We start from the raw sequence: 112,744 nt of genomic DNA, 5'->3' as shown, positions 1-112,744 counted from the left end.
CGGTCGCCAGCATCGCGCCGAGCAGCGCGAAGGACAGGCCGAGCGCCTCGGGCAGGGTCCGCCAGTCGTCGAGCATCGCGGTGGTCAGGACCGTGACGAGGGTGGCGTACGGCAGTGTGATCAGCAGCAGCGCCAGCGCGCGGGCCCGCAGTTCGACGTAGGCGTCCCTGGTCGAGGAGATCGTCATCGCGACCATCCAGAACGCGGACGTGTCCTGCCCGAACTGGTTGTACATCTGGATGCCGAGCATCCCGGCGGCGAAGCAGGCGAAGTAGACCGAGCCGGTGCCCTGCCAGGCGTTGAACACCGGCACGATCAGGCCGATGGCCAGCGAGGTCACCCACGCCGCCTTGGTCTTCGGGTCGCGCCACACATAGCGCAGGGTGCGCTCCATGGTGGTGCCGGTGCGGCCCGCCGGCAGCCACCGGGCGCCTCCGGCCGAGCCGCGCTCGCGCACCGCCCCGGTGTCGCTCTGGATCGTGGAGCCGTCGGGCGCCGTCATCAGCCGCGTCAGATGCCCGGCCCACACCCGCAGCAGCAGCACCAGCGCCGCGGCGGTCAGCGCCAGCTGGGCCACCGCGACGCCGTACGACCCGTCGCTCGCCGCGTCCATCGCGCCGACCGCCGACGCGGGCGGCACCCAGCGCACCACGTCGGCCACCGGGTCGAGCTCCCCGAGCCCCGCCGAGCCCAGCCGCTGCGCGCCGAAGTTGACGAGCTGCGCGCCGATCGCGACGACCAGCCCGCTGAGCACCGCGAGATCGCGCCCCTTGCGGCTGGTCAGCAGCCGTACGTTGGCGGCGGCGACGGCCCGCGCCAGGGTCACGCACACCAGCAGCGCGAGGACCGCGCCGACGACCCCGACGGCGTACGCCGCCCCGCCGTGCGCCACCGCGACCACGGAACCGGCGAACATGCACAGCGTGAACAGCGGCCCGATGCCCACCAGCGAGGACGTGAGCAGGGCCCGCACCAGGGGGCCGGGCCGCAGCGGCAGCATCACCAGCCGGGTCGGGTCGAGCGTCTCGTCGCCGCCGGGGAAGAACAGCGGCATCACCGCCCAGCCCAGGGCGAGCACCGCGGCGAGCAGCACGACCAGCGAGTCCACGTGCGCGTACCCGCGCAGTGCGATCAGGCCGATCAGCTGGAGCGCGGCGAAGAGCAGCACGACGACGGCCGAGGCGATGTAGGCGGCCCGCCGCCCGCCGGACTGGCGCAGGCCGTTGCGCAGGAGCGACAGCTTCAGCCGCACGAAGACCGAAGTGATGGACGGGACGGTTCCGCTCGACGGAACCGATCCGCTCGACGGAGCCGAGGCGTCCGGTCGGGTCTGCGCGCTCATCGGGACCCGCCGCCCAGCCAGTCCAGGTCGGAACCGGCGTCCCGGCCGCCCGCACCGACGAGTTCGAGGAACGCCTCCTGCAGCGAGGCCGCCTCGCCGCGCACCTCGGCGAGGGTCCCGGTGGCGCGGATGCGGCCGGCGGCCATGACGGCCACCCAGTCGCACAGCGACTCCACCAGTTCCATGACGTGGGAGGAGAAGACGACGGTGGCGCCGGAGGCGGTGTAGCGCTCCAGGACGCCCCGGATGGTCTGCGCGGAGACCGGGTCGACGCCCTCGAACGGCTCGTCCAGGAACAGCACCTCCGGGTTGTGCAGCAGCGCGGCGGCGAGGCCGATCTTCTTCCGCATGCCGGTCGAGTAGTCGACGACCAGCTTGTGCTGGGCCCCCGCGAGGTCGAGCACGTCGAGCAGCTGTGTGGCCCGCTTGTCGACCTCGTCGCCGGGCAGACCGCGCAACCGGCCCGTGTAGCCGAGCAGTTCCCGTCCCGACAGCCGCTCGAACAGCCGCAGCCCCTCGGGCAGCACCCCGATCCTGGCCTTCACCTCGGCCGGATCGCGCCACACGTCGTGCCCGACGACCTCGACCGACCCCTGATCCGGCCGCAGCAGCCCGGTCACCATGGAGAGCGTGGTGGTCTTCCCGGCCCCGTTGGGCCCGACGAGCCCGATGAACTTCCCCGCCGGCAACTCCAGATCGATCCCGCCCACGGCGACCTGCTGCCCGAACCGCTTCCAGAGCCCCCGCACCCGCACGGCGCTGTTACTCACCACATCTCCCTCCGTCAACTTCGCACCCTACGGGGGGAAGCGCCCCGAAGGGGCGCGGGGAACTGCGCGATCAACCACGTACGGCCGGCAGCCGCCAGAACACAGCAACCCGGCAGACGAACAGGCGCCCCTAACGATCCCGCCCGCACGCATACGCCAACGGCGAGATCAACTCCTCCACATCCGGCAACCACCGATTCGCAGCCGTCGGCCGGCAGGCCCACTGCACCGCACCCCACGTCCCGAACCGCGTCGGCGGCGCCGCCACATACGCCCCCTCCCCGAGCACGCCCAGATCAAGAACCCGGGGCGACCACCCCAACCGCCGCACCAGATCGGGCACCTTCACCCCGGCCCCCGGCAGAACGAAGAACCGCATCCGCCGGTCCGGCGCCAGCGTCACCGGCCCCAGCGTCAGCTCCATCCGCTGCATCCGGGCCAGCGCCAGGAACCCGGCGGTCTCGGGGACGTCGATCGCGTCGAACGTCCGCCCCGTGGGCAGCAGGATCGAGGCCGTCTGCTGCTTCTGCCACATCCGCCGGGCGACGGTCGCGCTGCCCGTCGCCTGCGCCGCCCAGTCCTCGCGCGCCGGGTGCGCGCCCGGGGCGGCGCACACCGGGTCGCCGCAGGAGCAGCGCTGCACCCCGTCGGCGGGCACCAGCCAGGTGCCGGGAAACACGTCCCAGTGACGCTCCTCGGCGTAGCGAACGGCGGTCTCCAGCAGCGATGTGCCGCGCTGCTGCGGGATCTGGGCGGCTTCGGTGCCGGGGATGGTCTCTTCCACGTGAACCTCAACTCCCGTGCTCACCGGGGGTTACGGGGGTTCCGCGCGCGGGGGAGGTGCATCGATGCCGCATTCGGGGCGCATGGGTGCATACGTGGGGGCGCGCAGGAGGATTCGCCGCGGGAGCTGGGTAGCCACGTCTGGGGCCGACGGGCCGACGTGTGCCGTCGCCCGGCAGTCCGCACTGCTCCGCGCTCCTCGTTCACCGCACTCCTCGTCACCGCAATCCTCGCAAGCTTCGCAAGTCTCGCATTGTCGGCACATCGACGGGGCATTGATCTTCACGGCCGGATCCGTTCCTCCGACGGTCCGCCGGGACAGCATCGAGACCGCATGAGACCGCATGGGGGTTACGCCATGGCCGCAAGGCCTCTCGTCGCGCGGCAGCCGAACGAACGACTGCAGGCGCTCATTCAGGAAGCGGGCTGCTCGAACGCGGGCCTCGCCCGCCGGGTCAACGTGTGCGGGGTCGAGCACGGTCTCGACCTGCGGTACGACAAGACCTCCGTGGCCCGCTGGCTGCGCGGACAGCAACCGCGGGGCCGGGCGCCGGCGATCATCGCCGAGGCGCTCGGACGCAAGCTCGGCCGCACGGTCACGATCGACGAGATCGGCATGGCCAACGGCAAGAACCTCGCGTCCGGCGTCGGCCTCCAGTTCTCGCCGACGGTACTGGGGGCCATCGAGCAGGTCTGCGAGCTGTGGCGCAGTGACGTGGGGCGCCGGGACTTCCTGTCCGGCTCCTCCGTCGCCGCCTCCGCACTGGTCGAGCCCAGCCGGGACTGGCTGATTTCCGCCCCCGACCCGCAGGTGTCGCGTTCGGCGGGGCCGCGGGTGGGCCAGTCCGACGTGGCGGCCGTACGCGCGATGACGCAGGCCCTGGTGGACCTGGACCACCAGTACGGCAGCGGGCACGTGCGCCCCGTCCTCGTGCACTACCTGAACAGCGTCGTCTCCGGACTGCTGGCCGGCTCCTACCGGGAGGCGGTCGGACGGGAGTTGTTCGCCACGGTCGCGCGCCTGACGGAGCTGGCCGGATACATGGCCGTCGACACCGGCCAACCGGGCCTCGCCCAGCGGTACTACATCCAGTCGCTGCGGCTCGCGCAGGCGGCCGGGGACCGCGGCTACGGCGGGTACGTGCTGGCCGCCTCCATGAGCCATCTCGCCGCGCAGCTCGGAAACCCGCGCGAGATCGCCCAGTTGGCGCGGGCGGCGCAGGAGGGCGCACGCGGACGGGTCACGCCGCGCGCGGAGTCGATGTTCCACGCGGCCGAGGCTCGGGGCCACGCGCTCCTCGGCGACGTACGGGCGGCCCACGAGGCGGCCGGACGGGCGGTCGGCGCGATGGAGTCGGCCGATCCGGCCTCCGGGGACGACCCGGTGTGGATCGCGCACTTCGACGACGCCTATCTGGCCGACGAGTTGGCGCACTGCCACCGAGACCTCGGACAGGCGGACGCGGCGGCGCGCTACGCGCGGCAGTCCCTGGACGGGCACCCCGAGTCACGCGCGCGCAGGCGGGCCATCGGCCATGTGCTGTTGGCCACTGCGCAGGTGCAGCAGCGGGAGATCGAACAGGCCTGCAACACGGCGACGAAGGCCGTGGAACTCCTGGAGACGCTGCGCTCGAACCGGGGCGCGGAGTACCTGGACGACTTCCAGGCCCGGCTCGAGCCGTACCGGGAAGAAGCGGTGGTCAGGGAGTTCGGTGCCCGGCTCGACCTGCAGGCCGCCGCGTGAACGGACGGGGCACGGATGAGTGAACAGGCGTGAAACCGCGCCGTGGTGAGCGGAAAGGGACATCAACAGCGTGCCGCGGCCCGGTTTTGTTACTGCTGTCCCAGGGAAGGAGTTGACGCCCCGGGCGGCGTGGCAGTGGGCTCGGGGGACCCGGTAGCGTGAGCCGACGATTCCGAAGGTCCCCCATTCGTAGGAGTCCCGGTGACGCAGAGTGGACAGGGCGAGGAGCCCTCGGCGCGGCAAGCGCACGAAGGCATCGTGCTGCCCTCGGACGGTGGCGAGCCGCTGCTGCCCGGTCTGGCCGGCGCGCCCGTCGGCCCCCAGGCCGGTGGCCCGCCCGCAGCGGCGCCGCCCGGCGGCCAGGCCTGGGACCGGCCCTGGGGCCCCGAGCAGCAGCAGAGCCCGTCCGCCGGCCAGGGCTGGCCCACGCCGCCCGGCGCCCAGCCGTGGGGCGCTCCCGAGACCTCTCAGCCGTCCGCCGGCCCGCCGCACGCCTGGCCGCCCGCGCAGGGCGACCCGGGTCAGGCCCCCGGAGCCCTGCCGCCCCAGGCCGGCCCCGGACCGCTGCCGCCGGAGGGCGCGCAGTCCCCGTCGTACGGGGCACCGGCGGGCGACCGGTCCTACGGTGCGCAGCCCTCGTACGGGCAGCACCCGCACCAGCAGTACCCGCACCAGCAGCAGCATCAGCAGCAGTACGGCGGGGCGGTCGCGCCGCTGCCGTCCGCGCCGCTGCCGTCCGCCGACGAGGGTGCCACGCAGTACATGCCGCCGGTCGGAACGTCGGCCGACGAGGGCGCCACCCAGTACATACCGCACATACCGCCCGCGGGCCCCGGCGCGCTGCCCCCGGAGAGACCCGCACAGCCGCACGCCGCCGAGTCGACGCAGTACCTCGGCCAGGCCCCGCAGTACCCCGCGCAGCCCGCGGCCGGGCACCAGCCCGCGCCGCCCGCACCCGCGCCCCACCCGGACGCGGAGGCCACGCAGTACATCGCGCCCGTGCCCGGCGGCCCCGCCGGCGCCCCGTTCGGTGCCGGGCCCGGCACCGACGAGGGGCGTCAGCCGCCCGCCGAGTTCGACAACCTCTTCCGCGGTGCCGACGGCCCGGCCTCGGCCACCCAGCAGATGCCCCGCTTCGACGCGCCCCAGTCGCAGTACCCCGGCGACCAGCCCATGTACGCCCCGCAGGGCCCGGGCGGCGGCGGTGGCGGCGGCAGGCGGCGCGGGGACGGTGGCGACGGCGGCCGGGGCGGCCGGGGCGGGCGTACCGGTTCGCGGCTGCCGCTCATCGCGGCCGTCGGCGTGGGCATCGCCGTCGTCGGGGTCGGCGCCGGCGCGATGATGGCCGGCGGGGGGGAGGACGAGGACAAGGGCGGCAACCAGACGGTGTCCGCCACGGCCCCCGCCTCCGAGTCCGCGTCCGCCTCGGCCTCGCCGTCCGTCGATCCGGTCCGGCAGCAGGCCGTCGAGCTGGACAAGCTGCTCGCCGAGAGCGGCACCGGCCGCACCACGGTGATCAACGCCGTGGGTGACGTGAAGACCTGCGACAACCTGCCCCAGGCGGCCAAGGACCTGCGCGAGGCCGCCAAGCAGCGCAGCGGGCTGGTCGACAGCCTCGGCAAGCTCTCCGTGGACAAGCTGCCCCAGCACACCGAGCTGACCACCGCGCTCACCAAGGCGTGGCAGGCCTCGGCGTCGGCCGACAACCACTACGCGGCCTGGGCCGACCGGACGGCCGGCAAGAAGGGCTGCAAGAAGGGCAAGGCCGCCACCCAGCCGTCGGCGGCCAACCGGGCGAGCGGCACGGCCAGCCAGGAGAAGACCAAGGCCGCGAAGCTCTGGAACGCCATCGCCAAGAAGTACGGCCTGACCGAGCGCCAGCCGACCCAGCTGTGAGCGGGCGGTCCGCTCCGGACGGGCCCCGCGCCGGTCTCAGGCCACGTCCGCGTCCTGCAGGGTCCGGGTGGTGTCCACGGCGCCCTCGCGGGCCGAGGCCAGGCGGCCCTCCCGTACGACCTGGAGGGTGACCTCGGCGTTGACCAGGCGGGGGAAGCCGACCGAGGCCAGCTTGTCGGCGAAGGTCCACCGGAGGTCGGGCGTGAGTCCGCCCGTGCCGACCTCCAGACCGTCGTCGAGGGCCCGCCTGACGGTGTCGGCGCTCACCTCCCCGTCGCCGAGCGACTCGACGATCTCCTTGAACACCGTGTACGCGATCCAGGTCGTCTGCACCCCGGCGTCCGCCGCGTCGACGTCGTTGTCGCCGAACGCCTGCTCCTTGATCAGCTTTTTCAGCCCGTCCCAGGCCGGGTCGCCCACCGACGGGTACCAGCCGGTGACGTACGCCCCCTCGTAGGGCCCGGTCGCCCCGCCGCTCGCGTTGACCGTCGTCTGGTCGACGCTGCCGAGCACGGTGGCGGTCCGTACGTCGGGGCGGCCCTCGCGGGCGCGCCGGAAGGAGTCCATGAAGGTGCCGGTGCGGTCCCCGAGGACGGGCACGACGCACCCCGGCTTCCCCCGGCCGGCGTCCTCCCGCGCCAGTGCCTGCTCGGACTGGTCGTCGTACGAGGTGGCGTCCTCCGCCGCCTTCTGGTCGTGGGCCCGCTCGTGCCCGCCCGAGACCAGCCCCGAGTCCAGCAGCGCGGGCAGCTGGTCGCCCGCGATCGTGTCGGGGCGGACCAGCGTGACCGGCCCGCAGGAGTCGGCGAGCGCGCTGCCGAGCCCCGCGAGGAGCGCCGGCTGGCCGCCGTTGACCGGGTACGACAGCGGGCTGGTGAACTCCGTGTTGGTGAGGCCGTAGCCGCCGATGTACGGGATGCGGGCGCCCTCCAGCACGGGGAAGAACGAGTCGGCGTGCTGGCTGTAGGAGCCCACCACGGCGACCGCGTTCTCCTTGACGGCACGGCGGGCGCACTTCGCGGCGGCCACGCTGTCGTTGTGGTCGTTGCAGGTCAGGACGTTGAGCTTGCGGCCGCCGAGACCGCCCTGGGCGTTGATCCAGCGGGCGTAGGCCTGGGCGAGCGCGGGCATGCCGGGTTTGTTGGTCGCGCCGGTGTCCTGCGGCGCCCAGGTCATGACGGTGATCGGGCCGTCGCCCCCGGAGCCCCCCGTGGCACCGGGGACGACCCCGCAGCCGACGGCGAGTGACGCGCACGCCGCCAGCGCGCCCGCGGACAGGGCGCCGGTGCGGGTGGCCCGGGAGCGGCCGCGGGGGCCGCCGGGGAGAGTGCTGCGGATGGGTCGCCTGCCGGTCATGTCCCCGCACGATTCCGTCACACGGCCAACCCGGGAGTGACCCGCGGTCAACGCGCGGTGACGCGGAGGTGAATTGCGGGGGCCGGCGGGACGCGGGGAAGAGGAACGTAGGATCGATGACCGTGCAAGGTTCGGAGAACTCTTCCCGTCGCGGCCGTCGCTCCACCACCATGGGCGGCATGCCACTCAACGACATGCCGTGGTGGCGCTGGCGCAGTCAGGTGCGCTCCGCGCTGCACATGCTCTCCGCCCCCGCCTTCCAGCGGGACGTCTGGCTGGCCGGCGTCGACGGCTACGGGGACGTCACCGACGCCGTGTACCGCCTGGTGGAGGACACCTGGCTGGACCACTGGTCGGCCGAGAAGTACGTGGGCACGGTCTTCCGCGACTCGCAGGAGGCGGCGCTGGTCGACACCGCCGTGCTGCGGGTCCTGCGGATCATGCACCAGGTCGGGCCGGACGCGCCGGTGACCGCGTACCTGGACCACGCGGACTGGCCGGAGGCGGTGCGGGCCGCGCGCGACGCGCACGTACGGCTGGCCACCAGCGACGGCGAGGACCCGGAGGCGGAGCCGCGCACGCTCGAGGTGCTGCAGATCCTCACCCGGTCCGCCTGACGGGACGGCACGCGGTCCGGGAGGCCGGATATGGGACCCTGTGCTGCATGAACGCGCAGTCCTCCGCCGCCGTCCCCTCGGCCGACGCCCCGGCCGACCAGTACGTCCTCACCCTGTCCTGCCCCGACAAGCAGGGCATCGTGCACGCCGTCTCGAGCTACCTGTTCATGACCGGCTGCAACATCGAGGACAGCCAGCAGTTCGGGGACCACGACACGGGCCTGTTCTTCATGCGGGTCCACTTCTCGGCCGGCGAGCCGGTGACCGTGGACAAGCTGCGCGCCAGCTTCACCGCGATCGGCGACGCCTTCCACATGGACTGGCAGATCCACCGGGCCGACGCGAAGATGCGCATCGTGCTCATGGTGAGCAGGTTCGGGCACTGCCTGAACGACCTGCTCTTCCGCGCGCGGATCGGCGCGCTGCCCGTGGAGATCGCGGCCGTGGTGTCCAACCACACCGACTTCGCCGAGCTGGTGGGGTCCTATGACATCCCCTTCCACCACATCCCCGTGACGAAGGACACCAAGCCGGAGGCCGAGGCCCGGATCCTGGAGATCGTGCGCGAGGAGAACGTCGAACTCGTCGTGCTGGCCCGCTACATGCAGGTCCTCTCGGACGACCTGTGCAAGGCGCTCAGCGGGCGTATCATCAACATCCACCACTCCTTCCTGCCGAGCTTCAAGGGCGCGAAGCCGTACCACCAGGCGCACGCGCGGGGCGTGAAGCTGATCGGCGCGACGGCGCACTACGTGACGGCCGACCTCGACGAGGGGCCGATCATCGAGCAGGAGGTCGAGCGGGTCGGCCACGACGTCACCCCGGACCAGCTGGTGGCGATCGGACGGGACGTGGAGTGCCAGGCGCTGGCGCGGGCCGTGAAGTGGCACGCGGAGCGGAGGATTCTCTTGAACGGTCGCCGGACGGTGGTCTTCGCCTAGCGGGGCGGGGGGTTCTGTTTCGTCGGCGGCTGCGGGTGGTCGGTGGTTGCTCGCGCAGTTCCCCGCGCCCCTTGAGGGCGTGCAGTGAACGCCCTCAAGGGGCGCGGGGCTGGATTGAATATGCGGCTCCGCCGCGTGGGCGCGACAAGCCACGAAGCACCCGCCGCCGCCGACGAATCCGCGACCGCCCCCTACATCCGGCTCAAGCTCGCCGCAGCGAACAGGACGTCCCGGATCGCCTCCCGGTCGCCCACCTGACCGGCCGCCGCCTCCGCCGGAGGCACATGGCCCGCCGCCAGCCGGCAGAACTCCACGCCGTCCAGGGCGACATGGGCCACCTCGTGATCGGGCGAGCCCACGGCGCCGGGCGAGTCCAGCGGGATGAGCCACTCGCCGCCGCCCGAGCCCTCGATCTCCAGCCGCAGGCTGCGTCCCGGCTCGCCCGCGGCGACCAGGCGCGGACGGTCGCCGGGCGCGGCCAGACCGGCCCGGCGGCGGGCCGCGAGGACGCCGGGCAGCATCCGGGCCGCGAGGTCGATCATGCCGTTGAGGTGGCGCGCGGACGGCGGCTCGTACGGGTAGTCCACCGCGTCGGCGATGTCCTCCGCGTGCACCCAGCACTCGAACGCCCGGTCCAGCATCGCGTCCCGCAGCGGCAGCTCGAAGTCGCCGTACGAGACCGGCATCCCGCCCGCGTCGCCGGTGAACGCCGCCGTCCGGACGATGCCGTGAGTCTGCTCACGCCAGGGTGCCCGCACCGCGCGGGTGGGCGGGTAGTGCGAGGCCCGCCAGTACGCCTCCGTGCGGGCGGCAGGCGCCTGGGCGGGTGCCGCGATGTCACCCAGCGGGTCGTCGAGGCCCAGGGCGGCCGCGACTGTCCCGTCGACCGTCAGCAGGTGCGCGATGACCCCGGCGACGGTGGTACGGCGGCTCGCGGCGCCGTCGTCCTCGAACCAGCGCAGCCGGACCGGCGCGTGCCACTCGGCGTCCCCGAAGTCCTGGAGCAGCGCGTCGAGGCGGGCGGTCTCGGCGTCGTAGGGGGTGGCCCACTCGGGCACCGGGATGCGCGGCGGACGCCGCTCCAGGCAGCCGTCCAGGACGCGGGTGCGCAGGGCGGGATCCAGGTCCAGGCTCTCCGGCCGCTGGAGCAGCGTGACCGCCTCGCGCAGGCGCAGCGCCTCGTCGGCGCAGGCGTCGCACTCCCCGAGGTGCTCCTCGACGGCCGCCGCCTCCTGCGCCGAGCAGGCCGCCAGCGCCCACGCCCCGAGCAGCGACGTCAGCACCTGGTGCTCCAGCGCGAGCGGCGCCGGCTCGGGCAGCGCCCGCCCGCCGTCCTCGACGGAGGCACGGGGCAGCGGTATACGCGCCCCGGTGCCGGTGCCGGTGCCGGTGCCGGTGCCGGTGCCGGTGCCCGCGTCGCCGTCTGCCCCCTTCCTGTCGTGCTCGTCGTTCCCGTCGTCCTCGTCGTACGCCTTCATGCCGCACCCCCGTATCCGGGCGGCACCCCGGGTGGGGGCGGGGCGGTGCCGGCGTCACGGGCCGTGGACAGGAGCTGGAGGCCCAGGCGGAGGCGGCGGCGGGCCTCGTCCTCCGTGACGCCGAGGTCGGCGGCGGTCTGCCGGTAGTCCCGGCGCTGGAAGTAGGCCAGCTCCAGGGCGGCGCGCAGGGGAGCCGGCATGGACTGGACGATGTAGTCGGCGCGGGCGGCGACCGAGGCGTGCCGCACCTTGGTCTCCAGCTCCTCCGCGGTGCCGGGCCCGCCCCGGACGAGCGCCGCCGTCTCGGTGGCACGCAGCCGCTGGACGGCGAAACGGTGGGTGAGCGTGGCGACCCAGGTGCGCAGCGGGCCCTGCCGGGGGTCGTAGGTGTCGGGATGCTCCCAGACGTGCGCGAACACGTCGCGCGTGATGTGGTCGGCGGCCCGCTCGTCGTCGAGCACGCGGTGCGCCAGGCCGTGCACCAGCGAGGCGAACCGGTCGTACAGCTCCCCCAGGGCGGCGGCCTCGCCGCGGGCGAGCCGCTGCTGCATCTTGCGGTCCCAGCGCAGTGGCACGTCCCTCTTCGCCATGCGGCCCCTCCACCCCCTCGTCGGACCCGGCCTGCGGCCACCCTCTCCCCGAATGTAGTCGGCACGTCCGACAGCGCACGCCCCTTTGCTCCAATGCGCGCCCCCGGCCGGCCGGAGGTGATATGCGCCTCCACTACCCTCTATCGTGCGACCGAAATCGATCGAACAGGATCGAAAGCGTCTGAAACAAGCCTCTTCCGACCGGTCTCCGTTTCCGCCTCGGCGTTTGGGGGAACGGCCGGTGGGCAGGCGCGCCGCCAAGAAGCGTAAGTACGGCTTCCGTTTCGGGTGAATCCAGGCGTTCCGACGGATGAAGGGCATGGTGGTGACGTTCAACGTGACCGGCGGCGAGCGGGGCCGGTGGGCCGTGCTCCAGGTGTCGGGCGAACTGGACCTGGTGACGTCACCGGTGCTGCGGCAGCGCGTGCACGACGAGGTGGCGGAGGGGCGGCACAGCCTCGTCCTGGACCTCTCCGAGGTCCTGTTCTGCGACTCCAGCGGGGTCGGCGTCCTCATCGCCTCCCGGCGGCTCATCCGCTCCTGCCAGGGCAGGCTGCGCCTGATACTGCCCGCCCAGGGAGCCGTCGACGGCTCCCACGTCAACCGCGTCCTCGGCGCGCTGGGCGTGCGCCGGCTCTTCGACTGCCACCCCGACCTCGCCTCGGCGACCGGGGACGAGCCGCGCCCCCTGTCCGCGTAGGCCGATCGCAGCGGCAGCGGCAGCGGCAGCGGCAACGGCGGCAACGGCACGGCAGGGCGCGGTGCGGTACGGCAGCGCGCGCGGTACTGCACATCGCGGCAAGTCCCGTCCGCGCCGGCGTCCGGCGACGTACGCTCCGGGCGGGACGACCCCGAACACCGACGTGAGACGGCCGGAGAGAACCATGGTCAACAGCGAGTACGAGCGCAGGATCGCCGCGCGGTTCACCACCTTCGACCAGGACGGCAACGGCCACATCGACCGTTCCGACTTCAGCGGGGCGGCCAAGGCCCTGCTCGCCGAGTTCGGCGTCGCCGCCCGCTCCGACAAGGGACAGGCCCTGTACGGCGGTGCGGAGGCGCTCTGGCAGGGCCTGGCGGGCATCGCCGACCGGGACGGCGACCAGCGCATCACCCGCGAGGAGTTCGTCACCGCGGCGGTCAAGCGGCTGCGGGACGAGCCGGACCGGTTCGCCGAGATCGCCCGCCCCTTCCTGCACGCCGCCCTGGACGTCGCCGACACCGACGGTGACGGGACGGCCACCGTCGCGGACACCGCGCGGGCGCTGACCGCGTTCGGCGTGCCCGGGGACGTCGCCCGGCCGGTCGCCGCCGCGCTCGACACGGACGGCGACGGCAAGGTGGGGGAGACGGAGATCGTCCCGGCCTTCGCCCGCTACTTCACCGTGCCCGAGTAGTGCCTTGCGGCGCCCGCTCGCGTGGCGCATGTTGCGGATCGTGGCAGAACGGCATCACAGAGCGTTGATACCGGGTTGTGTCCGCCGTGTGACCCGTTACGGCCCGGAGTCGGTGCCACGCTCCGGTACCTTGTGTGGGATGCGAGTGGTCCCGAGCGCCAGCCGTGCCGGAGTTGCCCCTGGGGCGGCTCCGGAACCGACGGTGTGCGCCTTGCCCCGCAGGGCGGAACGGCCGCCGGCCACCGCCTGTTCGACTCCCCGGAACGTGCGTCGCACAGTATGGCGCACGAGTACTCCTTCGCGCTGGAATATGCCCGAAGCGCTTGTTGGCGTGACTGTCCGTCAACCATGCTGTTCCACAAGGGATTCACGTTCGGTGATCCCCGCCCCGGCCGTTGTTCTGGCCATGCTGGAAATGGCTACGATCGTGGCCCTCATGAGGCGCGAGCCTTTGTGTCCGCCGGTTCGGATGGTGTGAGCGGTGCAGGTGCTTCAAGTGCAGCTGGAGGTCCGTCCAGACCCCTCGGAAGTGGGGCGTGCCCGGCGTTGGGCGCGTTCACGCCTCGCCGGGTCGGGGATACGGGCCGATGAACCACTCGCCGAGACGCTGGTCCTGCTCGTCTCCGAACTCGTCACCAACGCCGTGGTGCACACCGGGCGTTCGGCGGTCCTGCGGCTGGTACTGCCGGGGGCGGTGACCGAGGAGACGGAGGAGGCCACCGTCCGCCTCGAAGTGGACGACGCCAGCGACCGCGCCCCGGTGCCCCGTTGTGCGGGCGGCGAAGCGACGGGCGGCCGGGGCCTCGCCCTCGTGGACGGTCTCGCCGACCGCTGGGGCTGGAGCCGGGAGGGTACCGGCAAGCGCATCTGGTGCGAGCTGGACCGGAGCGCCGGCGGCGAGGAGGCCGCGCCCGTCTGCGGGAGTGGCGGCGGCACGGTGGCGTACGAGGGATTCGCGTACGAAGTGGTCTGACGGCCGTGCGCCGGGGCGTGCTTCTGTGCGCGTCCTCGGCGAAACGGTACACAAGTGATGAAACCGCACTCGCCGGTTGACGGATCGTGACCGCTTCCTCACGCTTGTAGCCACGATTCGCCGCGAGGGGACGACGAGGGCTCGGTGACGGAGCCCTCGACGAGCGTGGGTCGTGTCGGCGGCGGTTCCCTCGGGGGCGACGGGAGCCGGGCGGGAGCGCCGGAGTCGGGTGGCGGCGCGCGATGCCGTGCTCGGGGCGGACAACGCCGCGCCGCCGGCCGACGAGGGTTCACTCTCCACAGGCTGTGGACAACTCCGCGCGGAAGGTCCGCCGGTACCCGGTCGGCGTGACCCCGAGTGCGGTCTGCATATGCTGCCGCATCGACTGGGCCGTGCCGAATCCCGCGTCCCGGGCGACCTGGTCGACCGACAGGGCGGTGGACTCCAGCAGGTGCCGGGCCCGTTCGACGCGCTGCCGGGTGAGCCACTGGCCCGGACTGACGCCGACCTCCTCGCGGAAACGGCGGGTGAAGGTGCGTACCGACATCGACTCCTGGGCGGCCATGTCCCGCAACTGGATCGGCTCGTGCAGGCGGCCGAGCGCCCAGGCGCGGGCACCCGTCGTGGACGACTGCTGCGGGTCGGGCACCGGCCGCTCGATGTACTGCGCCTGCCCGCCGTCCCGGTGCGGCGGTACGACGGTGCGGCGGGCCACCTCGTTGGCGACGGCGGTGCCGTGGTCCCGGCGCACGATGTGCACGCACAGGTCGATCCCGGCCGCGACCCCGGCCGAGGTGAGCACGTCGCCGTCGTCGACGAACAGCACGTCGGCGTCCACCCGCACCTTCGGGAACAACCGCTGGAAGTGCTCGGCCGAGGCCCAGTGCGTGGTCGCCGGGCGGCCGTCGAGATACCCGGCGGCGGCCAGCACGAACCCGCCCGTGCAGATCGCGACGAGCCGGGTGCCGGGCCGCACGAGGGCCAGCGCGGCGGCCAGTTCCCCGGTCAGTACGCCCTCCTCGTACACCTGGCCCAGCTCGTAGGAGGCGGGGACGACGACCGTGTCGGCGGTGGCCAGCGCCTCGGGACCGTTCTCGACCAGGATCGCGAAGTCCGCGTCCGTGTCGACCGGGCCCGGCGGCCGGACCGAGCAGGTGACGACCTCGTACAGCGGGCGCCCCGACTCGTCGCGGGCGAGACCGAAGATGCGCGGCGCGATGCCCAGCTCGAAGGGGAGCAGGCCGTCGAGGGCGAGGACGACGACGCGGTGCGGGCGGTCGGAGATGCCGGGGGCGTCGGCAGGGGCGGAGGTCATGGCCCGATCCTAGCGAACCATGTCCTCCGGGCCACTCGTCCGTGCGTCGTCTCCTGCGGAGACTCAGTGACGTGACCCAGACAACCGACGCCACCGCAGTACCCGAGGACCAGCGGGAGCCGGCCCCCCGCCGTCGGCGCGTGCACCGCGCCTGGTGGGTCGCCGCCGTCACCTTCGTGACGATCATCGGGGCCGCCGCCTTCCGCTCCCTGCCCGGCATCCTCATCGACCCGCTCCACCAGGAGTTCGGCTGGTCGCGCGGCACGATCGGCGCCGCCGTCTCCGTCAACCTCGCCCTCTACGGGCTGACCGCCCCCTTCGCCGCCGCCCTGATGGACCGCTTCGGCATCCGGCGGGTGGTCGCCGTCGCCCTGATGGTGATCGCGCTCGGCTCGGGCCTGACCGTGTGGATGAACTCCGCCTGGCAGCTCATCCTGTGCTGGGGCCTGCTGGTCGGTCTCGGCTCCGGCTCGATGGCCCTGGCCTTCGCCGCCACCGTCACCAACCGCTGGTTCACCGAGCGGCGCGGCCTGGTCACCGGCGTCCTCACCGCCGCCTCCGCCTCCGGACAGCTGATCTTCCTGCCGCTGCTGTCCTGGATCGTCGAGACGTACGACTGGCGCCCGGCGGCCGTCACCGTCGCCCTCGCCGCCCTGGCCGTCGTCCCCTTCGTCTGGCTCCTCCTGCGCGACCACCCGGCCGACGTCGGCCAGAAGCCGTACGGTGCCGCGGAGTTCGTGCCCAAGCCCGCCCCCGTGCCCGGTGCCGCCCGCCGCGCCCTGACGGTCCTGTTCTCCGCCGTCCGCACCGGCCCGTTCTGGCTCCTGGCCGGCACCTTCGCGATCTGCGGCGCCTCCACCAACGGCCTGATCCAGACCCACTTCGTGCCCGCCGCCCACGACCACGGCATGCCGATCACCGCCGCCGCCTCGCTGCTCGCCGTCATCGGCGTGTTCGACGTGGCCGGCACGATCGCCTCCGGCTGGTTCACCGACCGCTTCGAACCGCGCCGCCTGCTCGCCGTCTACTACGCCCTGCGCGGCGTCTCCCTGCTCTTCCTCCCCATGCTGCTCGCGCCGAGCGTCCACCCGCCGATGGTCTTCTTCATCGTCTTCTACGGCCTGGACTGGGTCGCCACCGTCCCGCCCACCCTCGCCCTGTGCCGCGAGCACTACGGCGACGACAGCGCGATCGTCTTCGGCTGGGTGTTGGCCTCCCACCAGGTGGGCGCCGCGCTCGTCGCCTTCCTCGGCGGTGTGGCCCGCGACCACTTCGGCTCCTACGACGTGGTGTGGATCGCCTCCGGCGCCCTGTGCGCGGCAGCGGCCCTGATGGCCCTGGTGATCCGGCGGCGGCCGGCTCCGGTGACCGTTCTGTCATGAGCAAGTCGTAGGCTGCGCGCATGGGGCGGGGAACGGCGGGGGAGGCCGGGGGGCGTCAGCGGCCCACCCGGCGGAACGACGACTGGAACCGGGCGGTCGCGCTGTGCGCGGGACAGGTACCGCTGGTGTGGCTGGCGTGGTGGTTCGCCATGGAGGCGGGCCGGGACGACTACGGCTACGGGGGCGGCGGCTACCTGGGCATCTGCTGCGTGCCGCTGATCCTGCCGTTCATCGGCCTCTTCCACGCGGCCGTGCAGGTCGCACCCGCCGCGGCCCTGGCCCGTCTGCGGCCCCGCACCTCCCCCGGCCCCGAGTGGGCCTGGCACCTGGCCGGGTCCGTACTGATCGGCGCCGGCTGGTCGGTGCTGGGACGCGTGCTGTGGGGGTGGCCGGTCGGCGACACCCTCCCGTGGTGTGCCGGGGTCGGCGTCCTGCCGGTGCTGGTCCTCCACTGCCTGCGCGGACGAACGTGGGGAGGATGGGGCGTCTGGCTCCGTTCGGCGGGCGCGAGCCTCGTCCTCTTCGTGGTGTGCGGAGTGACGGCGGCCTCCCTGGCCGACGAGTACGAACCCCCTCGGCTGTCCGCCGGGCAGCTCGCCGGGGAGTGGCAGGGCGAGGGCGGGGGCGTGCTGCGGCTGGCCCGGGGCGGCCGGGCGGAGGTGACCCGCGTACCGTCCCACAACGTCGACGAGGAGGGCGACTTCTCCCTGTGCGACGGGACCGGCACGTGGACGTTCGAACGGGACAGCGAGCTGCTGGACATCCACCGCGACGGCGTCCTGGTGCGCCTCGACGGCGAGTGCGGCCAGGAGACGTACTGGACGATCGGCGGCACCGAACGGGAACCCGAGCTGTTCGTGCGGTTCGGCGACCCGGACGCCGGTGACCTGCGCATCCTCACCCGCGCCCAGGGCCGGTCCTAGCCCGGCAGCCGCGACACCCGCCCCACCTCCCTCTTCGCGACCGCCCCGGCGATCCGCCCGGCGTCGATCGCCAGCTCGCGGAGCATGCCGCTGATGGGGTTGGTGAAACCGGTGAAGTACAGGCCGGGGGCGTCGGCCGGCGTGCGGCCCCCGTGCACGACCGGCCTGCCGGTGCCGTCCAGGACGCCGAGGTGCCCGACCAGCCCCTCCAGGCCCCGCCGGTACCCCGTGGCCGCGATCACGGCGTCCGGGGCGATGCGGGTGCCGTCGGCGAGGACCGCCTTGCCGTCCTCGAAGGCCTCGACGGCGGCCACGACCTCCACCCGGCCCTCGCGGACCGCGTCGATCAGGCCGACGTCCTGCACCGGGATCGCGCCCTCGGCGGCCCGGGTGAGGAGACCGGCTTCCGGGCGGGGCAGCCCGTGGGAGGACAGGTCGGGCGTGCTGATCCTGGCCAGCGGACGGGCGAGCCGGTCGGCGAGCGCGGCCGGCAGACGCCGGACCAGGACGCCGTTGTACTGGGCGGCCCACCCCGCGGTCGAGCGGCGGACGATGTGCGGAGCCGTGCGCACCGAGAGCCGGACCCGGGCGGCCCCGCCCTCCACCAGGTCCACGGCGATCTCGGCGCCCGTGTTGCCGACCCCGACCACCAGGACGTCCCGGCCGGCGTACGGGGCCGGGGCGCGGTACTCGGCGGCATGCCGGAACTCGCCGGTGTACGTGTCCCGGCCGGGCCAGTCAGGGAGCCGCGGGGTGTGGTTGCAGCCCGTGGCGACCACCACCGCGGCGCCGGTCAGCTCCCGGCCCCCGGAGGCGTGCAGCAGCCAGCCGGCCCCGCCCGGTGCGGGCTCGACACGGAAGACCTCCACACCGGTGACGATCTCCAACTGGTGGTACTCGGCGTACTTCTCCAGGTACCGCACCACGTCGTCCCGGGCCACCCAGCGCCCGAAGCGGCGCGGCATCGGCAGGCCGGGCAGCGCCGAGAGGCGGCGGGTGGTGTGCAGCCGCAGCCGGTCGTAGTGCCGTCGCCAGGAGTCGCCGACCCGGTCGGCCCGTTCCAGGACCACGGCCCGCAGACCGCGGGCGCGCAGCGCGTGGGCGACGGCGAGACCGCCGGGACCGGCGCCTATGACGTACACGGGGCGGCCCGCGGGGTGGGCGGGCTGCTGCGGTTCAGCGGACGCTGTGGAGTCGGCCATGCGGCGAGCGTAATCGCGCACCCGCTTGATGGGTCTCGGTCAAGACCGGAATCGGTTGCGGATCGGTCACGACTGGGACCGGGGTCGGCTTGAATGGCCGGATGGCCCACACACGCACGTACACCCTCGACCCCTTCTCCTCCCGCCCCGAACCGCGCGGACACGGCCTGCGCCTGTGCGCCTGGGACGCCGCCTCGGACGCGGACGCCCGAACGTGGCTGCGCGGCCACCTGGACCCCGACTTCCAGCGCTGGAACACACCGCTCAAGCTGTGGACCGACCTCGCCGGGGCCCGCGAGGCGCTGCGCGCACGGGCGCGGGACGCGGCGGACGGCAGGTCGGCGTCCTTCCGGATCACGGACGACGAGAGCGGTACGACGCTCGGGCACATCGGCCTCGGCGAGATCAGCACGCAGCTGAAGACGGGCCGGGTCGGCTACTGGGTGCTTCCCGAGGCCCGGGGCCGGGGCGTCGCCACCCGGGCCCTGCTCCTCGCCTCGCGCTGGGCCTACGCCGAACTCGGCCTCCACCGCCTGGAACTGGGCCACGCGGTGGGGCACGACGCCTCCTGCCGGGTCGCCGAGCGGAGCGGCTACCGGGCCGAGGGGATCCTGCGCGAGGCGATGTTCGAGGCCGGCCGGCACGACGCGTTCCGGGACGTGCACCTGCACGCGCGGCTGGCGACGGACGAGGAGCCGACGCCGCCCGGCGCGCGGTGAGCGCGGTTCACGGCCACAGCAGCCGCCGGTCCCAGCCGCCGCCGGCCGCCCGCCGGTAGGACAGCCGTACGTGGCGCCGGCGGGCCTCGCCCTGGAAGAACTCCACCTCGTCGGGGCGCAGCCGGTACAGCGTCCAGGACGGGACCGGGGCGTCCGGCTCCCGGCCGGCCCGCTCCCAGGCCGCCTCGGAGGCGCGGGCCAGCTCGGCCGTCGAGCCCAGCTCCGCGCTCTGCCGGCCGGTGAGCGCGGCGGCCAGTGCGCCGGTCGAGCGCGCGTGCAGGTCGGCCAGCGCCTCCTCGGCCGGTGCGACGGCGACCGGGCCGCGCAGCCGTACCTGGCGGCCCAGCACCGGCCAGTAGAAGGCGAGCGCGGCGTGCGGGCGGGCGGCGAGGTGGCGGCCCTTGCGGCTGTCGGCGTGGGTGGCGAAGGCCCAGCCGTCCTCGTCGGCGCCGTGCAGCATGACGACGCGCACGTCCGGCAGGCCCTCGGCGTCCGCCGTCGCCAGCGACACCGTGTGCGGCTCGCGCTCGCCGGCCGCTACCGCCTCGGCGAACCACCGGGTGAACAGCTCCAGCGGGTCGCCGGGTGCGCCGGCCGGGTCGAGGGGCGGCAGTTCGGTGACCGCGGGGTCCCACACCCGTAGCGACCTCAGCAGCTCGTGAAGATCGGTTTCCATACCCCGATTGTCCTGCGGGCGGGGGCGCGCCCGGGGCTCACACGGAGCCGAGGTCGGAGGAGACCCAGCGTTCGGGGCGCATCCGGACGACGACCTGCTCGCCGTGGTTCGCGGAGGCGAAGGCGACGTAACCGTCGACCTTCTCGGCCGGGAGGTAGCGCGCGGAGATCTCCCGCAGATGCTCCTCGGTCGCGGTGACCGTCTCGACGACCGGCCCCTCGACCGACACGTAGCGGATGGTGGGCTCCAGCCGGTCGACCATCAGGGAGAACCGGCCCGCCTTGCCGATCAGCCGGTTCTTGCGGCTGTCCAGGCCCGTCAGGATCCACAGCTCGCCGCCGGGCTCGTACTGGTACCAGATCGGCACGGTCAGCGGGGCGCGGCCCGCCCCCGCGTCGACCGCGAGCGCGGCGATGTGCGGCTCGGCCAGGAACGTCTCACGCTCTTCGCGGGTCAGGGCCATGGTGGTCTCCTCCGGCGGACACGGATGCGGATGCGGACGCGATGCGGTTACGGATGCCGAGCACAACGTCGGCCGGACGGACGGCTGTTCCCCGGCCGGGGGCGTCGTGGGGCTGAACTGCGAGGCGCTGGACGTCGTACCGGTGCGGCCGGAGGGCCGGGGCACGGTCGCCGAGTTCGAGCGGGCGGCCGACGGGGAGGCGAAGGGGCTGGACGTGCGGTGGGCGGCGAGCGGCGGAGCGGAGATGACAGGCTGCCGCGCGGCGTACTACTTGGTGGGCTTCTTTCCCGTGATGCCGAGATACGTCAACAGGGCGAGGTGGGGCTTGAGTTCCGCCTGTTTCACGCCCCACGAGGAGAATCCCTTCTGGTGCGAGGCGGCGGCCGCGAGCATGACGACGAGTGACCCGGCGATCGCCGCGGGGTTCACGTCCTTGTCGACCTTGCCCTTTGCCTGAAGATCGGCGACGGAATCCGTGAGGGAGGAATTCACCGAATTCAGGATCTTCATGCGGATTTTGGCGAACCGCTTGTCGCCCTCCGCCGCACCGAGATCCACAACGCGCAGAATCGCGTCGTTCTTCCGCCAGAACTCCAGGAATCCGTCGACGACTTCCTGTGCCGTCTGCCAGCCGGCCTTGCCGACCCAGGAGCGACCCGCCGTCAGTTCGGCCAGCGAGGAACTCTCGGCGGCCATACGGTCGGCGATCTCCAGGACGGCGCCCTCGACGTCCGGAAAGTACTGGTAGAAGGTCGCGGGCGACGTGCCCGCCTTGCGGGCGACATCGATGACTTTGACATCGCGATAGGGGGAGGAGCTGAGCATTTCGCTGAGGCAGTCGAGCAGTTTCTGCCTGGTCGCCTGCCCACGTCGACCGGCCACGCGGCCGTCGACGGTACGCACTTGTCCTGTCATGCCGTCAGCTTACCGACGGGTGATCCGAGCGCGATTCGGCCGACTGCAAATGGGGTGCGGGGGTGGAGAGAGACTGGTGTGCCTGGTCTGCGCGGTGCGGGCGACGCGGTTACTTTGACGGCATGGCCGAAAACGGGGCATTCGAGAAGAGGTCGTCGGAGTCGTCGGAGTCGTCGGACCGTCCGTCCGTCCGCCGGGAGGGCGTCCCCTGCTGGGTGGACGCACAGCTCTCCGACGTGGAGGCGGGCAGGCGTTTCTACGGCGAGCTGTTCGGCTGGACCTTCCAGGACGAGGGGGAGCCGGAGGAGAGCCCTTACCGGGCGCCGGGGGAGTCGGTACGGGCGTGCCTGGACGGCGAGCCGGTCGCCGCGCTGGTCCGCAAGACGGACGGCCGGATGCCCACGGTGTGGTCCGTGTACTTCCACACCCCGGACGCCGCCGCCCTGACCGCGCGGATCCGGGCGGGCGGCGGTCAGATCGTCACCCCGCCCCACCCGGTCGGCGACCTGGGCACCGCCGCCCTCGCCGCCGACCCCGACGGCGCGGTCTTCGGGCTCTGGCAGCCGGGCCGCCGTACCGGCTTCGCGCGCCGGCACGAGCCGGGCACCTTCGCCTGGGCCGAGCTGTACACCCGGGACACGGAGGCCGCCAACGCCTTCTACGGCGACCTGTTCCACGACGCGCTCTTCGGCCCGGACGCCTCCCCCGACTTCGGCCGCGCCCGGGTCTCGGACGTCTTCGCCGCCGAGATGCCGCCGCACTTCCTCGTCCACTTCCTGGTCGAGGACGTGGCCGCCGGGCTCGCGACGGTGGCCCGGCTCGGCGGACGGGTGCGGGTCCCGCCCTTCGAGACGTCGTACGGGCGGGTGGCCGTGGTCTCGGACGGGCAGGGGGCGTCGTTCGCGCTGCTGCAGCGCTGAACGGACCGGGGAGAGGGCGCGCGACGGGTGCCGCGAGCCCCACCCTTTGCCCGGAATCAGGCAAGACACCCCGATTGTCGCCAGGTTCGCCACCAGCGCCTCGGACAGGAAGAATCGGGGTGCGTGGCGCCACGGAGGTGCGGTGGTGAGACGCTGCACTTCGGTCGCGTACATATGTGGGTGGCGCGGCCCGTACGGGGAGGTGGCAGGCAAGTGGTGGATCAGCTGACGCAGCACGATCCGCGGCGGATCGGGCCGTTCGAGGTGCTGGGCCGGCTCGGTGCCGGCGGCATGGGGCTGGTCTATCTCGCGCGCTCGGCGTCCGGGCGGCGCGTGGCGATCAAGACGGTGCGCACGGAACTGGCGGAGGACCAGCTGTTCCGCGTCCGCTTCACCCGCGAGGTGGAGGCGGCCCGCGCGGTCTCGGGCTTCTACACGGCGGCCGTGGTCGACGCCGACCCGCGCGCCGCGGTGCCGTGGCTGGCCACCGCCTACGTGCCCGCACCCTCCCTCGAGGAAATAGTGAACGAGTGCGGGCCGATGCCCGCTCAGGCGGTGCGGTGGCTGGCGGCCGGCGTCGCGGAGGCGCTCCAGTCGATCCACGGCGCGGGCCTGGTCCACCGCGACCTGAAGCCCTCCAACGTCCTCGTCGTCGAGGACGGCCCCCGCGTGATCGACTTCGGCATCGCGTCCGGCGTCTCGAACACCCGGCTGACCATGACGAACGTCGCCGTCGGCACCCCCGCCTACATGTCCCCGGAGCAGGCGAAGGACTCCCGCAGCGTCACCGGCGCCAGTGACGTGTTCTCGCTCGGCTCCATGCTGGTCTTCGCCGCCACCGGGCACCCGCCCTTCCACGGCGCCAACCCGGTCGAGACGGTCTTCATGCTGCTGCGCGAGGGCCCCGACCTGGAGGGCCTGCCCGACGAGCTGCGCCCGCTCATCGAGTCCTGCATGCAGATGGAGGCCACCGGCCGCCCCAACCCCGCCGACCTCCAGGCCCAGCTCGCCCCGCACCTCTTCGGCTCCGGCTCCGACGACAGCGGTACGGCGTCGGCGTGGCTGCCCGAACGGGCCGTGAGCCTGATCGAGGGCCGCCGGGGCGGCCGCCCCGCGGTCAAGCCCGCCACCACGGCCGGCGGCCGCGGCCCGGGCCCCTCCGGCGCCCGCGCCCCGGTCCACGTGCCCCCGCTGCCGCCCCCGCCCGCGCACGACCCCGTCGTACCGGCGCCGCCCGCGCACGGCCCGGCGGTACCCGCACCCGTCGGCGCCCCCGACGGCGGGCCGGTCCGGCTGCCCGGGGCCGCGGTGCCCATCGGCCCCGGACCGCGCGTCGCCGACATGCGCGCCGCCGCCGTCGCCGCGCCCCCGCCGGAGTCGGCCCTCGCCGCGTCCTGGTCCCGCCCGCGCCCCGGCGTCAACGGCGCCGACCCCGCGGTACCGGCCCCGTCGCCCGCGTCGGCCCCCTCCCCGGAGGCCTCGCCGGCCGGCTGGCGGCCCTGGCGGTTCCGCATGTCCAACGACGTCTGGGGCACGCCGAGGGTCGCCGAGGAGCTGGTCTACGTCACCTCCTTCGAGGTGCACGCCCTGGACGTGGGAACCGGACGGCGCCGGTTCAAGACCCGGGACGTCGCCTGGTCGATGGCGGTCGCGGACGGCCGTATCCACGCCTCCGACGGCCCCACCCTCTTCGCCCTGGACGCCCGCGGGGGCGCCGACCTCTGGCGGGTGCAGACGGACGCCTGGGTGTACTCCCTGCAGGCCGACCGCGGCACGGTCCTCACCGCCACCCGCGGCGGCGGCGTGCAGGCCTGGGAGGCCTCGGCCGGACAGAGGCTCTGGGAGATCACCGGCGCCCAGACCGACTTCGAGTCACCCGAGGCCGGCGCCGCGCTCCACGACGGCACGGCGTACGTCTGGCAGGACGCCCGCCTGCGCGCCCTGGACGCCCGCACCGGCGACGAGAGATGGTCCTACCCGATCGGCGACGCGGCCTCCTGCGGCGGCGTCCCGGTCCGTCTCACCCAGGCACCCGACGGCTACGTGTACGTCGCGGCCGGCACCCGGGTCCTCGCCCTGGAGGTCGCCTCGGGCCACGTCCGCTGGCACTTCGAGGCCCCGGCGGTCTTCCTGGCCCCGCCCACCTTCGTGCCGGGCCCGGCCGTCACCGGCGGTGGCGTCTACCTCGCCGACTACCTCGGCACCGTCTACGCCCTCGACGCCACCGACGGCCGCGACCGCTGGCGCATCGCGACCGAGGCCCGCTCCTCGACCGACCCGGTCCTGGTCGCCGCCGGCCACGTCCACGTGGGCAGCGGCAAGGGCCTCTACACGCTGGACGCGGTCACCGGCACCCCCAAGTGGCGCTTCCAGGCGGGCGGCGACATCGTGGGCGCGCCCGCGGTCGCCGAGGGCCGCATCCACTTCGGCTCGACGGACCACCTGCTCTACACGCTGAAGGCCGACGACGGACGCCTGCGCTGGAAGCTCGCCACCGGCGGCGAGATCACCGGCTCTCCGGTCGTCCGCGACGGCATCGTGTACGCGTGCAGCAAGGACCGCTGCGTGTACGCGCTGGACGCGGAGAAGGGCACCGGGACGGCCCGTACGGCGTGAGGAAGGCCGTACGGCACGAGCCCCTACGGCGTGAGGAAGGCCGTGCGGCACGAGCCCCTACGGCGTGAGGAAGGCCGTGCGGCACGAGCCCCTACGGCGTGAGGAAGGCCGTACGGCACGAGCCCGTACGGCGTGAGGTGCCGTGGCCGGCCGGTGACGTGTCCGTGACATCCGGACACTAGCGTGATCGTCATGACAACACGGGGGCGAGCACTCAAATTCACGGCGATCTCGGCACTGGTGGTCCTCAGCCTGACCGGCTTCTCGACCGGCCGCCACGGCCACGGTCACGGAGGCGACGGGGGCGGCGGCTGCAGCAGCTCCAGCCAGGACCACGACAGTTCGTCGTCCACGTCGGGCGGCGGCGACGCCTACAAGGACGACGACGACACGTACAGCAGCGGCGGCAGCGGCTACCACGACTACGACGACGACACCTACGACGACGACACGGGCAGCGGCGGCAGCGGCGGAACCGGCGAGGCGGAGGCCGCCGTCCTGAACCTGGTCACCTGCGTCATGGAGGACCAGCCGTGGTCCACCGTCGAGGTCACCAACCCGAACGCCGTCGAGTACACGTACTCCGTCACGGTCCTCTTCAAGGACGCGGACGGCACGACGATCGCCGAAGGCACCGAGGAGGTCACCGTACCCGCGGACGGGGAGAGCGCGGTCCGCGTGCCCTTCGACGGCTCCGGCACCCCGGACCACTGCGAACTGGGCCCGACGGCGGGGGAAACGGTGTCCTGACCCCCTCCGCGCACACGTCGGCCGCGGCGGCTCCCCTCCGCGCCGCCGCGGCCGATCCCCGTGCGGGAAAAAGGTCTACTTGCCGTCGCCGTCCAGGTCCAGGGCGGGCGGAGCCGGCATGGGGTTCTCCATCGTCCTGACGTCGGGCTTGGCCGGTCCGCTGGGCATGGGGTTCTCCATCGTCGTGACGGCCCCGTCCTTCGGCGGCGTCGGCATGGGGTTCTCGAGCGTCGTGAAGGTCTCGTCGGAGGCCGCCTCGCCCGTGGCCGTCGCTTCCGTGTCCTGCTGGTTCTCGCTCATGGGCTTGGTCCCTCCGCTGCAACGACATGTGGCGAACGCCCGCCCGGTAGCTCCCCCGTAGGCCGCCGGGCGGGCGTTGGAGCCGCACCATAACTGGTCGGGCCCCCGTCAGACCGTCTGCCCCCCGACGCGACGGTGCGACGGGTACGACCATGCCGGGGGGCGATAAACGAATGCTGAACGCCCGTCGTACGCAGGCGACTCACGCAGCCGAAGCGGGCCTGAGCAGGGCCCTCGCCTCGCTCGCCTCTTCGGCGCCCTCCTGCTCGTACAGCCGCAGGGCCTTGCTCCAGCAGGCCTTGGCCCGGTCCGTCTGCTCCAGGCCGGACAGGGCCCGGCCCAACAGGGTCAGGACGTTGCCCTGCATGCGGTCACCACCGATGCAGCCGAGCGCGAGGGCCTGTTCGGCGTGCTGGGCCGCCTGTGCGGGACGTTGAGCCGCGAGGTGGACCTCGGCGATGCGGTAGTTCGTCGTGCCCTCCCACAGCCGCTGCCGGTGCGCGGTGAAAATCGTCAGCGCCTCGGAGAAGTGCCCGAGGGCCTCCGTGTGCCGGTCGGCCCGGTTGAGGGCGATGCCCAGCGCGTAGTGGCTGTTGGCGAGACGCACGGTCCTGCCGAACTCGGCGTGCGCGTCCAGCCCCCGCCTCGCGAAGTCGACGGCCTGTGCGACGTCGCCGGCTCCCAGGTGGGCCCGTGAGAGGTTGCACAGGGCCGTCGCCTCGGGAGGACGGTTGCACAGGGCACGGAATCCCTCGATGGCCCGCTCGAAGAACGGCTTGCTGTCGGTGTGCCGCCCCTGGTGCAGGCAGATGAGCCCCAGGCTGTTGGCGACCCAGCTCACCGCGGCGCCGTCGTCGACGGACTGCGCGAGCCGCATGGCCAGCCGCGACTCCTCCTCCGCCTGGGCGATGCGGCCGGTCACCAGCAGGACGTCGGTGAGCACCGTCCGTGCCCGTCCCTCGGCCAGGGTGTCGCCGGCCGTGCGCGTGGCCTCGCACATCCCCCTGGCGGTTGTCTCGTACTGGTGGGAGTCGGCCCCGGACTCGGTGAGGTCCTTGGCCGCCCACAGCAGGTCCACCGCCCGCCGCAGCCTGCCCGTCCCCACGGACTGCCGCACGCAGGCCAGCAGCGATGCCGCCTCGGTGTACAGCCAGTCCAGTGCCGCCGATCCCTCGGTGAACGTCAGTCCCGGGTACTCCGTCGGCTCCAGGGCGTCCACCAACCGGTCCCCGGGCCGCTCGATCGCGTACACCCCCGCCGCCGTGGCCAGGTAGAAGTCCAGCAGCCGCGACAGCGCCGCCCCCCGCTCGCTCGGCGGCTGCTCGTCCCGCTCCGCGCACGCACGCGCGTAGAGGCGGACCAGGTCGTGGAAGCGGTAGCGGCCCGGCGCCGCCGACTCGAGCAACGACGTGTCCACCAGGGACTCCAGGAGGTCCTCCGTGGCCTCCACCGGGAGGTCCAGGACCGCCGCTGCCGCCGCGAGGGAGATGTCCGGGCCGTCGGCCAGGCCCAGCAGCCGGAAGGCGCGGGCCTGGGCCGGTTCCAGCTGGCCGTAGCCCAGTTCGAAGGTGGCCTCGACCGCCAGGTCACCGGCCTGCAGCTCGTCCAGCCGGCGCCGCTCGTCCGCCAGTTTCGCCGCCAGGACCGAGACGGTCCACGTGCGGCGGGCCGCCAGCCGGGACGCGGCGATGCGGATCGCCAACGGCAGGAAACCGCACGCGCCCACCACGTCGAGCGCCGCCTCCCGCTCCGAGGCGACCCGCTCCTCGCCCACGATCTTCGTGAAGAGGGCCAGCGCCTCCTCGGGCGACATCACGTCCAGGTCGACCAGGTGCGCCCCGGCCAGGTCCACCATCCGCACCCGTGCCGTCACCAGCGCGGCGCAGCCCTCCGTGCCGGGCAGCAGGGGCCGCACCTGGGCGGCGTCGCGGGCGTTGTCCAGGAGGACGAGGACACGGCGGCCGTCCAGGACGGAGCGGTACAGGGCGGCCCGCTCCTCCAGGGAGTCGGGGATGGCCGAGTCGGCGGTGCCCAGGGCGCGCAGGAAGGAGCCCAGTACCGTCTCCGGCTCCGCGGGTCGCGCGCCGGCGCCCTGGAGGTCGACGTACAGCTGTCCGTCCGGGAAGGCGGCCCGCGCCCGGTGGGCGACGTGCACCGCGAGGGTCGTCTTGCCGACGCCGCCGATGCCGGCCAGCGCCGAGACCGCCATCACGCGGCCCGCCGTCGCGTCCCCGGACGCCGAGGACAGTACGTCGCTCAGCTCGCGGACGAAGGAGGCGCGGCCGGTGAAGTCGGATACGGTGGCCGGGAGTTGCGCCGGGCGCACCAGGGGCGGCGCCGTCTCCGCGGCCGGTGCGCAGGGCTCGGCCAGGTGCGGGTCGGCCTGGAGGATGCGCTGCTGCAGTTCCTGGAGCCCGGGGCGCGGGTCGACGCCCAGCTCGTCGGCGAGCAGGCGGCGCGTGTCCGCGTAGACGGCGAGGGCCTCCGCCTGGCGGCCGCTGCGGTACAGGGCCAGCATCAGCAGCTCCCGCAGGCGTTCGCGCAGGGGGTGGGCCGCCGTGAGCGCCGTCAACTCCGAGACGGCCTCGGCGTGGCAGCCCTGGTCGAGGTCCATGTCGAGGCGGGTCTCGATGAGTTGGAGGCGCCATTCCTCCAGGCGGACGCGCTGCGTCTGAGCGTACGGGCCCGGTACGCCGGCCAGTACCTCGCCGTCCCACAGGGCCAGCGCGCGGCGCAGCAGGTCACGGGCGTGGCACAGGTCCCCGGAGCTTCTGGCCTTCTCGGCCTCGGCGGCCAGGTCCTGGGCCCTCGCCAGGTCCAACGCCCCCTCGGCGAGGCCCCGCACGGCGTACCCGCCCGACTCGCTGGCCAGCACCCCGGGGTCCAGGACCTTCCGCAGCCGGGACGCGTACGTCCGGAGCGCCGCCAACGCCTGCGACGGCGGCTCCTCGCCCCACAGGGCGTCGATCAGCTCGGCCGCGGTGGCCGTACGGCCCTCGCGCAGCAACAGGGCGGCCAGCAGCGCGCGCTGCTGGGGCGAGCCGGTGGCCAGTGTCTCCTGGCCCCGCCAGGCGCGCACCGGTCCGAGCACGCCGAAGCGGAGCGCGGCCGCCCCGTCCGGTTCCGCCGGGAATCCGGGACGCCGCTGCTCCGGAACCCGCGGTACACCGTCCATGCCGTCCCCCTAGACATCCTGAGCAACCACGTCAGTTTGCCTTGTTCATGCCGACCACGTCAGCCGTGGGAGACGCCGATCACAGGTTCTCCATCAGCTTCCTGTCCCCTGCCCCTCCAGCTCCACCCGTACCGTGAGCAGCCCCGCCCCGACACCCATCGCCCGCACCGCGAGGCTGTTGCAGCGGGGGAGGCGGCGCAGGCGGGCGAGCGGGTCGTCGTCGGGCAGGAGGTGGGCCGTGCCCGTGTACCAGCGGCCTCGCAGCCGGACGCGGACGCGCGGATCGGCCCGGATGTTGCGGACGTACTGGGACCGTTCGCCGAACTCCGACACCAGCCAGAAGGAGTCGCCGCTGCGGCGTCCGCCCACCGGGGTGCGGCGGGGGAGGCCGGAGACGCGGCCGGTGGTCTCCAGCAGGGTCTGGCCGGGCAGTCGGCGCACGACCGCGTTGAGCCGGCGTTGGAAGGCCGTGACGGCCCGGTACTTGGTCTGGGCGTAGGACGACATCGTTCGTTCACCCTTCCGTCTCGTGTGCCTCCATGTTCCCCGGAAAACTCACGGGGAAGGTGTGGACGGGGCGGAGAGACGGGCGGTGCGGGCGTGCGGGTCGTGACGTGGAACCTGTGGTGGCGGTTCGGCCCGTGGGCCGACCGGCGCAACGCGATCCTCGCCGTACTGCGGGAGCTGCGGCCCCACGTGGTCGGGCTCCAGGAGGTGTGGGCCGTCGACGGAGGGGAGAACCTCGCCGAGTGGCTGGCCCGTGACCTGGGCCTGCACTGGGACTGGTCGCCCTCGCCCGCGCCCGAGCGGTGGCAGCGGCGGATCGGGGACGACACGGTGGGCGCCGGCACCGCGGTGCTCAGCCGCTGGCCCGTCGTGGAGCGGGCGGTGCTGAAGCTGCCCGCCCCCGCCGAACTGGACGACGGGCGGCTGGCGGCGTACGCCCGGCTGGACGCGCCCGGGCACCACGTCCCCTTCTTCACCGTCCATCTGACCTCGGGCGGCCACGCCCGTGCCGTGCGCCGCGAGCAGTCCGCCGCCCTCGCCGCCTTCGTCGCCCGGCACCGGCACGGCACCGCCCACCCGCCCGTCGTCACCGGGGACTTCAACGCCCGCCCCGAGTCGCCGGAGGTGCGCCTACTGCGGGCCGGGGGGCTGCACGACGTCTGGGAGCACGCGGCCCCGGGCGCGCCGTCCGGCACCTGGGACACCGCGAACCCGTACGTGGCCCACGCGGACGGCGAGCCGAGCGTACGGATCGACTACGTCCACGTGGGCCCGCCGGGCCCCGGCGGACTCGGCCGGGTCCTGGCGGTACGGCGGGCCGGGGCCGGCCCCGTCGACGGGGTCTGGCCCTCCGACCACGCGGCGGTCGTCGCGGACCTGGCCGACGACGGGACGGCCCCCGCCTCGGCTACCGCCCCAGGAACACCGGGTTGGTGAACGCCGCGAGCGCCCCCGGCAGCGGGCCCGCCGCCGCCTCGTGCCGCACCTCCGCGCGCACGTACGCCGCGTACGAGGCCGTCGTGCGCCACTCCACGGTGCCCGCCCCGGACACCGGCAGGGGACCGCCGGTGAACAGCACGCCCTGGTCCGTGACGAACCGCACCGTGCAGCGAGGGGCGCCCGTCACCTCCAGGCGGACGGTGACCGGGGTGTCGCGGTCCACGCGCAGCCGCTCGCCGAGGCCGGCGTGCTCACCCCGGCCGCCGGACGCGGTGAAGGACAGGGACACCTTCGAGGACTCGGCCACGTACGACCGGCCCGCGCGGATGCCCTCCTGGATCGCCTCGCGGGTCAGGTCGTCGGCGAGGACGACGGTCTGCGGGCGGCCGATCACGTCGGGGGAGCGGTGGGAGTCGCTGCTGCCCATCGCCGGGAGCCAGCCCCGGCCGCCCGCCCCGTCGCCGTCCCGCCCCTCGCGCACGGCGGCGACCAGCGTGCCGTCCCAGTCGGCCAGCGCCACCTCGTCGTCGGGCGTGTAGGCGCCGTTCCACACCTCGACCGCGTCGGCCTCCCCGAACCCGAACTTCCAGTTGCAGCCGATGCAGGTGGCGTGCGGGTGGGCCGGGACGACCAGGCCGCCGGCGCGGCGGATCTGCCGGGCGAAGCGGCCGAAGCGGTTGTCCCGGGCCCGGTAGCGCCAGTCGACGAAGGTGCCGGGGTCCGTGCCGAGGGCGACGACGTGGCCGTTGCGGGTCGTCACCTCCTCGCCGAGCAGGATCAGCAGGTCGTCCCCGGCGAGGCCGGCCCAGTGCGCGTGCGCGGAGTGCGTGTTGTGCTCGGAGGAGTTGATGAAGTCCAGGCCCGCCGCCCGCGCCAGCTCCGCGATCTCGGCGAGGGTGTAGCGGCCGTCGGAGTACTCGGAGTGCAGGTGGCAGTCGCCCCGGTACCAGGCGCGGCCCCGCTCCTTGGCACGCTCGGGCGGGTACACCGGTCGGGGCGCCCGGTCCTCCTCGCCGTAGGTCAGCGTGACGGTGATCTCGTACGACAGGCCCTGCGGCGCCACCGTGTACGGGCCGAGGGCGATGTGCCAGGTGCCCGCCCGCACCGGCCCCGGGACGTAGCCCGGCGTGGCGTCGTCCGCGCGGACGAAGAACTCCGTGCGGGCCCCGCCGGACCAGCCGCGGAAGCCCGGGCCGCCCAGCTCGGTGCCGCGCTCGTCGAAGAGGCCGATGTCGAGCGCGTTGCCCTGGGTGCCGGCCGGGACGGTGGGGCGGTCGTAGGTGTAGGCGACGTGGATCTCGCGCACTCCCCGGGGGACTTCGACCGGGACGTACACGAAGTCCGGGGAGCCGGGCGGGAGGGTGCCGCGCACGGTTCTCCTGCGCTGTTCCCGGGGTGCCGCCGAGGCGAAGCTCACGCTTCCCAACGTAAGCGCGGCGGCGGCTCCCGTCACGAACACCGCGCGTCTGCCGATCCCGGCGTGGTCGTGCTCGTGGTCGTCCTCGCACATGCTGCTGCTCCAGGTGTCGTCCGTGTGTCGTCAGTGACATGACATGGGTGGCATGACATCGGTGGTGCAGGGTGGTGCGTGCAACCCTCGTATTGAGCCGTGAACTCCCGGACAAGGAAAGGGGTTCGGCGGATTGAGGGACCATTGAGGGCCGGAAACCGCGCGGTGGGTCACCGGGACGTGGCGGCCGCCCGGCGGGACGGGACCCACGCGCTGATCACGCCGCTCGTATGCTCGAAGGATGACGACTTCCGCGACCTCCGGAACCGGGCCCGCCGACCCCACCGGCCCCACCGAGAACTCCATGCGTCGCGCCCTCAAACGCGCCCGGGACGGCGTCGCCCTCGACGCGTCCGAGGCCGCCGTGCTGCTCCAGGCGCGCGGCGAGCACCTCGACGCCCTCACCGCGTCCGCCGCCCGGGTCCGGGACGCGGGCCTGGAGGCCGCCGGGCGGCCCGGCGTCATCACGTACTCGAAGAGCGTCTTCGTCCCGCTGACCCGGCTGTGCCGGGACAAGTGCCACTACTGCACCTTCGTCACCGTCCCCGGCAAGCTGCGCCGGGCGGGCCACGGGATGTTCATGTCGCCGGACGAGGTGCTCGACATCGCGCGCAGGGGCGCCGCCCTCGGCTGCAAGGAAGCCCTCATCACCCTCGGCGACAAGCCCGAGGAGCGCTGGTCGGAGGCCAGGGAGTGGCTCGACGCGCACGGCTACGACGACACCATCGCCTACGTCCGCGCGATCTCGATCCGCATCCTGGAGGAGACGGGCCTCCTCCCGCACCTCAACCCCGGCGTCATGACCTGGACGGACTTCCAGCGGCTCAAGCCCGTCGCGCCGTCCATGGGCATGATGCTGGAGACCACCGCGACCCGCCTGTGGTCCGAGCCCGGCGGCCCGCACCACGGCTCCCCGGACAAGGAGCCCGCCGTACGGCTGCGCGTCCTGGAGGACGCCGGCCGCTCCTCCGTCCCCTTCACTTCCGGCATCCTCATCGGCATCGGCGAGACGTACGAGGAGCGGGCCGAGTCCCTCTTCGCGCTGCGCCGCGTCTCCCGCGCCTACCACGGCATCCAGGAACTGATCATCCAGAACTTCCGCGCCAAGCCCGACACGGCGATGCGCGGCATGCCGGACGCGGAGCTGGACGAGCTGGTCGCCACGGTGGCCGTGGCCCGGCACATCATGGGCCCGTCCGCTTGCCTCCAGGCCCCGCCGAACCTGGTGGACGCGGAGTACGAGCGGCTGATCGGCGCGGGCATCGACGACTGGGGCGGCGTCTCCCCGCTCACCATCGACCACGTCAACCCCGAGCGCCCCTGGCCGCAGATCGACGAACTCGCCGGCAAGTCCCGGTCGGTCGGCTTCGAGCTGCGCGAACGGCTCTGCGTCTACCCCGAGTTCGTCAAGCGGGGCGAGCCCTGGCTGGACCCGCGGCTGCGCCCGCACGTGGCCGCGCTCGCCGACCCGGAGACCGGCCTCGCCCGCCCGGACGCGGTGGTCGAGGGCCACGCGTGGCAGGAGCCGGACGAGGCGTTCACCGCGACCGGCCGCACCGATCTGCACGCCACCATCGACACCGAGGGCCGTACGTCGGACCGCCGCGACGACTTCGACGAGGTGTACGGCGACTGGGGCGCCCTGCGTGAGGCCGCCGCCCCCGGCATGGTCCCCGAGCGCATCGACACCGACGTACGTGCCGCGCTGGCCACCGCGGCCGACGACCCGACGCAGCTCACGGACGCCGAGGCCCTCGCCCTCCTGCACGCCGACGGTCCGGCGCTGGACGCCCTGTGCGGCATCGCGGACGACGTCCGCAGGTCGGCGGTCGGCGACGACGTGACGTACATCGTCACCCGCAACATCAACTTCACCAACGTCTGCTACACCGGCTGCCGTTTCTGCGCCTTCGCCCAGCGCCGCACGGACGCCGACGCCTACACGCTCTCCCTGGACCAGGTCGCCGACCGCGCCCAGCAGGCCTGGGAGGTGGGCGCGGTGGAGGTCTGCATGCAGGGCGGCATCCATCCCGACCTGCCCGGCACGGCGTACTTCGACATCGCGCGGGCGGTGAAGGAGCGCGTGCCCGGCATGCACGTGCACGCCTTCTCGCCGATGGAGGTCGTCAACGGCGCCACCCGCACCGGCATGTCGATCAGGGAGTGGCTGAGCGCCGCGAAGGAGGCGGGCCTGGACTCGATCCCGGGCACGGCGGCGGAGATCCTCGACGACGAGGTGCGCTGGATCCTGACCAAGGGCAAGCTGCCGGCGGCCACCTGGACCGAGGTGATCGAGACGGCCCACGAGCTGGGCCTCCGCTCCTCGTCCACGATGATGTACGGCCACGTCGACCAGCCCCGCCACTGGCTGGGCCACCTGCGCACGCTCGCCGGGATCCAGCAGCGCACGGGCGGCTTCACGGAGTTCGTGACGCTCCCCTTCATCCACACCAACGCACCGGTGTACCTGGCGGGCATCGCCCGGCCCGGGCCCACCCTCCGGGACAACCGCGCGGTGACGGCGATGGCCCGCCTCCTCCTGCACCCGCACATCCCCAACATCCAGACGAGCTGGGTGAAACTCGGCACGGAGGGTGCGGCGGAGATGCTCCGCTCCGGCGCCAACGACCTGGGCGGCACCCTCATGGAGGAGACGATCTCCCGCATGGCGGGCTCGTCCTACGGGTCGTACAAGTCGGTCAAGGACCTGATCGCGGTCGCGGACGCGGCGGGCCGCCCGGCGAAGCCGCGCACCACGCTCTACGGCCCGGTCCCCGAGGAGCGGCAGCGGGCGGCGCGGGACTCGGACGGGCACCTGCCGGAGCTGCTGCCGGTCCTGGACTGAGGGGCCGCGGGCCTCGGCGGGCTCGTGCTTCGGGAGTGCGGCGGGTGCGCAGTACGATGATCGGGCCCCCGGTGTGTCGGGGTTCTCGTAGCTGAGGAGATGCGTGCCCGTGCCTGCCCGACTTCCCTCATGGGCGTGGGTCTCCGGTCTGACCGTGGGCGCGATCGCGGCGGTGACCGTCCTGGCCGTACAGGCGGACCAGGGACCCCACCCCACCGCGGCGGTGACGAAACCGCGCCCGTCGGCGTCGGCGGAGGCGCACCCCACGCCGAAGGAGACCGCGCCGGCCCCGGTACCGGAGGGGTCCGGCACCGGGCGGCGCGTCGTCTACTCGACGGGCCAGGACCGGGTGTGGCTGGTCGACGCCAGCGACGCCGCCCGGCGGTCCTTCAAGGTGTGGCCGGGCACGGTCGACCCCGATCCGGGCAAGTACAGCGTCGGCACCCGCCGCCAGGACCCGACGACGGGCTCCGACGGGGTGCGGATCGAGCAGATCATGTACTTCACCCAGGAGGACGGCGTCTGGGTCGCCTTCTCCAACGCGGTGGACGGCTCCTCGCCCCCGCCGGCCGCCGCCGGTGCCAAGACCGGCGGCATACGGCTGCCCAAGTCGGACGGCGACGCGCTCTGGGAGTTCGGTACGTCCGGCACGACGGTCACTGTGGTCGGGTAGGTTCCGCCGCGTCGGACGGCAGGTGCGCCACGATCAGCACGACGCCGCTGAACAGCAGCACCCGCGTCGCCGCGTCCAGCCCGTTCCAGTCCTCCGACTGCCACATCGCGAACCACTCCCCGCCGATCGCGAGGAAGCCGGCGCCGAAGAGCAGCATCAGCATGAGCGTGCCGTACGTGGTGAAGCGCCGCGCCGGAGCGTGCTGCCGGCGTATCCAGAGCCAGGTCGCCCAGATCAGCACGAGCGCGGCCGCGGTCTCCCAGACGATGATCGCCACGTAGGCGGTGTCCTGCAGACCCTTGCTCGTGATCGCCCGCCACATCAGGTCGTCGTCCTTGAACGTCGTGTCCATCGCGAGGACGTGACGCACGTACTGCTGGTTGTTGTCGAAGTCGGTGATGTTCCCGAGGGCCACGAGGGCGATGTAGAGGGCGAGGACCGCGGTGAGCACGGTGGACGCGAGTAACAGGGTGCTGCGGGGGATGTTGGTCATGGCAGCACTATCCCCAAGCCGGGAGCCGGGCGAGTAGGTAGGGTCCCGGAACGTGATCTCTTCGCAGCGTTCCGCCGAGGAACTGCCGGGCGACCCGCGCCGGCTGAACCTGGAGTACCGGACGTGGCACTTCGTCGGCTCGGAGGGCGACGAAGACGGCTTCGACGAATGGCGCGTGTCCGTCCGGTCGAGCCGGTTCCTGGACCGGCCGAGGTGGTCGGCGGGGAAGACCGTCCAGCACGAGATCGGCTCGATGAGGCTCTTCCGCCTGCGGATGGACGAGAGGTTCAGCCCGTTTCCGTTCTCCGACGCGGAGGCGTACGACACCGACCTGTCCAACCTGGTCCTCGGCGTCTACGACCTCGGCCGGGGCGGCTACCGCCAGGAGTTCCGGGACGCCATGACGACCTGCGACGGCGACCTGCTGGTCCTCTTCGACATGCGGCTGGACCCCGCCTGGCGGGGCTTCGGCCTCGGGCCGGTCCTCGCGGCCGAGGCCGTGTGGACCCTGGCCGACGGCTGCAGCGCGGTCCTCGCGGCCACCCACATCACGGAGTTCCCGGGCGCCCCGGACGCCCCCATGGGAGAGGCCGCGTTCCGGCGGGCCGGTGAGAAGATCGCGGCGCTGTGGGAGAGCGTCGGTTTCCGGAGGCGTGCCGGTCCTCTCGGTCACCTCCTGGACCCCAGGACCGACGAGGCGCGCGAGTTGAGGAACGAGCGGCGCAGAGACCTCGACGCGCTGGCCAACGCCTGGCGCGAGTCGCTCCGCCGCTGAGCCGTTACGCCTGCCTGCCGGTGAACGTCAGGAACGAGGTCCAGGAGGCGTCGGTGAAGGAGAGGCGGGCGGCCTCGGGGTTCTTGGAGTCACGGACGTGGACGGTCGTGTCGACGGGGGCTATGGCGACCTCGACGCACTCAGGGCCGTCGTTGCTGCTGTAGCTGCTCTTGAACCACTCCAGGGCGGGGGTCATGTCTCTTCTCCCATGACTTTCTCGATGAAGGCCAGTGACTCGCGGGGCGTGAGTGCCTGCGCCCGGATGATCCCATAGCGCAAGTCCAGGGTCTGGACCTCCTGTGGATCAGTGATGACTCGGTTGTGCAGCTGAGCTTCCGAGTGGCCGAACGCCTTGCCACCCCGCAGCTTCAGCAGTTGCAGCGACCCGGCCATCCCCGCGTGGTCCTCGCGGTCCGTCGGCATGACCTGGATCTCGACGTGCCTCAACGCCCCGACCTCCAACAGGTGTTCGAGCTGTTGTCGGAGCACCATTCTGCCTCCGAGCGGGCGCCGTAGCGTCACCTCTTCCTGGACAAAGGTGAGCTGGGCGTGGGGAACACGCTCGAAGACGGTCTTCCGCGCCATGCGGGCGGAGACGTACCGGTCGACCTCTTCCTCCGTGAACGCGGGACGGCGCATCGCGTACAACGCGCGGGCGTACTCGGGCGTCTGCAACAGCCCGTGGATGTGGTGGCCCGCGTAGGCGCCGAGGTCGACCGCCTCGTCCTCCAGCTTGGCCAGGTCCCGCACCTTCTTCGGATAGCGGGCCTTCTCCACGTCCTCCTTCATGGTCGAGAGCTTCCCGCCCGCGCCCAGCACCTCGTCGGCCTTGTCCAGGAAGTCCGGCTTGGGCACGCGCCGCCCGCGCTCGACCGACGACACCATCTCCTCGCCGTATCCGATGGCGGCGCCCAGTTCCGCCTGCCGCATCCCGGCGGCCTCGCGCCACATCTTGATCTGCCGCCCGACCGTCCTGAGCACGGCCGCGGTCTCCTCGTCCTCCATGCCTTCCCCTCCTGGCGTACGAACCGTACGACCACGGCAGGCACCCGGACAGTCACTCTCGGTACCGAGGTCGTTGCTGTTCAGAGTAGGGACGGACGGCCACGCTGGGTGACGTGATGGAGAAAATGGCCCTGCGCGGCACCCCGAACGCATCGCATTTCGCGGTCCAGTTGTCCTCGACGCGGAGGGGCGCCCGGCTTGCGCGCCTGCTCACCGAACGCCAACTCGACGACTGGGGCGTGCCGTCGGGGGAGGCGGTGCAGGTGGTCGCCGAGCTGGCGGCGAACGCGGTGCTGCACGGCCGGGTGCCGGGGCGGGACTTCCGGCTGGCCCTGCGCCTGCTCCCCGGCGGCACCCTCCGTGTCGAGGTCACGGACGCCCGGGGCGACCGGGTCCCGCGTCTCCCCGACCCGGTCGCCGACGAGGAGGAGGGCGGACGCGGACTGCGCATCGTGGCTGCGTACGCGGACCGTTGGGGCGTCGACACGGGACCGGCCCCCGCCAAGACCGTCTGGGCCGAACTGTCACCGGGTCGTGGCCGGACGTGACCCGGTCGGGCGCGACGCCAAAGACCAAAGAACCGGGGAAAGAACCGAACCCGCCCCTGCCGTCCCCGCTCGTCACCCTCCGGAGTGAACATAGCCAACTCGGCTGGCGTGGCGCGGCGTTCATGGTGCAGCGTCAGTCGCAGCAGACCCCGACATGATTCGGCCCCCGCCGGGAACGCAATCCCACTGCGAGGGCCTGATCACCGAGGAAGTGGACCCTTCCTGATGACTGAGCAGAAGCCTAGCGCGCCCAGGCGCCCCGTGTCCGGCCGTCAGCCCGGTGGTGTCGAGCACGAGAACCACCCCCACCACGACCACTTCACCGTGGTCGGCAACCACCTCCTCCAGCACCCCGAGCTGTCCCTGACGGCGATCGGACTGGCCGTCCACATCCAGTCGCTGCCCGCCGGGACTCCGGTCGGGATCAAGTCGCTGGCGGGCAAGTTCCCCGAGGGCGAGATCCGGATCGCCGCCGCCCTGCGGGAGTTGGAAGAGCACGGCTACCTCGCGCGCACCAAGGAGCGTCTTCGATCGGGGCGAGTCGTGACCCGGACGGTCTCCCGCAACAAGCCCCGCGCCGCCTTCGCGATGGCGGCGTGGCCCGCCCGGCCGGGCGCCGGCGAGCCGCCCTTCCCGGTCCCCGGCCCGGCTGCCGCCCCGGCTGCCGCCCCGGTCTCCGCCCTTGCTGCCGCCCCGGTCTCCGCCCTTGCTACCGCCCCGGTCTCCGCCCTGGCTGCCGGTCCCGCCCCGGTCCCTGTCGCTGCCCCGATTGTCCGCGTCGACCCCGTCTCGGTGGCGGGGGCCCCTGTAGCGGACTCGGTGACGGAACAGGTGGCGAACCCGGCGGCGGATCCGGCGGCGAACCCGGTGGCGACGGAGCTGCTTGCCCGTCTCCGGGTGCACGACTCACGCCTACTCCTGACCGAGCGCGATGTCCGGCGTCTCGCCCCGGCCGTCATGGCCTGGCTGGAGCGCGGCGTACCCCCGACCGCCGTGGAACGGACGCTGACGGCCGGGCTGCCCCAGGAGCCGATCCGTCACCCGGCGGCCTTCCTGGAACGCCGTCTCACTTCGGACCTTCCGCCGGCCCTGCCCGCGCCCCGCACTCCTGCCCCCGCCTCGCGCCGCCCCGACCCCCTCCAGACCTGCGACGGCTGCGAACGGGCCTTCCGTGCCTCGCGGCCGGGCCGGTGCCGTGACTGCCGCGAGAGGCCCCTCTCGGCACAGGTGGCTGCGTAAAAAGCGTGAGCACTTGGCAGGAAAGTGTCCTCCGCGCGCTCATCTGAGCGGCTCAATGACAAATCCGACCGAAGTGCTCACGCTTTTCGGCTCACCTGGTCACCAGGACGAGCGCCGCCACGTTCACTCGCAGACCGCCGTGTCCACCAGGTCGAAGACGTGCTGGTGTGCCGCCATCATGTCGGCGGGCTCGGCGGCCACCGAGCTGGACAGTGCCGTCGCCGCCACCGAGGCCGCGCGGCCGTCCTGCGTGGCGCCGCCGTAGGACTCGTAGCCGTGGATGGAGCCGCCGTGGCCCCACAGCTCGGCGCCGCAGGACAGAGGGGTGCGGAAGAGACCCAGGCCGTATCCGGTGCCGGGCGCGGGGGCGCCCTCGGTCACCGGGACCGTGGTCTTCATCTCCTTCAGTTCGGCGGCCTCCAGCACCTCGCCGCCGAGCAGGGCGGAGAAGAAGCGGTTGAGGTCGCGCGGGGTGGTGACGAGCTGTCCGGCGGCCCAGGCCTGGGACGGGTCGAGGCGCGTGATGTCCTCCAGCGGAGCGCCGGGAGTGGCGGCGGCGTAGCCCTTGGGGTGGGCGCCCCGGATGCCGCGCTCGCCGACGCCGGGCCAGTAGGTGTCCTTCAGGCCGAGCGGCTCGATGATCCGGTCGGTGATCTCCTCGCCGAAGGGACGGCCCGTGACCTTCTCGACGAGCAGACCCGCCAGGACGTAGTTGGTGTTGCTGTACTGCCACTTCGCGCCGGGCTCGAACGCCGCCTTCTGGCTCAGGGCGAGGTCGATCAGGTCACGCGGGTTGTAGTACGTGTCGCGGACTTCGAACGGGTCCAGGCCCAGCGCCTGGACGTAGTCGGGCAGGCCGCTGGTGTGCTGGAGCAGGTTCCGCACGGTGATCCGGCTGCCGTCGATTCCGTCGCCGTGCACCAGGCCCGGCAGGTACGTCTCGATCGGCTCGTCCAGCTTCACCTTGCCCTCGCCGACCAGCTGGAGCACCACCGCCGCGGTGAGGGCCTTGGTGTTGCTGCCCGCCCTGACCTGGCCGTTGACCGGCACGGACGCGCCGGTCTCCAGGTCGCCGGCGCCCGCCGTGTAGTCGCGGACGCGTCCGTCACGTCCCTGCACGGCGGCCAGTGCGGCGGGAAAACCGTCCTCGCGCACCAGGTCCTTCGCACCCTCGCGCACGGCGTCGCGGTGACCGGCGTGGTCCGGGGCGCCGTAGGCCAGGGAACCGGTCACGGCGAGGCCGCCGCCCAGGACCGCGAGCGCGGCGACCACCGACAGCACGCGCCCGCGCTGCTTCCTCGGCTTGGACGGGACGGAGGCGGGGGCGGGGGCGGGGAGACGAACGGACACGGGATTTCCTCTCAACAAGGCTGCTCTCGGAACGCCTTGAGCCTTTCGCGAACCGGCCGTCCGCTCGATGGGGCCAGGTGCCGGAATCGGGGTGTACCTTCCACCACCCCCGGCCGTGAGCGTTTCCACACCGATCCCGCCCGTTGTGGCCCTGAACCGACCGTCCTCGTTCGCATACAGTGCTGGGCGTCGTACGTACGCACAGTGCCGAGGGGAGGTCCACGTGGGCGGGACGACCGGTGCCGTCTGGGGGCGTGCGGAGCAGCAGGACTTCCGCAGCCGGGTGCGCGGGACGCTGCTCGGCGTGGCCGTCGGGGACGCCCTCGGCGCGCCCGTCGACGGTCTCGCCCTCGACGCGATCCGGGAGGCCCACGGGGCGGAGGGGCTGTCCGACCTGGCCTCCGCCTACGGCCGACGCGGCGCCGTCACCCACCTCACCCAGCTCACCCTGTTCTCCGTGGACGGACTGATCCGCGCCCAGGTACGACGCGACACCGGCGCCTGGCATCCGCCGACCGACCTGCACCGGGCCTACCGGCGCTGGGCCGCCACCCAGCGCGACTGGGGGCCCGACCTGCGGCGCAAGGACGACGGCTGGCTGGCCCACGAGGAGTGGCTGTACGTCCGCCGGGACGCCCCGCGCGCACTGCTGCTCGGCCTCGGCGACGAGACGATGGGCACGCCCGAGGCGCCCAAGAACCCCGACGAGCGCGGCCCCGAGGCCGCCGCCCGCTCGGCCCCGTTCGGGCTCCTGGTCGGCTGGGAGCCCCAGTTGGTCGCCCAGCTCGCCGTGGAGTGCGCGGCGCAGACCCACGGCCACCCCACCGGCTGCCTGGCGGCGGGCGCGTACGCCGTGATCGTGCACGGGCTGGCGCGGGGCGAGAGCCTGGACGCCTCCGTGCAGCGGGCCCTGGCGCTGCTCGTGCCCCGGCCGGGCCACGAACCCGTGGCGACCGCCCTGCAGCACGCGCTGGGCGCGGTACGGCAGGGGCTGCCGACCCCGGCGCGGGTGACCGAGCTGATCGGCGCGGGGACCGCGGAGGGCCTGGTCGCCGCCGCCGTGTACTGCGCCCTGGTCGGCGAGGACGTGCGGCACGGGCTGCGCCTCGCGGTCAACCACGACGGCCCCTCGGCGGCGACCGGCGCGCTGACGGGCGGCCTGCTCGGTGCCCTGCACGGCGAGACGGCCCTGCCCCCGGCCTGGCTCGCCGAACTGGAGGGCCGCCCGACCCTCCTGGAACTGGCCGACGACTTCGCCATGGAGATGACCCAGGGCCCGGCCCTCCACGGCCCGGCGGGCTCGTCCCCCGGGTGGCTGACGCGGTATCCGCGAGCGTAGGCCCGTACGAAGACCCGCGACGGAAAGCGTCACGTTTCGAGAAGCGCCGCCCCGCGGGCCGCGGCTAGCGTGGCCGCCATGGACATCAGCATTCACACCACCGTGCTCCCGCACGACGACCCGGACGCGTCCCTTGCCTTCTACCGGGACGTCCTCGGCTTCGAGGTCCGCAAGGACGTCGGGAACGGCAAGATGCGCTGGATCACGGTCGGACCGGCCGGCCAGCCGGACGTCTCGCTGCTCCTGTCGCCGCCCGCCGTGGACCCCGGCATCACCGACGCCGAGCGCCGCACCATCGCCGAGATGATGGCCAAGGGCACGTACGGGTGGATCCTCCTGGCCACCGAGGACCTCGACGGCACCTTCGAGAAGGTGCGGGCCGGTAACGCCGAGATCGTCCAGGAACCGACCGAGCAGCCGTACGGCATCCGGGACTGCGCCTTCCGGGACCCCGCGGGGAACCAGATCCGTATCCAGGAACTGCGCTGAGCCGCCCGGCCGGTGCCCACCAACCGTGGCCACCGGCCGGACACCGGTCGTACGTGCCTCTCAGGACGACATCCTCTGGTCGCCCACCCGGCCGCGACCCACCGCGTCGTCCGCCCCGCCCGCCGGCGCCGGGATCGCGGCCGCCGCGCCGGAGGCGTCGCCGTCCCCGTCCGTGTTGACGCGCTCGATGATCGCGAGCCGCTCCGGGGTGTCCTCCGGCTTCAGGTATCCGACCAGGACGTAGAGGACCAGTGAGACCGCCAGCGGCACGGAGACCTGGTACTCCAGGGGCACCCCGCCGTCCACGTTCCAGTTGATCGGGTAGTTGACCAGCCAGAACGCGACCAGGCCCAGACCCCAGCTGCTGAGCGCCGCCGTCGGGCCCGAGCGGCGGAAGGGCCGCAGCAGACCCAGCATCATCGGGATCGCGATCGGGCCCATCAGACCGGCGACCCACTTGATCACGACGGTGATGATGTCCTTGAACGTCGGCGAGTCGACCTGCGTCGCCACCGCCATCGACAGACCGAGGAAGATCACCGTCGTCAGCCGGGCCGCCAGCAACCCCGACCGCTGCCCCCAGCCCCGCGCCCGCTTCGACAGCACCGGCGCCACGTCACGGGTGAACACGGCTGCGATGGCGTTCGCGTCGGAGGAGCACATGGCCATGGTGTGCGAGAAGAAGCCGACGATGACCAGGCCGAGCAACCCGTGCGGCAGCAGCTGCTCGGTCATCAGGGCGTAGGAGTCGGAACCGTCCGCCTTCTGCGACTCCACCAGCAGCGGCGACATCCACATCGGGAAGAACAGCACCACCGGCCAGACCAGCCACAGCGCCGCCGACAGCCGGGCCCCCCGCGCCGCCTCGCGGGCGTCGCGCGTGGCCATGTAGCGCTGGGCCTGGTTGAGCATGCCGCCGTTGTACTCGAAGAGCTTGATGAAGAGGAAGGCCAGCAGGAACACCGTCCCGTACGGGCCGACCAGCGGCTTTCCGTGGCCCTGCAGGGCCGGCTCGTCCCAGACGCCGAAGAAGCCGCCGTGGTCGCCCAGCTTGAGGACCACGGCCACGAACATCGAGACACCGGCCAGCAGCTGGATGACGAACTGGCCCAGCTCGGTCAGCGCGTCCGCCCACAGGCCGCCGATCGTGCAGTAGATGCCCGTGATGACGCCGGTGATCAGGATGCCCTGGTTGAGGGTGATGCCGGTGAAGACGGACAGGAGCGTGGCGATGGCCGCCCACTTCGCGGCCACGTCCACGATCTTCAGCAGCATGCCGGACCAGGCCAGCGCCTGCTGGGTGGGCAGGTTGTACCGGTTCTTGAGGTACTCCAGCGGCGAGGCCACGTGCAGCCGCGAGCGCAGCCGGTTGATGCGCGGCGCGAACAGCTTGGAGCCGATGGCGACGCCGAGCGCGATGGGGAACGACCACGTCACGAAGGACGTGACGCCGTAGGTGTAGGCGATGCCGGCGTAGCCGGTGAACATCACCGCGCTGTAGCCCGACATGTGGTGCGAGATGCCGGACAGCCACCAGGGCATCTTGCCGCCGGCCGTGAAGAAGTCGCTGACGTCGTCCACGCGTTTGTGCGACCAGACGCCGATCGCCACCATGACGGCGAAGTAGCCGATGAGCACGGACCAGTCGAGACCGTTCATGTGCCCCCTTCCGGGGTCCGCCTTGTGAACTCCGCTCAGCTGGTTGGCACTTCGCTCGAGCGGGGTAGGGGCGTGGCAGGCCGCGAAGTGCCCGCTCATCGTGGGCGCGCCGACGCGGGCACGACAAGGAAGGGGAGAGTCAAGGAGGAGTAAAAAGGTTCGCCTTGCTGACCTGCGTTCACCTACATGAACGAATCGGGGCGGCCCCCGAAGAGGCCGCCCGGTCCGCTACTTCAGCTCGTCGGGGCACGGCGTGCCCCGCTTCAGCCCGTACGGCGCCGACAGCCGGTACGTACCCGCCTCGGGGGCGACGAGCGTCGTCCACGTGTCGCCGTCGGCGGTCTCCTCGGTCTCCGTCAGACAGCCGTTGACGTTGTCGTACGTCTTCGGCGTGCCCTCCGGGGCGTTCTTGGAGGCCTCCGTCTCCCGGGGCGGCTGCAGCTTGTTGCCCTCCTCGTCGACGAGGCTCAGCCACGGCGAGTACGGCATCCGGATCAGGATGCGGCCGGGCTGCTGCACGTCGATGACCCACTCGTCCTGCTCGGCCCGCCGGACGACCGCGTCGGGCTCCGCCAGCGGCGTCGGGTCGGTCACCTGGAACAGCTGCCAGTTGGCGTCGCCCCAGACCTGCTTCAGGTACGGCAGGCCCCGCTGCAGCAGCTCCCGCTCGCGCTTGCCGCCGTCGCCGTCCGGTTCGTCCTTGGGCAGCACCACGTAGTGCACCGCCCAGCGCTTCAGCCATTCGTGGTAGTTCGCCGAGTTGAGCGTGTCGTCGTAGAAGAGCGGGTTGCGCTCCATGTCGGCCTGGCGGGTCCAGCCGCGGGCCAGGTTCACGTACGGCGCGAGCGCCGAGGCCTCCCGGTGGGAGCGGGCGGGCACGGCCTCCACCCGGCCCTGCTCCGCGCCGACCTGCTGCAGCTCGTTGACGAGCGGCGCCAGCTCGCGCGCCCAGGAGGCGGCGGGCGTGGTGTGGATGGCGTCGTCGGCCGACTTGAAGCCGATCCAGCCTACGAAGCCGACGATCGAGACCACCAGCGCGTACCACTTGCGCGACTTCGGCACCGTGAACGGCAGCGCCGCCACCAGCGCCACCCCGGCGAAGAGCATCGCCAGACGCGTGATGTTGGAGCCGATCTGCGAGCTGATCAGCCAGACCAGCAGCACGGACAGGCCGTAGACCGCCGAGGTGATCCGCACGGTCGTCCAGGTGCGCGGCACGAACCAGTACACCAGGCCCGCGTACAGGACCGGCAGCACCGCAGAGCCGAAGGACATCGGCTGCGTGCCGGAGAAGGGGAACAGCACGGCCGACAGCGCGACGACCGCGGCCGGGGCCAGGCCCAGCGACCAGGCACCCGGGCGGCGCTTCTGCAGGAACAGGGCCACCGCCACCAGGCCCACGAACAGCCCCGAGACCGGCGAGGCCATCGTCGACAGGGCGGCCAGCGGCGCCGCGCACAGCCCCTTGGCCCAGCGCTCGTGCCGCCAGCGGTGGGGCCAGCAGAACACGGCGGCGACCGCGCCGAGCCCGAACATCATGCCGAGCCCGAACGTCACCCGCCCCGACACCGCGTTGCCCAGCAGCGCGAACAGGCCCGCCAGCGACGCCCACAGCGGATTGCGGACCACCCGGCTGCGGATCAGGATCATCGTCAGCAGCCCGGCCGACACCGTCCCCGCGATCATCATCGTCGTGCGCACGCCGAGCACCGACATCAGGTACGGCGAGATCACGCTGTACGACACCGGGTGCATGCCGCCGTACCAGGCGAGGTTGTACGCCGAGTCCGGGTGCCGGCCGACGAACTCGGCCCACGCGTCCTGCGCCGCGAGGTCGCCGCCGCTGTTCGCGAACGTGAAGAACCACACTATGTGGAGCACCCCGGCCAGGGCGGTCACGGACAGCACGGGGTGGCGCAGCATGCGCTCGCGCAGGGCCAGGAGGGCGGTGTTCACGGCCGACGGCGCTTTCGGCTCGACGGGTTCGGGACGGGCAGGCCGGGCCCCGGAAGGCCGGGTCTCATGGTCGCCGTCCGCCGGGCCGCGTCCGTCCCGCCCGCCGGTGTCCTTGGCGCTCTCCGCGCGCTCCCCGTCGTCCCTGCGGGGCTCGGGTACGCGAGGCCGCGGACCGGCTCCCGGGCCCGGATCGGCGTCGTCGGCGCGTGTCGGCTCCGCAGTGGCCACCTGAAGGCACTCCCCGTGTCCCGTCTTCTTCTTCGGGCCGTGTCCCGTTCCCACGACCGGCGACTGCCCCGTTTCGTGACGCTAGCACGCGGCCCCGCACAGTTGCCTCCTCCCTTTCGGGACCCTCCCGGCGCCTCCGAGGACGCGAACGCCCCCGCGGCCCGGGTGGCCGCGGGGGCGAGGGGCGTCGCTTCGGCCCGGGCGGGCCGGCCGTCAGCCCAGGCGGGTCAGCCTGTCCGAGAACCCGGGCTCGACCAGGTCGTCTCCCAGGGCCACCGGCACCTTCACGGCGCCGCTGGTGCCGCCGTCGCCGACCGTGAGGGTGCCGACCTTGGTACCGGCCTTCGCCGTGTGCGGCACCTCGTCCGCGTCGAAGGTCAGCTTCACGGTCAGCCCGCCCCAGCCGACGGCCTTGACGTCCTTCGTGGCGACGACCGGCGTACGGCCGCCGAGACCGTCGTCGACGTACCCGACGACGCTCCCCTTCTCGATGATCGTCGACGACTTCAGGGTGTCCTGTGCGGCCCGGATCAGCTTGTCGCTGGAGCCCAGCGCGGCGGCGAGAATCCCCCCGCCGACGTCCGGCTGGCGGATCACGGCCCCGACGATGGTCCGGGTCTCGCCGCCGACCTCCTTCTTCGCCGCGAAGACGAGGTTGCCGAGCGCGGAGGTGGTGGTGCCGGTCTTGATGCCGACGACGCCGTTGTGACCGACCAGCTGGTTCCAGTTGGGGTGGTTGGTGCCCTTGTAGTCGTCGTACGACATCATCCTGGCGACCTCGAGGAACGCGGGCTCCTTCATCGCCGCCTTGGCCAGCTTCACCTGGTCCACGGCCGTGCTCACCGTCGTGTTGTTCAGCCCCGACGGGTCGGTGTACGTCGTGTTGGTCATGCCGAGGTCCTCGGCGGCGGCGTTCATCTTCTCCACGAACGCCTTCTCCGACCCCGCGTCCCAGCGGGCCAGCAGCCGCGCCACGTTGTTCGCGGACGCGATCAGGATGGCCTTGAGGGCCTCGCGCTGGGAGATCGAGTCACCGGCGTAGACGTGGACGGTGGACTCGTCGCCCGCGTCCGACTGGTCCTCCGCCGCCTGGTCGATCTTGATCTTCGGACCTTCGGCGCCGCTCCCCAGCGGGTGGTCGCGCAGGATGACGTACGCGGTCATGACCTTGGCCACGCTCGCGATCGGCACCGGCTTCTGGTCGCCGGACGAGCCGAAGGAGCCGATGCCCTGCACGTCGAGCGCGGCCTGCCCGCTGGACGGCCACGGGATCTCCGGCTTGCCGCCCTCGAACGAGAAGCTGTCCTGCGCCGTGAGGTCGAGGGTCGGCGCGGGCAGCGGGCGCATGGACTGCACGACGCCGAGGATGATCACCAGCAGGATGACCAGCGGCGTCCAGATCTTGACCCGGCGCACCGTCGTCCGCAGCGGGGTCTCCGGGGGCGGCGGGGTGTTCGTCAGCTCCGCCAGCAGGTCCAGCGGAGGCTTGGGCGGCAGCGGCTGCTGGGTGGTCCGGTCGGGCCCGACGTGCGGCCTGGCGGCGGTGACCCCGGTACGGGGCGCCTGCGGCGCCTTGGGCCCCGCGGAGGGCGCCTTGGGCGTCCCGGCGGCCGGTGAGGCCTGCGCCGCCTGCGCCGCCTGCGAGGACTGCGGGGGCTTGCGGTTCGCCGGATCGTCCGGGTTCCGCAGCGCCACGAACTTACTGGTCCGCTCGGCATCGCCCTCGGACCGTGCGGGGGCGTCGCCGCCCTGGCCGGCCTTCTTGGCGGCGGAGACGGCGTCGCCCAGCTTCAGCATGGTCGTCGGCTGGTCGACGGCGGGCTCGGCCGGCCGCGGCGCCTTGAACACGGCCGTGGGCTGATCGACGGGCGGCGCACCGCCGTCGTCGTCGCCGTCACGGCCATCGTTGTCAGCGCCGCCGCCGTCGCCGTCGTGCCCGGACCCGGCCTCCGCGTCCGAGTCCGGCTTCGGTTCCGGGTCCCGCTTCGGGTCCGACTTCGGTTCTGGATCCGGCTTCGGGTCCGACTTCAGGTCCGACTTCGGTTCCGGGGCCGGGTCTGCGTCCGCGTCGGAGCCCGAGGCTGCGTCCGCGTCCGAGGCGGAGCCCGAATCCGAGGCGGGGTCCGAGTCGGCGTCGGGGGCGGGGCCCGTGGCCGAGTCGGTACCGACGGCCGGTTCCTCGTCCCCGTCCGATGCGGCGCCCGCGTCCGAGCCCGAGGCCGCGTCCGCGTCGGAGGCGCCGTCGGCGGCGGCACCGTCGGCCGTCTCAGCCTCCTCGGTCTTCTCGGTGTCCTGCGGGGCGGCCTCGCTGTCCTCGGCGGCCTCGGGCACGTCGGCGTCCTTGTCGCCGTCCCGTGAAGACTCCTCCGCGTCCCGCGCGTCCTCGAGCCGCGCGTTGGCGGCGGCGCGCTCGTCCGCGGTGGCCACCCAGGCAGCGACGGCGTCCCTCAGCCGGCCGTCGTTCCCGGCGGCGGGCACGGCGTCGTCGCCCTCGGAGGCTTCGGACTTCTCCGGAGTGGCGGACGTGTCCGACGACGCGTCGGCCGCCCCGGCGTCGTCGTCCTCGCCGGCGGCCTCCGCCTCCGGCGCCGTCTCGCGGACCGACAGCACCCGGGTCGCCGTGTCGACACCGCCACGGGACCCCGCGGAGCGCTTCGCGTCCTCCCGTGCCACCGCCAGCCGCGGATCACGCGTCTCGCTCGCCTCGGTCCTGGCTTCGGGAACCGGACCCGCGCTCCCCGACGTCGGTTCTTCCGACGACTCGCGCTGCTTCGACCTGTCGGGGGACTCGCCCGCCACCGATGCCTCCTCCATGCGCCGCACGTCCTGTGCGCGCTACCGAACCCGTACCGAAACCATTTACCAGTGTCCTGTGTACGGGTGGAACCCACGCGGAAGACGAGAACGACATACCTACCGGTTCCACTACGAAGCGGTCACGCACCCTCGACAGACCAATGTGAGAGGGGTCACCCTGTCTGTCATCCACGCGGGGAGGCATGGATGGGCAGGAGCCGCAGAACACTTCCGGAGGAGCTTCTGCTGCTGGCGTTGGACCCGACCACGGGTACCACCGCACAGCCGCAGTCGCTCGACCTCGGTCTGGCCGGAGCACAGCTGGTGGAGCTGGCGCTGGCCGGACGGATAGCCCCAGACGGGGATCGTATCGCCGTGGTGGCCCCACGGCCGACAGGAGATCCAACACTCGACTGCGCGTTGGAGTTGCTGCGAAGGCGTGGCGCTCCCGTACGGGCGGTCAACTGGATTGGCGGGCCCCGCCTGGGGCTGCGCCAGACCTACCTCTCGCATCTGGAGCGATGCGGCATGGTGCATGCCGTGGAGGGCCAGATGTGCGGGGTGCTGCCGACGACTCGCTACCAGGCGACGGACACGGCGATCAGCCGGGAGATCAAGGCCCGGCTGGACTCGGCGATCCGCACCGGCGTCCCGCCGGACCCGCGGACCGCGGCGCTCGCCGCGCTGGCCCACGCGGTCGGGCTCGGCAAGCACCTCTACCCGGGCAACGAAGGACGCTCGTCGCGGTCCCGGCTGCGGGACCTCATCAGGCACGACCCCATGGGCGGCCTGGTGGCGCACGCGGTGATGGACGTCCAGAACGGCGCTGCGGCACAGCCACGCCGCAGTCCGGCCCCGGTCGGCCGCCAGGCCCCGGGACCGGGGGCGAGGCCCGCCCCGGAACCCGCCCGCGGTGTTCCGGCGCAACCGCGCCACGGATCCATGGCGCGGGCGGTGGCCCACTAGCCCGACGAGCGCATCGCACGACCGCACGACCGCACCACAGCAACGCAACGCCGCACCGTCAGTCCCCAAGCCCGGTCACGGGAGCCGCAGGTCCGCGCGGGGCGGCGGAACCGACCGTACGTCCGGCACGCCCGGACCGCGGAAAGGTTCCGCCGCCCCGCGCGGCACCGTACGGGGGTGGCGTGCCGAACTGGCGTGTACGCGGCGCATATCGACCGTTTCCCAGCGGTAGAAAGCACCTTGGTGGCAGTCTGCTCAGCAGCAGATACACAAAGTGGCAAGTACGAGTCACCCAGCCGGAGGTGCACGTCCCGTGGCGTCGAGTGTCAATCCCACCGTAAGGCGGCGTCGGCTGGGCCAGGAGCTGCGCCGGCTCCGTGAGCAGAAGGGCATGACGGCCGAGGAGGTCGCCGAGCGGCTGCTGGTCTCCCAGTCGAAGATCAGCCGTCTGGAGAACGGGCGGCGCAGCATCAGCCAGCGGGACGTCCGCGACCTGTGCGGGGTGTACGAGGTCGAGGACCAGCGGATCGTCGACTCGCTGATGCAGATGGCCAAGGACTCGCGCCAGCAGGGCTGGTGGCACGCCTTCGGGGACATCCCGTACAGCGTCTACATCGGCCTGGAGACCGACGCGGAGTCGCTGCGCACCTACGAACCCCAGATCATCACCGGCCTGTTGCAGACCCGGCCCTACGCCGAGGCGCTCATCCAGGGCGCGTTGCCCGAGACCTCGGTCGCCGACGTCGAGAAACGGGTGCAGGTCCGCATACGGCGGCAGGAGCGCATCTCCGCCGAACACAACCCGCTGCGGCTGTGGGTGGTCCTCGACGAGGCCAGCCTGCGCCGGGTGGTGGGCGGCAGGCAGGTGATGCGGGAGCAGCTGGAGCACGTCGCCGAGATGTCGCAGCTGCCGCACATCACCGTGCAGGTGCTGCCGTTCGACGTCGGGGCGCACCCCGGCATCAACGGCCAGTACTCCATCCTGGAGTTCGCCGACGCGGCCGACTCCAGCGTGGTGTACATCGAGGGCGTGACCAGCGACCTGTACCTGGAGAAGGCGCCGGACGTGCAGAAGTACACGGTGATGTACGAGCATCTGCGGGCGCAGGCCCTGAACGTGGAGCAGTCGCGGCAGCTCATCGAGGACGTGGCGAAGGAGTACGCGCGCTGAGCCGCTGAAGCCCCGAAGGCGGACGAGGGCGGGATGGTACACCCCTGCCACGATGTACTGGAAGACTCACCTGGAATATGCCATCCGGTCGGGTGAATGGCTGCTCCGTCCAGGGAGGCCAGCGAGTAGCGTCGATCACGCCAAAGATCACACGTCATTGGCGTAAACCACACTCGCGACTCGCCATCGGAGCAGACATGGCAATTCTTCAGGGCGCCCAGGAATCGTGGACCAAGTCCTCCTACTCCGGAGGAAACGGCGCGTGCGTCGAGGTCAGGTCACCGCTCACGGAGGCGCTCGCCGTCCGCGACTCCAAGGTGACCGGCGGCCCGGTCCTCGCCTTCCCCGCCGACGCGTGGAACGCCTTCGTGACCTCGGTCAAGGAGTAACGCCGCCACGCTTCATCCGCCAGTACCGCCGACGGAGCCCTCTCGACCAGTTCGCCGACCTTGCCGAGAGGGCCCCGCCACGTCACCTCACGTCACCTCACCGGGAACGCCACGTCGCACGCCGGGTCCTCGGGGCCCGCCGCCTCCCAGTCGGCGAAGTACACCTCGCGACACGGCCCCGTCACCGTCAGACCCTGCGCGGCGATCCACTCCTCCACCGCCCCGAAGGCGGCCAGGATCTGTGGATACGCCACCTGGGCCTTGGTGATCCGGGTGTAGGCCAGCCGCCCGGCCGGCTCCACCCGCACCCGCGTCTGCCAGGCCCGCCCCCGCTCCTCGCTCCACGCCCGCGCCGCCGCCTCGTCGGCGACCGGCACGCAGGACTCGGCGGGGCCGTCGCTCTCCGTCGACACGTCCGAGTGGTAGACGACGAACGGCGCCGCCGTCACACCCCCGCAGTCCCGGGCCGCCTCCTCCAGACGCCCCAGCGAGGCACCGATCCACGTCGGCAGCTCGTCCGCCAGCACGTGCCGGCTCTCGCTGATCACCACCTGCTCGGGCACGTCCACCGTCTCGACCACGAACTTTCCGTACACCTCGGAGTCCCTTCCCGTCAGCCGTCCACGGAGGTACTCGACGAGCGTGCGCTGCCCGGCCACCCGGGCCTCCACGTCCGCCCAGTAGGCGTCGAGCAGACCGGCGGACCGGTCGCCGTCCGCGTGGACCACCTCGGCGATCCGCGCGAGCGGCATGTCCAGCCGGCGCAGCAGGGCCACCAGCCGGGCGCGTTCGGCCTGCCCGGCGCGGTAGTACCGGTAGCCGGTGGCCTCGTCCACGTGGGCGGGCGCCAGCAGGCCCAGCCGGTCGTACAGCCGCAGTGCCTTGGCCGACAGCCGGGCCCGCGCGGCGAACGCGCCGATGGTCAGCAACGCGTCGTCGCGCACGTCCCCCGCCCGGTCACCCATGCCGTCGTCCACGCCGTCGTCCTCCGTCACCGGGCGGCTCTTCCGCCCGGTGACGCAGACCCTCCGGCTTGACCCAGGGGCAAGGTCAACCGGCCAGGCGCGCCTCGACGGCCGCCACGACCTCGGCCGCCTCCGGCTCGGTCTGCGGGGAGAACCGGGCGGCGACCTTGCCGTCCCGGCCGATCAGGAACTTCTCGAAGTTCCAGCGGATGTCCCCGCTGTGCCCCTCGTCGTCCGGGAAACCGGTCAGCCGGTCGTACAGCGGGTGCCGGCCCTCCCCGTTGACCTCGACCTTCTCGGTCATCGGGAAGGTGACGCCGTACGTCGCCGAGCAGAACTCGGCGATCTCGTCGGCGCTGCCCGGCTCCTGGCCCATGAACTGGTTGCAGGGCACGCCCAGCACGGTGAACCCCTGCTCCGCGTACCGCTCGTGCAGCCGCTCCAGGCCGGAGTACTGCGGGGTGAGTCCGCACTTGGAGGCCACGTTGACCACCAGCACGACCCGGCCCGCGTACTGGGAGAGGTCTGCGGTCCCGCCCTGGAGCGCGCCGATCTCGACGTCGAGGGGGAGACTGTCGTCGTTCCGCGTGTTCGGTGAGGTCGTCATGCACCGGATGCTAGTCCGGCGCCTCGGCACCGTCCCCGCTGCCCGCCTCCACGAGCACCTCCCCGGCCGGTGTCCGCGAGTACAGCACCGACCGGCCCGCGCGCCGCCGCTCCACCAGGCCCGCGTCGAGGAGCACCCGCAGGTGCCGCCCGACCGAGCCGAGGCCCTGTCCGGTCACGCCGACCAGCTGGCTGGTGCTCATGGGGGTGCCGAGGAGCGTCAGCACGGCCGCCCGGGCCGGTCCGAGCAGCGCGCCGAGGGCCGCGGGCACGCACCGGGCGCCGTCGTCCGCGAGGGCGCCCGCGCACGGGTAGACCACCGCGTACCGCTCGGGCTCCTCCCACGCCACCCAGCCGTGCCGCTGCGGAGTGATCGGTACGAGGATCAGCTCGGCCCCGGACAGCTCGCGGGGCGGGTACGGGTTCAGGTTGATCTGGAGCCGGTTGTCGCCCAGCCAGCGGGTGCCGGGCCGCAGGTCGTCCAGGACCGCCGCCCAGCCGCCCCGGCTCACCTGCGCGGTCCGCGCGACGACGTCCGCCTCCAGGACCCGCCGGCGCCGGTCCCAGTCCGGCCGTACCGCCTCCGTCCAGACGTCCTCGAGGAGCGCGGCGGCCCGCTCGGGCAGGTCGTCGCGGTCCAGAGCGGCCGGGAGCGGGCCTCCGACGGAGACGGCCAGGTCGGCGCGGGCCTCGTCGGGGCGGGTGGCCCGGATCCGCGCGACGCCCTCCTCGAAGCTGAGGCCCTCGGCCGGGGTGGGGGTGAGGAAGTCCGCGTTCCACCCCCGGCCGAGACCCGCGCCGACGAGCAGCGCGGCCACCGGATCGGCCGCCATCCGGCGCAGATGAGCGGGCCGGTGGGTGTCGAGCCACGCCCGTTCACCGGGATGCCCGGCCACGCCGGCGTGCAGCAGCTTCAGGCAGGCGAGGGTCTCGTCGAGCGGCGAGACGACGAAACGGCTGCGGGCGAGCGTGTCGGCGTTGACCTCCCACCAGCCCATGCGGTCTGCCCTCCACCCGACCTTTCGCGTCCCTGCGAAACATTAACGGCCGGTCTCCCGCCCACCCCACACTCCCCGCATGCCAGACACGAGCCGCAGAAGCTACGCGGACCTCTTCCGCACCCCGGAGTTCAGCCCGCTCTTCCTCTCCTCCGCCGCCAACCTCGCCGCCCAGACGGTGAGCGGACTTGCCCTCGGCACGCTGGTGTTCCGGGCGACGAACTCGCCGTTGCTCTCCGCGGTCAGCATGTTCGGCCCGGCGCTCGCCCAGATGCTGGGCGCCACGTTCTTCCTCTCCGGCGCCGACCGGCTGCCACCGCGTGCGACGCTGACGTGTCTCTCACTGTCCTTCGCCGTCATCACCGCGGCTCTCGCGCTGCCCGGCCTGCCGGTGTGGACGATGCTCGCCATCGTCCTCGTCAAGGGCCTGATCGCCTCCGTCGGCGGCGGGGTCCGCTGGGGCCTGCTGACGGAGATCCTGACCAAGGAGCGCTACCTGACGGGGCGTTCGCTCTTCAACATGATGAACGGCGTCATGCAGATCGCCGGTTACGCGGCCGGCGGCGTCCTGGTGGCCCTTCTGTCACCGCGCCTGTGCCTGCTGCTCGCGGCCGGTCTGTACGCCACCGCCGCCGGCCTCGCCCTCCGGCTGACCCGCCGCCCGCCCCGCACCGCCGGCCGCCCCTCCGTACGAGCCACCTGGCGCGCCAACTCCCTGCTGTGGTCCGCCCGCCCGCGCCGCTACGTGTACCTGGCCCTGTGGATCCCCAACGGTCTCGTCGTCGGCTGCGAGTCCCTGTACGTCTCCTACGAACCCCGGGCCGCGGGCACGCTGTTCGCCTGCGGCGCGCTGGGCATGCTGGCCGGGGACCTGACGGTCGGCCGACTGCTCCCGGCCCGGCTGCGCCCGCGCCTCGGCGTCCCCCTGCTGGTGCTGCTGGCCACGCCGTACCTCGTCCTCTTCCTGCGCCCGCCGCTGCCGCTGACGGCCGTACTGGTGGCCGTGGCCTCGGTGGGCTTCGGCGCGACCCTGGTGCAGCAGGAGCGCCTGGTCGCCCTGACCCCCGACGAGCTCTCCGGGCACGCGCTCGGACTGCACTCCTCCGGGATGCTCACCATGCAGGGCGTCGCCGCGACCCTGGCCGGCACGGTGGCCCAGTTCACCTCACCGGCGACGGCCATGACCGTGATGGCGCTCGCCTCGCTCACGGTGACGCTCACGCTGACGGTGGCGAGCCGGCGGCACGCGCCCGACGGCGGGCTGCTGCCGACGCGGGCGGCGGTGCGGTCCGCGTGACGGGCGGGTCCGTGTGACGGGTGGGTCCGGCGGGTGCGACTCGGCCTCGATTGGGTCAAGGACCGCCCGGGAACTCCTGCGCGCCCGGACCCTTGCCTAGGCTGAGGGACTTGGGGAGGGCGCCTGAGGGCAGGGAGAGGGCGGCTCTTGAGCGCTGCGACACCGGAGTAGTCATGACCGTGAAGAAGCCGTCGCCCGGTTCCGCGGTGCTGCTGGCCTGGATGCCCTTCGCCGCCATGGCCGTGGTCGCCACCGTGGACCTCACGATGGGCCCCGGGGTGGGACTGCTGCCGCTGGTGGCGCTGGGACCGGCGTTCGGCGGACTGGTCGGCGGCTGGCGGCGCACCGCGGTGATCGGACTGACCGCGCTGCTGCTCTGCGTCGGCCTCGGCATGTACAACGGGCTCTTCGACCGCCCCCGCGGCTACACCGCCATGCTGTCGGTGGCCGGCGTGACCGGTGTCGGCATCGCGGCGGCCGTGATGCGTTCGCGCCGCGAGGCCGAGCTGGCCAGCGTGCGCTCGATCGCGGAGGCGGCCCAGCGGGTCCTGCTGCGCCCGGTACCGCTGACCGCGGGACCGCTGCACGCGGCCGTCTCGTACACGTCGGCGGTCGCCGAGGCCCGGATCGGCGGCGACCTGTACGAGGTGGTGGCCTCGCCGCACGGCGTCCGGGTGATCGTCGGCGACGTCCAGGGCAAGGGCCTCGCGGCCGTGGAGACCGCGGCCCGGGTCCTCGGCTCCTTCCGGGAGGCGGCGTACGACGAGAAGGACCTGGTCAAACTGGGGGAGCGGCTCGAGCGCAGCGTCGCCCGGGAGCTGGAGGACGAGAAGTTCGTCACCGCCGTCCTCGGCGAGATCGGCGACGACCACCGGGTCGTCCTCCTGAACTACGGCCACCCGGCGCCGCTGCTCGTCCACGCCGACGGCACCGCCGACTTCCCGGAACCACCCGCGTACGCCCTCCCGCTGGGCCTGGCCGCGCACGGCGGCCCCGGCCCGGACCCCTTCCCGGTGCCCTTCCGCCCCGGCGACCAACTGCTCCTCTACACCGACGGCGTCACGGAGGCCCGGGACGAGCGGGGCGGCTTCTACCCGCTCGCCGAGCGCGCCCACCTCCTGAAGGACCCCGACGTCCACCGCGCCCTGGACGCCCTGCGCGAGGACCTCGTACGGCACGCGGCGGGCCCCCACCACGACGACGCGGCGATGCTGCTGCTGCGCTACCAGGGACAGGACGGCGGCGGCCCGAGCACCCCGGTGTGAGGGCGCGCGGGCGCACCGCGCAAGTCCGGATGCGCGTCCACCGGCGCGGGCACGGACAAACTCGCCGACCTGTCCATGCACGACCAGTGGCCCTACGCCGCCCTCGCCTGCGCGGGCATCGGCTTCGTCCTCGCCCTCGCCTGCGCGGGCATCGGCTTCGTCCTCGCCCCCGCCTGCGCGGGCATCGGCTTCGTCCTCGCCCCCGCCTGCACGGACGCCGTCAACCGCTCGATCAACCCCTCCTGCGGCGAGGTCACCGGCATCACGCAGACCGTCCGCAACCACGCCGCCGACGTCGGCCTGGCCGTCTTCGGCACCATGCTGACGCAAGCACTCCATGACCGACCGGGTCGAGGAGGCCCTCCGCGGCCGCGGAGGGCAAGCCGGACGCCCGGCGCTCCACGGCCCGGGACGTCACGGAGGCGATCACCGGCAACGCGGACGCCCGCACCCCGACGGGCGACGCCCCGACGCAGACCGCCGTGCGGGACGCGATGCCCGCCATCCGCCTCGACTTCGCCGAGGCAACCAGTGGGTCTTCTACGGCATGGCCGTCGCCCTGGCGATCGGCTACTTCTGCGCGCTGCGCCCCCCGGGCGGCCGGGCGCACGACGTGAACGCCCGGCCGGACGAGGCCGGTCCGCGCTCACCGGCCCCTGCCCGGCCGGTCACCGGCGCTCACGGCGACGGGAGTTGAGGCGGGCTGCCTGACGCGTCAGATGGTCGCGCTCGGCGAGGTCGGGCGCCTTGTGGGCCGCCTCGGCGTACAGCCGCGCCGCCGTGTCCGGGTCGCCGTCGCGCTCGTGCAGGTACGCCGCCACCGCGGTGTAACGGGGCAGCGCGTCGTCCAGCCCCGCGAGCGCCGCCAGACCGGCCCGCGGCCCGTCGGCCTCCCCGACGGCGACCGCGCGGTTGAGCCGCACGACGGGGTTGTCGGTCAGACGCGCGAGCTCGTCGTACCACTCCACGATCTGCACCCAGTCGGTCTCCCCGGCGGTCGGCGCGTCGGCGTGCAGGGCGGCGATCGCGGCCTGGGCCTGGAACTCGCCCAGCCGGTCCCGGGCGAGCGCCGCCTGCAGGATCCGCACCCCCTCGGCGATCGCCGCGGTGTCCCACCGGCCGCGGTCCTGCTCGGCGAGCGGCACCAGGCTGCCGTCGGGCGCGGTCCGGGCCGCGCGCCGCGCGTGGTGGAGCAGCATCAGCGCGAGCAGCCCCGCCACCTCGGGGTGATCGACGGAGGCCGCGAGCTGCCGGGTGAGCCGGATGGCCTCGGCGGCGAGGTCGACGTCACCGGAGTACCCCTCGTTGAAGACCAGGTAGAGGACGCGCAGCACGGTGCCGACATCGCCGGGCTGGTCGAAGCGGACGCCGGACACGGTGCGCTTGGCCCGGCTGATCCGCTGCGCCATCGTCGCCTCGGGCACCAGGTAGGCCCGGGCGATCTGCCGGGTGGTCAGCCCGCCGACGGCGCGCAGGGTGAGCGCGACGGCCGAGGACGGCGTCAGCGAGGGATGCGCGCACAGGAAGTAGAGCTGGAGCGTGTCGTCCACGTCCGGCGCAGGTCCGGGCTCCGGCTCCTCCTCGACCCGGTCCTCACGCCGCCGGCGGGCGGTGTCGGCGCGGGTCGCGTCGAGGAACCGCCGCCAGGCCACGGTGACCAGCCACCCCTTCGGGTCCCGCGGCGGGTCGTCCGGCCACCCGCGGACCGCCTCGACCAGCGCGTCCTGGACCGCGTCCTCGGCCGCCGCGAAGTCGGCTCCGCGGCGGACGAGGACGGTCAGCACGCTGGGCGTGAGGCTCCTGATCAGGGCCTCGTCCATCGGTGTGGTCACTCCGTGACGGTCGGGGGCGCGGTCAGGAACGGACGCAGCTCCAGCCACTCGTGGATCGGCTTCCCGCCCGCGCCCGGGGCGGCGGACAGCTCCCCGGCCAGCTCGACGGCGCGCTCGTAGCTGTCGACGTCGATCACCATCCAGCCGGCGATGAGGTCCTTGGTCTCGGCGAACGGCCCGTCGGTGACCGGCGGCTTCCCCTCACCGTCGTACCGCACCCACGTCCCCTCGGGGGCGAGCGCCTGTCCGTCGACGAACTCACCCGTCTTCTCGAGCCGGTCCGCGAAATCCTGCATGTACTGCATGTGCGCCGAGATCTCTTCCGGCGTCCACTGGTCCATCGGCGCGCTGTTGACCGGTTCCGGAGCGCCTCGGTAGTGCTTGAGCAGCAGGTACTTGGCCATGATGCGTCGTCTCCTCGGTGCTGGTGCGGCCCATTGTGGCCGCCTTCACCCCTGGGACGGAGCCGGACGCGCGGTCTCGACACGGCGGGACGGCCGGGCGGAGATTTTTTCTGAGATTCCTTCTCAGCCCTCCGCGGGCACCTGTACCGAGACGTCTCGCAGCACCTCTTCCACGCCGTGCCGGAAGGTCTCCGTGACCAGCCCGGGATCGCAGAGACACCCTCGGCGGTACGCCTGATACGGGGTACGCGCAACCCGGCCCGCCGGGGGTGTGACCCCGGGCCCTTCGAGCACTCGTGGCAGTACCCGGGGGAGCCGCGAGCGACGGAAGGAGCCGACCGTGCCGCACCACTCACCCAACCCGCCGAACCCGGCGAAGCCGCCCGAGGGCGCCGCGGACATCCAGTTCATCGGCAACGCCACCCTGCTGATCCGCTACGGAGACCTCACCCTCCTGACGGACCCCAACTTCCTCCACCGCGGACAGCGGGCCCACCTCGGCTACGGACTGGTCTCGCGCCGGGTCACCGAGCCGGCCCTCGACGTGACGGAACTGCCGCACGAGGACCTGGACGCCGTGGTCCTCTCCCACCTCCACGGCGACCACTTCGACCGCGTGGCCCGCCGAGGCCTGGACCGGGGCCTGCCGTTCGTCACCACCCCGCACGGCTCCCGCCTCCTGAAGGGCCTGTACGGCTTCCGCCGCGCCACCGGCCTGCGCACCTGGCAGAGCCACACGCTGCGTCACGGCGACTCCACCGTCCGTATCACCTCGCTCCCCGGCCGCCACGCGCCCGGAGCCGCCCGGTTCCTGCTGCCGCCGGTGATGGGCAGCCTGCTGGAGTTCGGCGACCGCTCGGGCGAGACCCGGCTGGTCCTCTACCTCTCCGGCGACACCCTGATGTACGAGGGCCTGCGCGAGATCGCCGAACGCCACCCGGACATCCACCTGGCGGTCCTGCACCTGGGCGGCACGACCCTGCCCGGCGGTCTCGTGGTCACCATGGACGCCCAGCAGGGCGCCGACCTGCTCGACCTCCTGCGCCCCCGCCGGGCCATGCCCGTCCACTACAACGACTACACGGTCTTTCGGTCCCCGCTGGACGACTTCCTCGCGGAGGCCGACCGCCGGGGCCACGCCGCACGCCTGCTGCGGTGCGCCCCGGGCGAGCACGTGACGGTGGGCGCGGAGGCGAGAACCTGACGGAGACGACGAGCGGACGGAAGGCGAGCGGACGGAAGGCCAGCGGACGGAAGGCGAGCGGACGGAAGGCGAGCGGACGGAAGGCCAGCGGATGGAAAGGGGGAAACGGGGCTTGCCCGGCACCCGGCAGCCCCAGGAAGATCGTCGTCCGTGCGCCTCAACGAACTCAATGACCACGAACGCCGGTTGTGGGACGCCTACCCGCAGGGCCGCCCCGTCGAAGCCCCGGACGACCCGGCAGCACCGGACCCGGTGATCCGGTCCGACGTCATCGCGGCACTGCTGCTGGGCGCCAACGCCGAGCACACGCCGGGCGACCGCCCCGCGCTCCGCCTGACCGGCGCGCGGATCACGGGCCTCCTGGACCTCCGGTTCACGGAGATCACGGCACCGGTCGTCCTGACCGACTGCCGCTTCGACGAGGCACCGCTGCTGCAGGGCGCCCGGACCCGGGAACTGGCCATGGGGGGCTGCACCCTGCCCGGACTCCTGGCCGACACGGCACAGATCGACGCGAGACTGGTCCTCACCCGCTGCCGCCTCACGGGCCCCCTGGCCCTCACCCGCACCCAGATCAACGGAGACCTGGATCTGCGCGACACGAAGATCGCCTTCCCCGACGGCGAGGCGATATCGGCGGTTCACGCCCAGGTGGCCGGCGACGCACTGTGCACCAACCTGGCCGTGGAGGGGACGTTCCGGCTGTCCGGCGCGGCCATAGACGGCGAGTTCGACCTGGAGGGCGCCTCCCTCCGTGCCCCCGGCCGCCACGCCCTGGACGCCTACCACGTGCGGGTCGCCGAGGACTTCACCTGCCACCCCGGCTTCAGCGCCGAGGGCCGGCTCATCCTCTCCGGCGCCACGGTCGCGGCGGCCATCGGCTTCTGCGGGGCGCGGCTGAGCAATCCCGGTGACGTCGCCCTGGAGGCGGTGGACGTCACGGTCGCCCGCAACTTCGACCTGGGCGTCGGACTCACGGTCGACGGCGCGGTGAAACTCGACGGCACACACGTCGGCACGGAACTCAGCCTCCGCGACGCCGAACTGACCCACCCGGGCGGCACCGCCCTGTCCTTGCGCGCCATCCGGACCCGGGAAACGGACCTGCGCACCCGGCGCCCGATCGACGGAGTGGTCGACGCACGCAACGCCCACCTCGGCACGCTCCACGACGCCCCGGACACCTGGCCCGCCGACCTCCGCCTGACCGACACGACGTACGACACGCTGGCCTCCCCCCTGTCGGCCACGGAACGAGTCCGCTGGATCCGCCGCTCACCCGGCGGCTACCTGCCCCAGCCCTACGAGCAACTGGCGGCGGCCTACCGGCGTCTCGGCCACGACGACGAAGCCCGCACGGTCCTCCTGGCCAAACAACGCCACCGCCGCGCCGGCCTCCCCGCGCACACCCGCCTCTGGGGCCACATCCAGGACGCCGCCGTGGGCTACGGCTACCGCCCCCTCCGCGCCGGCCTGTGGCTCCTGGCCCTACTGGCCTGCGGAGCCCTGTACTTCGCTCTGCACGCCCCCGCTCCCCTCGAGCCCGGCAAGGCACCCCCCTTCAACGCCGTCTTCTACACCCTCGACCTCCTCGTCCCGATCATCACCTTCGGCCAGGAACCCGCCTTCGCCCCCCGAGGCCCCGGCCAGTGGCTCTCCTACACCCTGATCGCGGCCGGCTGGATCCTGGCCACGACGGTCACGGCGGGGGTGTCGCGGGCGGTCAGCAGGCAATGACCGGGCACCGGTTCGGCTACCGTCACCTCATGGCGCTGTACGAGATCACCCGAGCTGCGGTCCTGCAGGCCGTCGCGGAGTACGACCGACTCGGTCGGGACGCGTTCTTGCACCGGTACGGATTCGGACCGTCGCGCAGCTACCTGCTCGAGATCGACGGCAAGGTGTACGACTCGAAGGCCATCGTGGGAGCAGCGCACGGTTGTCTGCCCGGTCGGGACCCTCTGGGAAGCGACGAGTTCTCCGGCGGCAAGGATTGCGCCGTCAAGCTGCTGAGGGGCCTCGGCTTCGACGTCGTGGTCCGCGCGCGGAACTGATCCCTGACGCACCGCTCCCAGTCCGGATGCCAGAAACCGTTGTGCTCCACGTCGAACCGCACTCCGTCTGTCTGCCACGCCAACCGCTGCGCCAAGTCCATCGGGTCGTCGTCCCGCCAATCCGGCCAACTACGGCTCCCCGCAGGCGGCCCTGCTCGGAGCAGCGTTCGGTGTTCCGGCGCGAAACGGAACTCCCAGCGCTCCTCGACGTGATCAAGTCTTCGCTCGCTCAGCTTGCTTCACCTCTACACGAGGCGAAAGCATGGCAAGCAACGGTAAGGCACCTTGTGGGAAGCTCGGACGGCTGGCGCCTCAGCGGACGGGCCAGAACCGCGCCGGGTTGTGCGGGACGGCACGCGAATAACGGCTCTGTCAGTGCGGAGTGTTAGCTTCCGTGCCAGAGATGCGCCGGTTCGATGTTCTTTTGCGGAACACGGCGGCCAAGGGGGGCCGGATAGGGGTCTACAGATCACTGGATTCCGGGATACCGAATGGCTCCGCACCCACCCCCCTCATAAAGGCGGTGCAAGTCGGGCGCCTCGGGCCCACTGGCCTGGGCCCTTGACCGTCACCGTCGGCATACCCCTGACTCACCCCAGATAGGGCTTAGCCCGGCCCTCGGTGGCGTGTTTCAGCCGCAGCCGCTGAGTGTGGTGCATCGGCAGACCGTCCAGCTCGGCCGGTGCGACCCACCGCAGCTCCGTGGACTCGTCGGAGATGGCCAGTTCGCCACCGATCGCGCGGGCGCGGAAGCACACGTTGAACTGGCGGCGGACTTCCCCGTCGCTGTAGGCGATCACGTGCCGCGGATCGGTGTAAGTGCCGACCAGGCCGGTGACTTCGACGTCCAGCCCGGTCTCCTCCTTCACCTCCCGCACGGCCGTACCGGGGAGGCTGTCGGTCATTTCCATCCCTCCGCCGGGAAGCGCCCACAGGCCGTTGTCCCGGCGGCGCTGCAGGAGGATGCGGCCCTGGTCGTCGGTGACGACCGCAGAGGCGGCCACCACAAGTGAGTTGGGCTCGGGAGCCTGGGGATCGTCGTAGTACTCGGTGCGGCGGGACACTTATTCCTCCACAGCTCGGGCCGTCTCCCACACGGCGTCGAAGCTGGCCGCGTAGGTGTCGAACATGCCGCCGTCCTCCGCTCTCCTCAACTGCCAGACCGGGGCTCCGTAGGCGTTGACGCCGAACATGTGCCCGTTCACCAGCATCTGGTCGTCGGCCCGGTAGATCGAGTTGTACAGGGCCGTCGCGTGCGTGCGGACCTCCACTCCGGGCACGCCGAGGAGTGGCCGGTAGTGCATCAGCGCAAGACGGCAGCGGGACTCGATACCGTGCCCGAACCGCTCCTCCCGTCCGCGTGCCCGCACCTGCTCGCAGTCGTCGTCGCCCACCGCGATGCGGATCGCGCAGCCTGCGGCGGCCTGCTCCTCAAGGAGTTCGTTCAGCCGCGGGTAGCCCTCATGCAGGAACACCCCTGCGTACACCAGAATCTCGAGCTGCTCGCGGGCCTGCGCGAACAGCTCGGCGTAGGCCGATATCGGGAGATCTGCTCGCCGTGGGTACAGCATTACCACCTCGGGGCTGATCGTGCGCGCTGTCCTCGGCTGGCGCAGCGCCGGCCACAGCGCGTGGACATCCTCGCCAAGCGCTTCGGCGGCGATCAACGCGGTCCGCTGCCGGGGGGTGCGGTCTTTGTTCACCCACCGCTCCACCGACTTGGGGTCGACACCGACCTTTTGCGCGAGGGTGGCATGCGTCCAGCCACCGGCGGCCATGGCTTTACGTAACCGTTCGTTCGCCATCGTTTCCCCCCTCGGTCGTGTAGGGACGTTTTACCCCCCGAAGGACGTCCTGAAGTGGTGAATGAGGGATGTTCCCACGTCCCAGCGACCCGCATGACGATCGCAGCACGACAGCGCCCGGCGGCCGCGCGAACGGCCCCGGGCATGGCCGACTGTGGAGGAGTCGACATGCCGCACCGTACCGGTACCCCCGCCGCAGCGGGAGAGCCGCTATCAGCCCTGGTGGTCCCGCCCGAGGTTGTCGGCGCGCTCGCTCTGCCCGAACCGACAAAGCTCACCGACGACCAGGTTCGGGGCGCCAGGTGCGTCTGGTGCAGGGCCGGTCTGACTTCCGATACCGCCATCGATTTCGGTGAGCAGGTGAGTCCAGCGCCCTGGTCCACGTCGACAATCGGGACGTGCTGGTACCCGCGTGCCTGCCCGGCCTGCGTCGCTGGCCATGCCCACCGTGGTCTCCTCGATCACGCGCCCGGCTGCGAGGACTGCCGGAAGCGGCCGACGCCCGGCCACCCCGCCGCCTGCGAGACCGCCCGAGTCCTGTACCGCCTCGTCCGGGGAGCACGACGGTGAGGCGCTGCGACTGCTGCGGCGAGCCAATCCAGGGTGTGCCGCGCGCCATCATTCCGGAATCCCCATCGGGCGCCGCACCGACCGTCTACGTCTGCCCGCGCCCGTGCCGTCCGAAGGCGCCCCGGCAGACCGCACCAGTTGGTTTCCACCGCTGAGCCCCGCTCCCGGCGCGTTCCACTGAGAGCGCCGGGAGAGAATTCGACCTGCGACACCCACGTCAGGAGTCTTCCTTGAGTCCCAAGGTTGCGGCGGCTTGCGCTATGCGTTCAACAGATCGTGCTGCTGACGGTCTTCCGCAAGACGAAGACGCGCTGATCGGCGAAAGTCGAGCATGCGTATCAAGGGTCAGAAGGTCTGCGAGGCCGAACACGGCCATGCCCAGCACACGTACGAGCGGTGCAAGGAAAGCTGATACAGCACAGCGCATGGAGGAAGCGCCGGACCCGGCAGCTGCGGGTGAGGCGGTGGCATACGACCAGGAGCACGTCGACGCGCGGCTGGCCGGCGATCTCGGCCAAGCGGTGTACGACCGTCGGATCGAGCTCTGCCTGTCCCAGACGGGACTGGCAGAACGGAACGGGATGACACAGCCCGGGTCGCCAGGACAGAGGGTGGCGACACCGTGCCGACGCCCCCACTGCTGCGGCGCTTGGCCAAGGCCCTGGACGGCACTCTCAACCTGACCATCGATGAAGGCGACTCACACGTCACCTTCACCCCGCACGCCGCCTGAACCACCGAAGGGCACCTACAAAAATTCGTAGGTGCCCTTTCCTGTGCCGCCGGCAGGATTCGAACCTGCGACACCCGCTTTAGGAGTTCGATCACTGCCCGGCTACGCCGTGGATCCGCACGGACTCACCGGCTATCAACGGCCGTGGGTGGCTGTCGGCGTTCGTCAACGTCGATGTCAGCCGTGGATGTTAAGTGAGGTCCTTCAAGGTCCCAGGGATGTTGTCGAACATGCCCGACGGGAACGACGTCATGCCGAGCTTCTCCATGCCTGCCACTACGGCAGCCAGAGACACGACCTGCCCTAGCGGGCTGTCCTTCTGGATGACGAACACGAAGTCATTCTCGGATGGAGGAAGAGTCTTCGGAAGCGTCGTCAAGCCGTGCCTGTCAAGCTCCTTGCTGATCTGCTCGCGCAGCGCCGCACTGAGTCGATCTCTCTCCGGTGCGGCGTACTTCTTGATGAAGCGCATCGAGAGGCGCTTGATGCCGTGGTCCACCTCTACCGCGTGGGCAATCACAGTGAAGTCCATAAGGTGGTAGTTAACTCATTTAGTAGCTGAGTTGTCAAGCCGTGGGTACGGGCTGGCGCCTGTGCCAGTAGCACCGGTCTGCTGTGGAGGCGGTCGGACGGTCTGACGGCGGATACTCCGCAGGCATCTGTGCCTCAGTCGGCGACCGTCAGCCAGTGGGCAGGTGGGCTGACCGACTAGGTGCGCGTATGCCTTGCCGCAGCACCCCATCGGTCTCAGCCGCGCTGTCAACGCCGTCGACCACTGCAAGTCGCGCCGACCGGGCCGTAGGACCCCTCAAGAGCTGCCTTCTCTATGCCCTCAGCTTGGGAGGCTGCGATCATTCGCGGCTGACTCGATCGCCGACCTATGCGACCGGTCCGTCCGCCGCCCTGTCGGCCTCGGCGGCTTTCACCGTGGTTCCCCGCTGTTCCCCGTTCGGTCTGGTGGGGACTGTAAATCGTTCGGTGTAACTCCCGATCATGGAGGATGCATCGATGACCAGTGAGAACGTGGCCGAGCACGAGGCCGGCGAGGCGGCAGCGGCTTCGCCGCCCAAGGCCGTTGACGACCAGCTGATCGATGACCTGGTGGGCCGGGCCCAGGCCGAGGGCCTGCAACTGACCGGCGAGGGTGGGCTGCTCCAGCAGCTGACCAAGCGGCTGCTGGAGTCCGCNCGGAAGCTAAGCCTTACAGCGCCGATGGTACTGCAGGGGGGACCCTGTGGGAGAGTAGGACGCCGCCGAACAATTATTGCGAGAAAACCCCGCACCGGGAACGGTGCGGGGTTTTCTGCGTTTAGGGTCTGTGTATGCGCTACGACCTGGTTATCTTCGACAACGACGGTGTTCTCGTCGACAGTGAGCCGATCTCCAACCGACTGCTCGCCGGCTATCTCACCGAGCTGGGGCACCCGACGTCCTACGAGGACTCGCTGCGGGACTACATGGGTGGCGCCATGCACCGCGTGCACGATCTCGTGCTGGAGCGGACGGGGCGGCGACTGCCCGAGGACTTCGACGATGTCTTCCACGGGCGGGTGTTCGCCGCCTTCGAGCGGGAGCTGGAGCCCGTTCCGGGCGCCGTCGGCGTGCTGGAGAAGCTCGCCGCCGACGGGGTGGCGTACTGCGTGGCGTCCTCCGGGAGCCACGAGCGGATTCGGGTGGGGCATCGGAAGGCCGGGCTTGACCGGTGGTTCGACGACGAGCGGATCTTCAGTTCCCAGGACGTGGGGCGGGGGAAGCCCGCGCCGGATCTGTTCCTCCACGCGGCCGCGCGGATGGGTGTGGCACCGGAGCGGTGTGCCGTGATCGAGGACAGTCCGCTCGGCGTACAGGCAGCGGTCGCCGCGGGGATGGACGTGTACGGGTTCACCGCGATGACGCCGGCCGCGAAGCTCGCCGGAGCCACCCGACTCTTCGCGGACATGGGGGAGTTGGCCGACCTGTTGCCCGGCTGACGTCTGACAATTGTCATGCGCGGTTCTGGACGGTCGTTTCTACTGCGGGACCCTGTCCGGCCGCGAAGCTGAGTGCATGACCAAGCCTCGTAAGTCCCGTACGTTCGTGTCGCTGCTCCTGGACGTGGGAGTACCCGTCGGGTCGTACTACCTGCTGAAGGGCGCGCTCGGGATGGGTGCGGTCGCGGCGCTCGGGTGGAGCAGCGTCGTGCCCGTGCTGCGGACCGGGTGGGGAGTGCTGAGGCAGCGGGAGGTGAACGCGCTTCCCCTGCTCATCCTGCTGGCCAACCTGGTCGGTCTGCTGCTCAGCTTCGGTACGGGGGACGCTCGGCTGATGCTGGTCAAGGACAGCGCGGTCGGGAGTCTCGTCGGGTTCGCGCTGCTGGGGTCGGTGGTGCTGGGGCGGCCCATGATGACGGCGACGCTCAAACCGTGGCTGGTGAAGGGGGACCTGGGCCGGGAGGCCGCCTGGGAGAGGCTGCGGAAGGAGTCGCCGGCGTTTCGGCGGGCGGAACTGCGTTTTTCCGCGGTGTGGGGGATCGCCTTCGTCGCCGAGTGTGCGCTGCGGGTCGTGGGGGTCTACACGTTCCCGGTCGACACGATGGTCTGGCTCGGCACGGTCGTCATGATCGTCACGATGGTGTTCGCGTTCGTGGTCGGCGGTGCGCTGGGTGCGGGGCCCATGGCCCACATGATCGCAGCCGCCGTGGCCTCGGACCGTGCTCCCGAGAGCGTCGCCGCTGCCACCGCCGCGGAAGCTGAGAAGAATTCATCTTTGGCTGGATCTACCCACCGGTAAGCCGGGGCCCTACGCTCGCCGCCATGACTGATGTGCTGCGGCGCGGCAGGGCCTCGCTCGCGTTCGGCTTCTTCGCCCAAGGGGTCGCCTTCGCCCTGCTGGTGACGCGCATCCCGGCCATCCAGGACCGGTACGGCGTCTCCGACGCGCTGCTGCCCGTCTTCCTCGCCGCCGTGCCGATCCTGGCCGGGGTCGGGAGCGTGGTGAGCGAGCGTCTGGTGCGTCGGGTGCGGCCCAGCCGGCTGCTGCGCTGGTCCCAGCCGGTGGTGCTCCTGGCGCTGCTCGGCGTCGGAGCGGGGGACCGGGTGGCGGTGCTGGCGGTCGCGCTGGCCGTCTTCGGGCTGTCCGTGGGTGCGCTGGACGCGTCGATGAACATGCTCGGGGTGAGCCTGCAACGGGCGTACGGGCGCAGCATCATGCTCGGGTTCCACGCGGCGTACAGCCTCGGCGGGATTCTGGGGGCCTCGCTGGCATGGGCGGGGGCGCACTGGGACCTGGCGCTGTGGGTGTCGTATCTGCCGGTGGTCGTCGTGCTGTTGCCGGCCGCGCTGGTGGGGAGCCGGTGGTACGTCGACGGGGACGGCGGTGGCGCGTCGGAGGTCGCGGACAAGGGCGCGGGCGGGGCCGGTGCGGGCGTCGGCTTCAAGATGCTGTTGCCGCTGTGTCTGGTGATGACGTTCGCGTACATCGGGGACTCGACCGTCTCCAACTGGAGCGCGAAGTACCTGCAGGACGTGCTGGGGAGTTCGGAGCAGCTGGCCACCGTGCCGTACAACGTCTACATGGTGACCACGCTGGTGGGGCGGGCCCTCGGTGACTTCGGGGTGCGGCGGTTCGGGGCCGTGGCGGTGGTGCGGGGTGGAGCCGTCGTCGCGGCGGGCGGGTTCGCCGTGGTGGCGTCGGCGCCGGGCGCCTGGGTGGGGATGCTCGGGTTCACGCTGCTGGGTCTCGGCCTGTGCGTGCTGGTGCCGCAGACGTTCGCGGCGGCGGGGCGGCTGGCGGCGGAGCGGGACGGCAGTCCGGGGGCGTCCGACGCGGCGGTGGCGCGGCTCAACGTCTTCAACTACGTCGGCTTCCTGATCGGTTCGCCGTTGGTGGGGGCGCTCGGAGACGCCTGGAGCTACCGCGGGGCGATGCTCGTGCCGATGGTGTTGGTGCTGGTGACGGTCGTGTACGCCAGGTCGTTCGGGGATCGGCCGGACCGATACGGTGGCGGGCATGAGCGGTCGCGCACAGCTGATGTGGGACGAGGCAGTAACGGGCTATGACTTCGGACCGGAGCATCCGATGGATCCGGTCCGGCTCGCCCTGACGCGAAGCCTGGTCGGTGCCCTCGGGCTCGACCGGGAGGTGGAGGTCGTCGCGGCGCGGCCGGCCGGGGAGTCGACGCTGCGGCTCGTCCACCGGGAGGACTACATCGACGCGGTGAAGGCGGCGTCGGCGGACCCGGGCGCGGCCGACGGGTCGTACGGGCTCGGGACGGTCGACGATCCGGCCTTCGCGGGGATGCACGAGGTGTCCGCACTGATCGCCGGGCAGTCGGTGGGGGCGGCGGAGGCGGTGTGGCGCGGGGACGCGCTGCACGCGGTGAACTTCGCGGGCGGGCTGCACCACGCGATGCCGGGCGCGGCGTCCGGGTTCTGTGTGTACAACGACGCGGCGCTGGCGATCGCGCGGCTGCTGGAGCTGGGGGCCGAGCGGGTCGCGTACGTGGACGTCGACGTGCACCACGGGGACGGGGTGCAGGCGGCGTTCTGGGAGGACCCGCGGGTGCTGACGGTGTCGCTGCACGAGCATCCGCGGACGTTGTTCCCGCAGACCGGGTGGCCGCAGGAGACCGGGGCGGACTGTGCGGAGGGATCGGCGGTGAACGTCGCGTTGCCGGCGGGGACCGGGGACGCGGGGTGGGTGCGGGCGTTCCATGCGGTGGTGCCGGAGGTCCTCGCGGAGTTCCGGCCGCAGGTGCTGGTGACGCAGCACGGCGCCGACACGCACTTCGAGGATCCGCTGGCGCATCTGGCGGTGTCGCTGGACGCGCAGCGGGCGGTGCAGGTGGTGTGCCACGAACTGGCGCACGAGTACGCCGGCGGGCGGTGGGTGGCGCTGGGGGGTGGTGGCTACGCCGTGGTGGAGGTGGTGCCGCGGTCGTGGGCGCATCTGGTGGGGATCGCCGCGGGGCGGCCGGTGGAGCCGGAGACGGTGATTCCGGAGGGGTGGCGGCAGGAGGTGTTCGCGCGGACGCGGCAGCTGGGACCGATGCGGATGACCGATGGGCGGTGGCCGGTGTCGTGGGCCTCGTGGGAGGCGGGGTACGACCCTGCGGATCGGTTGGATCAGGCGGTGCGGGCGGCTCGGCGGGCGGTGTTTCCGTTGCGGGGGCTTTTGCCGTAGGGGGCGGTCTACTGGTTGCCCGGCGTAGGTGTGGGCGCGGGGTGGGGGACGCGAGCCGGCGCCGGCCGGGTGCCGCTGCGCCCACCCGTGCCGCCCCAGCGACACGACTGCCCGCAGCGGGGGCAGCATGGCGACTGCCCGCAGCTGGGTGGGCGCGGTGTTACGCCGACCGTGCGTAGATTCTTCCGTTTCCCGGTTCGGGTGTGGGGAGACCCGGCAGCATCGGTCGTGTGCTGACCCGTGGAGCTCTTCGGGCTCATCTTCTTGATGTTCGGCTGGCCGGGGTGGTGGCGACCTCTCGGGAGGCGAGTCTGCGGAGTTACCGGCTGTTCGCCGCGCGGGACCCCCGGGTGCTGATCGGGATCGACCCGGGAGGGGAGTGGCGGCAGCGGGACCTGCTCGGGCTGATGGCGGAGAGGTGCGGCGTTTCGGCCGATCCGCGGGACACCTCGGGCCAGGACGTGATCGACCCGGACCGGACCCTCGCGGCCCTGGACGCCTTCGCCGGTCGGCTCGCGGCGGTCGCCGAGCGGCGTGGTCCGGTGCTGCTCGGCACCGGGCATCCGCATCGACTGCTCGGTTTCTACGTCGCCTTGGCCGAGGCGCTGTCGGCGGCGGGATGTGCTGTCCTCACCCCGGCGCAGGGTCGCTCTGTCGACATAACGACCCGGTTCGGTCTACGCACGTACAACCTCGACTACGTCCGCGGAGTCGCGTTGGTGCGGGAGCCCGGCGCCGGGCGCGCCGGTGGTGAGCCCGGCGCGCACACGCACTCGCCGCTGCCGGTCCGTACGGCGCTGGCGGCCGCGGCCGAGGGCGGCGGACCGTTGCCCGAGTTGGTGATCGGGGATCACGGGTGGGTCTGCGGGGCAGGTCAGCTGGGGTTCGAGGCCATCGGGCCGGCCGATACGGACGATCCCGCGCTCTTCGTCGGTCAGGCCGAGGGGTTCGTGTCCGTCGCCGTTCCACTTGATGACGCTGTGCGGTCCGAGTACTACCGACCGCTTACCCGCTACGTACTCAATCGGGCGTGTCTGTCACGGTAGGGAAGTGATGGGTGCACCTCTTCCCCACTCGCATCACCCGCCCCTACATTGGGGAGTGAGCACGCAGCGACGAAGAGTCACCGGAAGGGGAAGCCGGTGGCCGTCGAGTGCGGAAGGTGCAGGTGTGTCATGGCTGCAGCTGGCGAAAGGCCTCTGAACGAGGTTCAGTTCCTTACCGTGGCGGAGGTCGCCTCGGTGATGCGCGTGTCCAAGATGACCGTGTACCGGTTGGTGCACAGCGGTCATCTGCCCGCGATCCGGGTGGGACGGTCGTTCCGTGTCCCGGAGCAAGCGGTTCACGAGTACCTCCGCGAGAGCTACGTGGGGGTGGAAACGGCCTGACGGCCCTCGATTACGACCTCAGCGCTCGGACCGGTAGGCTGGCCCCTCGTAGGTCGTGTGGGCCCATGGCGCTCACCAACCGAGTGATGAGAAGTGAGCGAGGATAGTCGTGGGCTCTGTTATCAAGAAGCGGCGCAAGCGGATGGCCAAGAAGAAGCACCGCAAGCTGCTGAAGCGCACGCGCGTTCAGCGTCGCAACAAGAAGTAAGCGACGCTGCGCCGTCAGCGTGGTCTGTGGCCCCCCACCGCATCCGGTGGGGGGCCACAGTCTTGTGGTCGCCGGCCCGGCCGCACTTCCGGCAGCTCTCCCGGCCGCTGTTTTTTCGTCATCCGCCGCGTCCGTCGGTCATCACGGTGCAACACCGACCGGCTAAGTTGGCCCACGGGCGGGGAAGGCGACAGGGTACGCAGCGGGGCCGGAGCAGGGCTGGAGCAGGCGGAAGGAAGGCGCTGATCTTGGGCAAGGTCGTGCTCGTGACCGGAGTGGCCCGGCCGCTGGGCGGCCGGTTCGTCCGGCGCATCCAGCGTGATCCCGACGTGGAGCGGGTCGTCGGTGTGGACGCCGTGGCACCGGAGCACCATCTGGGCGGTGCGGACTTCGTCCAGGCGGACATCCGGCAGTCGGCCATCGGCCGGGTGCTCGCCGAGACGCGGGCGGACACCGTCGTTCACCTGGACGTGACGGGGACGCCGCTGGGCAGCGGCAGCCGCACGTCGGTGAAGGAGACCAACGTCATCGGCACGATGCAGCTGCTCGGCGCCTGCCAGAAGTCGCCGACGGTGCAGCGGCTGGTGGTGAAGTCCAGTACGAACGTCTACGGGTCCGCGCCGCGCGATCCGGCCGTCTGCACGGAGACCACCGCGCCCAAGTCCCTGCCCAGCGGCGGCTTCGCCAAGGACGCGGTCGAGGTCGAGGGGTATGTACGGGGCTTCGCGCGCCGTCGGCCGGACGTGTCGGTGACCGTGCTGCGGTTCGCCAACATCCTCGGTCCGGCCGCGGACACGCCGCTCGCCTCGTACCTCGGACTGCCGGTGCTGCCGACGGTGTTCGGCTACGACCCGCGGCTGCAGTTCGTGCACGAGGACGACGTGATCGAGGTGCTGCGGGTCTGCTCGCACGAGCCGCGGCGGGGCACGTTGAACAGCGGGACGTTCAACATCGCCGGTGACGGTGTGCTGCTGCTCTCCCAGTGCTCGCGGCGGCTCGGCCGCCCCACGGTGCCGCTGCTGCTGCCCGCGGTCACCTGGGCGGGTTCCCTCGTGCGTACGCTGGGGATGACGGACTTCTCCCCCGAGCAGATCCGGCTGCTCACCCACGGCCGGGTGGTGGACACCACGCAGATGCGGGAGACGCTGGGCTTCAGGCCGAAGTACTCGACGGCCGGGGCGTTCGCGGACTTCGCGCGCGGCCGGGGTGCCGGGCTGCTGCCGCCCGAGGCCCTCGCGGGGGCTGTCGACCGGATCGCGGAGCTGTCCCTGCGGGGCAGCGGCCACCTCCCGACGCAGAGCGCCAACTGAGGAGCGCATCAACGATGGCGGACGCCAAGGTCATTCCGTTCGACGACGACCGGTCGCGGGGGAACCGGCGCAAGGCAAAGGCGGAGTCGGCGCCGGCGGGCGAGGTGCAGCCGCTGCCCCTGCGGGGAGCCGCCGCGCGCGAGGACGACCCCGTGACGCCGCCCGCGGCTCCCGGGCCGCAGGCGTCGGCGCAGCCGACGGCGGGGGACGACGGCGACGGGGACGGCGGCCTGGAGCGGCGTATCGCGGGCGGGCTGTCCTTCCTGCGCCGCCGGCTCACCGGGGACTACGAGGTCGACGACTTCGGCTACGACGCCGAGCTGACCGACCAGGTGCTGATGTCCCTGCTGCGCCCGGTGTACGAGAAGTACTTCCGGGTCGAGGTGAAGGGCGTGGAGAACATCCCGGACCGGGGCGGTGCGCTGATCGTCGCCAACCACTCCGGGACGCTGCCGCTGGACGGGCTGATGATGCAGGTCGCCGTGCACGACCACCACCCGGCCGACCGGCACCTGCGGCTGCTGGCGGCGGACCTGGTGTTCGTGCTGCCGGTGGTCAACGAGCTGGCGCGCAAGCTCGGGCACACGCTGGCCTGCGCGGAGGACGCCGAACGGCTGCTCGCTCAGGGCGAGCTGGTCGGGGTGATGCCGGAGGGCTTCAAGGGCATCGGCAAGCCGTTCGCGGAGCGGTACAAGCTCCAGCGGTTCGGGCGGGGCGGCTTCGTGTCCACGGCCCTGCGGCAGGGGGCGCCGATCGTTCCCTGCTCGATCGTCGGGGCGGAGGAGATCTACCCGATGATCGGCAACTCCAAGACCCTGGCGCGGCTGCTGGGGTTCCCGTACTTCCCGCTCACGCCGACCTTCCCGTGGCTGGGGCCGTTGGGAGCGGTGCCCTTGCCGACGAAGTGGACGATCCAGTTCGGTGAGCCGATCCCGACGGACGGCTACGCGCCGGAGGCGGCCGAGGATCCGGTGCTGATGTTCAACCTGACCGACCAGGTGAGGGAGCAGATCCAGCACACGCTCTACAAGCTGCTGGTGCAGCGGCGGTCGGTGTTCTTCTGAGGGATCTTCCGGCGGCGCCGCCGTACGCACGGACGCCGCCGTACGGAAGTGGGGGTGCCCCGTGAAGCATGGGGCACCCCACCGCCGTAAGCACGTCGGCTCAGTCCGCGTCCTCCGCCTCGATGCCCAGGCCGGGCAGGAGGCCCGGGAGGAGGGGCGGGAGGGTGACGTCCGGCTCCGCGGGCGGGGTGTCGCCGACCGCGGGCGGGGAGGCGGTGTCGCTGTCGTCCTTCGGCGGGTCGAACAGGCCGCCGGTGCCGCCGCCGAGCAGGCCGTCGCTCTCCTGACCGGAGTCGGCGGACTCACTGGGACGGTCGGACCGGGAACGCCCGCGCTCGGACGTGCCGTCGTCGCCGGTGCTGGGCGCCGACGAGCTGCCGGAGCCGGGGGAGTCGGTGGTCGTCGAGCCGGAACCGCCCGGCCGGCCGCCGTCCCCGCCGTCGTCGTCCTGGGCCGGCGACGACGGCAGCATGGACTCCAGCGGGGCCACGTCGTCGTCTATGGCGTCGAACACCGACGACACCTGCTCACTGACGTCCCCCAGCTGCACGGGCAGCCGCTCGCGCAGTGCTCCCCAGGTCTCCCGGTGGGACTGGGAGAAGGCCGAGAGGGCCTGCATGGGGGCCAGCGAGTCGGGGTCGCGGGCATAGGCCGCGCTGAGCAGGCGGTGCCCCTCGGAGGCGTCGTGCCGCATGCCGGACAGGGCGCGCCGGACCTCACCGAGGGACTCGTGGTCGAGGGGACCGCTGCGGCCGCGCTCCATCAGCCGGCGCGCCTCGCTCAGCCGGGTCGAGGCGAGGTCCAGGTAGGCGCGGCCCCGCTCGTCGTTGCCGTCGGCGAGGCCGAGGCGGAAGTCCTCTATGCCGCGCTTGAGGCCGTAGAGCGAGTCGCCGGGCAGGGCGTCCGAACTGGCGGCGGCGACTCCGCCGAAGGCTCCCGCGGCCACGCTCACGCTCAGTCCGCCGGCGGTGAGGCCCTTGGCCAGCCGCGAGCGGGGCCGGAACCTGCTCAGCGGGGCCGCGCGATGGGCGCCGCGCGCCCGGCGCTGCTCCGGTACCGACGTGTCCGCCGCCCCGCCGCTCGCGGTGCCCTCCTGCAGCATGGCCTCGAAGGCGGCCACGAGCTGGGCCCGCTGGACGACCTTGACCTCGGGATCCAGCTCGGGCCGGGGCAGCGTCTCCAGACCGCGGGCCAGGGTCGTCAGACGACCCTGCTCGGTCGGTTCCGCGGTGGCCCCGGCGGTTGCCGGTCCTCCGGACTGCTCGGCCGCCGCCCCGGGATCGGACTGCTCCTCCAGAGCCTGGGCGAAGGCGTTCGCCCGCCGGTGTGCCGATACGTTCGCGATCACTGGCGGCACCTCCTCTCGTCATCACGGTCGACTCCCCAGGGGGTCCTGAGGGTTGCACGCCCTGATCGAAACCATCCGATCGGGTGACCGGAGTCGGCCAGGGAGTGACCACAGGGAGCCTGCATCCCGCACAACGAGCGGCGCGGCACTTGGGTTACGGACGGTGGATGATCGGACCGCGGACTCAACAGACTCTCACCGAAGGTGACTTGGGGAATGCGAGAAGTGAACGCCTCAGCGGGCGTCGTCCGGGAGCAGCCGGGCAAGGGTGCGGACGGCCCGGTACTGCAGCGTCTTGATGGCGCCCTCGTTCTTGCCCATGACGCGGGCGGTCTCGGCGACCGAGAGGCCCTGGAGGAAGCGCAGGGTCACGCACTCCTGCTGCTGCGGGTTGAGCCGTCGTACGGCCTCCAGCAGGGCGGCGTTGGAGAGCGATTCGAGGACGGAGTCCTCGGGGGACCGCTCGACCTCGTTGGCGTCGAGCATCTCGCCGGTGGTGACCTCGAGGCGGAAGCGGCTGGACTTGAAGTGGTCGGCGACCAGGTTGCGGGCGATGGTCACGAGCCAGGCGCCGAAGTCGCGCCCCTGCCAGGTGAAGGTGCCGATGCGCCTGAGGGCCCGCAGAAAGGTCTCGCTGGTGAGGTCCTCGGCGGTGGCCTTGCCGCCGACGCGGTAGTAGATGTAGCGGTACACGGTGTCGCTGTACTGGTCGTAGAGCCGGCCGAAGGCGTCGGCCTCGCCGGCCTGGGCCCGCTCGACCAGCTCCATCATGCGGGCGCTGTCGCTGTCCGCGGCGGGGCGGCGGTGGGTGGTGGCGGCGGCCCCGGACGAGGACGACCGCGCTCGTCTGCCGACGGCGGCGCTTCCTTCGGCCAGTGCGTAGCACGGACCGGCGGGCACGGCGGCCGCGGCGAGGGCGGGGACGGCATACGCGGTGGGGACGAAGCCGCGCAACAGGTCTTGGGCTGATTTGACCGTTGCGCGCAGCGTAGCCAGGCCCGAGGCGTCAACCCCGACGTGTGGGTACACGGGACTCCCAGAGGCAGAGCTTCCATCACGTGCAGTACGGAACCATTCACCCGTCGTAGCGAAGGTGGGGCACCGGAATGCGTCTGAGGAGAATAACGCTTCGTGCAGGCACTGCTACGCCCAGTTGCTCAAATCATCGATTACGTCGCTTCCGTGCCCGATTGACGCTCGATCAGCTGCCGCAAAGTGATCAGTAAATGACCGAAACGGTTCGGAATCCGTGTGACTACAGAGCGTGTTGTGCTCGATGTGAGGAACTGGGCGAGGAGGGGTGACTGGAGCGGGCGTTGCCGGGGTACGTCACTTCGATTGGCCCACCGGCTGGTTCAGCGGCGGCGGCGGTGCAGCGCGATGGCAGCCGCGGTGCCGCCCGCCACCGCGCCGACGCCCGCGGCCGCGGGGATGCCGACCTTGGCCGCCTTGCGGCCGGTGCGGTAGTCGCGCAGTCGCCACTCCAGCTCGCGGGCGTGCTTGCGCAGCTTGGAGTCGGGGTTGATCGCGTACGGGTGTCCGACCAGCGACAGCATCGGGATGTCGTTGTGGGAGTCGCTGTAGGCGGCGCAGCGGGACAGGTCCAGGGCCTCGGCCGCGGCCAGCGCCCGGACCGCCTCGGCCTTCGCGGGGCCGTGCAGCGGTTCGCCGACCAGCTTGCCCGTGTAGACGCCGCCGATCGACTCGGCCACCGTGCCGAGCGCACCGGTCAGGCCCAGACGGCGGGCGATCACCTGCGCGATCTCCACCGGGGCCGCGGTGACCAGCCAGACCTTCTGCCCCGCGTCCAGGTGGGCCTGGGCGAGGGCGCGGGTGCCGGGCCAGATCCGCTCGGCCATGTACTCGTCGTAGATCTCCTCGCCGATCGACCTCAGCTCGGAGACGCGGTGGCCCTTGACGATCGAGAGCGCGGAGTCGCGGGCGTCCTGCATGTGCTCCGGGTCCTCGAACCCGGCCAGCCGGAACCACGCCTGCTGCCAGGCGAAGCGGGCGAGGTCGCGGGTCTCGAAGAACTTCCTCTTGTACAGGCCCCGGCCGAAGTGGAAGATCGCGGCACCCTGCATGACGGTGTTGTCGAGGTCGAAGAAGGCGGCGGCCCTGTCGTCGCCGTGCACCGGGAACTCGGGCTCCGCGACACCGGAGTCGGGAGCGGTCTCCTGCGGGATCTCTGCGGTCTCGGCGGCCTCCGCGGACTTGCGCGCCGCCTCCGCCGAGGCCTCGCCTGCCAACACGCTCCGCGCCGTGGCGGAGCGCCTACGGGGAGTGAGCCATCGAAGAGCGGCCATGCCCGTGAGCATAGCCAGTTTGTTCGGGTGCTTCGGAGCCGAGAGGTTTGCGGGCCGTGAACTCTGGGCGACCGTGCCGTTGAACGACCTCCCGCCGAGGGGACGCCCGCGCGCGCGAGAATGACCGGCATGAGTCCCCTCTTCCACCGGAAGCCCGCGCGGCCCCAGCCCTCTGAGCACTCCGAGAACCATCTCGTCACCCTCATCCGCAAACCCGGCTGTCATCTGTGTGATGACGCACAGCTCGTCGTCGAGAAGGTCTGTGCCGAACTCGGTGTCCCCTGGGAGGGGAAGGACATCACCGAGGACCGCCAACTCCACGACCAGTACTGGGAGCAGATTCCGGTCGTGCTGGTCGACGGACGGCAGCACACCTTCTGGCGTGTGAACGAGGAACGGCTGCGCAAGGCACTGACCGATCAGTACAAGTAGTCCGTATGGTCGCTTAGGATCGATGGCAACCAGGTCTCGGGGGCGTTGATCGTGAGGAGCGTGTACGGCTTTGCCCCCGATGAGTGAGGGACGAGGGTGTGTATGCGCCGGTTCCCGTTCCGTGCGCCGGGGGCGCGTGACCCCGGTCACGTTGGCCGGGCAAATCGGACACCATCTTTGTGCACGCGTTCACAAAGACATAGCCTGCATTCGACGGGGCGGTCATGTAGGGACGTATGACCGCCTACAGCCCCGCTCTACCCGCAGGAGCACCGTGGCAACTGGCCGAGCACACCGACCGGCGACCCGCAGCCGAGGGATTCCCGAGGCCACCGTCGCCAGGCTTCCGCTGTACCTCCGTGCGCTGACCGCGCTCTCCGAGCGCTCGGTGCCCACGGTCTCCTCCGAGGAGCTGGCGGCCGCCGCGGGGGTCAACTCCGCGAAGCTGCGCAAGGACTTCTCCTACCTCGGCTCCTACGGGACGCGTGGTGTGGGCTACGACGTCGAGTATCTCGTCTACCAGATCTCCCGCGAACTCGGCCTCACCCAGGACTGGCCGGTTGTGATCGTAGGAATCGGTAACCTCGGCGCCGCGCTCGCCAACTACGGCGGGTTCGCCTCCCGCGGTTTCCGCGTCGCCGCGCTCATCGACGCCGATCCGGGGATGGCCGGAAAGCCCGTCGCCGGCATCCCGGTGCAGCACACCGACGAGCTGGAGAAGATCATCCAGGACGACGGTGTCTCCATCGGTGTGATCGCGACCCCCGCCGGTGCCGCCCAGCAGGTCTGCGACCGTCTCGTGGCCGCCGGTGTCACCTCCATCCTGAACTTCGCGCCGACCGTCCTGAACGTCCCCGAGGGCGTCGACGTGCGCAAGGTCGACCTCTCCATCGAGCTGCAGATCCTCGCCTTCCACGAGCAGCGCAAAGCGGGCGAGGAGGCCGCGGGTGACGCCGGCGTCGTACCACCCGTCGCCGCCCGCAAGCAGCAGCCCTCCACCGACCAGGGACCCGACGGGGACGTACCCGCCGTGATGCCGGCATGAGCCTCCTCGTCGTCGGGCTGAGCCACCGCAGCGCCCCCGTCAGCGTGCTGGAGCGGGCCTCGCTGAACGCGGACGCGCAGCTCAAGCTGGTCCAGGACACGGTCGCCGCCGAACCGGCCGCCGAGGCCGCGGTCCTGGCCACCTGCAACCGCATCGAGCTGTACGCCGACGTGGACAAGTTCCACGCCGGTGTCGCCGAGCTGTCCACGCTGCTGGCCCAGCACAGCGGGGTCGGCCTGGAGGAGCTCACTCCCCACCTCTACGTGCACTACGAGGACCGGGCCGTCCACCACCTGTTCTCGGTGGCCTGCGGGCTGGACTCGATGGTGGTCGGCGAGGGGCAGATCCTCGGCCAGATAAAGGACTCCCTGGCGCGCGCCCAGGACCTGCACACCGCCGGACGGCTCCTGAACGACCTGTTCCAGCAGGCCCTGCGGGTCGGCAAGCGCGCCCACTCCGAGACCGGCATCGACCGCGCCGGACAGTCCCTGGTCACCTTCGGCCTGGAGCAGCTGTCCGCCGGAGCCGACGTCCAGCAGTGGGCCCGGGGCAAGAAGGCCCTGGTCATCGGCGCAGGCTCGATGTCCTCGCTGGCCGCCGCCACGCTGGCGCGGTCCGGGGTCGCCGAGATCGTGGTCGCCAACCGCACCTTCGAGCGCGCCGAACGCCTCGCGCAGATCCTGACCGAGGGCGACGACACGGACGTGCTGGCCCGCGCGGTACCGATGGACGCGGTGCCGGGCGAGCTGACACGTGCCGACGTGGCCGTCTCCTGCACCGGTGCGACCGGGCTGGTCCTCACGGCGGACGCCGTGGCGACGACGGTGCAGGGGCGCACCGGCGCGCCCGCCGAGGCCGCCACCGCCGGCGTACGGGAGGAGCGGCAGGGTGCGGAAACGCCACTGCCGGGTGCCGGTACCGGTACCGCAGCCGGCGGTGACGAGAACTGTCCGCTGGACCTGTCCTCCGTCCCGTCCGGCTTCTCCGTCATGGGCGAGGCCGCCGTGGCCGGCATGGACGCGGCGACGCTGGAGCAGCACGGGGCCTGGGCCGCGGGCGGTACGGCGGTGGACCGGCCGCGCGAGACGAGCCGGCCCGGACCCGAGGCGGACGCCGAGCTGATCGGCGCGCTCGCCGCGACCGCGACGCGCGTCGGCCGCATCCCCGAGCGCCGCCGCCCGGAGCCGGTCGCCGAGGTGCCGCGCCCCGAGCCGGTGCTCTTCCTCCTCGACCTCGCCATGCCGCGCGACGTCGACGCCGCCGTGCACCGGCTGGCCGGGGTGCGCCTGGTGGACATCGAGTCGCTCGCCGGCGCCTCGGCCGACGCGCCGATGGCCGCCGACGTCGACATGGTCCGCCGGATCGTCGCCGACGAGGTCGCGGCCTTCGGCGCCGCCCAGCGCGCCGCGCGCATCACGCCCACCGTGGTCGCGCTGCGCAGCATGGCCGCGGACGTCGTGGCCGGCGAGATCGCCCGGCTCGAAGGGCGGCTGCCGGGGCTCGACGACAAGCACCGCGCCGAGATCACCCAGACCGTCAAGCGTGTGGTCGACAAGCTGCTGCACGCGCCGACGGTGCGGGTCAAGCAGCTCGCCGCCGAACCCGGCGGCGCCGGGTACGCGGACGCGCTGCGCACCCTGTTCGACCTCGACCAGGAGACGGTGGCCTCCGTCTCCCGAGCCGAGAACAGCACCACTGAGAAGAACCGAGGGCCGGCATGACTGAGAAGGCACTGAGGCTGGGAACCAGGCGGAGCAAGCTCGCCATGGCCCAGTCCGGGCAGGTGGCGGACGCCGTGAGCCAGGTGACCGGTCGGCCCGTTGAGCTGGTCGAGATCACCACGTACGGCGACACGTCGCGCGAGCACCTGGCGCAGATCGGCGGCACGGGCGTGTTCGTCGCCGCGCTGCGCGACGCACTGCTGCGGGGAGAGGTGGACTTCGCGGTTCACTCGCTCAAGGACCTCCCCACCGCGCAGCACGAGGGCCTGGTCGTGGCCGCCGTGCCGGTGCGCGAGGACCCGCGGGACGTGGTCGTCGCCCGGGACGCGCGCAAGCTGACCGACCTGCCGCGCGGGGCGCGCATCGGCACGGGCGCGCCGCGCCGCATGGCGCAGCTGAACGCGTACGCCCGTACCCACGGCATGGAGATCGAGACGGTCCCGATCCGGGGCAACGTCGACACGCGCATCGGATACGTCCGCAGCGGTGAACTGGACGCGGTCGTGCTGGCCGCCGCCGGACTGAACCGGGTGGGACGCATCGACGAGGTGACCGACTTCCTGTCGGTCGACACGGTTCTGCCGGCCCCCGGCCAGGGGGCACTGGCGATCGAGTGCCCCGCGGACAACGCGGACCTCATCGCCGCGCTCGCCGAGCTCGACGACCCGTTCACGCGGGCCGCCGTAACGGCCGAGCGGTCACTGCTCGCCGCCCTGGAGGCCGGCTGCAGCGCCCCGGTGGGCGCGCTGGCCGACCTTCTGGCCGACGGGCAGACTGTCAAGGAAATGCGCCTGCGCGGCGTCGTCGGCACGACCGACGGCTCGACGCTGGTGCAGCTGTCCACCACCGGTCCCGTGCCCGAGACGCACGAGGCGGCGCTGGCACTCGGTCGCGAACTCGCCACCGAGATGCTCGCCCAGGGCGCGGCCGGTCTGATGGGGGAGCGAGCACATTGAGCCCCACCACCCTTCCCGCCGGTCCGGAACACGGGCACGTCACCTTCCTCGGTGCCGGACCCGGAGATCCGGGACTGCTGACTCTGCGCGCCGTGGAGGCGCTGGCGCACGCGGACGTCCTCGTCGCCGAGCACGAGGTGCTCGACGTCGTACGCACGCATGCGAGGCAGGGCGTGTCGGAAGTGCACACGGATGCCGATCCGTCGGATCCGGGCACAGGCGCGCCCCAGCTGACGGTAGTTGACGGTGTGTCAACGACCCTCGGTGCCCCCGCTGTGCGGGATGCCGCACATCTTGTCATGGAGGCCGCGCGGGGCGGCAGGCGGGTCGTGCGTGCGGTGACCGGTGACCCCGGGCTCGACGCGTACGCCGCCGAGGAGATGCTGGCGTGCGCCGCGGCCGGGGTGCCCTTCGAGGTCGTCCCCGGCATCGCGAACGCCGTCGGCGTGCCCGCGTACGCCGGTGTGCCGCTGCGGGACGCGGAGGGCGCGGACGTGCGGTTCGTGGACGCCCGTACGGCGTCGGACCGCTGCTGGACCGAGGTGGGCGCCTCCGACGGCACGGTGGTCGTGTCGACGACGCTGGACTCGGTGGCCGCGGCGGCCGGCGAGCTGGTGTCGGCGGGCCGCAAGCCGGACACCCCGCTGACGGTGACGATCGCCGGTACGACGACGCGGCAGCGCACCTGGACGGCGACGCTCGGCACGGTCGCCCAGACGCTGAAGCAGGCGAAGGTGCTGCCGTCCCCGGACGGCGGCCGCCCGGTGATAGCCGTGGTCGGCGAGCGCAGCGCCCCCGCCCGGCGCGACCAGCTGTCGTGGTTCGAGTCCAAGCCGCTGTTCGGCTGGAAGGTCCTCGTTCCGCGCACGAAGGAGCAGGCGGCGTCGCTCTCCGACCAGCTGAGGTCCTACGGCGCGGTACCGCACGAGGTCCCGACCATCGCGGTGGAGCCGCCCCGCACCCCGCAGCAGATGGAGCGGGCGGTCAAGGGCCTGGTGACGGGCCGTTACGAGTGGATCGCGTTCACGTCGGTCAACGCGGTGAAGGCGGTCCGCGAGAAGTTCGAGGAGTACGGCCTGGACGCCCGGGCCTTCGCCGGCATCAAGGTCGCGGCGGTCGGCGAGCAGACCGCCAACGCGCTCATCGCCTTCGGCGTGAAGCCGGACCTGGTCCCGAGCGGCGAGCAGTCGGCGGCGGGCCTCTTGGAGGACTGGCCGCCCTACGACCCGGTCTTCGACCCGATCGACCGCGTCTTCCTCCCCCGAGCCGACATCGCCACGGAGACCCTGGTCGCCGGTCTGATCGAGCTGGGCTGGGAGGTCGACGACGTCACCGCGTACCGCACGGTGCGCGCCTCGCCGCCCCCGGCCACGACCCGGGAGGCCATCAAGGGCGGCGGCTTCGACGCGGTGCTCTTCACCTCGTCGTCCACGGTCCGCAACCTGGTCGGCATCGCGGGCAAGCCGCACAACGTCACGGTGATCGCGTGCATCGGCCCGGCGACGGCCAAGACCGCCGAGGAACACGGGCTGCGTGTCGACGTCATGGCCCCCGAGCCGTCCGTCCACAAGCTGGCGGAGGCCCTGGCCGACTTCGGCCTGCGCCGCCGGGCGGCGGCGCTGGAGGCGGGAGATCCGGTGACGCGGCCGAGCGAGCGGAGGCCGGGGTCGCGGAGACGGCGGTCTTCGACCTGAGGCTGTGTGCGGGGCGTCCCTGGTTTCAGGGGCGCCCCGTTGTCGTCTCCAGGAACGCCGTCCAGGTGGCGGGGGTCAGGGACAGGCGGGGGCCGGTGGGGTTCTTGGAGTCGCGGACGAGGACGTGACTCTCGTCCGGGGTGGCCACCTCGACGCAGTCGGGGCCCTCGTCCGTGCTGTAGCTGCTCTTTATCCACGCGAGCGAGGGCTCGGCAGTGAAGTAGGGCTTGAGGGTCATGTCTCTCCAAGCACAGTCTCGATGAGGGCCGTTGACTCTCGTGTGCTGAGAGCCTGTGCCCGGATGTTCCCATAACGCATTTCGAGGAGCTGTACTTCCTTCGGGTCCGCGATGACCCGGCTGATGTGCTGCACTTCGACGTGGCCGACCGTCGTGCCGTCCTTCAGCCTGAGCAATCTGAACGACCCGGCGAGACCGGGGTTCTCCTCGTGTCCCAGCGGAAGTACCTGCAGGTCGACGTTGCGGTACTTGGCGGCCTCCAGCAGTCGCTCCAACTGCTTGCGCATGACCGCTCGGCCTCCCATGGGGCGACGGAGCGTCGACTCGCACTGGACGAAGGTGAAAAGGGGGCGTGCCGCCCCTTCGGCGACGATCTCCTGTCGGGCCACTCTGGCCGACAGCCGCTGTTCGAGTTCGTCCACGGTGAAGGGCGGTCGACGTGCGCTGAAAACTGCCCGCGCGTAGTCCTGCGTCTGCAACAACCCGTGAACGACCGAGTTGTTGTATGCCCCCAGCTCAACCGCTTCGCCCTCCAGTCTCTTGAGATCCCGTACCTTCTTCGGATACCGGACCTCCGCCACGTCCTGCTTGAGCGCCGCGATCTTGCCGCCTGCCCCCAGCGCCTCATCCGCCGAGTCCAAGTACTCCGGCCGAGGAATCCGCCGCCCCCGCTCCACCGAGGAGACCAGTTCCTCCCCGTACCCGATGGCCGTGCCGAACTCCGCCTGGGTGAGGCCGGCCGACTCGCGCCACAGCTTCAGTTGCCGTACGACTGTGCGCATCACCACCCCGGCCTCTTCGTCGTCGAGCCCCGCTTCCCACTCGCTCATGCCGCAGCCCTCCCGCGCGCGCCCTTCCCCGGACCAACCTCCGACCGTCGCGACCGGTCACCCCGGGCAGCCCGGACGGAACCGGACGTGCCACGGACAGTCACCGACCGCACGGGCCACCTGCCTTCACAGCGTAGGCACGCGTGAACACGCTGGGTGACATGAATCAGGGAATCTCCACCCACCGCGTACCGGTGCGGTCCTTCTCGGTGCCTCTGTCGGCCACGCGCCGTGGCGCACGACTGGCCCGGCTGCTCGCCACCGAAAAGCTGCTCGCATGGGAGCTGCCGTTGGACCCGGCGCGGCTGATCGTGGCCGAACTCGCGACGAACGCCGTCCTGCACGGCCGTGTCCCCGGGCGGAGCTTCCGGCTCGCCCTCTCCGTCGTACCTTCGCACACGCTCCGTATCGAGCTGACCGACACCCGAGGCGACCGGCTGCCGGTCAGCCCTCGCGGGACCGCCGACACGGACGCGGAGTCGGGGTACGGGCTGCTCCTCGTCGAGGAGCTGGCGGACCGCTGGGGCGTGCGGTGCGGGCCGGTGCCGTCCAAGACCGTATGGGCGGAACTGGATCTCGGTGCTGAGGAAGAAGGGTGCCACGGGACCGTAGCAGCGGCCAGCGGCCTCGGCAGTGGAGCCCGGCAAAGCGGGACGCGGCGGGTGGGCCGTCGAGGCGGCGGGCGGTAAAAGACCAAAGAACCCTGGGTGAATACCTACCCAACCAACCAAACCCGGCCTCGATCACACGAGCGGGTGAAAAGCGGCCGAATGGGTGGCGTCAGAGGTGCTCCGGCGTGCAGGCTCTGCCGCGAGGCGAGTTGATGCCTCCGGAATATCCCAGACGACATGAGTCGGCCCCCACCCGGGACTAGCACTCCCAACGCAGGGGCCTGACCAACGAGGAAGAGAAGAGCTTCCCCATGGCTGAGAAGAAGACTAACGCCGCTGTGCCTCCGAGTCAGGGCGTTCGCCGGTCCACCACCCTCTCCGGTGTCATCCACGTACGCACGCACCAGTCGGGGCAGTACGTCGTCATCGGCAACCACCTCGCCCAGCACCGCCAGTTGTCGCTGACCGCGATCGGGTTGGCCACGCACATCCTGTCGTTGCCGGAGAGGGCCCTCGTCGACATCCGGACGCTCGCCGAGCGCTTCCCGGAGGGGCGGGAGCGGATCGCCTCCGGCTTGCGGGAGTTGGAGGAACACGGCTATCTGGAGCGGGTGCGCGAGCGCTCGGAGACCGGGCGACTGGTCACGCGTACATACGCCCATCACACCCCGGAGCGGGCCGTCGCGCCCGTCGTGCGCCGACGTGCCGTGGCGGTCGTGCGGGAGAGCGGGGCGTCGGCTCCAGGGTCGTCAGGGGGAGCGCAGGAAGCCTCGCCGAAGGAGGGTGACCAAGTGGCGGAGGCGGCTGCTGTGGTGCCTCGGCGCAGTGAGCCCGTCGTGGAACCGCAGCCGCCGGAAGTCGCCCAGATGGCTGTTGCGCCGGTGCCCGTGTCGAGAGGTGGTCGCCACCACGACCGAGCCGTCGATCTTCTTGCCGGGCTGCGTCGTACCGACGAACGTCTCACCCTCTCCTCCCGAGACGTGAACACTTTGGTCCCGAGTGTCATCCGATGGTTCGAGAGGGGTGCCACGGCCGACGTCGTCCATCGCGTGCTGACCTCGGACCTGCCCACGGAGATGCGCCGCGCGGCCGGCGTTCTCTCCTACCGGCTCGTTGAGCTGCTGCCTCCGCCACTTCCGGCGGCTCCGGCGGCGGCACCGGTATCGGTGCGTGTGGTCGGTCGGCCGGAGCCCTTCCAGACCTGCGACGGGTGCGAGCGTGCCTTCCGCGCCTCGCATCCCGGTCGCTGCCGGGACTGCCGTGCGGATGGCGGGACGCTCGGTGAAGCCGCCCGCGCGGCCTGACGGCCGACCTCCGGGGGCGGTGTCCCCTCGAAGACATGCGGGTCGATTCGGGGTCCGGTCCGTGACCGGCCGAGTACAGCAGGTGATGCCGAGAAGGTGTTGTGCTAATTCCGCACACATGGAGATCGGTGCGCGTGTAGCTGAAGCCAGAGCAGAGCGGGGAGTCACCCAGGCTCAGTTGGCGACGTCCATCGGTATGGACCGCACGGCGCTGGCGAAGATCGAGTCGGGAAGTCGCCGAGTGGCTGCGGTGGAGCTGGTGGCGATCGCTCGTGAACTGAGGCAGCGTGTGGAGTGGTTCGTCGAGGAGGCTCCGCCGGCCCTCGCCTCCTATCGCAATGCCCAGCCGGAAGTTGCCGTTCAGAGCATCGACACAGAACTCGACTCGTTGGTTCGCGACGCGGAGTTCGTCACCTCTCGCTGCCCTGAACTCGTAACAGGACAGCCAGAGCCTCTCCCCTGCCCGAACACGGGAGAGGAGGCGGAAACGCTGGCGATCTCGGCCCGTCGGTTCCTGGGGCTGGAACCGGCGCAGCCGGCGCACGATCTTTCTCGGCTGGTGGCCTCGCTGGGGCTCTTGGTCTTCGCGGTGGACCTCGGTGAGGGCGCGGATGCCGGGACAGTCCTGTTGCGGCGAGGCGGCGTCGCACTCGTCAACGGGCACTGGCGGGTCGGTCGGCGCCGTCTCGCCGCTGCCCACGAGCTGGGGCACTACCTCGTCGCCGACCAGTTCTCCTTGGACTGGCGGGTGACCGCGCCCGAGAACGAGGGCATCGAGGGCGGGCTGGACCGCTTCGCACGCGCTGTGCTCCTGCCTGGTGAGGATCTCCGCAAGAGGTGGGCGGAGTGGCTGAGGGCTCCGGAGGAGACATGGAGAGACGCCGCGGTGCGCGCCGCCAGCCACTACGGGACGGACATGGCGACCTTGGCCCGCAGACTCGTCGAGGTCGGTCTGGTGGGCGGCGGTCGCGCAGCCGACATCCGGCGGGTGCACACCAAGCAGGCGGACATTGTGGAGAAGAACCTGGTCGTCCGCGACGAGCTGGCGCCCGTGTCGCTGCCGCGCGTTTATGAGCAGGCTGTGCTGAAGCTCTACCGCCATGAAGTGATCACAGACGACCGGGCCCTCGGATTGCTCCGGGGCACCTTCGACCGGGATTCCCTCCCCGAACTGCCGCCCGTGTCGGAGACAGAGATATGGGAAGTGACTTCGTGACCGATGAGCCGGTCGGCTATGTGCTCGACACCGGGCCGTTGAGTCACTTCGCCCAAGCTCAGTGGCTGAATGTGCTCAAGGTCGTACTGAAGGACCACAGGGTGCTGATTCCCGATGTGGTCGCGGAGGAATCACGCACCGGTGCCGCACAATTCCGTTACCTGAAAGACGTGCTCGAAGCCGACTGGACGCCGTAGCGGTTGTCGACGACCGCGTCGCCGTGGCGGCTGCGAGAGGACGCCAGGTCACCGTGCGCCGCACACTGGGTCTGCTCTGCGATGCGATCCGCGCGGGGGTGCTCACGGTTCCGCTGGTGTCCGCCCTGGCGGACGACCTGCTCGCGAGTAAGTACCGTCTCCCGTTCCCGCCAGGGGGCTTCGCCGGTTGGTGTGAAAGGGAAGGGCTCTTCTGAGTCCGACCACGGCCGTCCCGATGCCGCGGCTGCTCAGCGGCAGAGTGCCCCGACGCGGTCGGCCAGACGGCGGTCTCCATCGGGCGTCTCGGTCATGCCGGCACGGTATCCGTCCGCACCGACACCGGTCGGTGCAGCCTCCACAGAACCGTCGGGGAGGCCGGTACGGGGCGCGTTGACAGGTTGGCTGGGCGTTGCGTGTAATGAACGTGGTGCCGCGTGGCGTCGGTCAAAGAGCAGTGGGCCGGCCGGCGATCGGGCGAGCGCCCTTCATGCAAGGGGTAGTGATGCGTTCATACTCCGCGCCCTGATTCCGAGTTGTCCGACCCAGCGCTTCCGCGCGTCGGTCTCGTGCTCGCCCTTCATTCTTCGCACGCCGCGGCACGTGTCGTTGCCGTTGCCGTGGCCTGCCGTCCTGGAGACACAGAACCGTATGCCCACGTCGTTCCATCAGTCCGTCATCGACGAGTTCCGCGCCAATGAAGGGAAGGTCGGTGGTCCCTTCGAAGGCGGTGACCTGCTTCTGCTGACCACCACCGGTGCCAGGTCGGGCGCCTCGCGGACCACCCCGCTCGGATACGTCCGCCACGGGGACTCCCTGCTCGTCGTCGGGTCCAACCTCGGTGGCCCGCGGCACCCCGGCTGGTACCACAACCTGCTCGCCCATCCCGTGGTCCGGGTGGAGGTGGGCACGTCGAGCTTCGAGGCGCTCGCGGTGCCCGCCGAGGGGGACCGCCGCGAGGAACTGTTCGCGCACGTCGTGCGGGTGGCGCCCGGTTACGGCGACTACCAGGCCGGTACCGGTCGGTTGCTGCCGGTGGTGGTGCTGGAGCGGGCCGAGCCCGAGGAGTGGGAGGGGCGGCCCCGTGAGGTGCGGACGCTCGCCGACAAGCTGCTGGAGGTGCACACCTGGCTGCGGGGGCAGTTGAGGCAGGTGCGGGCCGAGACCGAGGCGTACTTCGCGTCGGCGGGGGCGGCGCCCGGTGCGGCGCCGGGGCTCGGGTTGCAGATCCGGCAACGGTGCCTGGCGTTCTGCCAGGCGCTGGAGTTCCATCACGACAGCGAGGACGGACACTTGTTTCCCGGCGTCGCCCGTCACCATCCCCACCTGGGCGACGTCTTCGACCGGCTCGCCGACGAGCACCGCGCGGTCGCCCGTGTCCAGGGGGAGCTGGCCGCACTGCTGGAGGGCGTCGCCGTCACCGAGCCGGAGCGGTTCCGGAGCGAACTGGAGGCGATGTCCGTCGAGTTGAACGCACACCTCGACTACGAGGAGGAGGTGCTGCTGCCCCTGCTGGCCGGCGTGCCGTGGCCGCCGGCCGGGGCGCCGGTCAGCCCACCGAGCGGATGAGCTTCTTGTTGACGAACTCCTCGATTCCCGCGCGGCCCAGTTCGCGGCCGAAGCCGGAGCGCTTGACGCCGCCGAAGGGGAGTTCCGCGCCCTCCGCGCCGACGCCGTTGACGAAGACCATGCCGGCCTCGATGCGGTCGGCGACGCGGTCGGCCTGGGCGGGGTCGGTGGTGAAGACGTAGGAGCCGAGGCCGTAGGGGGTGTCGTTGGCGATGCGTACCGCGTCGTCCTCGTCGGCCGCCGGGAAGACCGTCGCCACCGGGCCGAACAGCTCCTGGCGGGCGGCGGCGTGCTCGGGGGTCAGGCCGGTGAGGACGCCGGCCGGGAAGTACGCCCCGTGCCGTTCGCCCTCGCTGTGCAGGGTGGCGCCCTGGGCGACGGCCTCGTCGACCTGGCGGGCGAGCTGCTCGGCGGCGGCGACGGACGACAGCGGCGCGCCCGTCGCGCCCGCGAGGAGACGGGCGGTGAACCGCTCGGTGAACGCCTCGTACAGCTCCTCGACGACGATGAACCGTTTGGCCGCGTTGCAGGCCTGGCCCGTGTTGTCGAGACGGGCGGCGACGGCCGCGTCGACGACCGCGTCCAGGTCGTCGGTGGAGAGCACGAGGAAGGGGTCCGAGCCGCCGAGTTCCAGGACGACCTTCTTCAGGTGCCGTCCGGCGATCTCGGCGACCGCCGCTCCCGCACGCTCGGAGCCGGTGAGCGAGACGCCCCGCACGCGCGGATCGGCGATGACCGTCGCGATCTGCTCGTTGGTGGCGTACACGTTGACGTAGGCGCCGGCCGGGAAGCCCGCCTCGGCGAAGAGGCGCTCCAGCAGGGCGGCGGTGGCGGGGCACTGGGGTGCGTGCTTGAGCACGACGGTGTTGCCCAGGGCCAGGTTGGGGGCGGCGAAGCGGGCGACCTGGTAGGCCGGGAAGTTCCACGGCATGATGCCGAGCAGTACGCCGACGGGGGCGCGCCGGACGACGGCGCTGCCGGGGCCCGAGGTGACGGGGAGCGGCTCGTCGGCGAGGAACTCCGCGGCGTGGTCGGCGTAGTAGTGGTAGATGTCGGCGCAGAAGCCCACCTCGCTTTCGGCCTCCGCCAGGGGCTTGCCCATCTCGCGGACGATGCTCGCGGCCAGCCGGTCGCGGTGCTCGGTGTGCAGGTCGCCGAGGCGCCGCAGCAGCGCGGCGCGTTCCGCCACCGTGCTCGTGCGGCCCCAGGCGGTGGCCTCGTGGGCGGCGGCCACGGCGGCGGCGACGTCGGTGTCGGAGGCGGTCGGGTAGGTCGCGGTGACTTCGCCGGTGGTGGGGTCGGTTACGGCGTACATCGGGTCTCCGGGGGATGGCGATGGGGGTGGGGGCGGCGGGTGCCGGGCGGCGTCGCGGGTCAGGGCTCCAGAATGGTGCGAACGCCGGCGTTCGCCCTGAGGTCGTCGAAGGCCTCGGCGGCCTCGGTGAGGGGGCGGACCCTGCCGATCAGGTCGTCCAGGGGGAGCCGGCCGGCCAGGTAGAGGCGGGCGAGCTTCGGGATGTCGATCTCCCCGACGCTGGAGCCGTAGTTGCAGCCGAGTATGCGTTTGCCCTGGTCGGCGAGGTCGAACAGGTCGAAGGAGCCGGTCGCGCCGGTGGCGGCCATGCCGACCAGTACGGCGGCTCCGCCCGAGGCGAGCATGGCGGGGAGGGTTTCGACGACCCGCGGGCTGCCGATCGCCTCGAAGGCGTAGTCGACGCCGCCGAGGTGTTCCTGGCACCAGGCGGCCACGTCCGTCCCGGCGCCGTCCAGGGTGTGGGTGGCGCCGAAGCGCCGGGCCACGGCGAGGCGTTCGGGGGAGAGGTCCACGGCGACGACGGGATCGGCGCCCACCAGGCGCAGGCCCATCACGACGCTCAGGCCCACGCCGCCCGTGCCGACGACGACCGCGGACTCGCCGGGGCGGACCCCGGCGGTGTTCACGACCGCGCCGACGCCGGTCGTGATCGAGCAGCCGAGCAGCGCGCCGATGCTGAACGGCAGCTCCGTCGGCACCTTCACCGCCGCCGTCTCCGGGACGACCAGCCGGCCGGTGAAGGCGCCCAGCCCGAGGTAGGGCCAGACCTCCTCGCCCCGGGCATCGGTGAAGGGGGTGCTCCCGTCGGGCAGGGTGTTGGCGACGGCCTTGGTGCCGGTGCACAGCCACGCCTGCCCGGCCACGCACTTGCGGCAGCGCCGGCACGGGGCGAACCAGGAGAGGACGACGTGGTCGCCGGGGCGCAGGGCGGTGACCCCGGGGCCCGTGCCGGTGACGACGCCGGCCGCCTCGTGGCCGAGGACGAGGGGACGGTCGGTGGGCCAGTCGCCGCTCACGATGTGCAGGTCCGAGTGGCACACCCCGGCGGCGCGGACGTCGATCTCGACCTCGCCCGGTCCGGCTGGGCGGAGTGCCACCTCGCGGGTGCGCAGGCCCGTGCCGGGCTCGTGGACGACTGCGGGGGAGAGTTGCGACGACATCAGGACGCGTTCACCTCTTCGGGGTTCGGCCGGGGGCCGGTGTGGTGCGGGAGCCGGGTGTGGGGCTTGGCGACGGCGACGTAGACGGCGCCGATGACGAAGAGCGCGGAGAAGACGAGGATCACGGCCCAGGTCTGGATCCAGCTGCCGCCGACCGGGGCCAGTTCGGCGCGCGGCCAGGCGATGTTGACCGCCTCGAAGAGCAGCCAGAGGACGGCGAGCACGTTGACGACCAGGCCGAGCCGGCCCAGCCGCACGTGCCCGGCCGCCGGGTTCCACCGGCCGCTCAGCCGGGCGACGAGCGCCACGAGGGCGACGGTGAGGAAGATGAAGTAGAAGCCGCCGGAGCCGAACGAGATCAGGGTCGCGGCCGCGTTGCCGTTCAGCCCCAGCAGGAGCCCCAGGACCGCCAGGACGGCCGTCGCGATGAGCGAGACGTACGGGATCTGGCGGGGGCCGACGGTGGCCAGGGTCGAGGAGAAGGGCAGCTGCCGGTCGCGGGCGAAGGCGAAGACGGCGCGCCCGATGTACGTCTGGATCGAGATGGCGCACGCGAGGAACGCGATCAGGACGACGACGATGAACGGCTTCTCGCTCCAGCCGCCCAGGCCGTCGGTCACGGCGGTGAAGACGGGATCGGCGATCGCTCCGGCCACGGCGTCCCGGGTACTGCCGAGCGACAGCGTCACCGCGAGGCCGGTGAGCAGCACGGTGAAGGCGACGAACAGGTAGGCGCGCAGCAGGGCCCGCGGCACGCTGCGGCGTGGCTGCTCGGTCTCCTCGGCGACCTGCGTGGTCGCGTCGAAGCCGAGGAAGGCCCAGCCCGCCACGGCGAGGCAGGTCAGGAACCCGGCCAGGACCGAGCCGCCGGAGGCCTTCTCGGCGCCGAGGGTCTCGAAGAGGATGCCGAAGCCGTTGTTCCGTGCGAAGAGCAGGAGGATCAGGCTGACGGCGATGGAGGCGACGCCCTCGGCGACGATGCCCGCGTTGAGGAAGTGCTTCACCGGGTTGACGCCGAGCAGGTTGATGCCGAGCGCCACGGCGACGAAGACCACGCCGAGCAGGACGTGGGTCAGCGGCGAGGGAGTGCCGTCCGCGACCAGCATGTGCAGCCAGCTCGCGCCCAGGTAGGCCACGGTGGTCAGGGAGGCGACGGCCGAGGCGAGGTAGAGCCAGCCCACCAGCCAGCCGAGCCGGGGGCCGCCCAGTCGGCGTACCCACTGGTAGACGCCGCCCGTCATCGGGAACTGGGAGGACAGTTCGGCGTAGACGGTGGCCACCAGGAGCTGGCCGAGGAAGGCCACCACGACCGCCCAGATCCATGCGGGGCCCGCGAAGGCGAAGCCGAGCTGGACGACGGCGTAGATGCCGACCACGGGCGAGATGGTCGCGAAGCCGATCGCGAACACCGCCCAGGCGGACAGCGTGCGCTTCAGCTCTTGCTGATAGCCGTAGTCGGCGAGGTCACCGGCATCGGTGTGAGTGTCGTTCACGTGTGTTTCCTGACCGTGGTGCGTGCCGGAGCGGCTTTATTGGTCGCATGGCCAATTGCCTAATTGGTCGCACACTCAATAGCATTCCTCCCATGACGTCAAGGGGTCCGGGCAAACGCGTGCGCAAGACGCCGGTCGAGCGCCGCAACGAGATCGTCACCACCGCTGCGCGGATCGGGCTGACGGAGGGGCTGGAGTGCATCACGCTGCGCCGGGTCGCCGAGGAGCTGGGCGTCCAGTCCGGCCTGGTCGGCCACTACTTCCCGGCGGCCGACAAACTCGTGGCGGAGGCCTTCACGAGTGCCACGATGGCGGAGCTGGACGGACTGCTCCCGGAGCGGCCCACGGGGGCCGATGAGACCGGCGGGCCGACGGGCGCGGAGGCGAGCGCCGAGGGCGTCGCGGAGGGGGCCGCGGAGGGGGCCGCGGAGGACCCGCCGGGCACACTGCGGCGCTTCTTCGGCCTCATCTCGAGCGCCGACTTCGACAACGTCAGCCGACTGTGGCTGAACGCGCGGCACCTCTCCCGCTACCGTCCGGTGCTGCGTGAGCACGTGGTGGAGCAGGAGCTGCTGTGGTGCCGGCGTATCGAGCGGGTCGTCGCCGCCGGAGTGGAGGCGGGGGACTTCCGCTGCGGTGACCCGTGGGCGGCGGCGGTACGCGTCCTCGTCGCCATCGACGGGGCCAGCGCGTACATCAACACCAGCGAGGAGTACCGGGCCGGCCCGCTCACGGGCATGGCCCGTGCCCTCGCGGAGACGGAACTGGGGCTGGCGGCCGGGGCGCTGGGGGCGCGGGACGCCGGCTGAGGCCTGCGTCGACAGGTGGCGGGCCGGTGCGTGTAATGCGCGTGGTGCCGCGTGGCGCCGGTCAAAGAGCAGTGGGCCGGCCGGCGATCGGGCGAGCACCCTTCGTCCAAGGGGTACGCGATGCGTTCATACTCCGCGCCCCGATTCCGGGATCTCGGGATTCCGACCGCGATGCCGACGCAGCGCTTGCGCACGTCGTCGTCCCTCGGTCCCGCATTCCTCATCCTTCGCATCGTCCGGCGTGTGCCGCCCTGTCGCGGCCTGCCGGCCTGCCGCCCCGGAGACACAGAACCGTATGCCCACGTCGTTCCATCAGTCCGTCATCGACGAATTCCGCGCCAACGAGGGGAAGGTCGATGGCCCCTTCGAAGGTGCGGATCCGCCGGCCTGGATCTGCGGCTTCTCGTCGACCGCGAAGACGGCCGCGTTCGCCGGCGGGGCGAGATACAGTCCGACCACGTCACGGATCTTGTCGACCAGCAGCGGGTCCGGAGAGATCTTGAAGGTCTCCCTGCGCCAGGGCCGCAGCCCGAAGGCCCGCCAGATCCGCAGCACACTCGTCGGTGAGATCCCCACCCGCCGGGCCAACTCCCGCTTCGACCAGTGGGTGGCGCCGTCAGGCACCGCTTCCAGCGTGCGCGCCATCACCTCTTCCCCTGGGCGTCGGTGATGGGGCGGGGCACGCCGGGACGCGGCTCATCGGACAGGCCATCGAGACGGCGGTGCAGGAATCTGGTCCGCCACCGGCTCACGGTCCCGCGATCGGTGTCCAGCCGCGCGGCCACCGCGGTGTTGTTCAGCCCGTCCGCGCAGGCCAGCACGATCCGTGTCCGCTTGGCCGGGACTCACGTGGCGATACATGAACTCAAGACCAGATCACCAGGAGGACTCCAGCAGTTCCTTGAGCCGGGCCAGGTCGGCGCAGACCGTCTCGGCGTCGCGCTCGAAGTCGGCGTCGGTCGTCTCCGGCTGTCGGCGGAGGGTGAACACCACCTCGCTCGCCGTGCCGTCGGCGATGACGCGGACCGGGTTGTAGACGGTCTCCCCGGAGGGCAGCGTGACGTAGTGGTCGAGTACGCCCAGGTCGTTGCGCGGGACGAAGGCGACCGTGACCCGGCCCAGGGGGGAGGAGTCCGCGACCCATTCGTCCGCGACCTTCTCGATGGATCCGCCGAGGCCGTGGGCCCACTCGGGCAGGTTGGCCGGGTTCGCGGCGTAGGCGTAGACGTCGGTGACCGTGCGGTCGATGTGGATGCCGAGGTGGAGTGACTCCGTGCCGGTGCTGTTCATGCCGGTGACGGTAGCGGGCCGCCCGCGCCGTTGTCTTGAAGGAATCGGGCATGCCCCGGTCGGACGGCGTCCAAGGGTGCCTAGTGGTGCCAGGCCCGGCCGCCCGTGTTGTGGATGAAGCGCTGGAGCACCTTCATGGTGGTCAGGTACTCCTCGTCGGAGACACCGGCGTGGCGTTCCGTCCACAGATCGTCCTGGAGGGCGGCGGCCTGCTCGAAGAAGGCCCTGCCCTCCGGGGTCAGCGAGAGCCGGCCGTCGGGGTCCTGGACGATCCAGCCCGCCTTGATCGTCGCGTCGATCTCCGACTCCATCGCCTCGGGGCCCGTGTCCAGGTAGTTCCGCAGGAGGTGGGAGATCTCTGCTCCGGTCTTCGGGGTGTCGGCGCGGGCGACCTGGGCCAGCACCCACCACTGGGGCTGGGTCGTGCCGAGTTCGGCGAGGGCCGCCCGGGTGCGGGTGACGACGGCCTTGTACGCCGCCCAGCTCCAGTAGCCGATGGGCTGGCGGATCAGTTCGGCGTCGGTGTGCGAGTAGTCCATGGCGTCGAACGTAGAAGGTGAAGTTTGGTTGAGGTCAAGCGTTCGGCCGGGCCGACTCCCCGTCGGCAAAGGCACGGGTGGGGCGGGCGTAGCGTAGGTGGTATGACGACGTACGGATCCTTTCCCGGCACCCGGCCCCGGCGGCTGAGGACCACCCCCGTGATGCGTCGGATGGTCGCCGAGACCCGGCTGCACCCCGCCGACTTCATCCTCCCCGCCTTCGTCCGCGAGGGCGTGAGCGAGCCGGTGCCGATCGCGGCGATGCCCGGTGTCGTGCAGCACACCCGGGACACGCTGAAGAAGGCGGCCGCGGAGGCGGTCGAGGCCGGGATCTCCGGGATCATGCTCTTCGGGGTGCCGGAGGAGGGGAAGAAGGACGCCGCCGGGACGACCGGGACCGACCCGGACGGGATTCTGCAGGTCGCGCTGCGCGACGTGCGGGCCGAGGTCGGGGACGAGCTGCTCGTCATGTCCGACCTCTGTCTCGACGAGTTCACCGATCACGGGCACTGCGGGGTCCTCGACGATCAGGGGCGGGTCGACAATGACGCCACCCTCGAGCGGTACGCCGAGATGGCGCAGGTCCAGGCCGACGCGGGCGCCCATGTCGTCGGTCCCAGCGGGATGATGGACGGGCAGATCGGGGTCATCCGTGATGCCCTCGACCAGATCGGGCGGGAGGACGTCGCGATCCTCGCGTACACCGCCAAGTACGCCTCCGCCTTCTACGGGCCCTTCCGCGAGGCCGTCGGCTCGTCACTCAAGGGCGACCGGAAGACCTACCAGCAGGACGCCGCCAACGTGCGCGAGTCGATGCGGGAACTGGCGCTGGACCTGGAGGAGGGCGCCGACATGGTCATGGTCAAGCCGGCCGGGCCCTACCTCGACATCCTCGCCAAGGTCGCCGAGGCCGTGGACGTGCCCGTCGCCGCCTACCAGATCTCCGGCGAGTACTCGATGATCGAGGCCGCCGCCGAGAAGGGCTGGATCGACCGCGACCGGGCCATCCTGGAGAGCCTCACCGGGATCAAGCGGGCGGGCGCGCGCAACATCCTGACGTACTGGGCAACCGAGGTCGCTCGCACGCTGCGCTGAGCGACCTGTGCCGGCCCTTCGCACAAGGGATGCGGGTGCGCCGGCCCCTTCAGTACTCGAGCGCGTTCGACACGCTGGTCTGCCAGTAGGTGACGGTCAGCGCGGTGTCGACGTACACGCCGCCGGAGGGCAGCTTGACCCTGGCGATGGAGCCGTCCTCGAAGGGGATGGTGAGCGTGGTCGTCTCGTAGCCGTTCTCGCCGCTGCCGTCACCGGACGACAGGCGCACGCCCGCGTAGCCCGACTCGCCGGGGGCCAGCGTCGTCAGCGACTGCGGCTTGCTGGACTCCGCGACCGGCGGCACCGACTGGGCCTCGCCGAACCGCGCCGCCGGGTACTGCGGCAGCGCGCACGTCTTCGAGCCGGTGTTGACGGCGGTCAGCAGCAGGTGGTTGATCGGGCGGGGGGCGTTCGCCGCGGTGATCCGCACGTCGGACGCGGAGCACTTGCCGGGGACGTCCGAGTCGGAGCCGTCGGAGCTGTTGTCGGCTCCGGCTCCGGCGCCGGAAGCGGAGCCCGAGCCCGAGTCCGATGCCTTGTCGCTTCCTGTTCCGGCGGAACCGTTCGAGCCGTTCGATCCGTTCGAGCCGGAGGAGCCCGTCGAGCCCGTCGAGTCCGTGTCGCCCTTCGCGCCGCCCGCCGGCCGGGCGCTGTTCCCGTCCGGCGACGCGGAGGCGGAGGAGTCGGGCGCCGGGGAGCCCGTGAGCTCGTCGCCCTCGCAGGCCGTCAGGGAGAGCGCGGCCAGCGCGACCGTGGTGGCGGCGAACAGGCGGGTACGGGTGATGCGGCGTGCGGACATGGAAGTTCTCCTTCATACGTGGGAGTTGAGGCGAGCCGCTCGACCGTTCACCGGGAGCGGCTGCTTTGATGACCACAGCTTGCGGTCGTGTTCGTCCCGGCCGCCAGCGATGGGGGAACATGCGGGACGATGGGACGCCAGGAACGCCCTGACCTGCGGGAACGACGTCCCTCTGGGATGCGGTACGGGGATGCGAGGAGAGGGAGGAACGGTGGCGGGGGACGACTTCGCGGGACTGCTTCGGGAGCTGAAGGAGCGGTCCGGACTCAGTTATGGGGCACTCGGCAAGCGGCTGCACATGAGCGGCTCGACCCTGCACCGGTACGTCAGCGGGGAGGTGGTGCCGGTCGAGTTCGCGCCCGTCGAACGCCTCGCCCGCGCGTGCCGGGCGACGCCCGAGGAGCTGCTCGAACTCCATCGCCGCTGGATCCGTGCGGACGCGCTGCGCGGCGTGAAGAAGGAGGAGACCGAGGGCGGCAGCGAGAATGTCCGGGGCGCCGAGGGTTCCGAGGGGGGCTCCGAGGGCGCACAGGGTCCGGTCGCGGACAGCGCCCCGCCGGCACCGTCGGCGACGTCGGCATCAGCGGCACCCCCCGCCCCGCCGGCTTCGGAGGCACCGCCCGCACCGGAGGCCCCGCTCGCATCGGACGCCCCGCGCGCCCTCGACGCACCCGTCCCGTCCCGCCGCCGCGTCCCGCGCGCCGCGCTCTACGCCGCGACCGGCGTCGTCGCCGTCAGTGCCGCCGTGGCGCTCGTGGCGAACCTCGTGGCGTCCCCGGACGACGCCGGCGGGCGCCGCGGTCCCGCCGGGGCCGTCGCGCAGACCTCCGCGTCGCTGTCCGCGAGCGCCACCGCACCGGCGTCCCCGAGTGCGAGCGCCTCCGCGTCGTCCTCCCCGTCCGTCTCCGCCTCCCCGTCCGGCTCCCCCTCCGCGTCACGGTCGCGTCCGGGCACCGCCACGCCGAGCCGTCAGGCGTCGGCCACCGGAACTCCGTTCACCGTGTCGACCAACCCGTACCACTGGGACCTGCCCTGCGACCACGCCTTCCTGGTCGACCGCAGCCCGAAGAACGTGCCGCAGCCTCCCCCGCTGCAGGGCGCCGTCGGCTGGGCCGTTCCCCTCAAGGCGGTCTCCGCGAACCGGCAGGAGGCCGTCCTCACCGTGCAGGGCACCGGTCCCGAGACCGTGATCCTGGAGGACCTGCACGTCCGGGTGGTGAGCAGCGGGCCGGCGCTGGACTGGAACCAGTACGTGATGGGCAACGGCTGCGGCGGCCAGGTGGACACCAAGTCCTTCGACGTCTCGCTCGACCTGGGCACCCCGACGGCGACGCCGATCGGGGGCCAGCGGGACTTCCCGTACAGCGTCAGCGAGTCCGACGCGGAGGTCTTCCACGTCACGGCGCACACCAGCGGGCACGACGTCAGCTGGTACCTGGAGCTGGAGTGGTCCAGCGGCGGCCGGCACGGCATCCTGCGCGTCGACGACCACGGCAAGCCGTTCCGCACCAGTGCCTCCCGGAACGACTCCTACTACGCGTATCCCCTCGGTGGTAAGGGCTGGGAGCTGGTCGAGGGCGGCTGAGGCGGCCCCGGGCACGTGCGTCGGGGCGGCTTCAAGTCGGCCCGGCGGATAGGTTGTTGGCCATCACTTCGGTTCGCTTCGTCAGGTGAGACTCGAAAGGTGGGACGCCCGTGTCCGGTGACGCGCTCAGCCAGGATCCAGCGGAGCTGCGGAGGAGGATCGACAGCAGCAAGGCGCATCCGGCGCGGGTCTACGACGTCTTCCTCGGCGGCAAGGACCACTACCCCGCCGACCTCGGCGCGGCGGCCGCCGGGCTCGCCGCCAACCCGCGCGGCTACCTCGACGTACGGCACAACCGCGACTTCCTGCGGCGCGCGGTGACCGCGCTCGCCCGCGAGGACGGCATCCGGCAGTTCCTCGACATCGGCACCGGGCTGCCGACCGCCGAGAACGTGCACCAGATCGCCCAGCGCATCGCCCCCGGGTCGCGGGTCGTCTACGTCGACAACGACCCGGTCGTCCTCGCCCACGCCCGCGCCCTGCTCACCAGCGGTCCCGAAGGGCGTACGGACTACATCGACGCCGACCTCAAGAGCCCGGCGCGGATTCTCGAACAGGCCGCTCGGACCCTCGACTTCGACCGGCCCGTGGCGCTCTGCCTCGTCGCCGTCCTGCACTTCGTCGAGGACGCGGAGGCGTACCCGATCGTCCGCGAACTGGTCGACGCGCTGCCCGCCGGCAGCCGGCTCGTGCTCAGCCACCTCACCGATGATCTCAACCCGGAGAACGTGCGCGCGGTCCAGCGGACGTACACCGAGCGGGGCTTCACCTTCGTGCTGCGTTCCCGCGAGGACGTCGAGCGGTTCTTCACGGAGAGCGGGCTGGAGCTCGCCGACCCCGGGGTCGTGCCGGTGCACCACTGGCGGCCGGACCACGCGGCGCCGGTGCCGGAACAGCCGGAGGAGTCGTACCTCGCCGGGCTCGACGACATCGAGAAGGTCCGGTACAAGGACATCAACGACGTCACGGACGCGGACATCAACGTGTACGGCGGGCTGGGCGCCAAGGGCTGACGCCCCGGCAGCGGCCGGGGACCCTTCGCCGGCCGTCAGTCGCACGGGTGTCCGGATCGCGGAAAGTCCCTTGTAGACGGCACGTATTTCTTTACGCTGCGCGCATGACCGTGACTGAGAACGCGTCCGCCGCCACCGCCGCCGTGACCGCTCCGCTGCCGCCGCCGGCCGCGCGGGCCCGGTCGATCGGCGGTTCGCCCGTACGGGACATCCTCGCCGTCACGGCCCGCCCCGAGGTGATCAACTTCGCGGGCGGGCTGCCGGCCCCCGAACTGTTCGACGCCGACGGCATCGCCGCCGCCTACCGGGACGTCCTCGCCGAGGCGCCCGCGCGGGCGCTGCAGTACTCCACGACCGAGGGCGAGCCCACCCTGCGGGCCGCGCTCGCCGCCCGCACCTCGGCGCGCGGGCTGGCCACCGGCGCCGACGACATCCTCGTCACCACCGGCTCGCAGCAGGCGCTTTCGCTCCTCGCCACCGCCCTGCTCGAGCCCGGCGACACCGTCCTCGTCGAGCGTCCCTGCTACCTGGCCGCGCTCCAGGCCTTCGGCTTCGCGGGCGCCCGGGTGGTGGCCGTGCCCGGGGACGGGGACGGGATCGACCCCGGGGCACTGGAGGAACTGGTGGTGCGCGAGCGCCCCAAGCTGCTCTACACGGTCCCCACCTTCTCCAACCCCACCGGCCGCACCATGCCCGCCGCCCGCCGCGCCGCCGTGGCCGAGGTCGCCGGGCGGTGCGGGCTGTGGATCGTCGAGGACGACCCGTACGGCGAGCTGCGCTTCGAGGGCGAACGGGTGCCGTGGATCGCCTCCTACGAGGGTGCCCGGGACCGGACCGTGCTGCTGAGCTCCTTCTCCAAGGTCATGGCGCCCGGCCTGCGCCTGGGCTGGCTGCGGGCGCCCGCCGAGCTGCGCCGGGCCTGCGCGGTCGCCAAGCAGGCCGCCGACCTGCACACCCCGACCGTCAACCAGCTCGCCGCCGCCCGCTACCTCGCCGACCGGGACCTGGACGCCCACGTCGCCCGCGTCGCCGCCGCCTACCGGGCACGCCGGGACGCCATGCTCGCGGGACTAGCGGACGCCCTTCCGGCGGGGGCGGCCTGGACCCGCCCCGAGGGCGGCATGTTCCTGTGGGTGCGGCTGCCTGGCTCCTACGACACCACCGCTCTGCTCCCCGACGTCGTCCGGCACGACGTGGCGTACGTCCCCGGCGCGCCCTTCTACGCCGGCGAGCCCGACCGCGCCACGCTGCGGCTCTGCTTCGTCACGCAGACCCCGGACGAGATCGCGGAGGGGCTGCGGAGGCTGGGGGAGGGGCTGCGGGGGGCGGCGCACCGGACGGCTTAGGACCCGCGGCGGGGTCCCGTCGTAGGACCAATTGCCGAGGGCAAGGGTGTCGTCGCCGCACGTACGGTGATGCCATGGCCGACAGTGCACGGACGACGACGACACCCTTCTCCCTGGACGCCTACCTCGAGCGCATCGGGTGGGAGGGCGGGCGGCGGCCCGACACGGCCACGCTCCGCGGCGTGCAGCTCGCCCACCTGAGGACCATCCCCTTCGAGAACCTCGACGCCCTGGGCGGCCGTGCCCCCTCCCTCGACCTCTGCGACCTGATGGCCAAGCTGGTCCACGGCCGCCGGCGCGGTGGCTACTGCTACGAGCACAACACGCTGTTCGCGGCGGCCCTGGAGGCGCTCGGCGTCCGGGTGACCCGGCTGACCGCGCGGGTCGTCGTCGGCGCGGACCGCTTCGAGGACCGCCCGCGCACGCACATGGCCCTCCTCGCCGAGCTGCCCGGCGATCCGCAGCCCCATCTGGCCGACGTCGGCTTCGGCGCCCTCGGCTCGCTGCTGGAACCGGTGCCGCTGACCGCGGACACCGAGTTCCACGACGCCGGACGCCGGCACCGGCTGGTGCACGCACCGCACCGGGGGCCGCTGGAGACGTGGGTGCTGGAGGCGCACGTCGCGGGTGGCTGGCAGGCGCAGTACGCCTTCACCCCGGAGCCGTTCGAGCCGGCCGACTACGAGGTGATCAACTGGCACATCGCCACGAACCCGCGTTCCCCGTTCTCCCGGCGCCCCTACGTCCAGCGGCTCACCCCGGACGCGCACCTGCTCCTCGACGGCGACCGCCTCACCGTCACGCGTACCGACGACGGCACGGTCACCGAACGGAAGCTGTCCGACGAGACGGAGGCCCGCCGGGCGCTGGCGGAGGAGTTCGGCATCGACGCCCCCGAGGGCCTGACGCTGCTGCGGTGAGGGCGGGGGCGGCCCCGCCCTCACCTCCGGGCCGTACTCAGAGGCGCTCGGGCGTCCGGATGCCCAGCAGGGCCATGCCCCGGTGCAGGGTGCGGGCCGTGAGGTCGCACAGGAACAGGCGGTTCTCCGCCACGTCCTGCGGCGGCTGCGGCTTGATCACCGGGCACTTGTCGTAGAACGTCGTGTACAGCGACGCCAGCTGGTACAGGTACGCGGCCAGCTTGTGCGGGGCGTACTCCGCGGCCGACTCGAAGACCGTGTCCCCGAACGCGTCCAGGTGCAGGCCCAGCGCGCGCTCCGCCTCGTGCAGCGCCAGCTCCGGGTGGGCGGCGGGGCGGACCTCGCCGGCCTTGCGGAGGATGGACTGGATCCGGGCGTAGGCGTACTGGAGGTACACGCTGGTGTCGCCGTTGAGCGAGACCATCTGGTCCAGGTCGAACTTGTAGTCGCGGCTCGGCGACGTCGACAGGTCCGCGTACTTCACGGCGCCGATGCCGACCTGCGCGGCCCGCTCCTGGATCTCGTCCTCGGTGAGGTCCCGCGCCTTCTCGCGCACGACCTCCGCCGCCCGCTGCACCGCCTCGTCCAGCAGGTCCTCGAGGCGTACGGTCTCGCCCGCGCGCGTCTTGAAGGGCTTGCCGTCGGCGCCGAGCACCGTGCCGTAGCCCATGTTGTGCGCGGTGACCTCGTCACCGAGCCAGCCGGCCCGGCGGGCGGTCTCGAAGACCATCTTGAAGTGGAGCGACTGGCGCACGTCGACGACGTACAGCAGCGTGGTGGCGTGCAGGTCCTGGACGCGGTTGCGGATCGCGGTCAGGTCGGAGGCCGCGTAGCCGAAGCCGCCGTCGGCCTTCTGCACGATCAGCGGGACCGGCTGGTCGTCCTTGCCGCGGATCTCTTCGAAGAACACCACCAGCGCGCCCTCGGAGCGCACCGCGACACCCATCTCCTCCAGGAGGCGGGCGGTCTCGGGCATGCCCTCGTTGTACGCGGACTCGCCGACGATCTCGTCGTCGCGGATCTCCATGTCGAGCTTCTCGAAGACGGAGTAGAAGTAGACCTTCGACTCGTCCACGAACTGCTGCCACAGCTCGAGTGTCTCCTTGTCGCCGGACTGCAGGGCGACGACCCGCTTGCGGGCCCGCTCCTTGAACTCGTCGTCCGCGTCGAAGACCGCGCGCGACGCCTTGTACACCCGGTTCAGGTTCGACATGGCCTGCTCGCCGTCGACGTCCTCGGCCGGGGCCAGCTCGCCGGGGTGCTCGAACAGGTACTGGATGAGCATGCCGAACTGGGTGCCCCAGTCGCCGATGTGGTGCCGGCCGATCGTCTGCTCGCCGGTGAAGTCGAGCATGCCGCGCAGGGCGTCGCCGATGACCGCGGAGCGCAGGTGGCCGACGTGCATCTCCTTCGCCACGTTCGGCTGGGCGTAGTCGACGACCGTGACGCCCGCGTCCTCCTTCAGCGGCACGCCGAGGCGCTCGCCGTCCGAGAGCCGCGCGGCGAGGTTCGCGGTGATCGCCCGGTCGGCGACGGTGATGTTGAGGAAGCCGGGCCCGGAGACCTCGACGTCCTTGATCAGCTCGTCGCCGGTCGTGATGTGCGCGACGACCTCGGCCGCCAGCTCCCGCGGGTTGGCCTTCGCCTTCTTGGCCAGGGCGAGGATGCCGTTGGCCTGGTAGTCCGCCCGGTCGCTTCGTCGCAGCAGCGGGTCGGCGCCGGCGGCCTCCGGCCGGGTGGCCGTGAGGGCGGACGCGAGCTGCTGCCGGACGGAGTCGGTGAGGGACGTGACCGAGGCCATGGAGTGGTTCGCCGTTCTGCTCGGGTTCCTGGAAGTACTACGGAAACCGAGTATCCCACGCGGTGAAAAGCGGTTTTCGCGGATGCGGGCCGGGCTGGGAGAATGGAGCGGTCAGCCGTGCGACCGTACCGGCTGCCCGAGTCAGAAAGAAGGACGTGCCGATCGTGGCTCAGAGCACAGAGACCACCGACTGGGTCTCCCGTTTCGCGGACGAGGTCATCGCCGAGTCGGAGCGTCGTGCCCCGGGCAAACCGGTCGTCGTCGCCTCCGGACTCTCCCCCTCCGGCCCCATCCACCTCGGCAACCTGCGCGAGGTCATGACCCCGCACCTGGTCGCCGACGAGGTGCGCCGCAGGGGGCACGAGGTCCGGCACCTGATCTCCTGGGACGACTACGACCGCTACCGCAAGGTCCCGGCCGGCATCGCGGGCGTCGACGAGTCGTGGGCCGAGCACATCGGCAAGCCGCTGACGTCGGTCCCGGCCCCCAAGGGCTCCTCGTACCCGAACTGGGCCGAGCACTTCAAGGCCGCGATGGTCGCCTCGCTCGCCGAGATGGGCGTCGAGTTCGACGGCATCAGCCAGACCGAGCAGTACACCACCGGTGTCTACCGCGAGCAGATCCTGCACGCCATGAAGCACCGGCGGGACATCGACGCGATCCTCGACCAGTACCGGACGAAGAAGGCGCCCGCGAAGAAGCCGCAGAAGTCGCAGAAGCCCGTCGACGAGGCCGAGCTGGAGGCCGCCGAGGGCTCCGGCGCCGCCGCCGAGGACGACGGCAGCTCCGGCTCCGCCGGGTACTTCCCGTACAAGCCGTACTGCGGCAACTGCGAGAAGGACCTGACGACGGTCACCGCGTACGACGACGACTCGACCGAGCTGACGTACGCCTGCACCGCCTGCGGCTTCTCCGAGACCGTGCGGCTGAGCGAGTTCAACCGCGGCAAGCTGGTCTGGAAGGTCGACTGGCCCATGCGCTGGGCCTACGAGGGCGTCGTCTTCGAACCCAGCGGCGTGGACCACTCGTCGCCCGGGTCGTCGTTCCAGGTCGGCGGGCAGATCGTCGGCATCTTCGACGGCAAGCAGCCGATCGGGCCGATGTACGCGTTCGTCGGCATCAGCGGCATGGCGAAGATGTCGTCGTCGAAGGGCGGGGTGCCCACCCCGGCCGACGCGCTCCAGATCATGGAGCCGCAGCTGCTGCGCTGGCTGTACGCCCGCCGCCGCCCCAACCAGTCCTTCAAGATCGCCTTCGACCAGGAGATCCAGCGGCTGTACGACGAGTGGGACCGCCTCGACGCCAAGGTCGCCGACGGCAGCGCCCTGCCCGCCGACGCCGCCGCCCACTCGCGCGCCGTCCGCACGGCCGCAGGCGAGCTGCCGCGCACGCCCAGGCCGCTGCCGTACCGCACGCTGGCCTCCGTGGCCGACATCACCGCCGGCCACGAGGACCAGGCGCTGCGCATCCTCGGCGAGCTGGACCCGGCGAACCCGATCGCGTCGCTGGACGAGGCCCGGCCGCGCTACGACAAGGCCGAGGCGTGGATCAACACCCACGTCCCCGCCGACCAGCGCACCATCGTGCGCCAGGAGCCCGACGCCGAGCTGCTCAAGTCCCTCGACGAGCCGAGCCGGCAGTCGCTGCGGCTGCTGCTCGACGGGCTGGCCGACCACTGGTCCCTGGACGGGCTCACCCACCACGTCTACGGCGTCCCCAAGGTCCAGGCCGGCTTCCCCGCCGACGCCACGCCCAAGGAACTGCCGCCGGAGATCAAGACCGCCCAGCGGACGTTCTTCGCGCTGCTGTACCACCTGCTCGTCGGCCGCGACACCGGCCCGCGCCTGCCCACGCTGCTGCTCGCGGTGGGACAGGAACGGGTGCGGACCCTGCTCGGGGAGTAAAGGGAGCAAAGGGAGTAAGCGGTACGCGGAGGGGGCGCCCGGTGTTCGCCGGGCGCCCCTCCGTCGTTGACCACCCTTAGGCGATGTGCTCTTCCTGGAGCTCACGCATGTGGCGCTCGGTGAACGCCTTCACCTTGCGATCGGCCTCACGCGGAGCCAGCGGCACTCCGAAGGTCGCCTCCACGTCGCCCCGGAACTGGGCGACCGTGGGGTAGCTGCCGTCGATCGACTTCCGGAAGACCGTGTAGTAGTCCTCCTCCGTCGGCGGCGGCTCGGCCGTGCCGGCGCCCTCACCCAGCTCACGGGTGCGGCCCGGGACGACCGGTATCGGGAAGCTGCCGGTCTCCTCCGGCGAGGGCTCCTGGAGCGGGGGCTCCTCCTCGTACTGGTCCCGGTACTGGTCGGCCTGCTGCTGCTCCTCGTACCACTGGGCGTACTGCTCGGCCGGATCGTACGTGGGGTCGTAACCGCCCTGGTAGGCGACCTGGCGGGTGTTGAACCAGGGGCTCTGCTCGGGGCCGCCCTCCTCCCCGGCGGCGTTCGGCGGCCGGTCCGCGGGCCGGGGCGCGTCCGCCTCGGGGCCCTTGACCAGCTCGGCACGCTGTCCGGCCGGGGGCGCCGCCTCGGGGGCCGGCTCCTGGGGCCGCGGGGCCGGCGGGAGCAGGGCCGGTTCGATGCCCGCCGCCGCCAGCCCGGAGGGGGCGGTCTGCGCCAGCGGGACACCGTAGCGGGCCAGTCGCAGCGGCATCAGGGACTCGACGGGGGCCTTGCGCCGCCAGGCGCGGCCGAAGCGGGAACGCAGCCGGGCCTGGTAGACCAGCCGCTCCTGCTCCAGCTTGATCACCTGCTCGTAGGAGCGCAGCTCCCACAGCTTCATGCGGCGCCACAGCAGGAACGTCGGCACCGGCGAGAGCAGCCAGCGGGTGAGGCGGACGCCCTCCATGTGCTTGTCGGCGGTGATGTCGGCGATCCGGCCGATCGCGTGCCGGGCGGCCTCCACCGACACCACGAACAGGATCGGGATCACCCCGTGCATGCCCACGCCCAGCGGGTCGGGCCAGGCCGCCGCGCCGTTGAACGCGATCGTCGCCGCCGTCAGCAGCCACGCCGTCTGCCGCAGCAGCGGGAACGGGATGCGGATCCAGGTCAGCAGCAGGTCCAGCGCCAGCAGCACGCAGATGCCCGCGTCGATGCCGATCGGGAAGACATAGCTGAAATTGCCGAAGCCCTTCTTCAGGGCCAGCTCCCGCACCGCCGCGTAGGAACCCGCGAAGCCGATCCCGGCGATGATGACGGCGCCGAAGACGACCATGCCGATGAGAACGCGATGCGTCCGTGTCAGCTGAAGTGGCGCGGCCACCCGTACTCCCCTCCCAGTGCCTGTTGTTGCGCGCAACAGAGTGGCACATGTGTACGGGGAACGGGTGGCCGGTGGGCCCAAGAGACCGTCAGCCCGACTTCGAGGGGGACGCCGAGGCCGACTGGGACGCCGCGTCGGAGGGGGACTTCGGGGCCGACGGCGTGCCGCTCGACTTGCCGCCGCCGGCGGCGCCGTTGGCCTTCGTCACCGCGGCCACCGCCTCCTTGGCCGCCTTCTGCGCGTCCTTCACCAGGTCGTCCGCGTCCGGGGTCTTGTCGCCCGCCAGGCCCGCGCCGTTGTAGTCCACGGTGAGGACGACGTTCTCGACCCGCACCACGACCGTCTGCTGCTTGAAGGTGCCTTCCTTCTTCTTCAGGTCGTAGCGCACCACCGACGCCTCGTCGCCCGTGCCGCTCACCGGGGCCGTCTTGACGCTCTTCGCGCCCTGAGCGGTCTGCGTGTCCTTCAGCTGCTTCTGGTAGTAGTCACGCGCCAGCTTGTCGCCCTCGCCGCGCGTCACGTCCGACTCGAAGCGCAGCATCGACACGCTCAGCCAGCGGAACTGAGAGCCCTTCACGCCGTTGTCGTCGAGACTGTCCCAGGAGCAACTGGCCCGCGTCGCCGTGTCGTCGGACGAGCCCTCCTTGCCGGAGTCGCCCTTCGGCACCAGGTCGTCCAGCGTCTTCTTCGTCACCACCGAACACGGCTCCGGAAGCTTCCGGAACGCCGCCGCCTGCACCGTCGGGGACGGACTCGCCGACTTGGACGCGGCGGACTCCTCCGCGGCCTTGTCCTTGCCGTCTCCTGAGCCGGAGTCCGAGGAGCAGCCGGCTGCCACCAGCATCACGGGTACGGCGGCCGCGCCGACAAGGACGCGGGTGAGTCGCTTCGCTCGCTTCGCTTGCGGGTCTCGCTGGTCACGCTGGGCTCGTAGCTGCATGGTTCCTTCACTCATGGCACTCGTGGTTCCTGCGTTCGGAACGGGTCCGAGGGGCCACGGTACGCGGTGAAGAAATCGTGCGGTCCCGCTTCCGGCGCACCGCGCGCGGGCGCGCGGGAGCACCGGCGGGACTCAACCGCCCAGTGAATCCGCCAGCTGGGAAGCCAGTTTCCGCGCCATGTCCTGCATTTCCTCGCTGTCCGGGACGACTCCGAGCGTCGCCGACTGCTCCGCGTACTCGATGGTCACCATGACGTTCGACGTGCGGAACGCCACAGTCACGGTGCGCCGCTTCGCCGTCGAGCCGGAGCTGCTGAGCGCGTCGTCCACGAACGCCTCGTCGCCCAGGTCGTCGAGGAGCCGGGGCTGGACGTCGGCGGGCGTCTCGTCGGAGGACGCGCTCGACGAGGACGAGGACGAAGAGGAGGACGAGGGGACGGAGGCCGACGACGAGGGCGTGCCGCCCGCACCGGTGGGCGGCTCCCCGGATTCGCCGGATTCCCCGGATTCCCCGGAGGACGAGGAAGGGCTGCCGGACGGGGAGTCCGAGGCGGCGGACCCGGACTCCGAGACGATCGGTTCGGGCAGGTCGGCGGCCTCCACCTGCTTGGCGAAGAGCTGCTCGGCCTCGCTGTCGTCGCTCACGGAGCTGTCGTACGACACCACCCGCTCGAAGTCGACGAAGAGATGGTCGGTGGCCTCCGCAGACTCCACCTTCCAGCGGCAGCCGACCTTGCGGTCCGTGTCGTACGCGAGCGTCGGCTCGCCCGCGTACGCCTTCTCGCGCTGCTCCTCGTCGGCGATCTCCTCGATGCCGGGCAGGAGGGTGTCGAGCGCCTTGTGGCCGACCGCGCCGCACGGCTCCGGAAGGGTGCGGTACTTGCCGGGCTCGGCCGCCTCCGTCGCGACACCGGGCTGCCCGGGGTTCGAGTCGTCCGCCGTGGCGCCGCCGTCCGAGCCGCCGGTGCAGCCGGCCAGCAACGCCGCAAGGAGGGCGGCGACGCCGGGTACGTAGGCCTTCCGCTGCACGGTGCGGCTCCTCTCGCCGGTGTGGCTGTGGTCGGTACTCCAGTGTCCCCGCTGGTTATTCGCTTGCCGCGCGGGGGCGTCCCCTGGAGACAATGTGTATCGCACGCGCCGCCGTGAACGCCGGTCAGTCGTCCCTTTGGCTGCCCTTGGCGCCGGTTTTGCGCTTCGAGACTTCTGTATGTTTTCCGGGGGAATGAGGACGATATGTCGTACGTGGAGATGCCGGGCGCGAAGGTGCCGATCCGGATGTGGACCGACCCGGCGACGGTCGAGGAGGGCGCGCTCCAGCAGCTGCGCAACGTCGCGACCCTGCCGTGGATCAAGGGCCTCGCGGTCATGCCGGACGTGCACTACGGCAAGGGCGCCACGGTCGGCTCGGTGATCGCGATGCAGGGCGCCGTGTGTCCGGCGGCGGTCGGCGTCGACATCGGCTGCGGCATGTCGGCGGTGAAGACCTCCCTGACGGCGAACGACCTCCCGGGCGACCTGTCGCGGCTGCGCTCGAAGATCGAGCAGGCGATCCCGGTGGGGCGGGGCATGCACGACAGCCCGGTCGACCCGGGCTGCTTCCACGGGCTGGCGACGGCCGGGTGGGACGACTTCTGGGGGCGGTTCGACGGGGTGGCGGAGGCGGTCAAGTTCCGGCGGGAGCGGGCCGGGAGACAGATGGGGACACTAGGCGGGGGAAACCACTATATCGAATTGCTGTTCGATGCTGAGGGTGCAGTGTGGCTCACGTTGCACTCCGGATCCCGGAACGTGGGCAAGGAGCTGGCCGAGCACCACATCGGCATCGCCCAGAAGCTCTCGCACAACCAGGGCCTGGTCGACCGCGACCTCGCCGTGTTCGTCTCGGACACCCCGCAGATGGCGGCGTACCGCAACGACCTGTTCTGGGCGCAGGAGTACGCGAAGCACAACCGCACCCTCATGATGGCGCTCCTCAAGGACGTGGTCCGCAAGGAGTTCAAGAAGGCCAAGCCGGTCTTCGAGCCGGAGATCTCCTGTCACCACAACTATGTGGCGGAGGAGCGGTACGACGGCGTGGATCTCCTGGTGACCCGCAAAGGCGCCATTCGGGCGGGCTCTGATGAGTACGGGATCATCCCGGGCTCCATGGGGACCAGTTCGTACATCGTGAAAGGGCTCGGTAACGAAAAAGCGTTCAACTCCGCGTCGCACGGGGCGGGGCGGCGCATGAGCCGGAATACCGCGAAGCGGCGGTTCACGGTTCGGGACCTGGAGACCCAGACCAGAGGAGTGGAGTGCCGCAAGGATTCCGGTGTGCTGGACGAGATCCCGGGGGCGTACAAGAACATAGACCAGGTGATGGGTCAGCAGCGTGACCTGGTCGAGGTCGTGGCCAAGTTGAAGCAGTTCGTGTGCGTGAAGGGATGATGCGAGAGGCCCTCGGGTGACATTGGGGGCCTCTCGCACCGGTCACTGCCCGTTAGGCATGGGTACTTGGCCCGTGCGGAGGCGCCACATGCGGAGGTTGCAGCTCCTTCCGTGTTGGTCAGGTTCTCGGTCGGGACCGGCATCCCGGCCGAGGGCCGTCACGTTGGATGTTGTGGCGTGAGCCTAGATCGCCAGTTCAACAGCCGTTCGGGTAATCGGACCCGCTTCACCCCTGTGAGTTACCCACCCCGCCTCAGCCCTCCCGGTGCACCTTCGTGTTCGACGCCTGGGCGCGGGGGCGGACGACCAGGAGGTCGATGTTGACGTGGGCGGGGCGGGTGACCGCCCACGTGATGGTGTCGGCGACGTCGTCGGCGGTGAGGGGGGCGGCGACGCCCTGGTAGACCTTGGCCGCCTTGTCCTGGTCGCCGCCGAAGCGGGTCAGGGCGAACTCGTCGGTCTTGACCATGCCGGGCGCGATCTCGATGACGCGGACCGGGC

Annotated in this window: 104 protein-coding genes and 3 pseudogenes (2 of these 107 cut by a window edge); 59 read left to right on the top strand and 48 right to left on the bottom strand. The window is 72.0% G+C overall.

The genetic code is table 11. The features are described from left to right. From ABS735_RS35060 to ABS735_RS35050, 3 genes are all read right to left on the bottom strand, one after another. Positions 1-1,342, bottom strand: the 5' portion of a protein-coding gene (locus ABS735_RS35060) for a transporter (RefSeq protein WP_373904104.1). Its footprint begins 311 nt before the window's first position; 1,342 of the gene's 1,653 nt are visible here — the first part of the coding sequence; its start codon is at positions 1,340-1,342; its stop codon lies off the left edge, out of view. Continuing rightward, the gene (locus ABS735_RS35055; protein WP_373904103.1) at positions 1,339-2,130 is read right to left on the bottom strand and encodes an ABC transporter ATP-binding protein; all 792 of its coding nucleotides are present in this window, start codon (positions 2,128-2,130) and stop codon (positions 1,339-1,341) included. Before ABS735_RS35055 ends, ABS735_RS35060 begins: the two co-directional genes overlap by 4 nt. Before the next feature lie 112 nt (positions 2,131-2,242). After that, positions 2,243-2,896 carry a bifunctional DNA primase/polymerase gene (locus tag ABS735_RS35050; protein ID WP_373904102.1) on the bottom strand — a complete coding sequence of 218 codons (654 nt, stop codon included), beginning with the start codon at positions 2,894-2,896 and terminating at the stop codon, positions 2,243-2,245. A gap of 357 nt (positions 2,897-3,253) precedes the next feature. Between ABS735_RS35050 and ABS735_RS35045 the strand changes: the two genes are divergently transcribed. Together ABS735_RS35045 and ABS735_RS35040 are read left to right on the top strand one after the other, a co-directional pair. Beyond that, on the top strand, positions 3,254-4,639 hold the full coding sequence (locus ABS735_RS35045; RefSeq protein WP_052839198.1) for an NsdA family TPR-like regulatory protein: 1,386 nt from the start codon (positions 3,254-3,256) through the stop codon (positions 4,637-4,639). A 201-nt stretch (positions 4,640-4,840) separates the two neighbouring features. Continuing rightward, complete coding sequence (locus ABS735_RS35040; RefSeq protein ID WP_373904101.1) at positions 4,841-6,535, top strand: hypothetical protein; 1,695 nt, start codon at positions 4,841-4,843, stop codon at positions 6,533-6,535. A gap of 36 nt (positions 6,536-6,571) precedes the next feature. On the opposite strand, the gene ABS735_RS35035 is transcribed toward ABS735_RS35040, so the two are convergent. Then, a complete protein-coding gene (locus tag ABS735_RS35035; protein ID WP_373904100.1) occupies positions 6,572-7,891 on the bottom strand; it encodes an ABC transporter substrate-binding protein in 1,320 nt (439 codons plus the stop codon). Between the two features lie 116 nt (positions 7,892-8,007). Between ABS735_RS35035 and ABS735_RS35030 the strand changes: the two genes are divergently transcribed. Further along, positions 8,008-8,508: an SCO4402 family protein gene (locus ABS735_RS35030; RefSeq protein ID WP_373904099.1), complete on the top strand. Its 501-nt coding sequence runs from the start codon at positions 8,008-8,010 to the stop codon at positions 8,506-8,508. A gap of 47 nt (positions 8,509-8,555) precedes the next feature. Next, positions 8,556-9,449 (top strand): formyltetrahydrofolate deformylase, encoded by an 894-nt coding sequence (purU, locus tag ABS735_RS35025; RefSeq protein ID WP_373904098.1) that lies wholly within the window; start codon positions 8,556-8,558, stop codon positions 9,447-9,449. 191 nt (positions 9,450-9,640) lie between these two features. On the opposite strand, the gene ABS735_RS35020 is transcribed toward purU, so the two are convergent. Next, complete coding sequence (locus tag ABS735_RS35020) at positions 9,641-10,927, bottom strand: zf-HC2 domain-containing protein (protein WP_373904097.1); 1,287 nt, start codon at positions 10,925-10,927, stop codon at positions 9,641-9,643. Beyond that, on the bottom strand, positions 10,924-11,517 hold the full coding sequence (locus ABS735_RS35015; RefSeq protein ID WP_373904096.1) for a sigma-70 family RNA polymerase sigma factor: 594 nt from the start codon (positions 11,515-11,517) through the stop codon (positions 10,924-10,926). The genes ABS735_RS35020 and ABS735_RS35015 overlap by 4 nt, the downstream gene beginning before the upstream one ends. Positions 11,518-11,836: 319 nt before the next feature. Between ABS735_RS35015 and ABS735_RS35010 the strand changes: the two genes are divergently transcribed. The 3 genes from ABS735_RS35010 to ABS735_RS35000 all read left to right on the top strand — a co-directional run bounded on the left by ABS735_RS35010 (position 11,837) and on the right by ABS735_RS35000 (position 13,887). Continuing rightward, entirely contained in the window at positions 11,837-12,217 is a 381-nt protein-coding gene (locus ABS735_RS35010) for an STAS domain-containing protein (RefSeq protein ID WP_007388697.1), read from the top strand. Between the two features lie 184 nt (positions 12,218-12,401). Continuing rightward, a complete protein-coding gene (gene calD, locus ABS735_RS35005; protein ID WP_373904095.1) occupies positions 12,402-12,914 on the top strand; it encodes a calcium binding protein CalD in 513 nt (170 codons plus the stop codon). A gap of 496 nt (positions 12,915-13,410) precedes the next feature. Beyond that, on the top strand, positions 13,411-13,887 hold the full coding sequence (locus tag ABS735_RS35000; RefSeq protein ID WP_373904311.1) for an ATP-binding protein: 477 nt from the start codon (positions 13,411-13,413) through the stop codon (positions 13,885-13,887). 289 nt (positions 13,888-14,176) lie between these two features. Here ABS735_RS35000 and ABS735_RS34995 read toward each other — a convergent pair whose 3' ends face one another. Next, entirely contained in the window at positions 14,177-15,202 is a 1,026-nt protein-coding gene (locus ABS735_RS34995; protein ID WP_373904094.1) for a GlxA family transcriptional regulator, read from the bottom strand. A gap of 71 nt (positions 15,203-15,273) precedes the next feature. Between ABS735_RS34995 and ABS735_RS34990 the strand changes: the two genes are divergently transcribed. Then, positions 15,274-16,584 (top strand): MFS transporter, encoded by a 1,311-nt coding sequence (locus ABS735_RS34990; protein WP_373904093.1) that lies wholly within the window; start codon positions 15,274-15,276, stop codon positions 16,582-16,584. Between the two features lie 20 nt (positions 16,585-16,604). Then, positions 16,605-17,507 (top strand): hypothetical protein, encoded by a 903-nt coding sequence (locus tag ABS735_RS34985; RefSeq protein ID WP_373904092.1) that lies wholly within the window; start codon positions 16,605-16,607, stop codon positions 17,505-17,507. Here the strand turns inward: ABS735_RS34985 and ABS735_RS34980 are convergent. Beyond that, entirely contained in the window at positions 17,504-18,709 is a 1,206-nt protein-coding gene (locus tag ABS735_RS34980; RefSeq protein WP_373904091.1) for a flavin-containing monooxygenase, read from the bottom strand. The two genes, ABS735_RS34985 and ABS735_RS34980, sit on opposite strands and share 4 nt — an antisense overlap. A gap of 101 nt (positions 18,710-18,810) precedes the next feature. On the opposite strand from ABS735_RS34980, the gene ABS735_RS34975 reads away from it, so the two are divergent. Next, positions 18,811-19,428, top strand: a complete 618-nt coding sequence (locus tag ABS735_RS34975) for a GNAT family N-acetyltransferase (RefSeq protein WP_373904090.1) — start codon at positions 18,811-18,813, stop codon at positions 19,426-19,428. A 7-nt stretch (positions 19,429-19,435) separates the two neighbouring features. On the opposite strand, the gene ABS735_RS34970 is transcribed toward ABS735_RS34975, so the two are convergent. From ABS735_RS34970 to ABS735_RS34960, 3 genes are all read right to left on the bottom strand, one after another. After that, entirely contained in the window at positions 19,436-20,104 is a 669-nt protein-coding gene (locus ABS735_RS34970; RefSeq protein ID WP_373904089.1) for a pyridoxine/pyridoxamine 5'-phosphate oxidase, read from the bottom strand. Between the two features lie 37 nt (positions 20,105-20,141). Continuing rightward, positions 20,142-20,567 (bottom strand): pyridoxamine 5'-phosphate oxidase family protein, encoded by a 426-nt coding sequence (locus ABS735_RS34965; RefSeq protein WP_373904088.1) that lies wholly within the window; start codon positions 20,565-20,567, stop codon positions 20,142-20,144. 267 nt (positions 20,568-20,834) lie between these two features. Beyond that, positions 20,835-21,470 (bottom strand): TetR family transcriptional regulator, encoded by a 636-nt coding sequence (locus ABS735_RS34960; RefSeq protein ID WP_373904310.1) that lies wholly within the window; start codon positions 21,468-21,470, stop codon positions 20,835-20,837. Between the two features lie 134 nt (positions 21,471-21,604). Between ABS735_RS34960 and kbpA the strand changes: the two genes are divergently transcribed. The 3 genes from kbpA to ABS735_RS34945 all read left to right on the top strand — a co-directional run bounded on the left by kbpA (position 21,605) and on the right by ABS735_RS34945 (position 25,768). Further along, entirely contained in the window at positions 21,605-22,402 is a 798-nt protein-coding gene (gene kbpA, locus ABS735_RS34955) for an AfsK-binding protein KbpA (RefSeq protein ID WP_373904087.1), read from the top strand. A 213-nt stretch (positions 22,403-22,615) separates the two neighbouring features. After that, the gene (gene afsK, locus ABS735_RS34950; RefSeq protein ID WP_373904086.1) at positions 22,616-25,018 is read left to right on the top strand and encodes a protein serine/threonine kinase AfsK; all 2,403 of its coding nucleotides are present in this window, start codon (positions 22,616-22,618) and stop codon (positions 25,016-25,018) included. A gap of 192 nt (positions 25,019-25,210) precedes the next feature. Further along, positions 25,211-25,768 (top strand): hypothetical protein, encoded by a 558-nt coding sequence (locus ABS735_RS34945; protein ID WP_373904085.1) that lies wholly within the window; start codon positions 25,211-25,213, stop codon positions 25,766-25,768. A 75-nt stretch (positions 25,769-25,843) separates the two neighbouring features. Here ABS735_RS34945 and ABS735_RS34940 read toward each other — a convergent pair whose 3' ends face one another. The 3 genes from ABS735_RS34940 to ABS735_RS34930 form a co-directional block, all read right to left on the bottom strand. Further along, positions 25,844-26,068 carry a hypothetical protein gene (locus tag ABS735_RS34940; protein ID WP_373904084.1) on the bottom strand — a complete coding sequence of 75 codons (225 nt, stop codon included), beginning with the start codon at positions 26,066-26,068 and terminating at the stop codon, positions 25,844-25,846. A 202-nt stretch (positions 26,069-26,270) separates the two neighbouring features. Further along, positions 26,271-29,243 (bottom strand): SARP-family global regulator AfsR, encoded by a 2,973-nt coding sequence (gene afsR / locus ABS735_RS34935; RefSeq protein WP_373904083.1) that lies wholly within the window; start codon positions 29,241-29,243, stop codon positions 26,271-26,273. A 93-nt stretch (positions 29,244-29,336) separates the two neighbouring features. Then, positions 29,337-29,750 (bottom strand): nitroreductase family deazaflavin-dependent oxidoreductase, encoded by a 414-nt coding sequence (locus tag ABS735_RS34930; RefSeq protein WP_373904082.1) that lies wholly within the window; start codon positions 29,748-29,750, stop codon positions 29,337-29,339. A gap of 93 nt (positions 29,751-29,843) precedes the next feature. Between ABS735_RS34930 and ABS735_RS34925 the strand changes: the two genes are divergently transcribed. Then, a complete protein-coding gene (locus ABS735_RS34925; RefSeq protein ID WP_373904081.1) occupies positions 29,844-30,686 on the top strand; it encodes an endonuclease/exonuclease/phosphatase family protein in 843 nt (280 codons plus the stop codon). On the opposite strand, the gene ABS735_RS34920 is transcribed toward ABS735_RS34925, so the two are convergent. Continuing rightward, positions 30,658-32,199, bottom strand: a complete 1,542-nt coding sequence (locus ABS735_RS34920; protein ID WP_373904080.1) for a CehA/McbA family metallohydrolase — start codon at positions 32,197-32,199, stop codon at positions 30,658-30,660. The genes ABS735_RS34925 and ABS735_RS34920 overlap by 29 nt on opposite strands. A gap of 241 nt (positions 32,200-32,440) precedes the next feature. Between ABS735_RS34920 and ABS735_RS34915 the strand changes: the two genes are divergently transcribed. Next, complete coding sequence (locus ABS735_RS34915; RefSeq protein ID WP_373904079.1) at positions 32,441-35,044, top strand: bifunctional FO biosynthesis protein CofGH; 2,604 nt, start codon at positions 32,441-32,443, stop codon at positions 35,042-35,044. A 109-nt stretch (positions 35,045-35,153) separates the two neighbouring features. Then, a complete protein-coding gene (locus tag ABS735_RS34910; protein WP_373904078.1) occupies positions 35,154-35,717 on the top strand; it encodes a hypothetical protein in 564 nt (187 codons plus the stop codon). Here the strand turns inward: ABS735_RS34910 and ABS735_RS34905 are convergent. Then, on the bottom strand, positions 35,701-36,210 hold the full coding sequence (locus ABS735_RS34905; RefSeq protein WP_373904077.1) for a DUF2165 domain-containing protein: 510 nt from the start codon (positions 36,208-36,210) through the stop codon (positions 35,701-35,703). The genes ABS735_RS34910 and ABS735_RS34905 overlap by 17 nt on opposite strands. Positions 36,211-36,262: 52 nt before the next feature. Between ABS735_RS34905 and ABS735_RS34900 the strand changes: the two genes are divergently transcribed. Next, a complete protein-coding gene (locus ABS735_RS34900; protein ID WP_373904076.1) occupies positions 36,263-36,985 on the top strand; it encodes a hypothetical protein in 723 nt (240 codons plus the stop codon). 4 nt (positions 36,986-36,989) lie between these two features. Here the strand turns inward: ABS735_RS34900 and ABS735_RS34895 are convergent, their stop codons facing one another. Continuing rightward, positions 36,990-37,181: a DUF397 domain-containing protein gene (locus ABS735_RS34895; RefSeq protein ID WP_373904075.1), complete on the bottom strand. Its 192-nt coding sequence runs from the start codon at positions 37,179-37,181 to the stop codon at positions 36,990-36,992. Beyond that, positions 37,178-37,990 (bottom strand): helix-turn-helix domain-containing protein, encoded by an 813-nt coding sequence (locus ABS735_RS34890; RefSeq protein WP_373904074.1) that lies wholly within the window; start codon positions 37,988-37,990, stop codon positions 37,178-37,180. Before ABS735_RS34890 ends, ABS735_RS34895 begins: the two co-directional genes overlap by 4 nt. Before the next feature lie 116 nt (positions 37,991-38,106). Here ABS735_RS34890 and ABS735_RS34885 point away from each other — a divergent pair, with 116 nt between their 5' ends. Then, positions 38,107-38,538: an ATP-binding protein gene (locus ABS735_RS34885; RefSeq protein WP_373904309.1), complete on the top strand. Its 432-nt coding sequence runs from the start codon at positions 38,107-38,109 to the stop codon at positions 38,536-38,538. A gap of 225 nt (positions 38,539-38,763) precedes the next feature. Continuing rightward, positions 38,764-39,777 carry a helix-turn-helix domain-containing protein gene (locus ABS735_RS34880; protein WP_373904073.1) on the top strand — a complete coding sequence of 338 codons (1,014 nt, stop codon included), beginning with the start codon at positions 38,764-38,766 and terminating at the stop codon, positions 39,775-39,777. A 123-nt stretch (positions 39,778-39,900) separates the two neighbouring features. Here the strand turns inward: ABS735_RS34880 and ABS735_RS34875 are convergent, their stop codons facing one another. After that, the gene (locus tag ABS735_RS34875) at positions 39,901-41,127 is read right to left on the bottom strand and encodes a serine hydrolase domain-containing protein (protein ID WP_373904072.1); all 1,227 of its coding nucleotides are present in this window, start codon (positions 41,125-41,127) and stop codon (positions 39,901-39,903) included. A 223-nt stretch (positions 41,128-41,350) separates the two neighbouring features. Here ABS735_RS34875 and ABS735_RS34870 point away from each other — a divergent pair, with 223 nt between their 5' ends. Both ABS735_RS34870 and ABS735_RS34865 read left to right on the top strand, forming a co-directional pair. Continuing rightward, positions 41,351-42,466 (top strand): ADP-ribosylglycohydrolase family protein, encoded by a 1,116-nt coding sequence (locus ABS735_RS34870; protein ID WP_373904071.1) that lies wholly within the window; start codon positions 41,351-41,353, stop codon positions 42,464-42,466. Positions 42,467-42,544: 78 nt separating this feature from the next. Continuing rightward, entirely contained in the window at positions 42,545-42,955 is a 411-nt protein-coding gene (locus ABS735_RS34865; protein ID WP_373904070.1) for a VOC family protein, read from the top strand. A 60-nt stretch (positions 42,956-43,015) separates the two neighbouring features. On the opposite strand, the gene ABS735_RS34860 is transcribed toward ABS735_RS34865, so the two are convergent. From ABS735_RS34860 to ABS735_RS34850, 3 genes are all read right to left on the bottom strand, one after another. Further along, positions 43,016-44,614, bottom strand: a complete 1,599-nt coding sequence (locus tag ABS735_RS34860) for a sodium:solute symporter family protein (RefSeq protein WP_373904069.1) — start codon at positions 44,612-44,614, stop codon at positions 43,016-43,018. A gap of 228 nt (positions 44,615-44,842) precedes the next feature. Next, positions 44,843-46,798 (bottom strand): MFS transporter, encoded by a 1,956-nt coding sequence (locus ABS735_RS34855; protein ID WP_373904068.1) that lies wholly within the window; start codon positions 46,796-46,798, stop codon positions 44,843-44,845. A gap of 213 nt (positions 46,799-47,011) precedes the next feature. Continuing rightward, positions 47,012-49,612 (bottom strand): D-alanyl-D-alanine carboxypeptidase, encoded by a 2,601-nt coding sequence (locus ABS735_RS34850; RefSeq protein WP_476755866.1) that lies wholly within the window; start codon positions 49,610-49,612, stop codon positions 47,012-47,014. Positions 49,613-49,801: 189 nt separating this feature from the next. Between ABS735_RS34850 and ABS735_RS34845 the strand changes: the two genes are divergently transcribed. From ABS735_RS34845 to ABS735_RS34835, 3 genes are all read left to right on the top strand, one after another. Beyond that, entirely contained in the window at positions 49,802-50,560 is a 759-nt protein-coding gene (locus ABS735_RS34845) for a GOLPH3/VPS74 family protein (RefSeq protein WP_373904067.1), read from the top strand. 313 nt (positions 50,561-50,873) lie between these two features. Then, positions 50,874-51,731 (top strand): helix-turn-helix domain-containing protein, encoded by an 858-nt coding sequence (locus tag ABS735_RS34840; protein WP_373904066.1) that lies wholly within the window; start codon positions 50,874-50,876, stop codon positions 51,729-51,731. A 197-nt stretch (positions 51,732-51,928) separates the two neighbouring features. Next, positions 51,929-52,120, top strand: a complete 192-nt coding sequence (locus ABS735_RS34835) for a DUF397 domain-containing protein (protein WP_373904065.1) — start codon at positions 51,929-51,931, stop codon at positions 52,118-52,120. A 92-nt stretch (positions 52,121-52,212) separates the two neighbouring features. Here the strand turns inward: ABS735_RS34835 and ABS735_RS34830 are convergent, their stop codons facing one another. The 3 genes from ABS735_RS34830 to ABS735_RS34820 all read right to left on the bottom strand — a co-directional run bounded on the left by ABS735_RS34830 (position 52,213) and on the right by ABS735_RS34820 (position 54,689). Then, positions 52,213-53,085 (bottom strand): MerR family transcriptional regulator, encoded by an 873-nt coding sequence (locus tag ABS735_RS34830; protein WP_373904307.1) that lies wholly within the window; start codon positions 53,083-53,085, stop codon positions 52,213-52,215. 85 nt (positions 53,086-53,170) lie between these two features. Beyond that, positions 53,171-53,692 carry a glutathione peroxidase gene (locus ABS735_RS34825; protein WP_373904064.1) on the bottom strand — a complete coding sequence of 174 codons (522 nt, stop codon included), beginning with the start codon at positions 53,690-53,692 and terminating at the stop codon, positions 53,171-53,173. Between the two features lie 10 nt (positions 53,693-53,702). After that, positions 53,703-54,689: an ArsR/SmtB family transcription factor gene (locus ABS735_RS34820; RefSeq protein WP_373904063.1), complete on the bottom strand. Its 987-nt coding sequence runs from the start codon at positions 54,687-54,689 to the stop codon at positions 53,703-53,705. A gap of 79 nt (positions 54,690-54,768) precedes the next feature. Here ABS735_RS34820 and ABS735_RS34815 point away from each other — a divergent pair, with 79 nt between their 5' ends. The 3 genes and pseudogenes from ABS735_RS34815 to ABS735_RS34805 form a co-directional block, all read left to right on the top strand. Next, positions 54,769-55,986, top strand: a complete 1,218-nt coding sequence (locus ABS735_RS34815) for an MFS transporter (protein WP_373904062.1) — start codon at positions 54,769-54,771, stop codon at positions 55,984-55,986. 173 nt (positions 55,987-56,159) lie between these two features. Further along, a complete protein-coding gene (locus tag ABS735_RS34810) occupies positions 56,160-57,251 on the top strand; it encodes a PP2C family protein-serine/threonine phosphatase (protein WP_373904061.1) in 1,092 nt (363 codons plus the stop codon). Positions 57,252-57,278: 27 nt separating this feature from the next. Beyond that, positions 57,279-57,948: pseudogene (locus tag ABS735_RS34805) on the top strand (hypothetical protein); the annotation flags it as partial. On the opposite strand, the gene ABS735_RS34800 reads toward ABS735_RS34805, so the two are convergent. Next, positions 57,920-59,071: an RNA polymerase sigma factor gene (locus tag ABS735_RS34800; RefSeq protein ID WP_373904306.1), complete on the bottom strand. Its 1,152-nt coding sequence runs from the start codon at positions 59,069-59,071 to the stop codon at positions 57,920-57,922. The pseudogene ABS735_RS34805 and the gene ABS735_RS34800 sit on opposite strands and share 29 nt — an antisense overlap. Before the next feature lie 8 nt (positions 59,072-59,079). Continuing rightward, positions 59,080-59,487 (bottom strand): YciI family protein, encoded by a 408-nt coding sequence (locus ABS735_RS34795; protein ID WP_373904060.1) that lies wholly within the window; start codon positions 59,485-59,487, stop codon positions 59,080-59,082. A 340-nt stretch (positions 59,488-59,827) separates the two neighbouring features. Here ABS735_RS34795 and ABS735_RS34790 point away from each other — a divergent pair, with 340 nt between their 5' ends. The 3 genes from ABS735_RS34790 to ABS735_RS34780 all read left to right on the top strand — a co-directional run bounded on the left by ABS735_RS34790 (position 59,828) and on the right by ABS735_RS34780 (position 62,745). Next, a complete protein-coding gene (locus ABS735_RS34790; protein WP_373904059.1) occupies positions 59,828-60,691 on the top strand; it encodes an MBL fold metallo-hydrolase in 864 nt (287 codons plus the stop codon). A gap of 150 nt (positions 60,692-60,841) precedes the next feature. Then, a complete protein-coding gene (locus tag ABS735_RS34785) occupies positions 60,842-62,428 on the top strand; it encodes an oxidoreductase (RefSeq protein WP_373904058.1) in 1,587 nt (528 codons plus the stop codon). 29 nt (positions 62,429-62,457) lie between these two features. Beyond that, on the top strand, positions 62,458-62,745 hold the full coding sequence (locus ABS735_RS34780) for a ScoMcrA-related endonuclease (protein WP_373904057.1): 288 nt from the start codon (positions 62,458-62,460) through the stop codon (positions 62,743-62,745). A 590-nt stretch (positions 62,746-63,335) separates the two neighbouring features. Here the strand turns inward: ABS735_RS34780 and ABS735_RS34775 are convergent. Both ABS735_RS34775 and ABS735_RS34770 read right to left on the bottom strand, forming a co-directional pair. Further along, positions 63,336-63,809, bottom strand: a complete 474-nt coding sequence (locus ABS735_RS34775; RefSeq protein ID WP_373904056.1) for an NUDIX domain-containing protein — start codon at positions 63,807-63,809, stop codon at positions 63,336-63,338. Further along, positions 63,810-64,550, bottom strand: coding sequence for a helix-turn-helix domain-containing protein (locus ABS735_RS34770; protein WP_373904055.1), 741 nt, complete (start codon positions 64,548-64,550; stop codon positions 63,810-63,812). It abuts the gene before it with no gap. A gap of 981 nt (positions 64,551-65,531) precedes the next feature. Between ABS735_RS34770 and ABS735_RS34765 the strand changes: the two are divergent. Beyond that, positions 65,532-65,853, top strand: a pseudogene (locus tag ABS735_RS34765) (helix-turn-helix domain-containing protein). Positions 65,854-66,043: 190 nt separating this feature from the next. Here the strand turns inward: ABS735_RS34765 and ABS735_RS34760 are convergent. Further along, positions 66,044-66,385: a hypothetical protein gene (locus tag ABS735_RS34760; protein ID WP_373904054.1), complete on the bottom strand. Its 342-nt coding sequence runs from the start codon at positions 66,383-66,385 to the stop codon at positions 66,044-66,046. 476 nt (positions 66,386-66,861) lie between these two features. Between ABS735_RS34760 and ABS735_RS34755 the strand changes: the two are divergent. The 10 genes and pseudogenes from ABS735_RS34755 to ABS735_RS34710 all read left to right on the top strand — a co-directional run. Further along, positions 66,862-67,059 (top strand): annotated as a pseudogene (locus ABS735_RS34755) (IS256 family transposase); the annotation flags it as partial. Positions 67,060-67,175: 116 nt separating this feature from the next. After that, positions 67,176-67,823, top strand: a complete 648-nt coding sequence (locus tag ABS735_RS34750) for an HAD family hydrolase (protein WP_373904053.1) — start codon at positions 67,176-67,178, stop codon at positions 67,821-67,823. Between the two features lie 76 nt (positions 67,824-67,899). Continuing rightward, positions 67,900-68,622, top strand: a complete 723-nt coding sequence (locus tag ABS735_RS34745; protein ID WP_373904052.1) for a VC0807 family protein — start codon at positions 67,900-67,902, stop codon at positions 68,620-68,622. Positions 68,623-68,645: 23 nt separating this feature from the next. After that, positions 68,646-69,890, top strand: coding sequence for an MFS transporter (locus tag ABS735_RS34740; protein WP_373904051.1), 1,245 nt, complete (start codon positions 68,646-68,648; stop codon positions 69,888-69,890). Then, the gene (locus ABS735_RS34735; RefSeq protein WP_373904050.1) at positions 69,841-71,013 is read left to right on the top strand and encodes an acetoin utilization protein AcuC; all 1,173 of its coding nucleotides are present in this window, start codon (positions 69,841-69,843) and stop codon (positions 71,011-71,013) included. Before ABS735_RS34740 ends, ABS735_RS34735 begins: the two co-directional genes overlap by 50 nt. 230 nt (positions 71,014-71,243) lie before the next feature. Beyond that, positions 71,244-72,059: a phosphatase gene (locus tag ABS735_RS34730; protein ID WP_373904049.1), complete on the top strand. Its 816-nt coding sequence runs from the start codon at positions 71,244-71,246 to the stop codon at positions 72,057-72,059. Between the two features lie 129 nt (positions 72,060-72,188). Continuing rightward, positions 72,189-72,401 (top strand): helix-turn-helix domain-containing protein, encoded by a 213-nt coding sequence (locus ABS735_RS34725; RefSeq protein WP_004984898.1) that lies wholly within the window; start codon positions 72,189-72,191, stop codon positions 72,399-72,401. Between the two features lie 109 nt (positions 72,402-72,510). After that, a complete protein-coding gene (locus tag ABS735_RS34720; protein ID WP_003948845.1) occupies positions 72,511-72,609 on the top strand; it encodes a 30S ribosomal protein bS22 in 99 nt (32 codons plus the stop codon). A gap of 248 nt (positions 72,610-72,857) precedes the next feature. Continuing rightward, the gene (locus ABS735_RS34715) at positions 72,858-73,919 is read left to right on the top strand and encodes an NAD-dependent epimerase/dehydratase family protein (RefSeq protein WP_373904048.1); all 1,062 of its coding nucleotides are present in this window, start codon (positions 72,858-72,860) and stop codon (positions 73,917-73,919) included. Between the two features lie 14 nt (positions 73,920-73,933). Next, positions 73,934-74,983: a lysophospholipid acyltransferase family protein gene (locus ABS735_RS34710; protein ID WP_373904047.1), complete on the top strand. Its 1,050-nt coding sequence runs from the start codon at positions 73,934-73,936 to the stop codon at positions 74,981-74,983. 100 nt (positions 74,984-75,083) lie between these two features. Here ABS735_RS34710 and ABS735_RS34705 read toward each other — a convergent pair whose 3' ends face one another. The 3 genes from ABS735_RS34705 to ABS735_RS34695 all read right to left on the bottom strand — a co-directional run bounded on the left by ABS735_RS34705 (position 75,084) and on the right by ABS735_RS34695 (position 78,637). After that, complete coding sequence (locus ABS735_RS34705) at positions 75,084-76,331, bottom strand: DUF5667 domain-containing protein (RefSeq protein ID WP_373904046.1); 1,248 nt, start codon at positions 76,329-76,331, stop codon at positions 75,084-75,086. Between the two features lie 234 nt (positions 76,332-76,565). After that, a complete protein-coding gene (locus ABS735_RS34700) occupies positions 76,566-77,360 on the bottom strand; it encodes an ECF subfamily RNA polymerase sigma factor, BldN family (protein ID WP_007443701.1) in 795 nt (264 codons plus the stop codon). Between the two features lie 326 nt (positions 77,361-77,686). Then, positions 77,687-78,637 carry an HAD family hydrolase gene (locus tag ABS735_RS34695; protein WP_373904045.1) on the bottom strand — a complete coding sequence of 317 codons (951 nt, stop codon included), beginning with the start codon at positions 78,635-78,637 and terminating at the stop codon, positions 77,687-77,689. Positions 78,638-78,757: 120 nt separating this feature from the next. Between ABS735_RS34695 and ABS735_RS34690 the strand changes: the two genes are divergently transcribed. The 5 genes from ABS735_RS34690 to ABS735_RS34670 all read left to right on the top strand — a co-directional run bounded on the left by ABS735_RS34690 (position 78,758) and on the right by ABS735_RS34670 (position 84,485). Next, positions 78,758-79,069, top strand: a complete 312-nt coding sequence (locus ABS735_RS34690) for a glutaredoxin family protein (protein ID WP_373904044.1) — start codon at positions 78,758-78,760, stop codon at positions 79,067-79,069. A gap of 274 nt (positions 79,070-79,343) precedes the next feature. Further along, the gene (locus ABS735_RS34685) at positions 79,344-80,114 is read left to right on the top strand and encodes a redox-sensing transcriptional repressor Rex (protein ID WP_373904043.1); all 771 of its coding nucleotides are present in this window, start codon (positions 79,344-79,346) and stop codon (positions 80,112-80,114) included. Next, entirely contained in the window at positions 80,111-81,835 is a 1,725-nt protein-coding gene (locus ABS735_RS34680) for a glutamyl-tRNA reductase (protein ID WP_373904042.1), read from the top strand. Before ABS735_RS34685 ends, ABS735_RS34680 begins: the two co-directional genes overlap by 4 nt. Then, the gene (gene hemC, locus ABS735_RS34675; protein WP_373904041.1) at positions 81,832-82,791 is read left to right on the top strand and encodes a hydroxymethylbilane synthase; all 960 of its coding nucleotides are present in this window, start codon (positions 81,832-81,834) and stop codon (positions 82,789-82,791) included. The genes ABS735_RS34680 and hemC overlap by 4 nt, the downstream gene beginning before the upstream one ends. Then, positions 82,788-84,485, top strand: a complete 1,698-nt coding sequence (locus ABS735_RS34670) for a bifunctional uroporphyrinogen-III C-methyltransferase/uroporphyrinogen-III synthase (protein WP_373904040.1) — start codon at positions 82,788-82,790, stop codon at positions 84,483-84,485. Before hemC ends, ABS735_RS34670 begins: the two co-directional genes overlap by 4 nt. A gap of 25 nt (positions 84,486-84,510) precedes the next feature. Here the strand turns inward: ABS735_RS34670 and ABS735_RS34665 are convergent, their stop codons facing one another. Both ABS735_RS34665 and ABS735_RS34660 read right to left on the bottom strand, forming a co-directional pair. After that, on the bottom strand, positions 84,511-84,723 hold the full coding sequence (locus ABS735_RS34665; protein WP_373904039.1) for a DUF397 domain-containing protein: 213 nt from the start codon (positions 84,721-84,723) through the stop codon (positions 84,511-84,513). Further along, entirely contained in the window at positions 84,720-85,553 is an 834-nt protein-coding gene (locus tag ABS735_RS34660; protein ID WP_373904038.1) for a helix-turn-helix domain-containing protein, read from the bottom strand. Before ABS735_RS34660 ends, ABS735_RS34665 begins: the two co-directional genes overlap by 4 nt. A 161-nt stretch (positions 85,554-85,714) precedes the next feature. On the opposite strand from ABS735_RS34660, the gene ABS735_RS34655 reads away from it, so the two are divergent. The 5 genes from ABS735_RS34655 (at position 85,715) to ABS735_RS34635 (ending at position 90,447) form a co-directional block, all read left to right on the top strand. Then, entirely contained in the window at positions 85,715-86,242 is a 528-nt protein-coding gene (locus ABS735_RS34655) for an ATP-binding protein (protein WP_373904037.1), read from the top strand. A gap of 233 nt (positions 86,243-86,475) precedes the next feature. Then, complete coding sequence (locus ABS735_RS34650) at positions 86,476-87,468, top strand: helix-turn-helix domain-containing protein (RefSeq protein WP_373904036.1); 993 nt, start codon at positions 86,476-86,478, stop codon at positions 87,466-87,468. Positions 87,469-87,553: 85 nt separating this feature from the next. Further along, a complete protein-coding gene (locus ABS735_RS34645; protein ID WP_373904305.1) occupies positions 87,554-88,684 on the top strand; it encodes a helix-turn-helix domain-containing protein in 1,131 nt (376 codons plus the stop codon). Next, a complete protein-coding gene (locus ABS735_RS34640) occupies positions 88,681-88,881 on the top strand; it encodes a hypothetical protein (protein WP_373904035.1) in 201 nt (66 codons plus the stop codon). Before ABS735_RS34645 ends, ABS735_RS34640 begins: the two co-directional genes overlap by 4 nt. A gap of 648 nt (positions 88,882-89,529) precedes the next feature. Next, complete coding sequence (locus tag ABS735_RS34635) at positions 89,530-90,447, top strand: nitroreductase/quinone reductase family protein (RefSeq protein WP_373904034.1); 918 nt, start codon at positions 89,530-89,532, stop codon at positions 90,445-90,447. Here the strand turns inward: ABS735_RS34635 and ABS735_RS34630 are convergent. The 3 genes from ABS735_RS34630 to ABS735_RS34620 are packed head-to-tail and all read right to left on the bottom strand — an operon-like array spanning position 90,428 to position 94,415. Beyond that, complete coding sequence (locus ABS735_RS34630) at positions 90,428-91,762, bottom strand: NAD-dependent succinate-semialdehyde dehydrogenase (protein WP_373904033.1); 1,335 nt, start codon at positions 91,760-91,762, stop codon at positions 90,428-90,430. The two genes, ABS735_RS34635 and ABS735_RS34630, sit on opposite strands and share 20 nt — an antisense overlap. A gap of 59 nt (positions 91,763-91,821) precedes the next feature. Beyond that, on the bottom strand, positions 91,822-92,922 hold the full coding sequence (locus ABS735_RS34625; RefSeq protein WP_373904032.1) for an alcohol dehydrogenase catalytic domain-containing protein: 1,101 nt from the start codon (positions 92,920-92,922) through the stop codon (positions 91,822-91,824). Continuing rightward, complete coding sequence (locus ABS735_RS34620) at positions 92,922-94,415, bottom strand: APC family permease (RefSeq protein ID WP_373904031.1); 1,494 nt, start codon at positions 94,413-94,415, stop codon at positions 92,922-92,924. The genes ABS735_RS34625 and ABS735_RS34620 overlap by 1 nt, the downstream gene beginning before the upstream one ends. 92 nt (positions 94,416-94,507) lie before the next feature. Between ABS735_RS34620 and ABS735_RS34615 the strand changes: the two genes are divergently transcribed. After that, positions 94,508-95,224 (top strand): TetR/AcrR family transcriptional regulator, encoded by a 717-nt coding sequence (locus ABS735_RS34615; RefSeq protein ID WP_373904030.1) that lies wholly within the window; start codon positions 94,508-94,510, stop codon positions 95,222-95,224. A 312-nt stretch (positions 95,225-95,536) separates the two neighbouring features. On the opposite strand, the gene ABS735_RS34610 is transcribed toward ABS735_RS34615, so the two are convergent. The 4 genes from ABS735_RS34610 to ABS735_RS34595 all read right to left on the bottom strand — a co-directional run bounded on the left by ABS735_RS34610 (position 95,537) and on the right by ABS735_RS34595 (position 97,053). Then, positions 95,537-95,869 (bottom strand): hypothetical protein, encoded by a 333-nt coding sequence (locus ABS735_RS34610; RefSeq protein WP_373904324.1) that lies wholly within the window; start codon positions 95,867-95,869, stop codon positions 95,537-95,539. Next, positions 95,869-96,009 (bottom strand): helix-turn-helix domain-containing protein, encoded by a 141-nt coding sequence (locus ABS735_RS34605; protein WP_373904304.1) that lies wholly within the window; start codon positions 96,007-96,009, stop codon positions 95,869-95,871. Before ABS735_RS34605 ends, ABS735_RS34610 begins: the two co-directional genes overlap by 1 nt. Positions 96,010-96,100: 91 nt before the next feature. Further along, positions 96,101-96,514: an SRPBCC family protein gene (locus tag ABS735_RS34600; protein WP_373904029.1), complete on the bottom strand. Its 414-nt coding sequence runs from the start codon at positions 96,512-96,514 to the stop codon at positions 96,101-96,103. 80 nt (positions 96,515-96,594) lie between these two features. Continuing rightward, on the bottom strand, positions 96,595-97,053 hold the full coding sequence (locus ABS735_RS34595; protein WP_373904028.1) for a MarR family winged helix-turn-helix transcriptional regulator: 459 nt from the start codon (positions 97,051-97,053) through the stop codon (positions 96,595-96,597). 102 nt (positions 97,054-97,155) lie between these two features. Between ABS735_RS34595 and hemB the strand changes: the two genes are divergently transcribed. Beyond that, positions 97,156-98,148, top strand: coding sequence for a porphobilinogen synthase (gene hemB, locus ABS735_RS34590; protein ID WP_373904027.1), 993 nt, complete (start codon positions 97,156-97,158; stop codon positions 98,146-98,148). A 49-nt stretch (positions 98,149-98,197) separates the two neighbouring features. Here hemB and ABS735_RS34585 read toward each other — a convergent pair whose 3' ends face one another. Continuing rightward, entirely contained in the window at positions 98,198-98,947 is a 750-nt protein-coding gene (locus tag ABS735_RS34585) for a DUF4232 domain-containing protein (protein WP_373904026.1), read from the bottom strand. A 211-nt stretch (positions 98,948-99,158) separates the two neighbouring features. Here ABS735_RS34585 and ABS735_RS34580 point away from each other — a divergent pair, with 211 nt between their 5' ends. The 4 genes from ABS735_RS34580 (at position 99,159) to ABS735_RS34565 (ending at position 103,811) form a co-directional block, all read left to right on the top strand. Beyond that, a complete protein-coding gene (locus ABS735_RS34580; RefSeq protein ID WP_373904025.1) occupies positions 99,159-100,532 on the top strand; it encodes a helix-turn-helix domain-containing protein in 1,374 nt (457 codons plus the stop codon). 110 nt (positions 100,533-100,642) lie between these two features. Further along, positions 100,643-101,545 carry an SAM-dependent methyltransferase gene (locus tag ABS735_RS34575; protein ID WP_373904024.1) on the top strand — a complete coding sequence of 301 codons (903 nt, stop codon included), beginning with the start codon at positions 100,643-100,645 and terminating at the stop codon, positions 101,543-101,545. A gap of 104 nt (positions 101,546-101,649) precedes the next feature. Beyond that, complete coding sequence (locus ABS735_RS34570; RefSeq protein ID WP_373904023.1) at positions 101,650-102,891, top strand: aminotransferase-like domain-containing protein; 1,242 nt, start codon at positions 101,650-101,652, stop codon at positions 102,889-102,891. A 74-nt stretch (positions 102,892-102,965) separates the two neighbouring features. Further along, positions 102,966-103,811, top strand: a complete 846-nt coding sequence (locus tag ABS735_RS34565) for an arylamine N-acetyltransferase family protein (RefSeq protein ID WP_373904022.1) — start codon at positions 102,966-102,968, stop codon at positions 103,809-103,811. 37 nt (positions 103,812-103,848) lie between these two features. Here the strand turns inward: ABS735_RS34565 and argS are convergent, their stop codons facing one another. Next, positions 103,849-105,612, bottom strand: a complete 1,764-nt coding sequence (gene argS, locus ABS735_RS34560) for an arginine--tRNA ligase (RefSeq protein WP_373904021.1) — start codon at positions 105,610-105,612, stop codon at positions 103,849-103,851. A gap of 155 nt (positions 105,613-105,767) precedes the next feature. Between argS and lysS the strand changes: the two genes are divergently transcribed. Beyond that, entirely contained in the window at positions 105,768-107,516 is a 1,749-nt protein-coding gene (gene lysS, locus ABS735_RS34555; RefSeq protein WP_373904020.1) for a lysine--tRNA ligase, read from the top strand. Positions 107,517-107,592: 76 nt separating this feature from the next. On the opposite strand, the gene ABS735_RS34550 is transcribed toward lysS, so the two are convergent. The 3 genes from ABS735_RS34550 to ABS735_RS34540 form a co-directional block, all read right to left on the bottom strand. Then, a complete protein-coding gene (locus tag ABS735_RS34550) occupies positions 107,593-108,876 on the bottom strand; it encodes a DUF2637 domain-containing protein (RefSeq protein WP_373904019.1) in 1,284 nt (427 codons plus the stop codon). An 88-nt stretch (positions 108,877-108,964) separates the two neighbouring features. Further along, complete coding sequence (locus tag ABS735_RS34545) at positions 108,965-109,816, bottom strand: DUF3558 family protein (RefSeq protein ID WP_373904018.1); 852 nt, start codon at positions 109,814-109,816, stop codon at positions 108,965-108,967. A 132-nt stretch (positions 109,817-109,948) separates the two neighbouring features. After that, on the bottom strand, positions 109,949-110,845 hold the full coding sequence (locus tag ABS735_RS34540) for a DUF3558 domain-containing protein (RefSeq protein ID WP_373904017.1): 897 nt from the start codon (positions 110,843-110,845) through the stop codon (positions 109,949-109,951). A gap of 204 nt (positions 110,846-111,049) precedes the next feature. Between ABS735_RS34540 and ABS735_RS34535 the strand changes: the two genes are divergently transcribed. After that, the gene (locus ABS735_RS34535) at positions 111,050-112,243 is read left to right on the top strand and encodes an RtcB family protein (protein WP_373904016.1); all 1,194 of its coding nucleotides are present in this window, start codon (positions 111,050-111,052) and stop codon (positions 112,241-112,243) included. 253 nt (positions 112,244-112,496) lie between these two features. Here the strand turns inward: ABS735_RS34535 and ABS735_RS34530 are convergent, their stop codons facing one another. After that, positions 112,497-112,744, bottom strand: partial view of an SDR family NAD(P)-dependent oxidoreductase gene (locus tag ABS735_RS34530; RefSeq protein ID WP_373904015.1) — the 3' portion only. 535 nt of this gene lie beyond the right edge of the window; the window shows 248 of its 783 coding nt (coding positions 536-783); its start codon lies off the right edge, out of view — the gene reads right to left on this strand; the stop codon is at positions 112,497-112,499.

The organism is Streptomyces sp. MMCC 100, from assembly GCF_041538145.2.
Lineage (GTDB): Bacteria > Actinomycetota > Actinomycetes > Streptomycetales > Streptomycetaceae > Streptomyces.
The sequence above is the reverse complement of the archived record's forward strand: the minus strand, read 5'-3'. Positions and strand labels throughout refer to the sequence as shown.

Excerpts from the sequence above, each read along its gene's own strand:
- ABS735_RS35045 (WP_052839198.1), top strand. The coding sequence starts at position 3,254 with ATGGCCGCAAGGCCTCTCGTCGCGCGGCAGCCGAACGAACGACTGCAG.
- ABS735_RS35035 (WP_373904100.1), bottom strand. The coding sequence starts at position 7,891 with ATGACCGGCAGGCGACCCATCCGCAGCACTCTCCCCGGCGGCCCCCGC.
- ABS735_RS35030 (WP_373904099.1), top strand. The coding sequence starts at position 8,008 with ATGACCGTGCAAGGTTCGGAGAACTCTTCCCGTCGCGGCCGTCGCTCC.
- purU (WP_373904098.1), top strand. The coding sequence starts at position 8,556 with ATGAACGCGCAGTCCTCCGCCGCCGTCCCCTCGGCCGACGCCCCGGCC.
- ABS735_RS35020 (WP_373904097.1), bottom strand. The coding sequence starts at position 10,927 with ATGAAGGCGTACGACGAGGACGACGGGAACGACGAGCACGACAGGAAG.
- ABS735_RS35015 (WP_373904096.1), bottom strand. The coding sequence starts at position 11,517 with ATGGCGAAGAGGGACGTGCCACTGCGCTGGGACCGCAAGATGCAGCAG.
- ABS735_RS35010 (WP_007388697.1), top strand. The coding sequence starts at position 11,837 with ATGGTGGTGACGTTCAACGTGACCGGCGGCGAGCGGGGCCGGTGGGCC.
- calD (WP_373904095.1), top strand. The coding sequence starts at position 12,402 with ATGGTCAACAGCGAGTACGAGCGCAGGATCGCCGCGCGGTTCACCACC.
- ABS735_RS34995 (WP_373904094.1), bottom strand. The coding sequence starts at position 15,202 with ATGACCTCCGCCCCTGCCGACGCCCCCGGCATCTCCGACCGCCCGCAC.
- ABS735_RS34985 (WP_373904092.1), top strand. The coding sequence starts at position 16,605 with ATGGGGCGGGGAACGGCGGGGGAGGCCGGGGGGCGTCAGCGGCCCACC.
- ABS735_RS34980 (WP_373904091.1), bottom strand. The coding sequence starts at position 18,709 with ATGGCCGACTCCACAGCGTCCGCTGAACCGCAGCAGCCCGCCCACCCC.
- ABS735_RS34975 (WP_373904090.1), top strand. The coding sequence starts at position 18,811 with ATGGCCCACACACGCACGTACACCCTCGACCCCTTCTCCTCCCGCCCC.
- ABS735_RS34970 (WP_373904089.1), bottom strand. The coding sequence starts at position 20,104 with ATGGAAACCGATCTTCACGAGCTGCTGAGGTCGCTACGGGTGTGGGAC.
- ABS735_RS34965 (WP_373904088.1), bottom strand. The coding sequence starts at position 20,567 with ATGGCCCTGACCCGCGAAGAGCGTGAGACGTTCCTGGCCGAGCCGCAC.
- kbpA (WP_373904087.1), top strand. The coding sequence starts at position 21,605 with ATGGCCGAAAACGGGGCATTCGAGAAGAGGTCGTCGGAGTCGTCGGAG.
- ABS735_RS34945 (WP_373904085.1), top strand. The coding sequence starts at position 25,211 with ATGACAACACGGGGGCGAGCACTCAAATTCACGGCGATCTCGGCACTG.
- ABS735_RS34940 (WP_373904084.1), bottom strand. The coding sequence starts at position 26,068 with ATGAGCGAGAACCAGCAGGACACGGAAGCGACGGCCACGGGCGAGGCG.
- afsR (WP_373904083.1), bottom strand. The coding sequence starts at position 29,243 with ATGGACGGTGTACCGCGGGTTCCGGAGCAGCGGCGTCCCGGATTCCCG.
- ABS735_RS34930 (WP_373904082.1), bottom strand. The coding sequence starts at position 29,750 with ATGTCGTCCTACGCCCAGACCAAGTACCGGGCCGTCACGGCCTTCCAA.
- ABS735_RS34920 (WP_373904080.1), bottom strand. The coding sequence starts at position 32,199 with ATGTGCGAGGACGACCACGAGCACGACCACGCCGGGATCGGCAGACGC.
- ABS735_RS34915 (WP_373904079.1), top strand. The coding sequence starts at position 32,441 with ATGACGACTTCCGCGACCTCCGGAACCGGGCCCGCCGACCCCACCGGC.
- ABS735_RS34905 (WP_373904077.1), bottom strand. The coding sequence starts at position 36,210 with ATGACCAACATCCCCCGCAGCACCCTGTTACTCGCGTCCACCGTGCTC.
- ABS735_RS34895 (WP_373904075.1), bottom strand. The coding sequence starts at position 37,181 with ATGACCCCCGCCCTGGAGTGGTTCAAGAGCAGCTACAGCAGCAACGAC.
- ABS735_RS34890 (WP_373904074.1), bottom strand. The coding sequence starts at position 37,990 with ATGGAGGACGAGGAGACCGCGGCCGTGCTCAGGACGGTCGGGCGGCAG.
- ABS735_RS34885 (WP_373904309.1), top strand. The coding sequence starts at position 38,107 with ATGGAGAAAATGGCCCTGCGCGGCACCCCGAACGCATCGCATTTCGCG.
- ABS735_RS34880 (WP_373904073.1), top strand. The coding sequence starts at position 38,764 with ATGACTGAGCAGAAGCCTAGCGCGCCCAGGCGCCCCGTGTCCGGCCGT.
- ABS735_RS34865 (WP_373904070.1), top strand. The coding sequence starts at position 42,545 with ATGGACATCAGCATTCACACCACCGTGCTCCCGCACGACGACCCGGAC.
- ABS735_RS34860 (WP_373904069.1), bottom strand. The coding sequence starts at position 44,614 with ATGAACGGTCTCGACTGGTCCGTGCTCATCGGCTACTTCGCCGTCATG.
- ABS735_RS34850 (WP_476755866.1), bottom strand. The coding sequence starts at position 49,612 with ATGGAGGAGGCATCGGTGGCGGGCGAGTCCCCCGACAGGTCGAAGCAG.
- ABS735_RS34845 (WP_373904067.1), top strand. The coding sequence starts at position 49,802 with ATGGGCAGGAGCCGCAGAACACTTCCGGAGGAGCTTCTGCTGCTGGCG.
- ABS735_RS34835 (WP_373904065.1), top strand. The coding sequence starts at position 51,929 with ATGGCAATTCTTCAGGGCGCCCAGGAATCGTGGACCAAGTCCTCCTAC.
- ABS735_RS34830 (WP_373904307.1), bottom strand. The coding sequence starts at position 53,085 with ATGGGTGACCGGGCGGGGGACGTGCGCGACGACGCGTTGCTGACCATC.
- ABS735_RS34825 (WP_373904064.1), bottom strand. The coding sequence starts at position 53,692 with ATGACGACCTCACCGAACACGCGGAACGACGACAGTCTCCCCCTCGAC.
- ABS735_RS34820 (WP_373904063.1), bottom strand. The coding sequence starts at position 54,689 with ATGGGCTGGTGGGAGGTCAACGCCGACACGCTCGCCCGCAGCCGTTTC.
- ABS735_RS34815 (WP_373904062.1), top strand. The coding sequence starts at position 54,769 with ATGCCAGACACGAGCCGCAGAAGCTACGCGGACCTCTTCCGCACCCCG.
- ABS735_RS34810 (WP_373904061.1), top strand. The coding sequence starts at position 56,160 with ATGACCGTGAAGAAGCCGTCGCCCGGTTCCGCGGTGCTGCTGGCCTGG.
- ABS735_RS34800 (WP_373904306.1), bottom strand. The coding sequence starts at position 59,071 with ATGGACGAGGCCCTGATCAGGAGCCTCACGCCCAGCGTGCTGACCGTC.
- ABS735_RS34795 (WP_373904060.1), bottom strand. The coding sequence starts at position 59,487 with ATGGCCAAGTACCTGCTGCTCAAGCACTACCGAGGCGCTCCGGAACCG.
- ABS735_RS34780 (WP_373904057.1), top strand. The coding sequence starts at position 62,458 with ATGGCGCTGTACGAGATCACCCGAGCTGCGGTCCTGCAGGCCGTCGCG.
- ABS735_RS34770 (WP_373904055.1), bottom strand. The coding sequence starts at position 64,550 with ATGGCGAACGAACGGTTACGTAAAGCCATGGCCGCCGGTGGCTGGACG.
- ABS735_RS34760 (WP_373904054.1), bottom strand. The coding sequence starts at position 66,385 with ATGGACTTCACTGTGATTGCCCACGCGGTAGAGGTGGACCACGGCATC.
- ABS735_RS34750 (WP_373904053.1), top strand. The coding sequence starts at position 67,176 with ATGCGCTACGACCTGGTTATCTTCGACAACGACGGTGTTCTCGTCGAC.
- ABS735_RS34745 (WP_373904052.1), top strand. The coding sequence starts at position 67,900 with ATGACCAAGCCTCGTAAGTCCCGTACGTTCGTGTCGCTGCTCCTGGAC.
- ABS735_RS34740 (WP_373904051.1), top strand. The coding sequence starts at position 68,646 with ATGACTGATGTGCTGCGGCGCGGCAGGGCCTCGCTCGCGTTCGGCTTC.
- ABS735_RS34735 (WP_373904050.1), top strand. The coding sequence starts at position 69,841 with ATGAGCGGTCGCGCACAGCTGATGTGGGACGAGGCAGTAACGGGCTAT.
- ABS735_RS34725 (WP_004984898.1), top strand. The coding sequence starts at position 72,189 with ATGGCTGCAGCTGGCGAAAGGCCTCTGAACGAGGTTCAGTTCCTTACC.
- ABS735_RS34710 (WP_373904047.1), top strand. The coding sequence starts at position 73,934 with ATGGCGGACGCCAAGGTCATTCCGTTCGACGACGACCGGTCGCGGGGG.
- ABS735_RS34695 (WP_373904045.1), bottom strand. The coding sequence starts at position 78,637 with ATGGCCGCTCTTCGATGGCTCACTCCCCGTAGGCGCTCCGCCACGGCG.
- ABS735_RS34690 (WP_373904044.1), top strand. The coding sequence starts at position 78,758 with ATGACCGGCATGAGTCCCCTCTTCCACCGGAAGCCCGCGCGGCCCCAG.
- ABS735_RS34680 (WP_373904042.1), top strand. The coding sequence starts at position 80,111 with ATGAGCCTCCTCGTCGTCGGGCTGAGCCACCGCAGCGCCCCCGTCAGC.
- hemC (WP_373904041.1), top strand. The coding sequence starts at position 81,832 with ATGACTGAGAAGGCACTGAGGCTGGGAACCAGGCGGAGCAAGCTCGCC.
- ABS735_RS34665 (WP_373904039.1), bottom strand. The coding sequence starts at position 84,723 with ATGACCCTCAAGCCCTACTTCACTGCCGAGCCCTCGCTCGCGTGGATA.
- ABS735_RS34660 (WP_373904038.1), bottom strand. The coding sequence starts at position 85,553 with ATGAGCGAGTGGGAAGCGGGGCTCGACGACGAAGAGGCCGGGGTGGTG.
- ABS735_RS34655 (WP_373904037.1), top strand. The coding sequence starts at position 85,715 with ATGAATCAGGGAATCTCCACCCACCGCGTACCGGTGCGGTCCTTCTCG.
- ABS735_RS34650 (WP_373904036.1), top strand. The coding sequence starts at position 86,476 with ATGGCTGAGAAGAAGACTAACGCCGCTGTGCCTCCGAGTCAGGGCGTT.
- ABS735_RS34645 (WP_373904305.1), top strand. The coding sequence starts at position 87,554 with ATGCCGAGAAGGTGTTGTGCTAATTCCGCACACATGGAGATCGGTGCG.
- ABS735_RS34635 (WP_373904034.1), top strand. The coding sequence starts at position 89,530 with ATGCCCACGTCGTTCCATCAGTCCGTCATCGACGAGTTCCGCGCCAAT.
- ABS735_RS34630 (WP_373904033.1), bottom strand. The coding sequence starts at position 91,762 with ATGTACGCCGTAACCGACCCCACCACCGGCGAAGTCACCGCGACCTAC.
- ABS735_RS34625 (WP_373904032.1), bottom strand. The coding sequence starts at position 92,922 with ATGTCGTCGCAACTCTCCCCCGCAGTCGTCCACGAGCCCGGCACGGGC.
- ABS735_RS34615 (WP_373904030.1), top strand. The coding sequence starts at position 94,508 with ATGACGTCAAGGGGTCCGGGCAAACGCGTGCGCAAGACGCCGGTCGAG.
- ABS735_RS34610 (WP_373904324.1), bottom strand. The coding sequence starts at position 95,869 with ATGGCGCGCACGCTGGAAGCGGTGCCTGACGGCGCCACCCACTGGTCG.
- ABS735_RS34600 (WP_373904029.1), bottom strand. The coding sequence starts at position 96,514 with ATGAACAGCACCGGCACGGAGTCACTCCACCTCGGCATCCACATCGAC.
- ABS735_RS34595 (WP_373904028.1), bottom strand. The coding sequence starts at position 97,053 with ATGGACTACTCGCACACCGACGCCGAACTGATCCGCCAGCCCATCGGC.
- hemB (WP_373904027.1), top strand. The coding sequence starts at position 97,156 with ATGACGACGTACGGATCCTTTCCCGGCACCCGGCCCCGGCGGCTGAGG.
- ABS735_RS34585 (WP_373904026.1), bottom strand. The coding sequence starts at position 98,947 with ATGTCCGCACGCCGCATCACCCGTACCCGCCTGTTCGCCGCCACCACG.
- ABS735_RS34570 (WP_373904023.1), top strand. The coding sequence starts at position 101,650 with ATGACCGTGACTGAGAACGCGTCCGCCGCCACCGCCGCCGTGACCGCT.
- ABS735_RS34565 (WP_373904022.1), top strand. The coding sequence starts at position 102,966 with ATGGCCGACAGTGCACGGACGACGACGACACCCTTCTCCCTGGACGCC.
- argS (WP_373904021.1), bottom strand. The coding sequence starts at position 105,612 with ATGGCCTCGGTCACGTCCCTCACCGACTCCGTCCGGCAGCAGCTCGCG.
- ABS735_RS34545 (WP_373904018.1), bottom strand. The coding sequence starts at position 109,816 with ATGCAGCTACGAGCCCAGCGTGACCAGCGAGACCCGCAAGCGAAGCGA.
- ABS735_RS34535 (WP_373904016.1), top strand. The coding sequence starts at position 111,050 with ATGTCGTACGTGGAGATGCCGGGCGCGAAGGTGCCGATCCGGATGTGG.